Below are 115,343 nucleotides of genomic sequence, written 5' to 3'. Positions count from 1 at the left end.
GACTCAACAACTGATCCTGAGAGTATGATACTTCAGAGAAAGGTGGATCTTGCAACAGCTAATTCAGAGACAACTTATGCGACATCAACTCTTGTAACAAAAAGCGAGAATCAGTATTTTGTTAACACATCTGATTCTACTAAGACACTGCTTGCTGATATAGCTTCCAAAGGATATGATCCTGCCAATTTGACATATAAATATAACGCTACAAGCAAAAAACTTACGTTGTTTGGTGCTAAATTGGAAGATACAACATCAACAGATAAGGGATCGATACAGATAAATAAGACAGATACTACTGCATCTAATTATGTTTCAGATCTAGGTATTTCATATCTTAACAGTTTTATTACTGCTTATAATGCAGCTCAGACAGATGATACAAAAAAGATAGATACAACCAAATTGAAGGTTGCTGATCTTACATCTATGGATACTTATATTGATTCTTTTGTTGATACTGATCCGAGTATAACTGGAGAATCAGATTCTTCACAAGCTGCAATTAAATTGATGCAGATGGAGACTGGAGCAAAAAATGCAATAACTAAGATTAAATCTTTAGTTACAGATAGAATAACAGCTCTCAGTGATAATACTAGTGCGTATTATGATTCAAGTTATACTTCTGGAACTAATAAGGAGACATTTAACTTCTCTGCACTTACCGGTAGCGAAGGAATGATATTAACTTATCCTGTAAAAGCCCTTGGACCATCAACTGAAATTGGTCAGTACACAATTATGACAGCGGATAAGGGCACTCTTAATACAGATTATACAAAGCAGAGTCCTTCAAATGCTAAATACATCTATAAGGCATATGATGAGGGCATAGACACTAACGTTTACAAGAAAGCTTATTCTCTTGGAAGTGGACTTACAGGAACGTTTACGGATACAACACTTACGGACACTTATGAAAGTCTTCTACTTGATGTGTTTAGTTCAAACAAGGGTGTTCAGGACTTCATGGGCAACATGACAGCTGGACAGCAGTACATTATATCTTTTGATCAGTCTACTGGTGAGGTATCAATAGCTCATACTGAGGAAAGAATTATCAAGCAGCCTTCAGGAAGCGAATATACAATCGTTGATAATGGTAATGGTTCAATAAATATTACTTCAACTAGTGTATATAAAGACGTTCCAAGTGATGGAGATATTTCCTCACTTCTTAGAACTGCTACAGGAAACACACAGGATCTTCTTTATAAGATTTATGGAATTACTGATGAGATGGCAGATGCCTTTGGTACAGATGGTCAATATAAGATTACAAATGATGGTTCAATCAAGCTGACAATTGGTGATCATAGTATCCAGCTTTCATTTAAAGCTGCTAATGGTGCACTTGATAAGGCTGATGGAACATCAACAGGTCTTGTAACAATGAATTTCAACCAGAAGATTCCAGGACTTGAAGCATTTGGTTACCAGGAAGAAAGTGATCAGCATAACTTCGGAGATATCAATTTCGATTTCTCAACACTGACTAACTACAATACAAACGGATCATCAACAATCAAGGCAGTTAAGGGTGATAAGAAGAGCCTTAACACAGGACGTGCAGTCGGTGAGATGAACGGCGTATCAGTCAGCACAGACGGACAGATCTACGCAACATATTCAAATGGACAGACTAAGCTTCTCGGACAGATCGCATCTGCTGAGTTCGCTAATGCATCAGGTCTTTCCAAAGAGGGTGATAACCTCTATGCATCAACTCTTAACTCTGGTGAAGCTACAGTTCAGGATATCACAACAGATGGTGGTTACATGAACACTGGCGTACTTGAAATGTCTAACGTAGACCTTTCGTCACAGTTCACAGAGATGATCACAACACAGCGTGGATTCCAGGCTAACAGCCGTATCATCACAGTATCAGATACACTTCTTGAGGAACTTACAAACCTTAAGAGATAATAAGTAGTTCTTTTGATAATCATAGGCAAAGAGGCAGCCCTGTATCTTCGGTCGGATACAGGGCTGTATTTATGTCTGCAAATATATTATTTTGTAAAGAATACCTGAAGAGCATGATACAGATGAAGCTGCCATGCCTTCATATCGTGAACGCCGCCTGGAATGATAAAGAAGTCGTAGTTCTCATCCTGTTTAAGGAAAGGAGACTGCTTGACAGCTCTTTCCATGATATCTTTGTGCTCCTCAAATGCGATGTCTTTATCACCATTAGCACAGAACATATAGTCAAGCTCAAAGCCTTTCTCGTGGCCTTCTGAAAGAGTCTTGCAGATTCTCTCAACCTCGAGGTCGTGATTGCCGAATGGTCCGCAGCAACCTGAGAATGGTCCGTAGTAGGAGAACAGATCAAAGTTGTTATAGAAAGCAGCTCTATAGGTTGTCATAGAACCAAGAGATAAGCCGGCAAAGGCTCTGTGATTTCTTGTTTTAATAAGGTTTTCTTCTGAAACATCGCCACCAGCATATGTGCTATAGTGACTCTCTATAGCTGGAATAAGGTCTTTTCTAAGTTCGAATCTGAAGTTCTCACAGATTTCCTCATCGTGTGTGTTCTTGTTTTCCTCATCGTGATAGAAGGTAGGAGTAACGATAATACATGGCTTGCAAATGCCCTGAGCGATCATGTTATCCAGAATAGTTACTGTATCTGGGAACATATCAAGCCACCATTCCTGCATGAAGCCACCACCATGTAGAAGATAGAGGACATTATATTTCTGTGATTTGTCATATCCGTATGGGAGATAAACAAAAGCCTTCTTGCTTAGCTGTCTGTGTTCATCGTCGTAAGTCTCTGATGTATATTCAAAGAGCTCTACAGTGCCTTTATTAGCGCAATCAGCCAACATATTCTGTGGCATTTCAAATACATAATTCATGTTTGTGTGTCTCCTTTTGAAGTAGATGATATCTATATGAAAAATTATATATTTTAGATACTTGCTTTTCTTCAAAAATATTGCGATGAATTATTGACTCATTGCTTTTAATGCAAAGCATCAATTTTGCTTATATTCACATAATAGATGCAAATTTTTTAGGTCTTCATTTGCTATGTGCATCTATATATGGATTTTTTGGTTTTTAGATGCAAGTTATTGCTTGGAATGCATTTATATCGCATCAAAAATAAATATTCTTGCATTATTGATGCACTCACTGTTTATCTAGCCTAGAAATTTGCATCTATTATGACTATATGATTAGAAATAGATGAAAAAAGAAGATGTAAAAGAATATGTAAAAGAATATGTAAAAGAATATGTAAAAGAAGATAATAGGCACTAATTCCAGTTTTTATTATCGATAAAACGTCAAATTTCCAGAGCAGTGGCGGAATGCGCGAAATACAGATAATGAAACGCCTATAAAATCAATATGTAGATGCCATATTATCGAAATAAAATAGATATAATCGATATCTCCAACAAAATGATTTTGAAAAAAGTAGTGTACACTGCATTTAAAAGTGGTAAAATGAAAATAAATACCACAATATGTAGTAGTATATGTAATAAAAATCACTATTTTGATGAAAAATATAAGAATTGTGTAATATAGTTTCAATCCAAGTTATCACAATTGAAATTATGCTCCAAATATGACTAAAATGTGAACAAATACTAGAGATTTAGTGTACGAAAAGTGGTAAAATTAATACATACAGAAATAAAATTTCACTAAATATTGAAACTTTTTAGGGGAGTGAAATTTCAATATGCAAAAGAGTGTTCTCATGCTTACCAAATTGGATACGAGGAAGATTTTGGTTAATGTTCAGAATATCCAACTTGTAGAAGCCAACCCAGATACGGTGATCATTCTAGGCGGGGGGAAGAAACTCCTGGTAAAGGAGAGCCTGGAAGAGATCTACGATATGCTCCAGGAAGGATGACCTTGCTGGAGAGTTGGCATATATAGAGTGTTTAGCGGTTTTCTTATGATCGTAGTTTTACTATAAAAGTACGAAAGGGGTATATGTTGTGGATATTGCGTCATTGCTTGGTGTCGGATTATGTTTCGTATTCATGATCCTCAGTATCGTATTCTCAGCTGGTATTACCGGTGTTCAGTACTTCCTGGATGCTCCTTCTGCGATGATCACATTCGGTGGAGCGCTTATGGCGGTTTTGGCTTCCAGAAGTATGCCGAGCTTTATAAACGGTCTTAAGTCTTATACTTTAATTTATAAGATGCCTGCTGATGATACAAAAGGTACTATCAAACAGATCATCGATCTTTCCAACACAGCTCGTAAGGAAGGTCTTCTTGCGCTGGAAGAAGCAGCTGGTAACCTTGAAGATACTTTCATGAAAAAGGGCGTTGGCCTTATCGTAGACGGTACTGAGCCAGAACTTGTTAAGAGCATTCTGGAAGCAGAGATCGATGCGATGTCAGAGCGACATAAATCTAATTATTCTTTCTTTGGCGACCTTGCAGGTATGGGTCCTTCCTGGGGAATGATCGGTACCCTTCTTGGACTGGTTCTGATGCTTCAGAACATGTCAGATCCTTCATCTATCGGACCGTCCATGGCGGTTGCCCTCATTACTACATTCTATGGATCAGTTCTTGCTAACTGGTTCTGTTATCCCGCAGAAAATAAACTTAAAGCCAGAGACAATGCAGAGTACATGGCTAAGAGTATTGTTATAGAGGGTCTCCTTTCTATACAGGCTGGTGAAAACCCTCGAGTAACAGAAGAGAAACTTAAATCCTTCCTGTCACCTGCTGATAGAGCAGCATATGAAGCCGAGAATGGTTCTGGCGATGGAGGCGGAGAATAATGGCAAAGAAACCAGAAGAAATAAAACCTGGCTTGCCGGCGTGGCAGGGTACATTCGGAGATCTGATGAATCTGCTCCTTTGTTTCTTCGTTTTGCTGTTCTCTATGGCTAGTATGGATGCGGCCAAGTTCGAGGAAGTAGCTGCTTCCTTCAGTTCCGCATTTAGTATCTTCTCAGGTGGTGAGATGGCGATTGGTAAGGGAGCCCTTATAGGTGATGGTGTTTCCCAGTTAACTGAGCTGTCTTCCTACATTACATCAATGGGACTTGCCCAGAGCGGCGAGGATTCAGATGCTGAGACAGATGCAGTTGGTGAAATGGAGCAAAAAGAGCTTATGGAAGCTGCAGAGGAAGAACAGCTTGAAGCGTCAAAGGAGCTTGCGGAAAAGATACAGGCTGAGCTGGATGAGGGTGATATCAATAAAGAAGTTACTCTTAATTACACAAGCCAGTTTGTACAGCTTACGATTCAGGGTTCAATTCTTTTTGACTCAGGTAAGGTTGAGATAAAGGAAGATGCAATACCGGTTATTGATAAGGTTGGTCAGATTCTTGAAACCTATGCCGGAGGTACAGTAGACATAGAAGGACATACAGACAACGTTCCTATGTCATCTGGTGGCAAGTACAGTAATAATGATGAACTTAGCTCAGGAAGAGCTCTTGCAGTTTTCAATTATCTTGTTGAGAACACAACTCTTGATCCTGCTAACCTGATCCACACAGGTAGAGGTGAATATGATCCGATAGCGGACAACTCTACTGACGAGGGCAGAGCCAGAAACAGACGTGTAGAGATCAAGATTTACAATCCACTTAGTGCATCTTATTAAAATGTGAAGGGGACAAAAACAAATGAAAAAGAATTTGCTATCAATCATCATTCTTGCGCTTTTGGTTGTTAATATCGGCATGACGAGCTTTATGATGCTGAGTGTTATGACAACTAATTCTCAGACAGCCAAGCTGATATCTGATATCGCTGCAGCTCTTGAGCTGGAGGCAAACGGAGGCAATACTGGTGGATTTTCCGGTTCTGCATCAGGAAATGTAGGTGTTACTAATATAGCAACCTTTGGATTTACAGGAGATGATCAGCTTACTATCAACCTTAAGCCAGGTCCTGATGGAAAAGCGCATTACATGTTGGTTGAAGTAGTATTTTCCATGAATACAGCAAGTGCTGATTATGCAACACTTGGTACATCCGAATCTCTTGCAGGTATGAAGGAACTCATAAAGGGTAAGATTACCAATACTCTTTCTTCATATACACTTGATGAACTTCAGGCAAATGATGAGCCTGCTAGAGAAAAAATCCTAGAAGAAGTTCAGGAGCTTTATAACTCTAACTTTATTTATGACGTAACATTCTCAAGTGTTCTGTATCAGTAAAAAAATCTCTTTACGCTTTTAGTATTGGGAGAGAGGAGAAAAAAGATTGAGTGAAGTCCTGTCACAAAATGAAATAGATAGTCTGCTGGCAGCACTCAGTACAGGTGAGCTGGATGTAGATCAAATGCAGGCAGCGGACGAGAAAAAAGTCAAAGACTATGACTTTAAACGTCCTGCCAAGTTCTCAAAAGAGCACCTTCGTACTCTTGAGATGATCTACGAACATTATGGAAGACTTTTATCCACGACGCTTCCCCTGTACCTGCGTAAGAACGTCCAGGTATCGGTGGCTAACTCTGAGACAGTTACATATTCAGAGTTTAGTAATGCGTTGTCTAATCCTGTAATTCTTGGTGTTATCAATTTCCTGCCTCTGCAGGGAACAATCATCCTGGAACTACAGGCCAATATCGGTTTTTCCTTTATTGACAGAATGCTGGGAGGTGAAGGAGGAACGCTTGATAAGCCAAGACCTTTCACCGACATTGAGATGCCACTTATAGAAAAGCTTGTAACCATCTGCATGCAGCTGATGGTTGAGCCTTGGCAGAACGTTGTAGCTATCAATCCTGTAATGGAGAGAATTGAGACCAATCCGCAGTTTGCTCAGGTCATTTCTCCGACAGATATGATCGCGATCGTAACGCTGAACATCAAGATTGGTGAGACGGAAGGTCTTATGAATGTCTGCCTCCCGTATTTCACTCTTGAGTCTGTCATGGACAAGCTGAATACCAAGTTCTGGTTCTCGACAATGCAGAAGAACGCAGATGAGGACTATGAGGATACTCTTGAGAGCATGGTTAAAAGAGTTGATGTACCGGTTAAAGCGATACTTGGTAAATGTAATGTATCGGTTAGCGATTTCGTACATTTACAAGCCGGAGACATAATAAGACTTGATAACAGAGTTAACACGGATATGCAGATTTACGTTGGGAATATTTACAAATTCACTGCACTTCCCGGTACAGCCAAAGATAAGTATGCCGTAAGAATAACATCGGTAATTAGAGAGGAGGATGAGTAGCAGCATGGATGGAATGTTATCACAAGATGAAATTAATGCTTTGCTAGCTGGTATGGATTCTGGTGGTGGTGATGCTGGCGGCGATGCGCCTGCAGATGCACCTGCAGCTGATGACGGTGCTGCACCAGTTGGCGGAGGCGTAATAGATGAATCACTTTTGACAGATTCTGAGAAGGACGCCATTGGTGAGGTTGCCAATATCAGTATGGGATCATCAGCGACTACGCTGTACTCTCTTGTTAATCAGAAGGTTAATATTACAACACCTCAGGTAGAACTTGCTACTTGGGAAACTGTAATCAATAACTATGAGAGACCATGCGTATTTATTCAGATCAAATACACTGTTGGTCTTGATGGTACCAATATCCTTATCCTTAAGGAACATGATGTTATGGTCATCACCGACCTTATGATGGGCGGTGACGGAACTAATACTGAGGGAGAGATTGGAGAACTGCAGTTATCTGCGATCTCCGAGGCCATGAACCAGATGATGGGTGCTGCTGCCACATCTCTTTCTACTATGATCAATCAGAAGGTTGATATCAGCCCGCCACAGGCAACTCTGCTTGATATGATCAATGACGATCCTTCTGACATTGCTGATTTCCTGACTGGTACCTTTGTACGTATTTCCTTTAAGATGCAGGTCGGTGAACTGGTAGATTCAACTCTTATGCAGTTGTATCCTATCGATTTTGCCAAGACTCTTAAGGATACGGTTATTACCGGTGACAGTGGTGGTGGTGATGCAGCTGCAGCTCCAGAGCCTGCTCCAGCTCCTGCACCAGAACCTGCTGCAGCTCCAATGCCGGATGCAGGCGCAGGTGCTATGCCTCAGATGGATCCGAACATGATGGCTGGCGGTATGGGAATGCCACAGATGGGTATGGGAATGCCTCAGATGGGCATGCCTATGATGATGCCTCAGATGATGAACATGAATATCCAGCCTGCACAGTTCCAGAATTTTGCAGGTGGTACAACCATCATGGCAGGCGGCGAGAACATCGGTATTATCAAGGATGTTCCTCTTGAAGTTACAGTTGAACTTGGACGTACAGCCAAGCCTATCGCTGATATTCTTGACTTTGCTCCAGGAACTATCATAGAGCTTGATAAGGTTGCAGGTGAACCTGTTGACGTACTTGTTAACGGTAAGTTTGTAGCTAAGGGAGAAGTAGTAGTTATTGAAGAAAGTTTCGGCGTCAGAGTAACAGAAATAGTTCAGTAACGCCGGTTGGGGATGCTATGGGACTTGATTCTTACTTGCAGTTTATTTCGGTACTAATAATCTTTGTATTGGTTCTTGCAGCTACTTTATATGTGACAAAGTGGATGGCCAATTACCAGAAGGGCTCTAATTCCAGCAAGAATATTGAGATTATTGATACCTGTAAGATATCTACCAACAAATATATTCAGATCATTCGAATCGGTGAGAGATATGTGTCTATTGCTGTTTCGAATGATCAGGTTACAAACCTGGGGGAGGTTGATCCTGACCAGCTTATTCATGAAGATGCGTCGGGAGAAAACCTTGGCTTTAAAGAGATTTTCGACAAAATTAAGGGTGAGAAAAAGGGTAATGGTAAATAAGGGGTCTAGAATAGCCAGGATATTTGCTCTACTTGCTTTATCTTTTGGCCTTGTATGCATAATTTTAATAGCTTCTCCTGTTACTTCCTATGCTACACAAAATGTCATTTCTGATACCACGCCCACAGATCCTACTACTGATGAAGAAAGTCATTTGACTGGTACTCAAGGAGAGAGGACCAATATCAACGAGCCTGGTTCTAGCGAGGATCCGGAGGACCTTAAGGAACTCAACATTGCAAATACTGTTACGATAACCTACGACAATGGCAATGGGTCTTTAAATGGTGCGCTCAGGATTCTTATCACGCTTACGCTTATTTCCCTAGCACCAACACTTCTTGTAATGATGACCTCTTTTACGAGGATCATTGTTGCACTTCATTTTACGAGAACTGCCATTGGTACCCAAACATCTCCACCGAACCTGGTGATGATTGGGATAGCTTTGTTTATGACTCTTTTCATAATGCAGCCAACTCTTACGACTGTTTATAACGATGCAGTTATTCCATTTGAAAATGGAGAGATGGATCAGCAGGAGTTCTTTGAAGAAGCTATGGATCCTTTCAGACAGTTTATGTACGGTCAGACCCAGAAAAAAGATGTAATTCTTTTCATGAACATAGATGGAATTGAATGGGATGGAGAACTGGACAGCATTCCAAATGTAGTTCTCATTCCAAGCTTTATAGTAAGTGAGCTTAGAACCGCTTTTATCATAGGTTTTATGATCTATATTCCATTTATTGTTATAGACATGGTTGTGGCATCAGTCCTTATGAGTATGGGTATGATGATGCTGCCGCCAACCACAATTTCACTGCCGTTTAAGATTTTGCTTTTTGTTCTGGCAGATGGTTGGAGCCTTATTATTGGTAACCTTGTTAAGTCATTTTACTAAATTAAGTATGAGAGGAGGATCAGCGCATGATAACGATTGGCGAGATAAATCAGATTATCAGTTCGGCTCTTTTTATGGTTATTAAGATGTCGCTTCCAGTGCTCCTGACCTCCATGATCATAGGACTTACAATTTCGATTTTCCAGACGGTTACTTCTATTCAGGAGCAGACGCTCACCTTCGTTCCAAAAGTACTTGGAGTTTTCATTATGATCATGCTCCTTGGAAACTGGATGGCTACGGAACTTTCTGGATTTATTACAACGCTGTGGTCTGATTTTTCTCAATATGTCAGATAGCTGATAAGGGGGCCACATGCTTGATTACAGTTTTAGTTATGGGGATCTGGAGGTTTTTCTTCTGATATTTGTCAGGGCTACGAGTTTTATATATGTGGCTCCATTCTTTGGAGGAAGACAGACTCCGAACCTTGTGAAGATTGGCTTTGGACTATTACTTTCTATTCTGTTATATGGGGCTGTTCCGTTTGAGGCTCCGGCATATAACACCATAATCGGATATACAGTCATTGTGTTAAAAGAGGTTTTGGCTGGCTTTCTTATAGGCTTTGCAGTTCAGCTGTGTGAGCTGATATCAGCCTTCGCCGGAACTATAGTAGATATGCAGATTGGTCTGTCTATGGTCAGTATTTTTGATTCAAATACTAACCAGCAGGTTACTATAACTGGTAGCCTTTATTCACAGGTTTTGACCATGATGCTGATACTGACTGGAATGTATCAGTATATCCTGAAGGCTTTGGCAGATACTTTTTATCTGATACCTATAAATGGGGCGGTTATAACTCCAGACAGACTCCTTGCTTCTTTGATGGGGTTCCTTAGAGATTACATCGTTATTGGTTTTAGAATCTGCCTTCCGATTTTTATCATTACGTTTATCACCAATGTAATCCTGGGTGTACTTGCCAAGGTATCGCCTCAGATGAACATGTTCGCTGTAGGTATTCAGATCAAGATAATTGTTGGACTTCTGATCATGTTTGTTACAGTAACGATGCTTAATGATGCATCAAATTTTGTTTTTATAAATATGAAGGAGCTGATGGAAGACTTTGTATACAGTTTGCAGAGCAGCTGATGCTGATATAAAGCTATTAATTCCATATAACCTTCAGTTCTTTGCTGAGGATGCCAATGGTGCCGAGAAATCCGAGGAACCTACTGGTAAAAAGCTCAGTGATGCCAGAAAAGAAGGACAGGTAGCCAAGAGCCAGGAAATAGCTACGGCCTTTTCACTACTAGCTTTTTTCCTGATTCTTAGATTCGGTTATGGCTTTATAGCTGAGAATTTCGAAGCTATATTCGGAAGGGTGTATAACAATATACCCAATGTTGCGAGGATGTATGACGGCTTTTTGCCGTATCATTACATAAATAGCATGGTAACTAATGCCATGCTGACAATACTTTTAATTTGTGCACCATTTTTTGTCATAGGTTTTTTGGTTGCATTTATATGCGATCTGGTGCAGGTTGGATTTAAGCCAACAGGTAAGCCGCTTCAGCCCAAGCTTTCTAAGCTCAACCCTATAAGTGGTATGAAAAAGATTTTTTCAACCAGAAAGCTTTTTGAACTTCTTAAGTCAATCCTGAAGCTTGTAATAATGGCTGGTGTAATCATTTCATATTTTAATGGCAGGCAGGAATCCATATTTCTTCTGTATGATATTCCGCTTAAGCAGGCCATTGGACTTATGGGAAGCTTCATCATTGATCTGGGCATCAGAATAGCTGCTGCCTACATGGTAATTGCATTTGCAGACCTTATCTACCAGAGGCGCAAGTTCCATAAAGATATGATGATGACCAAACAGGAAGTTAAGGATGAGTTCAAGAATACTGAAGGAAATCCTGAGGTTAAGTCAGCACAGAAACGTCGTATGATGCAGGCATCTAGAAGACGTATGATGCAGGAGCTTCCTAAGGCCGATGTAGTTATCACCAACCCTACTCATTACGCAGTAGCCATCAGATATGATGCTGATGAAGCAGATGCACCTATAGTTGTTGCCAAGGGTGCTGATTATGTGGCTCAGAAGATCAAGGAAGTAGCTAAAGAGCACAATGTAGAAATTGTAGAGAATAAGCCACTTGCCAGAATGCTTTACGCTAACGTAGAAATTGGAGAGATGGTTCCTCCCGAGCTCTATAAGGCAGTTGCAGAAGTACTTGCATATGTATACCACCTTAAGGGCAAGGCTTAAGTTTTGTTTTTGACATGATATTAAGGCTTCAAGGAAAGGAGGATCAGTATATATGGATAGAAAAAAGATCGTAAACAGAATATACGACTATGGTCTTGCACTTTATATAGTTGCAGCTATTGTAATGCTGATCATTCCTCTTTCGGAGTGGATACTGGATATACTTCTTGCTTTTGATATGTCCCTGTCCTTTGTGATCATGTTCACGGCTATGTTTGCTACGGATGTTTTGGAAATGTCATTCTTCCCGACAATCCTGCTTTTTACAACAATCTTTAGAATTGCGCTTAACGTATCATCCACAAGACTTATCCTGACTGAAGGAAGTGCCGGACAGGTTATTACTGTATTTGGTTCCTTCGTTGGTGGTGGCGATCTTATTGTAGGTGCGATCGTATACGTCATTCTTATCATAGTTCAGCTGATGGTCATCAACAAAGGTTCTGAACGAGTTGCAGAAGTAAGTGCCAGATTCACGCTTGATGCTATGCCTGGTAAACAGATGGCTATAGACGCTGACCTTAATACCGGCGCTATCACAGATGCTGAGGCCAAGGCAAGACGAGATAAGATTCAGGAAGAAGCAAGCTTTTTCGGAGCTATGGATGGTGCTACCAAGTACGTTAAGGGAGATGCCACAGCGGGCCTTATCATTACAGCTACAAACCTTATCGGCGGAATTGCCATGGGAGTTCTGAGAAAAGGCATGGATGTAAATACAGCCATCAATACCTATTCAATCCTTACAATGGGTGATGGACTTGTAAGTTCAATTCCTTCGCTGATGATATCAATGTCAACAGGTATCCTGGTAACTAAAGGCTCCAAGGAAGCAGATTTTGGACATCTTCTTATCAATCAGCTCTTTGGAATGCCCAAGACACTTTATCTTGTTGGCGGCGTAGTAGCAGGACTAGGTATTTTTTCACCTCTTCCGACGCTTTTGTATTGTACCTTTGGTGCAGCGTTCATTCTCATGGGAAGGATCACATCCCAGACTATTGAAGAGGTTGCGGTTGAATCAGAGGTTGCTACTCCTGAAGAACAGCAGGCTGAAGAAATCAGACAGCCTGAAAATGTCACCAGCCTTTTGCAGGTTGACCCTATCGAGCTTGAGTTTGGTTATGGAATCATTCCTCTTGCGGATGTCAATCAGGGCGGAGATCTCCTTGACCGAGTTGTTATGATCAGGCGTCAGGTGGCGTTGGAGCTTGGTACTGTGGTTCCTATCATTCGACTGAGGGATAATATTCAGTTGAATCCTAATCAATATATCATTAAAATTAAAGGTATACAGGTAAGTGATGGCGAGATTCTGTTTGACCACTATATGGCCATGAATCCCGGACATGTTGAGGATGAGATCACTGGTATTCCTACATTTGAGCCGTCTTTCCATCTGCCGGCTATCTGGATTACCGAGAGCCAGCGTGAAAGAGCAGAAAGTCTTGGATATACGGTTGTTGATCCTCCGTCAATCATTGCTACTCACCTTACCGAGATTATCAGAGAGCATATTTCTGAGCTTATGACCAGACAGGATGTACAGAATCTTGTCGACAATCTCAAAGAAAATCATCCGGCTCTTGTGGACGAGCTTGTGCCTAAGCTTATGAGTCTTGGTGAAATTGAGAAGGTTCTTCAGAATTTGCTAAAAGAGGGTGTGTCGATCAGAGACCTCGTTACTATATTTGAAACACTTGCGGATTTTGCACCGTCAACACATGATCCGGATATCCTTACGGAATATGTCAGACAGAGTCTTAAGAGGGCAATATCCAGTAAGTACTTTATGCCAGGGGAGACTACCAGCGTTGTTACACTGGATCCTAAGATAGAGCAGGAAATCATGAGTAGTGTTAAACAGACTGAGACAGGAGCTTATCTTACTCTTGATCCGGCCAGAACAAAGGCTATTCTGAATGCTGTCGGGGAACAGGTACACAAACTTGAAGATGCTGGCAGGCTTGCAATCATCATGGCGTCTCCTATTGTACGAATGTACTTTAAGAAGATGACTGAGGATTACTATAAAGATTTGATTGTGATTTCTTACAACGAAGTGGAACCTAATATTGAATTACAATCTGTGGGGATGGTAACGGCTTAATATGATTATCAAAAAGTATGTTGGAAAAACTGAGAGTGAGGCAACTGAAGAGGCTAAAAAGGAGCTGGGGCAGAACATTGTTGTAATGAATGTGAGGCCTTTGAAAAAGAACGGTTTCTTTTCCCTCTTTCAGGCACAAAAAATCGAAGTGACAGTGGCACTTGAGGAAGAGACTGAAAGACCTGTGACAAGAACTCTTACTCCTGAAAAGAATGCCAAGCCTGTCGGAAGAAATCCTCTTGTTGAGGGCAGTCAGATTGACATTGTAAGGCCTGTTATCAAGGTTAATAAGTCACCTGACATTATCGACGAGGGAAGTGCCATCGAAGAGAAACTTGATAATCTCAGCAGCCTTCTGGAGAAAAATATCAAGTTCAGTGAAAAAGATGACATTAAGGATAAATCATCAGATACGGAAAAAGATGCTCCTTCAAAAGGAAATTCATCTGGAACAGATATTTCTGATGAGACAATGTCATTTATTAAATTGTTGTATAATACTCTTATAGAGAATGAAGTTGATGAGATTTATGTCAATCAGCTCACTGACGAAGTTGAAAAGATCAGTAAACCTGGCATGCCTTTTGACTTTGCCCTTGCCAATGTATACCAGAAAATGGTACTTAAGTTTGGCAAATCAGAGCCAATTGAGCCTATAGAACAGGGTCAGGGACCAAGAGCGGAGATATTTATTGGACCAACTGGTGTTGGTAAGACAACAACTATCGCCAAGCTGGCTTCTGAGCTTTCCGTTACTCAGAAGAAAAAGGTTGCTCTTGTTACAGTAGATACATATAGAATCGCTGCAGCCGAGCAGCTTCGCACGTATGCTTCTATTCTGGAGATTCCTTTCAGAGTTATTTATTCTGTTGAAGAAATGAAGCAGGTTGCTGAAGACTTTAAAGACTATGATTACATCATGGTTGATACAGCAGGACATTCTCAGCATAATGATGAACTCAAGAATGATATTGAGGCTTATATCAGGACTCTTGAGGATCTTATGGACTGTGAGAATTATCTTGTTTTATCAGCTACTACCAAATACAGAGATCTTATAGAGATAGCTGATTCCTACTCAGAACTTGTTGCATACAAGCTTATCTTTACCAAGATGGATGAAACAGGGGCTAAGGGTAACGTTTACAATATGAGGATGCATACAGGAGCGCCTGTAGCCTATATCACAAATGGACAGAATGTCCCAGATGATATCGCTATTTTCGATGCACAGCGTATTGTCAAGAATCTATTGGGTGGAAAAAGTTAACGGGGGACTTTATGGATCAGGCTCAACAGCTTCGAAATATTATTAAAAATACTAATAAGCCCCAAAGGCCTCTTGCCAGAATTATCACTGTTACCAGTGGTAAGGGTGGAGTTGGCAAGTCAAATGTGGCTATAAATCTTGCAATACAGTTCCGTAAAATGGGGAAAAGAGTTATAATTCTCGATGCGGACTTTGGTCTTGCAAATATAGAGATTATGTTTGGAACTGTTCCCAAGCACAATTTGTGTGATCTGATTTATCAGGGTAAGAATATAAAAGATATTATTACATGGGGACCAGAAGGAGTTGGATTTATTTCAGGTGGCTCTGGTATCTCTGGAATGTATAACCTCAGCAGGGATTATCTTGTTTATATCATTGTTAATCTTGCTGAGCTTGATGCGATTGCAGATGTAATTATCATAGATACAGGTGCTGGAATCTCTGATGCAGTTATGGAATTTCTTGTAGCAAGTGGAGAAGTTATATTAGTAACAACTCCCGAGCCTACATCCATAACGGATTCGTATTCTCTTTTAAAAGCGCTTAATCAGACTCCCAGATTTTCAAGGGAGGATACAAAGGTTAAGGTGGTATCAAACAGGGTATCTTCTGATGAGGAAGGACAGCAGCTCTTTAACAAGCTTAATGCGGTTGTCGCCAGATATCTCAAGCTCCCACTTACTTATATGGGTGCTATTCCTCAGGATCAGATGCTTGCACGAAGTGTAATGCAACAGTCACCTGTTTCGCTTCAATATCCTAATGCCAAGTCGGTAAGGGCTTTTGAGGCAATAGCAGGTAAACTTATGAACCCTCAGGATGCTGCGGAGGTCGTTAAGCCAAGAGGTATGGCTGCTTTCTTTTCACATATTATTACAGGAAGGAAGCTTAGCAGTACACCAGCTCAGAACTATAGCAGTTCACCTAATTTACCAGCGTGATCTTTTTCCAAACATATAAAGGAAATGGAGACAAACAAATAAATGCTTGCTGATTACATTGCACCCGGAAATCGTGTCGAGCTCAAAGCTACAGGCAAGATATGGATGGACGAGGATGCCAGAACTAGACAAATATATATGAGCAAGGTAATGGATATTACTTCTGACGACAGGATAGAAGTTCTGATGCCATATGAAAAGGGGCGTCTTGTACTTTTGCCTGTTGATGGGGAGTATAGCCTTTGCTTCTATAGTCCTAAGGGTTTATATCAATGCTTTTCGAGGATTGTAGACAGATATAGAAGCGACAATATGTATATTCTTGTGCTTGATCTTACAAGTGAGCTGACAAAGCTTCAGAGAAGAGAATATTACAGATTCAGCTGCGCTCTTGAGCTAAAATCAAGAATATGCTCACATGAAGAACAGGAAGCTTTTGAGACCAACAGGCAGTATCTATTCGAGCCTGGGGATCAGCTTCAGAAAAGTGTTGTCGTTGATATAAGCGGCGGTGGTTTACGATTTGTCGCTAATTTCAAATATGAAGAAGGCAGTACTATTTATTGTTCATACAAGCTTCCTGGTAATGCCAATGACAAAGAATATGAAATGATATGTAATGTTCTTAAGGTAAGTGAACTTGAGAGCAGGCCAGGACTGTTTGAACATCGTATCCAATATATATACATAGACGAGACATCAAGAGAAGATATTATTCATTTTATTTTTGAAGAAGAACGAAAAATAAGAAAGAAGCAAACGTAAATGAGAAAAATTTTATTAATTGATGACTCTGCACTTATGAGAACTGTTCTGAGTGATATTATTAACTCAGACTCAAGATTCCAGGTGGTTGACAAGGCTAAGGACGGAGTTGAAGGTCTGGAACTCCTTAAAAAGAATACGTATGATGCTGTTGTTCTTGACATTAACATGCCAAGAATGGACGGAATTACGATGCTGAAGGAGCTTCAGAAGCAAAAGATAAAAGCAAAAGTTATGATGGCCAGTACAGACACCAAAGAAGGTGCTAAGGTCACAATGGATTGCTTGGATCTGGGTGCACTGGATTTCGTTCATAAACCAGACAGAGCTTCAGAGTGTAGGGGCTTGGATTTCACCAAACACTTTATTGACACTCTGGCAGCGGTTGCTGAATCAAAAGCTCCTGTCAATGTAAAAGCCTTTTCGATTGAGGATGTTAAGGAAACAAGAAAGGTTGTTGAGCTGGTAACCAAATCTGCCAGCAAGATAACTGGAAACAGAATTGTAGCTATCGCAAGTTCTACCGGTGGACCGAGAGCGCTTCAATCTGTTATTCCCAAGCTTCCTAAGAATCTGAAAACACCCGTTGTTCTGGTACAGCATATGCCAGAAGGTTTCACCGCTTCACTTGCTGAGAGACTTGATTCACTTAGTGAAGTCAAAGTCAAAGAGGCAGCTGAAGGAGATGTATTAGCCGCTGGAACGGTTTATATCTCAAGAGGTGGCAAGCATATGCACATAGTGAAGAGTGGGGGGAAGAGCACGATTCACTATATGGATGGTCCAACCAGAGAAGGCGTAAGACCATGTGCTAACTTCATGTATGAATCTTTAATGGATTCCGATTACGACGAGGTCTGTTGTGTCGTACTTACAGGAATGGGAGCAGATGGTACAGAGGGAATCAAGAATCTAAAGTCTAAGAAAAAAGTTTTTGTTATCGGTCAGGAAGAAAGCACCTGCACTGTATACGGGATGCCTAAGGCAGTAGCAACAGCTGGGCTAGTTGATCAGGTTGTCAAACTTGATAATGTTGCTCAGGAAATAATAATGCATGTCGGTGTGAATTGAGGAATAACAAAACTTTTTTATCTTTTCTTTATATTCTCTAACTAAATTCCTCCATTCAAAAAGCCGATAATATGTTCAAAAGTATGCGATATTAAGTATACATTTTGAAGTCTATCACTTTTCTTATGGAGGTAAATAGGTTATGGATGTTTCCCAGTATCTAAGTGTCTTTCTTGATGAAGCAAAAGAGCACCTTCAGTCTCTTAATGACAACATCATGACTCTTGAGCAGGATCCTGAGAATGAGGATTGTATCAATGAAATCTTTAGATCAGCCCATTCTATGAAGGGTATGGCTGGAACTATGGGCTATACCAGAATGCAGAATCTTACTCATGACATGGAGGATGTATTCTCTGACGTTCGTGCAGGTAAGATTAAGATCAAATCTGCTGATATCGATGTACTGCTTCAGTGTCTTGATGCTATTCAGGGCTATGTTGACAGCATTACAGAGAATCAGGACGAGGGTACTGAAGAGCACCAGAACATAATTAAATCCCTTGCGGATATTAGAAATGGCGGCGCTAGTGGCGGCGACGCAGCTTCTGCTGCACCAGCAGGAGAGGCAGCTGCAGCTCCAGCAGAAGAAGGCGCTTCTTCTGACGGACCAGCTCCAGGCGCTGATGGAACTACGGATTATAGGGCAATTCGCCTTGATTCATCTGTTAAATCTACATTAGAGGAAGCAAAAGCACAGGGCAAGAAGATCTTTGGTGTGACTGTTCACATCGAGGAGTCTTGTATCCTTAAGGCTGCAAGAGGCTTCCTTGTATTCAAAGGGCTCGAAGAAATCGGTGAGATTGCTGTTTCTGAGCCAAATACCCAGGATATTGAAGATGAAAAATTTGAATATTCCTTTAGTCTTATTCTGATCACAGAAGAAGGCAAGGAAAAGATTGAAGAAATTGTAAAGGCAGTTTCTGAGGTTGAGAGCTGTGATGTTGGAGAATTTGATCCTAGTGGCGCTAAGCCAGCTGAGGATAAGGATGCAGCACCAGCAGCTGAGACAGCTCCAGCACCTGCAGCAGCTCCAGCAGCTGCACCTGCAGCAAATACTCCAGCTCCTGCAGCAGCAGGCGGCGGTGGTGCAGGCGGTGGCAAGAAGCCTGTTGGTAAGCCAGTTGTTAATAGAACAGTCCGTGTTGATATTGATAAGCTGGATGTACTCATGAACCTTGTATCTGAGCTTATCATTGCCAAGAACTCACTTATTTCAGCAGCTAATACTTCTGGTGTAAGTAACGGCAATGTAAATGAGCAGATCGAGTATCTTGAGAGTGTAACCACAAACCTTCATGAATCAGTCATGAAAGTTCGAATGGTTCCTATCGAGAGCGTACTTCAGAAATTCCCACGTATGATCCGTGATCTTAATAAGACTCTTAATAAGAAAATGGAACTTACGATGACTGGTGAAGATACTGAAATGGATCGTACCGTTGTTGATGAGATTGGTGATCCTCTGATGCACCTTATCAGAAACAGTGCTGACCATGGTATTGAGAATGCTGAACTTCGTGCACAGCGTGGTAAGCCAGAAGTTGGACAGATTTTCCTTCACGCTTTCCAGGACGGTAACAGCGTTGTTATCGAGGTTGGTGATGATGGTAATGGTATCGATGCAGAAGCAGTTAAGAATAAAGCTATTGAAAAGGGCGTTGTTTCACCTGAGCAGGCAGCTCTTTTAACAGAAAAGCAGTGTGTAGAGCTTTTGTTCCATCCTGGATTCTCAACAGCCAAGGTTGTTTCAGAAATTTCAGGTAGAGGAGTTGGACTTGACGTTGTTAAGTCTAAGGTAGAATCACTTTCCGGTGAAGTTACAGTTAAGACTAAGCTCGGCGAAGGATCTACATGGGTTATCAGACTTCCTCTTACACTTGCTATTATTCAGGCTCTGATGGTTATCATCGGTCAGGAAAAATATGCTATTCCTCTTGATTCTATTCAGAGTATCGAGGATGTATCACCTAAGGATATTAAGTTCGTTGAGAATAAGGAAGTTATCAACCTTCGTGGTAGCGTACTTCCTCTTGTAAGACTTAATGAAGTGCTTGATACAGATTCAACCAAGTCTCCTGATGAAGATATGGTTGTTGTTATCGCCAGAAAAGGTGATTCACTTGCAGGTCTTGTAATCGATGAACTTATGGGACAGCAGGAAATCGTTATTAAGCCACTTGGCAAGTATACAAATAAGTGCAAGCTGATCAGCGGCGCTACAATTCTTGGAGATGGCGAGATCGCACTTATCCTTGATACTAACTCAATTTTCTGATAGTTACTATAGTCCGTTAACTTTTAGAAAGGAAGAAGAGCAAAATGAATGAACTTAGAGATAATGCTGATGTAGGAGAACTTATTCAGTATATTGTTATCAAAATCGATGATGAAGAGTATGGCATAAATATCAAATTCATTGATAATATTGTTAGAATGCAGCAGATCACACGAGTACCTAAGGTTGATCCATACCTTAAGGGCGTTATCAACATCCGTGGTGAGATTGTTCCTGTTATGAGTGTTCGAATGAAGATGGGACTTGCTGAGGATGAGATTACAAATAAGTCCAGAATCATTATTCTGAAAACAGAAGGCGGAGATCTTGTTGGAATTATCGTAGATCAGGTTAATCAGGTTCTGACACTTGGCTCTAACAGCATTGAGAAGATGCGTTATGACGACAAGAAGCAGAAAACCAATGCTTCATTTGTAAGTGGCGTTGGACACTATGATGGTGGTCTTGTTTCCATACTTGATATTGAAGCAGTTGTTTCTGAAAAGAAAGAGGAAGAGAAAGCTTCAAACGCTAGTTAATCTGGAGGAATAAGAATGGGTGATATGAGTTTGGACCATATGTCCAGCCAGTACTTTGATGTACTTAAGGAACTGGGCAACATTGGTGCTGGGAATGCGACAACAGCTCTTGCTCAGATGATCGGAACCAAGGTAGATATGGCAGTACCTCAGGTACGACTCCTTGATTTCAAGGATGTTGGCGACATGATGGGTGGAGCTGAGCAGATAATGGCAGGAATTTATCTTGCTGTAGAGGGCGACATTGATGGAGCTATCATGTTCCTTCTGAACAAAACTGCTGCAAGACATCTTGTAGATAAGCTTATGGGAACCGGGCCTAAGCCTGACGAAGCAGACTTTGATGAGGTTGAGCTTTCAGCCCTCAAGGAAGTTGGTAATATCATTACCGGATCATATCTGAATTCACTTTCAATGATGACCAACTTGAAGCTTGTTCCTTCAATACCATTCGTTGCAATTGATATGGCGGGCGCTATTCTTAGTGTTCCAGCTATTCAGTTTGGAATGATGGGTGACAATATTCTTCTTATCGAGACTCAGTTTTTTGATGAACTTAAACTTAGCGGATACTTTATCCTGCTGCCTGATGTGGATGGTTATGCTAAGATTCTTTCTTCACTTGGAATTGGTGATGTTAGTGGATAAGCGAAGGGGCGACATATGAGTCAAATAATAAAGGTTGGTATGGCTGATCTGAATATTTGTGTTAGCCCCGACGGTATTACCACGCTAGGACTTGGATCCTGTGTAGGTATAGCTGTTCGTGATCCTGTCACCAAGATAGGCGGCTTGGCACACGTTATGTTGCCAGACTCTACTGAGATAAAAAATAATTCGAATATTCCCAAATTCGCAGACACGGGTATTGAAGAACTCGTTAAGCAGATAGTTGCTAAGGGAGCAAGCAGGCAGAGGCTTGTAGCCAAAATAGCAGGCGGAGCGCAGATGTTTGCTTTCCAATCTACCAACAATACGATGCGAGTTGGAGACAGAAATGTTCAGGCTTCCTTAAAGAAGCTAAAAGAAATGAACATTCCGGTTCTTGCGCAGGATACAGGTGATTCCTATGGAAGAACGGTTATCTTTTATCCTGAGAATGGTAATTTTGTAATCAGAGCGGTTGGAAAACCAGAGAAGGTTATATGAATACCGATACTGAAGAGTTAAAAAAATGTAATACTAAACTGATCACACCACTGATAGTGCTTAGTAGTACGTCGATCATCGCGATCTTTACGTACTTCAAGCATTATCCAGTGGGAGATTGGTTTGTTATTGTTTGTTCCTCTGTAGTTCTTTTCCTGATATTGGGTCTGATCGTTGAAAAGATGATCACCAGATTCGTTGATATCAATTATGAAAAGGCATTGGCTGAAATTGAAGAGGCAAGACGCCTTGAGGAAGAAGCCAGAGCAGCTATGGAAGCAGAGGGTGCTGAGGTTGGGGATGGCCTTAATGTTGTTCCTGAAGAGGAAGAAAATCCCCCTTTATTCTAAAATACTAAATGTTTGGGGACTAGATCATGGATGAAGCTGCAAAAAATAAATTATGGGAAGAATATCATAATACAAAATCAGCTGATGTCCGCGAGAAGCTGATCCTGGAGTATGCTCCACTGGTCAAGCTTGTAGCTGGCAGACTTAGCATGTATCTTGGCTTTAACGTTGAGTACGATGATCTTGTAGGTTATGGAATATTCGGCCTGATTGATGCTATCGACAAATTCGATCTTATGAAGGATGTTAAGTTTGAAACTTACGCAAGCCTTCGTATTCGTGGTGCAATTCTTGACCAGATCAGAAAGATGGACTGGATACCAAGAACAATAAGACAGAGACAGAAAAAGATCGAAGCTGCAATCAGAGAGATTGAAAGAGATGGCGGACATGTAGCTACAGATGCTGAAATTGCTGCCAAAATGCAGATTTCAGAAGATGAATATGCCAACTGGCAGAATCAGATGAAGGTAACTGGCGTTGTTTCTCTAAATGAGTTCATGGACCAGGGTGCCGACATTCCTGAGGATGCCAATAACAGAAGCTCAGGATTTATCAAACCTGAGGAAGCAATAGAAAAGGAAGAGCTTAAGAAGATGCTTGCAGAATCTCTTGAGTCTCTTACAGATAAAGAAAAGAAAGTTATTTTACTATATTACTATGAAGAACTGACGCTTAAAGAGATAAGTGAAGTGTTGGAGGTTTCTGAATCAAGAGTATCTCAGCTGCATACCAAGGCGCTTCAGAAGATGCGTGAAAAGCTTGGTGACTATCTGGGAATACTCACAAATTCAAGATAATGTGAATTCGAGGTCATCATAATGAATGGATATTTTCAGCTGGTAATTACTGATCACGGAACTGGAATAAAGGTTTTTAAACCCACTGATGATGGTGCGCCCCTGGAGGTAAACTGCGTCAGGGATTATCTTGATGACAAAAAAATCGAATATGACGTTGTTAAAATAAGCGAAGCTGTGGCCAATCAGAATGAAGAGGTCGTCATTTTTACAGAAGCGCAGATTATGCCTGAACGCGAATACTGTAGATTTGAGTCCTCCAAAGACCGTATGACTGTCACAGCTGTTTTTTATCCTCCGACAGAGGGCGCAGAGCTCATGACGGAAAAAGAGGTATTGGATTCGCTGGCATACAGGAAGATTGTTTACGGAATTCAAAATGATGCAATACACGCTTTCTTTGAAAAAAGACAGTATTGTACAGAGATTGAAGTTGCTAAGGGTAAGCCTGTTAAGCAGGGCCAGAATGCCAGAGTTGAATATCATTTCAATGTAAATCTTCGTCCAAAGCCAGCCCTTAGAGAAGATGGTAGCGTAGATTATCACAATCTTAATCTTATTAATAATGTCAATGAGGGTGATCTTCTTGCAACTCTTCATCTTGAGGTTCCGGGAGAACCGGGCATCAACACTTTAGGTGAGAATATCAAGGCTGCTGCTGTTAAGTCAGCTTTTATCAAATATGGCAAAAATACAATTCTTTCTGAAGATAAGATGACCTTAACGGCTGAGAAATCAGGACATGTAACCCTTAAAGAAGGAAAAGTTACAGTATCTGACGTTCTTACAGTTGAAAATGTAGATCTTTCTACCGGAAATATTGATTACGAGGGAAGCGTTGTTGTAAAAGGTGTTATAGCAACAGGCTTTAGCGTTAAGGCAGGAAGTAACATCGTTGTTAAGGGCATTGTAGAAGGAGCTACCCTTGATGCAGGCGCTGACGTAATCCTTGAATGTGGTGCCAAGGCCGGTGGAAACATAAAAGCTGGTGGAAATATCATTTCCAAATTCATTGAAAACGCAACGCTTAGTGCAGGTGGCGGAATAACAAGTGAATGTATCCTTCATTCAAATGTAACTTCCGGAACAGAAGTAAATGTTACTGGTAAAAGAGGCTTTATTGCAGGTGGTAAGGTTATAGCTGCTGACAAGATTCAGGCCAAGATTCTTGGATCTGAAATGGGAGCCAATACGATCATTGAAGTTGGTTCTGACCCTCAGGTTAAGCTAAGACTTAAAGAACTTCAGAAAAATATAGCTGCTGCCCAGAAGAATATTGAGAATTTAAAGCCTACGATCGATGGCTTTTCCAAGATGCTAAAGGCTGGCGCCAAGTTTACACCAGATCAGGTGGCAAATGTACAAAAGCTCATAGCCATGAATAAAACATTAACCCAGCAGGTTCAGGATGATACACAGGAATATTCAGACCTGATGGAAAAACTTGCGGAACAAAAGGAGGCGGAAGTAATCGTTGAGGGTACAGCTTACCCTGGAACAACAGTAAACATCGGCGAACTATCAATGATAGTTAAAAAACCTGTCCAATATAGTAAATTTGTTGTAAAAGAAGGAGATGTAAGGTTGGCTCCAATATAATTTTAGCCGATATATAGAATATAATAGAGGAAATATCCGACTCTTCGTGATATAATTAAGCTCGGAAGGAGGGGTCTACCATGTCAATAAACAGGATTGATTTTGGCGTGATGGCTGCTAGTAGCGAAGTAGGTACAATAAAGGCCGCAGAAGATGCCAGGCCTTTAATGGATCAGCGCAATTTCCAAGCTCAGTTTAATCAGGAAGTAGACAATCAGAGGAGCCAGGTTACTCAGAAAGAGGATGTTGGACTAGGGGAGTCCAATGCCGATGCACAGAATAAGGGGAGCAATGAGTACATGGGCGACGGTGGCCGCAACAGGCGTGGGAACCAGGGCGGCAATGAGAAGAGCGCTATTCTTGAAAAACAGTTATCGACAGAAAAGATGGAGAAGATCGCTGGACACGTACTTGACCGAAATGGCAAGCCTGTGGATTTTGGTATTTCGTCAGGTTTTGATTTGAAGATATGATTATATTGTTATATAATTATACGTAGTTATTAGGGGATATTGGGCGGAGATATGATAAGCATTACTGAGGTTATTCTAATAGTTGCAGGATTTGCAGCTATCATATTGGGGTACCTTCTGCCAGCCGGTAAGGAAATGGACGAGGAGGACAAGGTGCTCATGGAGAGGGAGATTCGTGAGCTTGTTCGTCGTGAGGTAGAAGAGCAGAAGGAAACCATCGAGAACATGGTGGATGACACTGTGGACAATTCGCTTGATCGTACAGAACGTGCGATGGAGCGTATTTCTAATGAAAAACTCTCTGCAATAAATGAATATTCTGATACTGTCATCAATGATATTCACAAGAACCATGATGAAGTTATGTTCATGTATGACATGCTCAATGACAAGCACAAGAATCTCACCAGCGTTGTTTCTGAAGTTACCAAGAAGACTGATGAAGCCAAGCAGGCAGTGAGAGATGCAGAAGCTACTGTAAGAGATGCTGAGGCAACAGCCAGAGAAGCTCAGGTTGCTACATCTAATCTCAACAGTATTACTTCCAAAAAAGAAAATGTCAGAGCTATTCTTCTTGATGAAGATGAGGACAGACTCAGTGGTATCAGGATTCCTTATACCAATATCAAGGTTCCTGAGACAGAAAAAGAGGAGCCCAAAGAGTCCCTTCTTGAAAAGAAGATCAACAGTGTTGCTGTTCATGTTAAACCAGAAGAGCCAGCACCTGCTCCTAAGGAAAGTGGTTATGTTTCCGAAAAAGATCTTATGGAACTTAAGGATATAGCTGCAGAAGTTATTACCAAAGATCAGGCTAGCGGACTTCATGTCATTGGTAACAAGACGGAATCTGCATCAGCCAAGGTTGTGCCTATTTCTGAGGCCAGAGCTGCCAATCCTGACAGGAACATGCAGGAGCTAACAGCTAATGACCCAATCTCTCAGAACAGACGCATTATTGAGATGCACAAGGCTGGTAAATCTAATATGGTAATCGCCAGAGAACTTGGTCTTGGTATTGGAGAGGTTAAGCTTGTAATAGATCTTTCTAATAAACATAGAAAAGTTAAATAAACTAGTTAAGGATATAAGGTATGAAACTTAAGTATTATCTTCGTGGTATGGGTATTGGAATAATACTCACTGCGATAGTGATGGGATTTGCTCTTGGGGGCAGAAAGACAACTATCAGCGACGCGGAAGTCATAGAAAGAGCCAGAGCTCTTGGAATGATAGATGGAAAAGGGGTTCTTGATCCGGGTACTGATAGTAGCGAGGTTAGTTTAGATGATTCACTTACATCCGGTTCGGCATTATCTCAAGAAGGAGCGGAAATATCTCAAGAAATCGACCAGGAATTCTCTTCGTCAGGTGAATCAGTTTCGGACATGGCTAACGAAGAGAAAAAAACAGAAGATAAGAATTCAGAAAGCGCAAATGCTTCTGAACAAATTTCCCAAGCTGGGGCAGGGACAGCAAAAAGTACAGATTCCAAGCCAGACGAAAGTATCAAAGAGGAAGATACAGCTGTAGCTGAAGAAATTGCAGCTGATAAAAAAGCAGATAATAAGACAGATAGTAAAACAGAAAATAAGACTGAAAATAAGACAGAAAGCAAAGTAGATAATAAAACAGAGAACAAGACAGTAGATAACAGTACAGCAGGTAACTCATCTAACAGTACTGATAATACTGCTTCTGAGCAGCCTAAAACTCCTCAGACTATAGGAAGTAAGACAACAGTTACCAAGACAGTAACAATTCCAAATGGACTTGGCTCAGAAGGGGTTTCAAGAGTCCTGTATAATTCAGGAGTTATTGATGATGCTGTTACTTTTAACAATTATCTTGTAGAACGCAAGATGGACAGAGGCATCAGAGCAGGTGTTAAAACCTTTCCTGCAGGCTCTTCTTATGAAGATATAGCAAGGATTATATGTCAGGGATAAGAGACAAAACGTGAATATATGTCATGTTTGTCTCTTTTTTTGCCATTTTTTATATAAAAAGTGTTGAAATATGAATAATGCTGTGCTAATATTAGAGAGCTGTTGATTTATGGGATATTTATGCCCTGAATTGCAGACTGCCATTGGCAGGAACACAAATATGCACGTATATCTAATTCTCATTCCGGTGTCAGCATGAGCTGATCAGTATGAGAGCCTGGCAAAGAAGATGACGCTTTTCTTTGCAATATCAGGCCAGGGATATGCGGAAGAATTAACCAAATGGAGGTAATAACATGAGCGTTGTATCAATGAAACAGTTACTTGAGGCAGGTGTACATTTCGGACACCAGACAAGAAGATGGAACCCTAAAATGGCTCCTTACATCTTCACAGAGAGAAACGGAATCCACATTATCGATCTTCAGAAGTCAGTTGTAAAGGTTGACGAGGCTTATAAGGCAGTATTCGAGATCGCACAGCAGGGTGGAACAATCCTTTTCGTAGGTACTAAGAAGCAGGCTCAGGACGCAGTTAAGACTGAGGCAGAGCGTTGCGGTATGTACTATGTTAACGAGAGATGGCTCGGTGGTATGCTCACAAACTTCAAGACAATCCAGAGCAGAATCGCTAGAATGAAGGCTATCGAGAAGATGCAGGAAGATGGAACATTTGATGTTCTTCCTAAGAAGGAAGTTGCACAGCTCAAGAAGGAGCTTGCTAAGCTTCAGGCTAACCTTGGCGGAATCAGAGATATGAAGAGAATCCCTGACGCTATTTTCGTAGTAGATCCTAAGAAGGAGAGAATCTGCATTCAGGAAGCTGAGTCTCTTGGAATCACACTTATCGGTATCGGCGATACAAACTGTGATCCAGAAGAGCTTGATTTCATCATTCCTGGTAACGACGATGCTATCAGAGCAGTTAAGCTTATCGTTGGTAAGATGGCAGATGCTGTTATCGAGGCTAATCAGGGTGCTGAGTCAGACGCTGCAGCTAACTATGTTGCAGAGGATGCAGAGGCAGCTGAGGCTGAGGAAGTTAACGAGTAATCTTTTTTAATGAGACAAGCGAAACAATAATAAATACAATTTTATGTTTACATATACAATTGTATTTATTATTGATTTCATTTGGCGAATAGCCAAAACGAGGAATTGTTTACAATTCCGAGTCTTGTCTCATAATTTTATATAATTATATAAATACGGAGGATAAATAAATGGCTATTACAGCAGCAATGGTTAAAGAGTTGCGTGAGTCAACTGGCGCAGGTATGATGGAGTGCAAAAAGGCTCTTACAGAGACTAACGGAGATATGGATGCAGCCGTAGAGTACCTTAGAAAAAATGGTATTATGAAGGCTGAGAAGAAGGCTAGCAGAATCGCAGCTGAAGGTCTTACAAGAATCGCAGTTAAGGATGATCAGACTGCAGCTGTTGTTGAGGTTAACTCAGAGACAGACTTCGTTGCTCAGAACGAGAAGTTCCAGGCATTCGTTGAGGCTGTTGCTACTCAGGCTGTTAATTCAGATGCAGCTGATCTTGATGCATTCATGGCTGAGAAGTGGAACCTTGATGAGAGCAAGTCAGTTAGCGATGCTCTTGTAGAGATTACAGCAGTTATTTCTGAGAAGCTTAGCATCAGAAGATTCGAGAAGGTTGTTGCAGAGAACGGTATCGTAGTTCCTTACGTACACGGTGGCGGAAGAATTTCTGTTATCGTTGAGGCTACAACAGATGTTGTTAACGACGAGATCAAGGACGCTGTTAAGAACGTAGCTATGCAGGTTGCAGCTCTTAATCCTAAGTTTGTTTCTTCTGAGGAAATTTCAGAAGAGTACAGAAACCACGAGAAGGAGATCCTTCTTGCTCAGGCTATGAAGGAGAACGAGGAGCTTCCAGAGGGTAAGAGAAAGCCTCAGGAGATTATCGAGAAGATGCTTGTTGGACGTCTTAACAAGGAGTTCAAGGAAATCTGCCTTAACGATCAGGTTTATGTAAAGGCTGAAGATGGTAAGCAGTCAGTTGGACAGTACCTTGCACAGGTTGGTAAGGCTAACGGTGCTAACCTTTCAATCAAGAGATTCGTTCGTTTTGAGACAGGTGAAGGTATCGAGAAGAAGAATGAGAACTTCGCTGAGGAAGTTGCTAAGCAGGCAGCTGGTCTTAACTAATTATTATAGTTATTATGGGCTTCGGATGAATTTCCGAAGCCCTTTTTTCGTCATTTTCACATCTTTTCATATTTGGAATTTGATGTATACTAATAAGGTATGATTTTTATTAGCTATGTTGGGAGTGAGTAAATTTGAATCAGTCAGTAACTATTAAAGGTACAAAATCAGGAATTATCCTTGTACTTGATCCTGGTATGGCATTTGATCAGCTGAGAGAAGAGATTAAGAAACACTTTATCGAGGCTGCTTCATTCCTTGGCAAGAATAACATGGGGCTTATCATTCGGGGGAGAAAGCTTACAGAAGCTGAGGAAGAGGAAGTGCTGGGCATTATAGCAGATAACACCCAGCTGAATATCACTTGTGTAGTAGACGAGGAATCAGAGACAGAGAGACTTTTCAATATGTCTAGAACAGTTGAAGAGAAGGTTGTTCCTGTAAAGTCTGAGAATATCGATATGACTATTCCTGCAGATGTGTGCGATAACAACGCACAGATTCTTGTTGGAAATCTTCGTTCTGGTCAAGATGTTTCCTGCGAACAAAATGTAGTAATACTTGGTGATGTTAAACCAGGTGCCAGCGTTACATCCTACGGCAGTATTTTTATACTGGGGGAGCTGAGAGGTAATGCATTTGCTGGTGCTGGTGGCGATAACAGCGCTATTGTTATGGCTCTTAAGCTTAATCCGCTTCAGGTGCGTATAGCTGATGCTATAGCTATTTCTCCTGATGCAGAAAAGGGACCTAAGCTTAAACTCAAGAAAAAGAAGATAATGAGTAACGAGAATGAGCCAGAGGTTGCATACATGGAAAACGGCCATATTATCAAGGCCTTGTATGGACCATCATTTTTAAGACAATTTGGTAAATAATTAATTGGAGGATAGTATGGGAGAAGTTATAGTAGTAACATCCGGTAAGGGTGGTGTTGGTAAGACAACCACAACTGCCAACCTTGGTACAGGACTTGCCAAGCTCAACAAAAAAGTAGTTCTTATTGATACAGATATAGGTCTTCGTAACCTTGACGTTGTTATGGGCCTTGAGAACAGAATTGTATATAACCTCGTTGATGTTATAGAGGGTAATTGCAAACTTAAGCAGGCACTTATCCGTGACAAGAAATATGAGTCACTTTTTCTTTTACCAGCTGCTCAGACCAAGGATAAGACTAGCGTAACTCCTGAGCAGATGAAGAAGCTCACAGAGGAGCTTAAGGCAGAGTATGATTATATTATTCTTGATTGTCCTGCTGGTATTGAACAGGGCTTCAAAAATGCTATTGCTGGTGCAGACAGAGCTCTCGTAGTAACAACTCCTGAGGTTTCTGCTGTACGTGATGCAGATAGAATCATCGGCCTTCTTGAGGCCAATGAGATTGGTAAGACACAGCTTATCGTTAACAGACTTCGCCCAGACATGGTTAAGCGCGGCGATATGATGTCTGCTGATGACGTTATTGATATTCTTGCTGTAGAACTTGTTGGTCAGGTTCCTGATGATGAGAACATCGTTATTGCTACTAATAATGGTGAGCCACTTGTTGGTGACAACTCACTTGCTGGACAGGCTTACATGAATATCTGCAGAAGAGTAACTGGCGAACAGGTTCCATTTTTAGATCTTGACGCCAAGAAAGGTATTTTTTCTTGGTTTAAGAAAAAGTAATTAGGGGGAGGGACTATGAAACTATCAGATTTTTTCAAGAAGAAATCTTCAAGTGATGTTGCAAAAGACAGACTTAAGCTTGTACTTGTTTCAGACCGTGCCACATGTTCTCCTGAGATAATGCAGAGAATCAGAAGTGATATTATAGAAGTCCTTTCTAAGTATGCTGAAATTGATATGGACGGAATTGATATCAACTTTACACAGATGGATACAGAAGAAAACGATGGCAAGACAGTTCCTGCTCTTTATGCCAATATACCTATAAAGAACATGAATCATTCAGCAAAATAATGATCAGGAAACTCGGATCTCGTCAGATGTCCGAGTTTTTTGCATAAATAAGAGGGTATGCAATGTACGAAGAATACAACGTGGGGTTGACAACAGCCGAGGCCAAAGAGCTATATCAAAAAGGCTATGGTAACGTACAAATAGATAATACAGCTAAGACAACAGCAGACATTATTAAGGAAAATGTATTTACATATTTTAACCTTATTTTCCTAATTATGGATGTTCTGATTTAAGTGGCTGGAGCCTTTAATTCATTAACCTTTTTGCCAGTTATTATTTGTAATTCTCTTATAGGAATTGCACAGGAGCTTAAGGCCAAGAAGGTATTGGATAAGCTTAGCGTGATCAACCAGTCTACTGTGACAGTCATAAGAGATGGCTCTGAAGATACCGTTTCTATAGATAAGCTTGTGTTGGGGGATGTAGTTCTTTTAACTGCCGGAAGCCAGATCTGTGCTGATGCAGTTGTTATTGATGGCGAGGTTAATGTAAATGAGGCGCTTCTTACTGGCGAAGCAGACGAAATAGTCAAGACTAAGGATAGCGAGCTTAAATCAGGAAGCTTTGTGGTATCTGGCAGATGTCTTGCTGTTTTGACCAAGGTTGGAGCTGATTCTTATATCTCTCAGCTGATGCTCAAGGCCAAAAAGATGCCTTCTTCCGAACAGTCAGAAATGGTTCGTTCTATCAACAGAATAGTTATTGCTGCTGGTATATTGATCATTCCTATTGGAATAGCTCTTTTTGTGCAGAGCTTTGTTATACAGGGCAATTCTTTTGCAGAAACTGTGCCATCTGTTGTTGCAGCTCTTATTGGAATGATTCCGGAAGGTTTATACCTTCTTCTTAGTATAACCCTAGGTCTTAGTACTATTCGCCTTGCCAGGAATAGGGTTATGCTCCATGATATGAGGAGTATTGAGACTTTGGCAAGAGTTGATACTATCTGCGTTGATAAGACTGGTACTATCACTGATAACAGTATGCTGGTAGCCGGAGCCGAGCTTGCAGATTCAGGATATGAGGATGATGAGGACAGGCTTAAAGCTATAAGTGTTCTTGTGTCAGATTATATTGGCTGTGTTCCTGATGATAACATTACTATGCATGCTCTTGAGGATTACTTTAAGTATTCAACTAACAGAACATGTATCAGTTTTCATGCATTTTCTTCTAAATATAAATATAGTAGTGTACAGTTCGATGATGCTACGTATGTTATGGGAGCTCCTGAGTTTATCCTTAGGCAGAATTATGATGCCTACAGAGAAAAAATAGAGAGCTATGCAAGTAAGGGGCTCAGAGTTCTGTGCTTTGCAAGATATTATGGTGGCGCTGATGGAAGCGAAGTTTTTGATCCTTCTATGGGTGCAGTTTCTCTTCCTGTTCCAGAGGGAAGCCTTGATAATTCTTACAGCGTACCACTTGCATTTATTCTTTTGCAGAATCCTATAAGAGAGAATGCCAGAGAGACTTTTGAATACTTCAGAAAACAGAAGGTTGATATCAAGGTTATTTCTGGTGATAGTCCTCTTACTGTTTCAGAAGTAGCAAGAAATGCAGGAATAAAAGGAGCCGATAAATATGTTGATGCCAGCACCATGGAAGATGCTGACATTCCAGAGCTTGTAGAAAGATATACTGTATTTGGACGAGTTTCTCCCGAACAGAAGCAGAAGATAATCAGAGCTCTTAAGAAAAAAGGCCATACAGTTGCTATGACTGGTGACGGTGTTAATGATATTCTTGCAATGAAGGATGCTGACTGTTCTGTTGCTATGGCTGCAGGCTCAGATGCTGCTATTCAGGCTTCTCAGGTTGTTCTTATTGACAGTGACTTTTCCAGAATGCCCAAGATTGTGGCAGAGGGCAGGAGAAATATCAATAACATTCAGAGAACAGCAACTCTTTTCCTTGTTAAGAACATTTTCTCTTTGCTACTTGCACTTTTTTCTATAATAAGTGTTCTGACATATCCATTGCAGCCTTCTCAGATTACAATGGTGAGTTTGGTGAATATCGGTATACCAGGATTTTTCCTTGCTATGGAACCCAACAACAGGAGAATAGAAGGAAGATTCCTTGTTAAAGTACTTCTAAAGGCTATGCCTGCGGCTCTTACAGACTTTTTTGCTATAGCAGCGCTTGTTGTGTTCGGAAATACATTTGGCGTTAATCCGGAAGATATATCTGTTGCATCAACATTCCTTCTTGCGATAGTAGGGTTTATTATCCTTGCTAATATATCTTCGCCGCTTAATGCTTATAGAGTTAAAGTGCTTGTTGGATGTATTATTGGCATGATCATAGGGGCATTTTTGTTCCATGATCTGTTTTCAATCAGCTATGTATCAATAGAATGTGTAATGTTGTTTGTCCTTTTTGCTATAGCAACAGAGCCATTTATGAGGTATTTAACTAAATTATTTACTTATATTGAGAAAAAAATACAAAATAAAGCCTAAAATCCTAATAAAATTTAATAATTAAATGACAATTATATTAAAGTTTGTGATATAATAAAATTGTATTCAATTATATTAGGAGAATTACTATGGAAAATAACGAAGAAAAGTATGCAGCATTAAAATTGGAGAATCAGATTTGCTTTCCTCTTTATGCATGTTCAAAAGAAATCATCAGAAAGTATAAGCCTTATCTCGACGAGATAGATCTTACTTATACTCAGTACATTACCATGATGGTGCTCTGGGAAAAGAAGTGCGTAAATGTTAAAACTCTTGGTGAGAGTCTGTATCTTGATTCAGGCACTCTTACTCCTGTGCTCAAAAAACTTGAGTCTAAGGGCTATATCAGCAGAGTTAGATCTAATGAGGATGAGAGAAATCTTGTAGTCACAATTACAGAAGAGGGCGAGAAGCTCAAGGAGCATGCTGTGTGCATCCCTAGCAAGATTGGCTCTTGTGTAAATCTTACTGCAAAAGATGCAGAAGTATTGTATACACTTTTATATAAGATTATTGGAAATGTAAGATAAAATTTATTGATTTTACCCCCTCGGGGGGATATAATAATTCTCGGCTTTAGTGTGCGTTTTTATCGTTTTTAAATTTTTTTGTCTTTCTAAGTGAAAAAATTAACGAAAACGCACATTATTTTTGGAGGTTTTTATGAGTTCTCATACCCATAATCATCACCATCACCATGATCCAGCTCATACCAAAGTAATTATTAACAGGCTATCCAAGGCTATCGGACACCTTGAATCTGTTAAGAAGATGGTGGAGGACGACAGGGATTGTGCAGAGGTTCTGATTCAGCTGTCAGCTGTAAAATCTGCTATCAATAACTGTGGTAAGGAGATTCTTAAAGAGCACATTGCTCACTGCATTGTCCATGCAGTAGAAGACGGTGATGAGGAAGCTATCATTGAATTAAATGAGGCTATCGACAAATTTATGAAAAATTCATGAGATATCATGAAATTATTGTGTGAAAGGGGCGTAATACCTTGGCTATTCCAAACTTAGTTAATTTTCTTATTTTATTTCCTTTCTTAATGGCAATAGTAATATTCTGTCTCAAGAAGGCTAGTCCTTTGAGAAGCGCCGTAATCATGATTGGTGGTTTTACTATCATGGCTGTGGCTATTTACGTTGCTGTAAATGTATTAATGTCCGGTGATACATCACAGTTTATGTATCTTGAGGAGGCACATGCAGCTGACACTGTAATTATTTGCGGTGAAGTATTCCTTATGTGTCTCGTTTGTTTCCTTAGTATCAAATATAAAAAATACTATGCAATTCTTATTTCAATGGCTGGAACACTTCCAGTTCTTTGGATGGATCTTACTGGTAAGGCAGTAGAGGGTAATACTCATTTCCGCATCGATACATTCGCTGCAGTTATGTACCTCATTGTAGGTATCGTAGGTATCCTTATCTGTATCTATGCTTCTGGTTATATGAAGGATTATCATCATCATCATACAGATGTTGTTGATCGTTCTAACTATTTCCTTGCACTTATGTTTGTATTCCTTGGAGCTATGTTCGGACTTATTTCTTCCGACAGTCTTTCATGGATCTATTTCTTCTGGGAGATCACAAGCGTATGTTCATTCCTTATGATTGGATATACCAGAACTCAGGAAGCTATAGACAATTCATTCAGAGCTCTTTGGATGAACCTTCTTGGTGGTTGCGGATTTGCAGCTGGTCTTATGTACAGCAATATGGCTCTTGGCATTTCTAATCTCAGCCAGGTTACAAGTGCAGAGGCTTCCAAAGTTATCATGATTCCTGTTACATTATTTGCTTTTGCAGCTCTTACAAAGAGTGCACAGTTCCCATTCTCAAGATGGCTTCTTGGTGCCATGGTTGCACCTACACCTTCAAGTGCACTTCTTCACTCAGCTACAATGGTTAAGATTGGTGTGTATATGCTGATCAGACTTTCACCTGTTATGGAAGGAACTCTTACAGGTGTTATGATCACAGTTATCGGCGGATTCACATTCTTTGCTGCATCACTTCTTGCAATTACAGTTAGTGATGGTAAGAAGGTACTTGCTTATTCTACAATTTCAAACCTTGGTCTTATTACAGCCTGCGCCGGAACTGGTACAACAGAGGGTGTATGGGCTGCAGTAATGCTTGTTCTTTTCCATGCTGTTTCTAAGTCACTTCTGTTCCAGACAGTTGGTGATATTGAGAACTGTATGCACAGCCGTGATATCGAGGATATGCACGGACTTATCATCAAGCTTCCAAGACTTGCATTCATCATGATCATTGGTATCTGCGGTATGTTCATGGCTCCATTTGGTATGCTCGTTTCTAAGTGGGCTGCTCTTAAGTCATTCGTAGATTCAGGATCTGTATGGCTTGTTCTGTTCCTTGTATTTGGTTCAGGTTCAACGCTTTTCTACTGGGCAAAATGGCTCGGTAAGATCTGTACAGTTATTCATCAGTCATTCGAGCTTGAAGATATTACACCTAAGAGTGAGATGGTTTCCATTTTCCCTCTTACAGCTATGATCGTAGTTATGTGCTTCGCATTCCCTTGGATGTCAGGACACATGGTTCAGCCTATTCTTAACGAGGCTTTCCACACAAATATTCCTGACGTTATCGGTGGTAGCGATGTTGTTATCATGATGATCATGGTAACTATGATATTCATGATTCCAATTGGAGCTAGATTCCTCTCAATTGGTAAGAATTCCAAGATGACAATGTCTTATGTAGCCGGTGTTAACGCTGGTGATGACAGACATTACATCGATTCATTCGGCAAGGAAAGAGCTCTTTATATGTCTAACTGGTATATGGAGGACTTCTTTGGTGAGAAGAAGCTTCTGTGGCCATGTATTTGGATTGCGACAGTTCTTGTTCTTGTAATGCTTATAGTCGTAGTTGGAGGTGCTTTACATGTATAAGTGGATGATTATAAAGGCTTTATTATATATTCTTTTGGCACCTGTTATCGGCGGCCTTATGTCTGGACTAGATAGAGTTTTCTCAGCTCGTATGCAGGGAAGACAGGGCCCACCAGTAGTTCAGCCATTTTTTGATGTTAATAAGCTACTTCACAAGCAGACAACCGTTGTTAACAGTATTCAGGTTCTGTTTGTAACTGTTTATCTTATTTTCACCATCTTTACAGGAGCACTTTTCTTTGCTGGTGGAGATATGCTTTTAGTATTCTTCGCGCTGTCTATGTCAGAGGTTATGCTTGTTCTTGCAGCATTCTCTACAAACGGACCTTACAGTATCATGGGTGCACAGCGTGAGCTTCTCCAGATGATGTGCTACGAGCCAATGACTCTTCTTGTTGCTATTGGTTTCTACTATGCAAATGGAAGTTTCATGGTAGATGAGCTTATTACAAAGCCTGTTCCAGCTATTGTTCAGATCCCTGGATTCTTCATCGGATTTGTATTTATCCTTATCATCAAGCTTAGAAAGTCACCATTTGACCTTAGTACATCACACCATATGCACCAGGAAATGGTTAAGGGACTTACAACAGATCTTTCCGGTAGTAACCTTGCTCTTGTAGAAATAGCAGAGTGGTACGACACAGTACTTATGCTTGGTATTGTTGGATTGTTCTTCATCAACAACAATCCTATCAGCCGTCTTTGGGCAATTATTGCTATTGCTGTAGTATTTTTCCTGGAAACACTTATTGATAACCTGTTCCCAAGAGTAAAATACAAAACAATGCTTATTGTTACATGGAGTGTGATTCTTGTATTTGCAGGAACCAATCTGTTAATTCTGAACGTATTGAAATAATATGTGTAAAATGAAGGGAATGGAAGATCAATGAATATTTCTAAATCACCATGGGTGTTACATTATGACGGTTCCAGCTGTAATGGCTGTGATATAGAAGTTCTTGCCACAATGACTCCACTTTATGACGTAGAGCGTTTTGGCATTATCAATACTGGTAATCCCAAGCATGCAGATGTACTGCTCCTTACAGGCGGTGTAAACGCTCAGACAGCTCCTGTAATCAGACAGCTCTATAACATGATGCCTGATCCTAAGGTTGTTGTTGCATGTGGTATCTGCGCTTGTGATGGCGGTATTTTTAAGGAGTGCTACAACATTCTGGGCGGCGCTGACAAGGTTGTTCCTGTAGACGTATATGTTCCAGGCTGTGCTGTAAGACCTGAGGCTCTTATCGAGGGCGTTGTTAAGGCTGTAGGCATTCTTGAAGAGAAGAGAAAGAAGTTAAAAGAGTCTATGAAGGCTGGCTACTGTACTGTTGATTACAGCAAGATGGCTGTTCATATGACTGCTGATGATTATGATCCAAGTACTCAGTATGATGCTGTTCTTACAGAGGAAGCTCTCAGACAGCAGGCTGAAGAGAAGATTAAGGCTAGTGCTAAGCCAGTAGTACCTGCAGCTAAGCCTGCAGCTCCAGCTCCTAAGGCTCCAGCACCTGCAGCTGCAAATAATGATGTGAAAGGAGAAAACGGCTGATGAATACAGAATTTATAACTGTTAATCCTGAGAGCATTATTGATGAGTCCCAGAAGCTCAAATTCCAGGGCTATCATCTTATGCAGCAGTGCGCTACACGTATTCCTGATGCTTACGAACTTATATATTCATTTGGTAAGGACCTTGAGGTTAAACAGCTCAAGATAACTCTTCCAGAGGATCAGGAGATTTCCAGTATTACAAGCATCTATCCTTGTGCTTTTATCTATGAGAATGAGATGCATGATCTGTTCGGAGTACAGATCAAGATGATCAATATTGACTTTGAAGGTAAGCTCTATCGTACAGCGATCGAGACACCATTTAAATAATTGGAGGAACCAAAAATGTCTACAAGAAGTGTAATTCCATTTGGACCCCAGCATCCGGTTCTTCCGGAACCAATTCACCTTGACCTTGTTATGGAAGATGAGAAGGTAGTAGAAGCTATTCCTTCTATCGGATTCATCCACAGAGGTCTTGAGAAGCTGGTTGATAAAAAAGATTTTAATGAAATGGTATATGTTGCTGAGCGTATCTGCGGTATCTGCTCACTTGGTCACGGCCTTGGTTATTCAGAGGCTGTTGAGCATATCATGGATATCGAAGTACCTGCTAGAGCAAGATTCCTTAGAACAATCTGGTCGGAGCTTTCCAGAGTACATTCACATCTTCTTTGGCTCGGACTTTTAGCAGATGCTTTCGGATTTGAGTCTCTTTATATGGATTGCTGGAGACTTAGAGAGGATGCTCTTGATATGTTCGAGGCATCAACTGGTGGACGTGTTATCTTCTCTGTTATGAAGGTAGGCGGTATCAGAAGAGATGTATCTGATGAAATGCTCAAGGATTTCTACCAGAGAATTAATAGAATGGAAGAAGAGCTTAAGGCTATATCTAAGCCATTCCTTACAGATATGGCTGTTCAGACAAGACTTCGTGGCGTAGGAGTTCTCACAGCTGAGCAGGCTGATGCTCTTGGATGTGCTGGACCATTCCTTAGAGCCAGCGGAATCGCAAGAGATATCCGTAGCACTGGATACTGTGCTTATGGCGATATTGATTTCGAGCCAATCATTTCAACTGAAGGTGATTCATATGCTCGTACAGAGTGCCGTATTAAGGAAATCTTCCAGGCATTCGATATCATCCGTCAGTGTATCGACAAGATGCCTAAGGATGGCGAGATTGAAGTTCCTGTTAAGGGAATGCCAAACGGCGAATATATGATGCGTATTGAACAGCCTCGTGGAGAAGCTCTTTACTATGTAAAGGCTAACGGAACTAAGTTCATAGACAGAATGAGAGTCCGCACCCCCACATTCGCTAACCTTTCTGGTCTTGTTGAGACTCTTAAGGGATGTGACCTTGCTGATGTACCTATTCTTGTTCTTACAATTGATCCATGTATCAGTTGTACTGAAAGGTAATTACTTTGTAATCGATTAAGGATTGGAGATTAAAAATGGCACTTGCAAGTTTCAAAAATACAATTATTCGTAATCTTGTGTCAAAGCCTAAGACAAGAAAGGTTGAGAAGGAATACCCTGTTGGTACAAGAGGACATGTAGAAAATGATATGGATGTATGCGTGCTCTGTGGACTTTGTTCTATCAAGTGTCCTACACACGCTATCACTGTAGATAAGGTTGCTAAGACATGGTCTATCAGACCTATGAGCTGTATTCAGTGCAGATGCTGCGTTGATAACTGCCCTAAGAAATGTCTTTCAATGGGACTTCGTTTCCAGGAACCTGGATCAGAGAAAGTTACCAAGACCTTCAAGCAGTCCGAGAAGGCTATTGCAGCTCAGGAAGCTCTTATGAAGGCAGCTAAGGAAAGAGCAGCTGCAGCAGCTGCTGCTAAGGCAGCACAGGCAGCTCAGGCAGGAAATGCTCCTGCGCCTGCAGCTCCAGCACCTCAGAAGGCACCAGAGAAAACAGAAGAGTAAAAATGATTTGTAAAATCACAGTTAAAGGGGCGGTACAAGGAGTTGGTTATCGCCCCTTTATATTAACCAAGGCAACTGAATATGGTTTAAAGGGATTTGTACGAAATATTGGAGCAGCTGTTGATATACTTGTTTCCGGTGAGAAATCTGTTATAGAAGATTTCACTGAGATGTTAAAGAGCGAGTATCCTTCAGGTGCTTTTATTTTGAATGTAGAAAAAAGAGAACTATCAGGAAATGAACTTGATTCATATACCGGTTCTTTAAACATAGATATGGATTTAAATGATTTTGTCATTATTCGAAGTGAAGAAATTGATCTGACAAGTGATCTGCCTGTCTTTTTACCTGATATAGGTATTTGCGATGAATGTATGACAGAAATGCTGGATGAGAAGAATAGAAGATATAGATATCCGCTTATAAGCTGTGCTTCCTGCGGCCCCAGAATCAGCATTTTAGATAAGCTTCCATATGACCGTGACACAACTACGATGATAGATTTTGGTATGTGTCTAGAGTGCGCTGGGGAATACAGGCTTGGAAGGCGCAGACATGCGCAGACAATATCTTGCTATAGCTGTGGGCCTCAGTATGAATTAAGATATATATCTGATTATGTGCAAATAAATAAAATTAATCGCATAGAAACGAAGGATGACTATCTGACAAATGCTATCAAACTATTAGAAAATGATGAAATCATTGGCCTTAAGGGATCTTCAGGCTATCAGCTTGTGTGCAGGCCTGATAATACTGCAGCTTCTAAGCTCAGGTCAGCCAAAGGAAGAGAACAAAAGCCTTTTGCAGTAATGTTTTCTGATATAAACGCTATAGAAGAATACTGCCATATAAATAGTAAGGAAAAAGAATTACTGGAAAGCTCGGCAAGACCAATAGTACTTCTAAATACTAAAAAGCTTTTTGACTATGAGGTATGTAAGGACAGCAGATATATTGGAGCTTTTTTGCCATCCGTTGGAGTACACAGGCTTTTGTGCGATGCTGTTGGTCCGCTTATTGTCACAAGTGCCAACAAATCTGATGAGCCAATAATAATAGATGATGATGCTTTTATAGAGGAATTTGCTGGTAGCGAAGTCGCTGCCATTTTATATCATAAACGTAGGATCAATATGCCACAGGATGATTCTGTAATGTTCGTGTCATCTCTTAAAAATGGTAAGAGCCTTGGTCTCTTTAACAGAAGAGCAAGAGGATTTGTACCTCTTCCTGTTTTTATTCCAGATGTAAAAGGTAAGTCCAGAGTACTTTCTTTTGGCGGAGATCTTAAGAGCACTTTTTCTTTTGCCTATAAGGATAAGATCATTACATCCCAGTATTTAGGTGATCTTAAAGACTACGGTGTTAATACTAACCTTCAGAAGCTAATCAGACAGTATCAGGATATTTTTAAGTTTAAGCCTGAGAAAATCGTATGCGATCTTCATCCACTTTATGAGTCGGGAAGGCTTGCTAAAGAGTATTCAATTGAGAATAATTTGCCTGTTTTCGAGGTTCAACATCACCATGCACATATTTTGTCAGTAATGGCAGAAAATGGTTTAAAAAGCTGTATAGGCATTTCTTTTGATGGAACAGGTTTTGGAACTGATGGCAATATATGGGGCGGAGAATTTTTGTACTGCCACGGATCAGAATACAATAGAATCGGCCATATGAGCTATGTTAAGCTTTGCGGCGGTGATAATGCTTCAAAAAATGCAAATCTTGTAAAAGAGTGTTATTATAATGCAGCAGGACAAACTGACAATGTATCTCAGCTTATCGGAGCAGCACTTTCAAACAATATAAATGTCTTTAATACATCAAGTGTAGGAAGGCTTTTTGACAGTGTCTGTGCACTTCTTGATATTAAGAATGAGAATTCTTTTGAGGGAGAATGTGCGATGGCTCTTGAAAAGCAGGCTTGGGACTTCTATGAGAATAACCAGGATAAGGTACAAAATGGCCAGTATTACAAGCTTTCTTTTGATATCAAGGATGAAGAGGAAGGTCTTTTACCTGACCAGATAGGTCTTTTCGCTGAGATTGATAAGGCCTATCATGAAGATAATATTTCATGGGCAGAGCTTGCATATGCTTTCCACATGGCGCTTGTAGATGTTATTGCAAGGATATGTCAGATGGTAAAAGAAAAAACTGGTGAGAGCAAAGTATGTCTTTCTGGTGGAGTTTTCGGAAACAGGCTACTTATAACTAATACAATTGACAGATTGTCCGATATGGGCTTTGATGTTTATGTAAACGAACAGGTTCCGGCAGGTGATGCGGGAATTTCAGTAGGTCAGGCGTATTACCTGATGCTTAAGGAGGAATAAATATGTGCGTTGCACTTCCAGGTAAGGTTGTAGAGCTTAATGGCAACCTTGCAACTGTAGATTTTAATGGGAATAAGGTTGTTGCTGATTCAGGCCTTGTTAATGTAGCAATCGGTGACAATGTTCTGGTTCACGCCGGATGCATCATTCAGAAGATGGATGATAAGCTGGCTGATGAGATGAACGAACTTTTTAATGAGATAGAGGGCCTTAGTATTTAATATGAAGAATATGGATTTAAAAGACATTGTTAGAGCTTTAAAAGAATATGATGGGCCAGAAGTTCGTATTATGGAGGTCTGCGGAACACACACTGCAGCCATCTCAGAAAACGGAATTCCTTCAATGCTGTCTGATAAGATTAAACTAATTTCAGGTCCTGGATGCCCGGTATGTGTTACGGTTACAGCTGTAATAGATAAGCTTGTAGAGCTATCAATGAGAGAAGATACCATTGTACTCACTTTTGGAGATCTCATAAGAGTTAAGGGATCAAAGAAGTCTCTTGCTGATGCCAAGGCAGATGGTGCCCATGTTAAGATGGTATATTCTCCAATGGAGACTGTTAAGCTTGCGGAGGAAGATCCTTCTCACACCTATGTTTTTGCAGCAATTGGATTTGAGACCACTACGCCTGTATATGCTATGGTCCTTGAAAAGGCTATAGAAAAAGATATTAAGAATCTTAAGCTTCTGACATCACTTAAGACAATGCCTCAGGTTATCAGATGGGTTGTTAAAAATGGTGGTGACCTGGATGGATTTATTGCTCCTGGTCACGTAGCTACTATTACAGGAAGTGATGAATACAAAGAGCTTTCCGAAGAACTTGGTATTCCTTTTGTGGTGTCTGGCTTTGAAGGACCACAGCTTCTTATGACAATTTATGCGCTTGTTTCTATGAAGGGCCAGACTGGAATCAGGAATATGTATAAGGGCGCTGTTTCAGAAAAAGGAAATACTAAGGCTAAAGAAATAGTAGATAAATACTTTACAGAATCAGATGCCTCCTGGAGAGGAATGGGTAAGATTCCTGGATCAGGAATGGTTCTCAGGGAAGAATACAGACAGTATGATGCTGGAAGCCTTGACCTTGATGAGGATCATATGCCACCTGGATGCTGTTGTGCAAGCGTTCTTGTTGGTAAGATCAAACCTAGCGACTGTCCATTATTTGGAAAGAGCTGTACACCAGATAATGCTCATGGAGCATGCATGGTTTCTACAGAAGGAAGCTGCTATAACTTCTTTGTTTCAGGTAGAAAATAATAGATTATTAGTTTGGAGTTATATAAATGAAGATTACAATGGCTCATGGAAGCGGCGGCGAATCAACATCACAGCTTATCAGAGATGTGTTTGCCAAGCATTTTCATAATGAAATATTAGATAAATTAGAGGATTCAGCAGTTGTTCCTGGTTCAGGGAGACTTGCAGTTACTACAGACAGCTTTGTGGTAACACCAATTCTTTTCCCAGGCGGAGATATTGGAAGGCTCTGCGTTTGCGGAACAGTTAATGATCTTCTCATGAGCGGCGCTAAGCCTATGTATCTTACCTGTGGATGCATATTAGAGGAAGGCCTTGATATTGATGTTCTTGATAAGGTTATAGCTTCCATGGCAGAAACAGCTAATGAAGCTGGTATTAAGATCATTACAGGTGATACCAAGGTTATAGAGAATAAAGGCGGCAAAAGTGGCCTTATTATCAATACTTCAGGTGTTGGTTTTATTGAGGACAGTTTAGATGTACCTGGTCCATTTAAGCTTCAGGATGAAGACAGGATCATTATTTCCGGTAATCTTGGTGATCATCATGCAGCCATTCTTGGTACCAGAATGGGCATATATACCAATATTGTTTCTGACGCTGCTCCTCTTTGTGAGATGGTTGGTAAGCTCCTTGATAATGGTATCAGGGTTCATGCCATGAGAGACGTTACAAGAGGCGGACTTGGAACAGTTCTTAATGAGTTCAGTTCTTCTTCTAAGTGCACAATAGAGCTCGAGGAGGAAGCACTTCCTGTTTCACCTGCTGTTAAGGATTTCTGTGGAATTCTTGGCCTTGATCCTATGTATATGGGTAACGAAGGTAAGATGGTTCTTTCTGTTCACAAGGACGATGCTGAAAGAGCAGTTTCTCTTATAAAAGAATCAAAATATGGTGAAAATTGCTGTATTATTGGAAAGGTTGTTAAATCCGAGGAATCTGCCGAAAATAATAGTGTGGTGCTTAATACTAAAATTGGTGGCAGACGTATAATTGGTTTGATGTACGGGGAAGGTCTTCCAAGAATTTGTTAAATGTTGTAAAATAGGTTTTGACTTTTAAACAGATTTTTCCCGTTCTATTGAAAGGAATTATATATTTAATGGAGTTCAAGAGAATCAATAAAGATACAGTTACCTGTATTATTACAGAAGACGATATGGACGAGCAGGGCATCAAGCTCGAGGATCTCTTTGAGAAAAAGAAGGAGGCTATGGATTTCCTTCACGAGGTCATGAGAAAGGCTGAGGAAGAGGTTGATTATAAGCCTACAGGTTCCTTTATGCCGATGCAGATCACTGTTTTACCTGACCATTCTATTTCACTTACACTTTCTGAGAATGCTTCTGCATCCTTTGGTGAGATTCTCCGTAATCTCACTGACAAGGCAGGCATTAAGATTCCTAAGAATGTTCTTGAGGATCTGGGTGATTCTGTTGATGAAGAACGCATCAACAGACTTAATGAGTACTTGAAGAGCCTCAAACAGCTCACTAATTCAGTCAAGAATATCATGGAAGAAAACGGACTTGCTAAGGAGCAGGATGAGCCTCAGAAGATAGAGATCAACCAGAATGCTACTATTGAGGATGGCAAGAAGAAGGCTGCTCTTATTTCTAATGGAGCTTCTGTTTCCAAGGAAGCACTTACTCCTGAGGAGAAAGAAAGAAGAGACCTTAACAGACTCAAGTTCCATGAGTATGTATTTACATTTGATGACATCCGCACAGTTATTTCTTTCTGTGCCAAGGCTCCTTCAAATTTAGGTATTAAGAGTGCTCTTTACAAGAATTCAGAAGATGGCAAGTATTATCTTGATCTTCTTAGGGGCGAGGAAGATGCCAAGTCATTTGCAGCTCTTTTCACAATGGCTTATGAATTTGGACATTTTCAGGCAACTAACCAGCATGTGATTGCACACTACAAAGAGAGCTTTGAGTGTCTTATCAGTGAGAATGCAGTTGCTGAGCTGGCTAAGGTTTGCTAAGCTTACATTAGTACATAATATGGAGCGGTTTGGATTTATGCTGAGCCGCTTCTTTTTTATATAAGGATTAGAAATGCGATTAAATCAATATATTGCTGCATGTGGACTCTGCTCCAGACGAGAGGCAGATAAGCTTGTAACTGCAGGAAGAGTTAAAGTTAACGGTACTGTCGCCCAGCCTGGCGTTCAGGTTGAGGAAACAGACGAGGTCTGTGTAGATGGCAAGAAGGTAAGTCTTGTCAAGGATGAGGTTGTTCTTGCATATTACAAGCCTGTTGGAGTAGTTTGCACTGAGAAAGACTCTCATGCAGAGAGGACAGTTTCATCTGAGATCAAGTATCCTATAAGGGTTACCTACGCTGGAAGACTTGATAAGGATTCAGAGGGACTACTTATTCTTTCTAATGATGGTAACCTCATAAATGCCATGATGAAGGCTGCCAACAAGCATGAGAAGGAATATGAAGTAGAAGTTGATAAGGAAATAAATGGGGATTTCCTTAATAAAATGGCCAATGGAGTGTATCTTGAGGAGCTTGATAAGACTACAAGAGGCTGCAAGGTCACAAGAACAGGTAAAAAGAGTTTCAGGATCATTCTTACTCAGGGGCTTAACAGACAGATCAGACGAATGTGCCAGGCGCTTGGCTTTAATGTTGTTAAGCTTAAAAGAGTCAGAGTTATGACTGTTAAGCTATCTGATTATGAGCTTAAACCAGGTAAATTCGTTGAGCTTGATAAAAATGCTAAGGATGCGCTCTATAGAGCTGCTGGACTTAAGAAATAATATATGAAAAAAGGTTGGGGAAAATGTCACAGATTACAGATGAAATAAGACTTAGTTATGATGCTTTGGTTTCTGAGATCAAGCATCATATGGATTTATATTATAATCAGGACGAGCCTGAGATATCTGACTATGAATACGATCAGCTTATGCAAAAACTTAAGAAAATGGAGTCAGATTATCCTGAGCTTGTATCCAAGGATTCTCCTAGCCAGATCATTGGTGGTGTTGCTAAAAGAGAAGCTGGCGTCAAGATCACACACAATGTTCCAATGCTTTCAATTGAAGATGTGTTTACTACAGAGGCAGTATGCGAATGGGTTAATAAGGTACATGCCCTTCATCCAGATGCGTCTTTTTCTGCTGAGATCAAAATCGATGGTCTTAGTATGACACTTAGATATTCCAGAAATGCTCAGGATAATAAGCTTCACCTTGACCTTGCTGAGACCAGAGGCGACGGCCTTATCGGGGAAGATGTAACAGCCAATGCACTCATGATACCAGATGTTAAGCAGGTGATTGACCTTCCTTATGAGTATCTTGAGCTCAGAGGCGAAGTATATATGTCTCATGAGAATTTTGAAAAATTCAATGAGGAGCAGGAAAAGCTGGGTAAAAAGATTGCAGCTAATCCCAGAAACCTCGCAGCCGGAACACTTCGTCAGCTTGATCCAACGATCACAAGAGACAGAGGCCTTAGAATGTTTATCTTTAACATTCAGGATGGCCCAGCTGAACTTATGGAGTCACATTGTGGCGGCCTGGAGATCCTTGCAGGTGCTGGAGTCCCTGTTGTATATCACAAGAAGTGCCAGAATACAGAGGATGTAATAGCTGCCATAAATGAATTTGGAGACATGAGAAATGACCTTGAATATGACCTTGACGGAGCAGTAATCAAGGTTGATCATACAGCCTGGAGAGATGATTTCCCGGCAGGCAGCAAGTACTCAAGTGGACATATTGCTTACAAGTATCCGCCTGAGGAGCGCGTTATTGTAATGGATGAGATCATTGTTGATGTAGGAAGAACAGGTAAACTTACATTTACAGGAAGCTTCCATGACAGAGAAACTGGTAAGCCAGCCAGACTCTGCGGAACAAGCGTATCCCGAGCTACACTTCACAATCAGGATTATATCAATGAGATGCAGATTGGTATTGGCGGCGAATACAAGCTCTTTAAGAGTGGCGAGATCATTCCTAAGCTTAATGGCTGTGTTACACCACCACAGATAGTTTATAAAGCGCCAGATCATTGTCCTGTATGCGGATCTATTCTTGTCAGAGAGGAAGATACAGCTGATATCAGATGTATCAATCCTACTTGTCCAGCTCAGGTCACTAGAACTATCGCATATTTTACAAGCCGTGATGCCATGAACATCATGGGACTTGGTGATACTCTTGTAGATGCCCTTGTATCAGAAGGATATCTTAAGACATATGCTGATATTTATACTCTTTCTGAGCACAGAGATGAGCTAATAGAAAAAGGTATTATTGGTAAAGAAAAAAATACAGATAAGCTTCTTGGTGAGATTGAGAAGTCCAAAGAAAATGATCCAGTAAGGCTTTTAACTGGTCTTGCCATCAGAAATGTTGGTAAATCAACAGCAAGAGAGATCATGAAGCATTTTGACAATCTCATGGACCTTACAAAGGTTACAAGAGATGGATTCTTACAGATTCCAGATATTGGAGAGACTACTGCTGAGGATTTATATGAGTTTTTCCATGATGAGCATAATCTTGAGATTCTTGAAAAGATGCATTCTCTAGGCCTTAATATGCAGATAGCTGTCGATGAGGATGCTTCTGATAAGCTCTCCGGAATGACAATTGTTGTTACAGGAACTCTTCCTACACTTGGAAGAAAAGAAGCAGAAGAACTTATCGTTAAAAATGGTGGTAAGGCTTCAGGAAGCGTATCCAAGAAAACAAGCCTTGTTCTTGCTGGTGAAGCTGCAGGAAGTAAGCTTACAAAGGCGAATGAGCTTGGAATCAGAGTAATAAATGAAGCAGAATTCCTTGAAATGCTGAAATAATAGGCTTTATAATGACATTATTAATATAAGAGGTGGAATAAGAACATGCCAATTAAGATTCAGAACGACCTTCCAGCTAGAGAAATACTTGAACAGGAGAATATCTTTGCGGTAGACGAAAACAGAGCGCTGCATCAGGATATCAGATCTCTCCAGATCTGTATTCTTAATCTGATGCCACTCAAGGAAGATACTGAGCTTCAGCTCCTTAGATCTATGTCAAATACACCTCTTCAGATCGATGTATCTTTCATGCAGATGAGCTCACATCATTCCAGCAATACATCGCCTAACCATCTGAACAGATTCTATAACACCTTTGACGAGCTCAAGGAAAACACCTACGACGGACTTATCATTACAGGTGCTCCTGTCGAGCAGATGAAGTTTGAGGAAGTAGATTATTGGGAAGAGCTCTGCAAAGTCTTTGAATGGTCCAAGACTAATGTAACTTCTACCTTCCATATCTGTTGGGGAGCACAAGCTGGACTCTATTATCACTATGGAATCGACAAAAAGCCACTTGATGAGAAGCTCTTTGGTGTATTCAAGCATAGAGTCATGAACAGAAAGGTGCCTCTTGTAAGAGGTTTTGATGATGCATTCTACATGCCTCACTCAAGACATACAGAGACTCCTGCAGCAGAAATTGAGAAATGTGATGATCTCGTTGTTCTTGCCAAGTCACCAAGAGCTGGTATTTTCCTTTGTATGAACAGATCAGGAAGCCAGATATTTGTTATGGGCCATGCTGAGTACGACAGACTTACTCTTGATTCTGAATACAGAAGAGATCTTTCAAAAGGTCTTGATATACATGTGCCCGATAACTATTATCCAGATGATAATCCTGAGAATAAGCCAGATCTATTATGGCGTTCTCATGCTAATAACCTTTATACAAATTGGCTCAACTACTACGTATATCAGAACACTCCATATAAATGGGGACAGATTCTGGACGAGGAAAAGATAAAGATGGCGTCCAAGACACTTACCAAGAAAGTAGAGGAATAATCGCATGGATAAAAAGCTTAGAAATATTTATACAGCCTTCCCAGGAGGCAAACATAAGGTTCTGACCTTCAGCTATGATGATGGAAAGATTCCTGACAGAAGACTTGTAGCTCTTTTTAATGAATATGGTCTTAAGGGAACCTTTAATCTGAATGCGGGACTTGAAGGTAATTCTTTTACCGAGCCATGGCAGGAAAGAATCCCTATGTCAGAATATCCTGAAGTGTATAAGGGACATGAAGTGGCATGTCATACCTTTACGCATCCTACTATTGCAAGATGTCCCAAGGAGCAGATAGCGCAGCAGGTTCTTGAGGATAGAAGAGTACTAGAGAAGATTATGGGGAAGACCATCAGAGGAATGGCTTACCCTAACGGTTCTTTTGATGATCAGGTTGTTGACGTATTCAAGAGCTGCGGAATTGTTCATGCCAGAACAGTTAACCAGACTCTGAGCTTTGACCTTCCTTCTGATTTCCTCAGATGGAATCCAACTTGTCGTCATGCTGATCCTAATCTTGACAGACTTGGTGATGAATTTATCAATCTCCATAAGACTCAGTATATGTATATGTTCTATGTTTGGGGACATAGCTATGAGTTTGACAGGGATAATAACTGGGAAATTATCGAGAAATTTGCTCCTAAAATGGCCGGTCATGATGACATCTGGTATGCGACCAACATTGATATTGTAGATTATACCGAGGCTTCCAAGCGAATCCAGGTTTCTGTTGATGGTACCTTTGCTTATAATCCTAGCGCCATGAGTGTATGGATCGAAGTCGACAAAAAGCCAGTTGAGTTATTACCTGGCAAATATACAGAAATTTAATAAATATTTAAGTATATAAAGCCTATTTATGCGGCTTTTAGGGCCTATAGTTAACTTGTTTTTTAAGAAAAAATACGATAAAATATTATTGATAAGCCGATAATTTCTTTATGTTTTTTGACAAGGAGACTATAACTTATGGGCCTTAGTATGGATAACGAAGAAGAACTCGAAGTAAAAAATACTGATAATAAGAAAAAGCCAACTAAAAAGACTAAGGAAATGCTCGAAGAAAACGCTAATAAGATTGAGGAGCTCAAAAAGGAACAGGAAGATCTTACAGCTGCCTTAAGCGATCTTGATAAAGAAGAAACAGCTCTTGGTGATAGATCTGCGCTTAAAATGAAGGTTACACACAAGAAATTTGGCGATGGCCAGGTTGTAACTCAGGATGGCAAATATATTGAAGTAAAATTCAAGGATGTTGTTAAGAAATTTGTTCTGCCAGGATGTATTGCTGATAAATTCCTGGAAGTTGATGATGAAGCTGTTTACGATTATTACGTTAAGAGTAACGAGATTCACAAGAAACGAATGAACACAGAGCTCAAGATTAAATCAGCTACATTTGCAATCCAGAGACATGAGGATGCAATCGAGAAACTAAATGCTAAGCTTAGATAACTAAATAATTCCAAAGATTAAGCGTAGGAGCAAAAAGCTTGTTCCTACGCCTTATTTTTATATATGTACTATTCGTTAAACATGTGTTTTGCGAATAGTTAAATATCTATTTGCATTTTTTTCATTTAGTGCTATTATCTTTTGTCGGGGAAAAAGTAAAAAGTTTTTTAAAGGAAATAAACGTTATATGGTATTTGTAATTGTAAATGTAATGGTCGCTGTAGTTTTATACTTTTTAGCATGCGCATTCATTGCAAGATCACTTGGTCTTGTTAAATGTATCGATCCCAAAAAGGCATATCAGAAAGAAAATCGCAGACATTTTCTTGATGGTTATAAGAATTGGAAAAGTGAAGAATACATAATAAAATCATTTGATGGTTATGAACTTCATACTACTTATATCCCATCAGCCGCTCCTTCCAAAAAATTTGTTATCTTAGTTCATTCATCGACTTATTGCAGAATTGGTGGAATTAAATATTTTAACATATTCAGAAAAATGGGCTATAACGGTATCCTCTTCGATCTTCGTGGACATGGTGATAATAAAAAGGCTCCATCAACATGGGGAATCAAGGAAAGTAAGGATCTCCTCTGTGTAATTGATGATACTATTAAGCGTTTTGGTGATGATATCAAAATTGGTGTTCATGGTGAATGTCTTGGCGGTGTAACTGCTCTTACTGCTCTCAAGTATCATCCTCATATATCCTTTGTTATCGCTGATAGCTGCTATAATTCACTTTATTCACTTATTTGCAAGCTTGTTGAGCAGATAGGACATGTATCACTGGCTCATTTTGATCCAGCAGCAATCTTTTTTAAGCATATGTTTGGATTTTCTTATAAAAAGATTTTTACAAAGGACAGCCTTAGCGGAAATAAAGTTCCGATTTGCTTTATTCAAGGCGACAGCGACTGTGTTGTTCCTGTAGATGATACTATGGAACTTAAGAGTGCGACTAATGGCTATACTGAGATGCATATATTTAAGGGTGCAGATCATACCCGTAACATCCTGGCGGATGCAGATCGTTATGAAGAAATAGTCAAAAACTTTTTGTACAGAGTCAGATTACTGGAGCTTGCAGCTTAAATTATGTATTTAAGGTAATACTCCACCATTCCAAAAAATTCTCTTACAGTATAGTGAATACCCACAGGCATCAAGGTTTTAGCAGGAACTGATGATACATTTTCATATCCTACTTCTTTTGCTATAGACATGGCACGTAGTTCATGGAATCCATTTGTAACAATTCCTACACGTGCCGATGGTTCGCCGATTATTTCAAGGCTGAATTTTAGGTTCTCTTCTGTATCGGAGGATTTATCCTCTAGAAGTATTCTGTCATTGGATATACCATATACTTCTGTGAGCTTTCTGCGAGCACATTCTGATTCACTGATGGATTCGTATTTGCCCTGACCTCCTGAAGCTACTACTATAGTTCTCTCATTCTCTTTTAAATATTCTGCTGCTTTTTGAATCCTTACTTTATATGGATTGGATGGCTCTGTTCCATTGAGACCTGCACCAAGGACAATGATATAGTCCAGATCTTTTTCTGGTATAGCTGTCATTGCTCCGATTATGCGAGCCTCTGTAATGATAAAAAAACTTAATATAGCTATAAATATCACTCTATATATCCAAACCAGAACTGATGGCAATATGAATAGCTCTCTGCCGTCGATTTTTCTTTTTAGCATGAATACCCTGAAAAAAGAAAAAGCTGCTATAAGTATCCATAGCCATGACCAGGAAAGTTTTGGGCCTCCGCCATAAGAAATGCATGTAAAGTAATAAAGTACTGAGAAAATGCCTAGAGAAAAGAAAATGTACATGATTATTTTGGATGGTGTTGGTTTTCCATAGCCGGCATATCTACAGGTATTTTCTTTATATTTCCTATACTCTTCACCATGCTCTTTTAATAAGTACTCTTCTTCCTGAAGAATCTGTAGATGAAGTATAACAATAGCTAATACAGTAACTATCAGTAGGATTGGATTAAAGAACATAAGGAGAATTCCAATATAAACCATGTCAAAGCCAAGAAATGCAGGATTTCTGGAATATTTGTAGATTCCTTCGCTAACGAGATCTCTCTTTTCCTCTTTTGCTACTCCTGCTCTCCAGCTATCTCGCATGGTAATGACAGCTAGCAAGAACACAAGATTGCCGAGGAATGCAAAATACATACCAAAAACGCGCCATATAAGTGGCAGCTGTGCTGTTCCCACTGCTATTGAGAGTATTTCGGCAATAACTATGGCAATTGTTGAAACGCCTAGAACACGCTCTATATAGTACGTTGTATCATGATCACGGCCTTTTGCTATCTGATTAGTTACTATGCCTTTCTTTTTCTGAATGAGTAATTTGGAATAATAGATAATATAGAAAACAGCCAAAAAGAATAATGCTATAAGTCGATATGTCATATCCCTGATGTCCTCCGAAATAAGCTTTTTTCATATACAGATATTATAACAACATTCAATAAAAAGGTACTTTAAATTAAGAAAAATGAAAATATATTAAATGTTGCTAAATAATTGCGCGAAATATTGATTTGCTGATATCAAGTGCTATTCTGTTCTTACAATCGATAACAAGGAGGCTTTTATGTGTAAGAAAATACTTGCATTGATAATGATTTCAGTATTATTTGTTTTTGCTATAACAGGTTGTGGGCATGATAATAATACTTCTCCCGCTGAACCTGTACAGGAAGACTCTGCCGATGTACTTCCATCTGGAAATGTAAACCTGATGGTATGGGGCGCTGATGAGGACGCAGATCTGATTTCGCAGATTATCAGTAGCTTTACTGCAGAATATGCTGGGCAAGCCAACTTTAATATTACATTTGAACCACACAGTGAAGCAAATTGTAAAGATGATATTTTAGGCGATGTACTGAATGCTCCAGATGTATTCACTTTTGCAGATGATCAGTTAATGGCTCTTGTGGCTTCAGGTGTACTTAAGAAAGTTCCAAACGATTCAGAAATATCCTCAAGAAATCTTGCGGCTTCAAGCGAAGCAGCTTCTGTAAATGGCGTTTTGTACGCATATCCACTGACAGCAGATAATGGGTATTTCCTTTTCTATAACCATAAATATATATCTGATGAGGATGTTCAAACCATGGATGGACTTCTTGCTGCAGCAAACAAATGTGGCAAGCAGGTATTTATGGAAATGACATCTGGCTGGTATATGTACTCTTTCTTTGGTAATACAGATATGGAAATTGGCCTTAATGATGATGGAATCTCTACTTATTGTAATTGGAATGCCAACTATACAGATATAAAAGGCGTAGATGTTGCAGAGGCGATGATGCGTATAGGTACAAATCCAGCTTTTGCAGCAACAAGTAATGCCGGTTTTCCTGCAGGTGCTGCTGATGGTACGTTTGTAGCAGGTGTAAGTGGTGTTTGGGACGAAAATGCAATTAAAGAGGCTTGGGGTGATGATTATGCTGCTTCCAAGCTTCCTACATATAATGTAGCCGGACAAGAGCTTCAAATGTCAAGTTATGCAGGCTATAAGCTTGTAGGCGTTAACTCTTACTCACCTAATGCTGCTTGGGCAGCAAAATTTGCAGATTGGATGACAAATGAGCAGAATCAGACGCTTAGATTTACATTGAGAGGTCAGGGACCTTCTAATTCTAATGCTTCATCATCTGGCGAAGTAGGTAACTCTAAAGCCATTAAGGCGCTTCAGGAACAGGCTCCTTTCTCTAGTCTACAGCGTGTAGGCGGAACATATTGGGATGCAGCAACTACTTTTGGCACAGCTATGTATGAAGGAAATCCATCTGGAAAAAATCTTCAAGCTCTTCTTAATGAAATGGTAACTGCAATTACTGGAGAAGAATCTACCGGAGATGCGGAAGGCGCAGAAGTAACTGAAGCAGTATCTGAAGCTGCAACAGAAGCATCATCAACTGAAGAGGCAGCTTCTGACGCCTCTACTGAAGCATCCTCACAAGAAAGTACTGAAGCATCATCCGATGCATCATCGGAAGAAATATCAAGTGAAGAATCTGCAACAGAAGCAAGTTCTGGCTCTAGTGAGAATAAATGAGTAGGAGGTCGAAGCAATGAAAAAGACAAGTATAAGAGCAAAAATTTTGTTTCCGGTTCTTCTTCTTTTTGTAATTTGTATATTTTCAAATATAATGGCGCTATCTAATCTGGGAAAAGTTAATTCGACAGCATCAACTATTGCAGACGAATATCTGAATGCCATTACAGAGCTTGATGCGATCGGACAGACTACCAAAAATGTCCATACTCTCGCACTCTCTCATATCGTAGCAACCGATTTTGAGACAATGACGAAAGTAATTACAGACATTGATGAGCAGGAAAAACTTCTCGATGATTATATTGCTGATTATCAGAAATATGTTACTTCTGATTCAGCTTCAAGCTATGAAAAGATGGTTAGTGATTATCAGGGTTTTAAAGACTCTATTATGGTTCTTTTAGCTCAAAGTGCTAACCAAAAAACTAAAGATGCCTATGCAACAGCCAATGGCCTTGTGGCTGACAGTTCTAAACAGCTAAATAATGATATTAATGATATTATTGCAGTTTTTGAAAATAACGCTGCAAATGAAAGACAGCTCCTCAATGCAGGTTTTACTATGTCTGTAGTATCAGGATTTATCGTTATCTTTATAAGTATAGTAGCTCTTATTATCGCAATATTCATGGTAGCAAGACATGTTATAAGACCTGTTATCAATGCAGAAGCAGAACTTAGAGATATTATAGATGGAATAAATAGACGTGAGGGTGATCTGACCAAAAGAGTTACTGTTAGTTCACATGATGAAATTGGTACTCTTACTCAGGGAATCAACGCTTTCATCGAGCTTTTGCAGAATATCTTCACTACTATCACAAGTAATTCAGCTGCAATGGATAAGGTTGTAAGTGATGTTCTTGGCAGTGTTCAAACTTCTAACAGTAGTGCCTCAGATCTCTCTGCTCTTACAGAAGAATTGTCTGCTACAATGCAAGAAGTAGCTAATAACGCATCTGCTATTAACAGTAATACAGAAACTGTTCGAGCTGAAGTAGATGAAATGGCTGAAAAGAGTCGTAAGATAAATGATTATTCTAAGTCTATGAAAGAGCATGCTGACACCATGGAGCAGAATGCCAGAACGAATATGGATGAGACAAATGCCAAGGTTGATGAGATCCTGACTGCTCTTAATCAGGCGATTACTGATAGCCAAAGTGTTGACCAGGTAAACTCTCTTACAGACGAGATCATGAGTATTGCCAGTCAGACTAATCTCCTGTCTCTCAATGCTTCTATCGAGGCTGCCAGAGCTGGTGAAGCTGGAAAAGGTTTTGCTGTTGTTGCTGGAGAAATCGGAAGTCTTGCAGAGAACAGCCGCCAGACTGCCGGAAATATCCAGAAGATAAATTCAGTTGTTGTAAGTGCAGTTCACAATCTTTCTGATAGTGCTAACGATCTGGTATCTTATATGAAGGATTCTATCTTGCCAGAATTCTCTAAATTTGTAGAAGATGGTGTTAAATATAGAGAAAACGCCGATTATATCGAATCTGTCATGGCTGATTTTACCGATAAGACAGAAGGCTTTAAGAGCACATTCGATGAAATTGCTGAATCTATCAGTAGTATTACAACCGCTATAGATGAAGGCGTTAAGGGAGTATCTTCTGCAGCTGAAAGTACTCAGACTCTTGTTGGCGACATGGATAACATCACTAAGAGAATGGACGAAAATCAGCGCATTGCAAGTGAACTTGATGATGAAACAGCTATTTTTGCTAAAATCTGATACTCACACCCTTGCACACAGCGTGCGTTCATTCTTCATATCATGATAAATGTATATATTATCCTTTGAGATGTCATAAGCTTGTACAATACTATTTACCCCCTCTAGCCCATGTGCAGCGGGGGTAAATTTATTGTCAAAAGAGTTTAAGACATCTACGTTGAAACAGATGGTCTTATCGTTTTCAAATATAGCATTATAAAGAATTCCAGATTCAACAAGATCCTGGAAAAAATGACTACCATATGAAAGTTCAGGATTATAACCAACCTTGGAATTGGCAATTTCGCATACGGCATCAAATTCGCTTATATCTGAGAATGCTGTTGGTACACCAAGTTCAGGTGATGAGGTTCCAATTCTTCCAGGTACCATGAGAAGGATATGCTTGCCCTTTCCTCTCATCTCCCAGTTAATTTTGCCTATGGCAATTGCGACTTGATTCTTGTCCTGATATGGCATGCTATAGTATTTAACCGGATCTACATAAATGATAAGATCAAGCTTTTCAGCTCTTGAAAGTCCCATGGCAGATTTCTTACATTCAAAAAGAACGTTGGCAGGATCAATGTTGTCAGGAATCTTGAGCTCTTCATCATCCTGAAATACCTGAAGAGGTCTGCACTGCAAAAGATTTATTACATAATCTCCATTTTCAGAGAAATTCAGCGTAACTTCTATGTCTACAGGGTGCTGATATTCAGCCTGCAAAGTACTGAGAATATCTTTCATTTGCGTCATTAGAGCATCCTTTTTGACAATTCCGAGGCATGAAATGAACTCAATATCCCTATCTTCTCCTCTATCCCTGAACATTCTCTCTGTGTCAGTATCATGCTCTAAAAGAAGTCTCTTTAAATAAAATGGCATACACTTTTTCACATCATCAAGCGAGACTCTTTCAAGCTTCCTTGTTGCTCTATTCATAAGTTCAAGTTTACGCTGTGAATACTGGTGCTTCTCAATAGAATTGCGGGCTGTGGTTGCTGAGGGTTTATCAAGACTCACTAGTCTCGGATATGATCCTTCAGTTCGATCAACAGCTGATGTACCAAGTCCCATTACAAGACGCAGCATTCCTGCAGACTGATCAATAGATTCCATAAATTTGTAAGGACTATAGGAATAACCAACTCCAGCTGCACATGGCATATAGAACTCATCGTAGTAAGAACCTGATACTCTTTGTACCAAAAGAGCCATCTGCTCATCCCTTGCCTGAAGGCCGCGCCTGCTACGATAATCTAGCGCAGACTTACTCATGGTGCTGGCATAAACAATCCTTATAGCATTTTCAAGCTCCTCTACCCTCTGCTCTATACTGCCTATATTTGAGCAGAATACTGATTCATATTTACCAGCGAAGGCATTTCCAAAACCGTCTTCAAGGATTGAACTGGACCTTACAATAATAGGATCCTGACCATAATATTCCAGAAGCTTAACAAACTGCTCCTCCATATCTCTTGAAAACTTGCCATATAATAGATGCTGCGCAAACTCATCAGCGACAGTAAAGAATTCCTCTGGTGTTCTCTGCCTTATTCTGAGATCCCAGAAATGATTTTCTACTTATAAATGTATAGAAAACGTCAGATCCAATGTAAAAAGAGTCATGGGGCTCCATATTCTGATAAATATCAGGCCTTCTATGTTCGATAATCTTTCTGGCAAGAAGCATTCCACAGGCTTTTCCGCCTATCATTCCGGTGCCTATCATTCTTTCTTTTACTTCCAGATAATCTTCCGGTGAAAAGAGCTCTTTTATCATCTTTCTAAGATGCTCATCTCTAGTCATCATGATGTTGCACATACGGCTGCAGTTCTCTGTGACATCGAGACCAGCTTCATGCTGCAATTTGGTAAGGTTAAAAAATCTGTCCCAACTATCCATGTTGTCGGTATCAGCCATTGAGCTACTCTTACCCAATACCTGATAGAAATGACTTGCCATAACTCCATCGAGGATAGGCTTAAAATCACCGTTTTCAGGATTATATAGCTGCGGGAGGAACATTGTCTCTGAGTATCTGTTCCATATCTTGTCAGGCCTTACATACACAATTTTATTATCTGAATAGACATCCAAAAAGAGCTGTGTAGTATCTCTTATCTTGGCAATAGCCTGGAAGGAATGCTTCCCTCTTATAAGGGGGAAAAAAGCTACTGTATCTAGAATAAAAAGATATGGACAGGTAACTTGGAAGAAATTACCCATCATAAGATCTGTTGCCCAGGCTGTCTGTAGTTCAGAAAGGCAATCAAAAACATAGAAGGCATCACGCCCTTCTTTTCTGATTATATCGTGAATCTCAACTGTGAAGTTTTCAAATCTATGGTTTAGTTCAACACTCACAATCTTAAGACCAGGCCGCTCCTCAAGTAGAGGTTCATGAGCTGCAAATCTTATATATATTAGATTTCTATTATCTGCAATAGCCTGCTGTACATAAGGCTTAACGAAAAGCTTGAACTCGTCAAGATTATCTACGCGCCAGACAACATTATCTCCAAGACGGATATTATCAAAAACCTGATCCATCTGAGGTATTCCGGAACATACTCTGTCAAATGCAGCCATAAACTGCTCCTTTCAAGAAAAGTATCAAATATAAGGCATCAAAAAAGGCAAGGATGCTTTAAATAAAAGCTCCCTTGCCTCTATATGTTCATAATATCACATTGGAACGTTATATTAAATCATTTTGTTTTGAGCATTTTTCAGCAGATCCAGGATGCCCTTTTCTTTTATGATTGCGATTCCCTGGAATTCATCTCCAAGTACAATCAAATTATCACCTGGATTAATATCAAATATCTTTCTGGCTTTTGCTGGAATCACTATCTGTCCTTTATCACCTACCTTGACCATCCCAAAGATATATTTTCCTTTTGGCGGAACTGCAAGTCCTAAAGATTCTTCTGTATCTGGATTATAGTTGATCAGATCATCCATACTTACAGAAAAAGTATTTGCTATAAGCATGCATTTTTCTATGTCAGGAAGAGTTTCCCCAGTTTCATATTTAGACAGAGTCTGCCTTGAAATACCTATCTTATCAGCCAGTTCTTCCTGAGACATATTATGGAGTTTACGAAGTTCTACAAGATTATCTTTAAACATATTAAGCCTTTCTCTTTTGTGTTATACCTAGGACTGCCCATCTAAAAAATGGGATTCTTGAAATGATCTCATATAATACATAACCAAATACAAAGCCTGCAATCAGACTAAGTATATAAGCTGCTACAGGTGTTATAATACAAGGCTTTGCAAGGAAAACTGCTATAGATGAGATTCCAAGATAATGGAATACGTAGAGTCCAAAGCTATGAGCACTCATCCATTTTGTGAAGGTTGTTTCATAGTCATAGAATCTGGCAAAGCCTCCAAGTATAGACAGACATGCAAAATGCGCAAATAACAGATAAAGAGGCGTTAAGATAACAGGTTTATCTGCATAGTTTAAACCAAAATATTTAATACAAAAAGCAATACATAAAACTATCGAAAGAGGCGCAAATATAAAAAACCATTTCTTTAGGATTTCAATAACTTCATCATGTGAGAATACAAAATATCCAGCCATAAAAGCATAGAAATATAATCCAAATCTGTAGCAGACAAGGATTGGAGGATTTAGTATCTGACCAAAGAAATATGTCAGTCCAACCATCAGAATGAGAACGACTACATTTGTCTTTTGACAGATATTATAAAAGCGCCCTTTCTCAAGTTTAATGATAAGTACTAGAATCATTGAATATAGCCATAGAAGCTGAATGTACCACAACACTCCTATACCAGAAAGTACAGCTATTAAGTACTTTACAATAAATGGGACCTCCAAATCTCCAGCTGAACTAAGTGATGCGTTTATATAACCTTGAATAAACTGGAAAACAAAGAGGCCTATCGTACTGGGAACAAGCAGTTTACTGGTTCTGCTCTTAATAAATTCTCTAGTAGTATGATTATCCAAATACAACTTAGAGCTTATACCCGACACTATAAAAAGAAGCATCATAAACCATGGGTACACGATGTACTGATATACGTCGTAGTACTGTACTTCAAGGTTAGTAATCTTTCCAAGAGTTCCAGCTACTCCCTGACCATTGTACATATAAAATACATGGTATATTACAACTATTACCACAGTAACCCATCTGATATTGTCTAAGTATGACTTTCTCATATTATTCATATATCTCCCACCTTTGCTATTTATTTTAACATTATTGTATTTTCGTAAACAACAAAAAACCACCAACTTCTGTTAACAAAAGTTGATGGTTTATGTTAAATATAGTTGCTTTTTCTTTTACATTGTCAAAAATGATCCGGCTACTGAGCCGATAACCATTGCTAAGATTAAAATAAGCGCTATTGTCGCGATTGCTTTGTTATATTTTTTGATACGCATAACTATTTTCTTCTTTCTATATATTTAACTTGTGTAGGCGTCGTAGATTGCTACGTGATCATAGATGCATCTCCATGAGCTCCAGGCATCTGCTGTAACACAGATGTAATGAGTACCATCGTTGGAAATCTGGTAGCTGGCTCCACAACATCCTGATTGTACTACAAAACCTGTTTTAGCGCCACATACTTCTCCATGAGTATCCTTATCCTCTATTCTACGGATGAACCAGTTAGAAATAGTGATTCCCTCTGGATGCTCAACCGTATTAGAGGTTGTGTAAACACGTGCCTGTAATACTTCATGACATAGTTTGTTCTCTTCTGCAGCCTTGAGGATCATGGCCATATCCATCAGAGTACAATAATGATCTTCATCATATATACCAATGCAATTGGTGAAATGCGCCGTATTAGATAATCCAAGCTCTGAAAGCTTATCATTCATCATATCCACGAATGCTTCCTGAGATCCTGCCACATATTCAGCAAGACACATAGCAGCATCTCCGCCAGAAGGCAAAATTGTTCCATACAAAAGATCCTGAACAGTTACCTTTTCACCTACTTCAAACCCTACAGCACTGCAATCATGTTTGTATACGAAATCTCCTATAGCCTGAGTCATCTCAAAGGTGTCATCAATATCTGTTATATGCTCAGCAGCCACAAGAAGTGTCAGTATCTTGGTCATGGAGGCTGGATTAATACGAACCGTGCCATCCTTGGAAGCTACTGCTGTTCCATCATCCAGATTAACTAAAAGCGCATAAGTACTAAGAACGTCTTCACTTGCTATATAGTCGGTATTCTCCGATACTTCAACAGTATACCCATCAAAAAATGATGAGGCGTCATCAGATTTTTCTTTATAAGGGCTGTACTCATCAGGCTCTTCAACTATAGTGTCAATGATCTCTATAACGGAGGCTTCAGAAGAAGCTTCATTGGATTCCATTATATCTATATTATCTGAGGGCTCATCCTCTGCCTTTGATTTTACTTTGGAATGTATTGTAGCAGATACTATCAGAACGATCACAAAAATTAAAGATAGACAAAAAAGTGTGATCCTACTGATGATTTCGAATTTTCTACGCTTTTTATACTCAGAAATGGTCAGTCTTTGCCCATCTCTTTTTCTATAATTAATTCTTTTCATAAAGAAATTCACCACCCCAACAAAAATGAAGAACTTTGTAAATTTTATCATTTTTTACAAAGCTACTTCAATCTATATATTTTACAGAATTAACAGGTGTAATTTGTGCAGATTAAATATGACTATATATAGTCTTTATGCTTATTTCAGACGCTATAACTTGTATTATCTTTTTACGAATATGCTATACTGTATATATGCAAAACTATTCGAAAAATGATGATAAATACTATAACGAACAGGATAAGATAAATATCCTCAGGATGCGAGAAGTACTGGATTCACTCCCAAGATTCTGCAAACAGTATTTTAGAGGAATTGAGCCTACTACTTCTGCAAGAACACGTCTTGGGTACGCATATGATCTGCGTACCTTCTTTGAGTACCTTCACAATGTTAATCCAGTTCTTAGCCAAAAAGACATAAAGGATTACAGCGTTGATGTACTTAATCAGATTGAGCGTGAGGATATCGAGGAATACCTGGAATACTTATCCTTATACGAAAAAGAGGACAAAGAAATAACCAATAATGAGCAGGGCAAAAAAAGAAAGATGTCTGCTCTTCGCTCTATGTACAGTTATTTTTATAAGGCAGAACTTGTGACCAGGAATACAGCTGAACTTGTTAATATGCCCAAGCTTCATGAGCATGAAATTGTTCGTCTTGAGCCCAACGAAGTAGCTACTCTTCTTGATCAGGTTGAAGCTGGAGAAAAGCTTACTAAGGCGCAGCTTCGCTACCATGAGAAGACTAAGCTAAGAGATGTAGCTCTTTTAACTCTTCTACTTGGTACAGGTATTCGAGTGTCTGAATGCGTAGGAATTGATTTCGATGATATAGATTTTGAAACTAATGGACTTCGCATTCATCGTAAGGGTGGCTATAACACTGTTGTTTATTTCCCTGATGAAGTCAGAAACGCTCTTATTGACTACATAGAACAGCGTAAGGGAATTATACCTGAGGAAGGCAGTGAAAATGCGCTATTTCTCTCTCTTCAGAATAAGAGAATCACTGTTCGAGCAGTAGAAAAGCTTGTTAAAAAATACGCTCAGAACGTTACAACGCTTAAAAAGATTACACCACATAAGCTTCGTAGTACCTTTGGTACCAATCTGTATCAGGAATCTGGCGATATTTACCTTGTTGCTGATGTTCTCGGACATAAGGATGTTAACACAACCCGTAAGCACTACGCTGCCCAGGATGATGCCAACAGAAGACGCGCTGCCAAGATGGTGCACCTAAGAGAAAATAAATAATATCAAGAGAAAAGTGTCTTATTTACATTTATAGTTTAGTATGGTAGAGTGGTAAATGGCTAATTTGTTAAACTATCAAATGTAAAGGAGACATTTTTATTATGAAAAAGAAAATCTTAGCTGCCCTTATGACTGTTGTTATTGGCATGAGTATAGTTGCATGCGGAAGCTCAACTTCTACAAGCGATGTAGACTATATCAAAAATAAGGGAACTCTTGTAGTAGGTATCACTGATTTCGCACCTATGGATTACAAGGATGACGCTGGTAACTGGATCGGCTTTGATGCTGATATGGCAACCAAGGTTGCTAAGGCACTTGGCGTAGAGGTTCAGTTCGTTGAAATTGACTGGGATAATAAGATTCTCGAGCTTGAGAACAAATCTATTGATGTTGTATGGAATGGAATGACACTTACAAGCGAAGTTACAAATGCTATGGAATGCACAAATCCATATCTTAACAACGCTCAGGTCGTAGTTGTTCCTTCATCTGTTGCAGCTGATTATAATGATGCTGCATCTCTTTCAACTCTTAGCTTTGCAGTAGAATCTGGTTCTGCTGGTGAAGAGGCTGCTCAGGAAAATGGTTACAGCTACACTTCTCTCACATCTCAGGCAGATGCTGTTATGGAAGTAGATGCTGGAACTTCACAGGCATGTATCATCGACCTTCTGATGGCTGGTGCAATGATTGGTGACGGTACAAGCTATGCTGATCTTACACACACTGTTGAGCTTACCAAGGAAGAATATGGTATCGGCTGTCGTAAGGGTTCTGACCTTGCTAAGTTCATCAACGAACAGCTTACAGCATCCTATAATGATGGTTCAATGCTTGAGATTGCCAAGACCTATGGCGTTCAGGATGCGCTTATCAAACAATAATTCACAGGAGTTTTCTATCTGACATGTTTTTGACTGTAACACTATCCCTTCTGGAGGGATTTCTAGGAACTATTAAATTATTTGTATTAACGCTTTTATTCTCTCTTCCACTTGGACTTATCATATCCTTTGGATCGATGAGTAAAATAAAGCTTATCAAATGCCCTATAAGATTTATTATCTGGATCGTACGAGGAACTCCTCTTATGCTACAGCTCCTCATTATTTATTATGGCCCGGGAATATTTCTTCATATGAACATATGGGGCACAGATAATACAGGCAGATTTATAGCAGCTTTAGTTGCTTTTGTATTTAACTATGCCTGCTATTTCTCAGAAATCTACCGCGGAGGGATTCAGTCAATTCCTGTTGGTCAATATGAAGCAGGTCAGGTTTTAGGCCTTTCAAGATCACAGATCTTTTTTAAGATAATTCTTTTACAGGTCATTAAACGCATCGTACCTCCAATATCCAATGAGGTAATCACACTGGTAAAAGACACTTCGCTGGCAAGAGTTATTGCTGTTTACGAGATTATCTGGAATGGACAGTCCTTTATTAAAAGTAGTGGTATTATCTGGCCACTCTTCTATACAGGCGCCTTCTATCTCATATTCAGCGGTCTTTTAACGCTGTTATTTGGCTACATTGAAAAGAAATTAAGCTACTTTAGATAAAGATATTGGGGACAAAATGCAAATATTAGAAGTAAACGATATACGTAAAAAATTTGATAATACAGAAATACTAAAGGGAATAAGCTTTAATCTGGACGAAGGACAGACACTTTCTATAATTGGATCCTCAGGAAGTGGTAAAACAACACTTTTAAGATGCCTTAATTTCCTTGAAACTCCAGATGCTGGAACAATAAGTGTACGTGGTAATATGCTGTTTGATGCAGCTATTCCGGTAACTGATCCAGAAGAGCTTCGTAAAAAGAGACTTCATTTCGGACTAGTATTCCAGCAGTTTAATCTGTTTCCGCAGTATACAGCTCTTGAAAATGTTACACTGGCTCCGCTTCTTTCTTTTGACGGCAGATCCAAAGATGAAATTATAGCAAATGCCAAAGAAATACTAGATAATATGGGACTTTCCAATAGAATGGATAACTACCCTCATCAATTATCTGGTGGTCAGCAGCAACGTGTTGCTATCGCTAGAGCTCTTGCTCTTAAGCCTGACATTCTTTGCTTTGATGAACCTACTTCTGCTCTTGATCCAGAGCTTACTGGAGAGGTTCTTCGCGTTATTAAAGAGCTTGCAAATCTTCATACTACAATGATCATTGTTACTCACGAAATGGCTTTTGCCAGAGATGTGGCAGACACAGCGATATTCATGGACAATGGCATTATCTTAGAACAAGGCCCGGCCAAGGAGCTTATTGATAATCCAAGAGAAGAAAGAACTAAACAATTCCTCTCCCGCCTTAGTCAAAACTGAAAAAATAAATCTCAAGAAATACGCTTATATAGTGTATCTCTTGAGATTTATTTATTTGCATTAAACAGATTTATAGATCTTCTTAAATATGCTCTTTTCTATAATGAAAATATCATGTATGTCGTCCTGACTGACAGCAAGATAATCACCCTTCTGCCCAATCATGTAAGTATCATTGTCCCAGAATGAAAAAAGTTTGGTAGTCTTAGTAAGCTTCTTGGCATAAATCTTGATATCACCAGTAGATTCACAGCTCTTAGCCAGTGGAAGAAGTGAAAAAGACTTACCAGTATCTGCATTCTTAATAGTAGGAATATAGTCGCTGTTAAACTTAAATTTCCTTCTTGTCTTCTTGAAGCTTGAATTAAACTTTTCAACTGAAATAGCCTTAACATTACCCTTAGAATCCAGAATAAGTATAGTGTTATCCCTGATCTCAATATTAGCATCACCTGCAAGAGTTCTGATGATAGCCATATTGCCAGTTGGAACATACTCATGTGGCTCTACATAAGCTAGAGTTATTGGTGAACGCTCATATTTGGACATATGTGATAAAACAAGAGTTGTATCATTGGCATATATGATCTCTGCATTCTCAAAGTAGTCAGCCATACGCTCTCTTATAATATTAGAAATTGAGTGTTTGGCTGAATCATCATCAATTTCAATGTAATCCGGATACTGCTTGATGATCAGTTCATTTTTAAGAATTCCGCCAGCTTTTTCTGTGTGTCCTCCTCCTGAACCTATCTTCTGAGCAAGGAAAGTTGCAAGTTCATCTGCTCTTGTCTCATTGGAACAGCTTCTGATAGAGAATTTGACACCAAAAGACAGAATACTATATACAAGACAAACATCTATATCATCGACAGCAACAATAAAATCTCCAATGAGACCTAAAATATTAGGATCACATGGATCAGTTCTGAGAATAGCATACTTGTTATCGGGATGGTATTCCACACCAAGCATAGCGACTCCTGCAATCTTGGCCTCTCTAAGAGTAAGATTCATATTCTTGAGCTTAAGGATAAGATTCTTATTATAGTTAAGAGCCTCGATCATATCACGATCAAGAGGGTGTGACATCTCGGAAAAGGCATTAGTATCAGAATATAAGCCATAATAAAGTGCTGTTGCTATATTCTCATCTATATTGAAATCTTCATCTTCTATCTTGAGCAGATTCCAAATTACAGAACAACAGCTTCCCAAGTTACTGCGTACCTCGTTTAATTTGGGAAGTGTGCCATATACCTGGTGATGATCAATTACAGCTATATCTTTAGCTGGAAATTTCTTAACGTTACCTTCGCCGTATTGACAGTCTGTTAATAAGAGTAGCTCTGGCTTAGTCTTGAGATTACTTACGAATTCAATGGGAATCTTAAGTTCTTTAATAAGATAAACAAGATTACTCTTTGTTATCTTAAAGTTGCCTGAATAGATAAAGCGTACTTTTTTACCGAGCTTAGAAAAGTATCTATATAAAACATATCCTGAACAGATAGCATCTGCATCAGGATTATCATGGCATTGAATAACTATGGAATTATATTTAAGAAGTGCAGATAGTTTCATTAAAAATCTCCTTGCTGATACTATTATATATCAACAAGGAGTATTTTTTTAGGTGAATTATTGAACTTTCTGTTAAATTATGAAGTGTTTTCAGATAAATACAGTAAATTTAATGATATAAGATCATTTATATTCCTTGGAATAATATGGAATGATAAGGCTCTCTCCTGCATTTAATGTGCTATCAGTATCCATTCTGTTGAGTTTGCAAATCTCTGTGATGTAGCAATTCAAATTGTTATAGTGATCCTCGGAATAATGCTCTGAAGCTATGCTCCATAATGAATCACCAGCATGTACAGTTACAGTTGTATAATATTTGAATTCAGGCTCATAAGTATCAGACTGTGCGTCAGTATAAATAGAAGCTCCCATGAAAATAAATGTGAATAATACTAATGTTACAAGAACTATTATCAAACTGATCTGGCGCTTGAAAATGCGCTGTCTCCTGGCCTTATTGGCTCTAATTCTAATCTCACTCTTGCTGAAAAATCTAGGATCATTGTACAAACTTGCTGCAGCATACATTGCATTAGTCATCTTCATACCCTCTTATCAATACCTTAAATCAAACATCAACAGATTCATTCAACTATTAGGCGAACATTTGTTGCGAACAATTGTTCTGAAATAATAATACAAAACAAATGTTTGACTGTCAACAAAAATCGAACATATTTTCCGAACAAATATTTGCTTATTTTGAAATGCGATGTTATACTAAGATAGTAAAAATGTGTTAAATGATACATTTTTTGTATATTAAATATAGGAGGGCCGTATGGAAAAAGGTAATATTTCTAAGAAACAACAGGAGATTCTCGATTATATCAAGGAACAGACTCTTCAGAGAGGATTTCCACCTGCAGTAAGAGATATTTGCAAGGCTGTTAATCTTAAGTCCACATCCTCTGTTCATTCTCACTTAGAGACTTTAGAAAAAAATGGTTATATCAGACGAGACCCTACCAAGCCACGTGCTATAGAGATCTGTGATGATGGCTTTAATATGGTTAGAACTGAGATCGTTTCTATTCCTGTAATTGGTCAGGTTGCAGCTGGTATGCCAATTCTTGCTGAAGAGAATATTGATTCATATATTCCTATTCCAGCTAGTATGTGTCCTAAGGGAGCTGATGCATTCATTCTCAAGGTTAAGGGAGATTCCATGATCAATGCTGGTATTTACAATGGGGATCAGATTTTTGTTCAGCAGTGTAACACTGCCAAGAATGGTGATCAGGTTGTAGCTCTTATTGATGATTCTGCTACTGTTAAGACTTTTTACAAGGAAGATGGGCATATTCGTCTTCAGCCCGAGAACGATAATATGGATCCAATTATAGTTGATGACTGTCAGATACTTGGCAAGGTTTTCGGCGTTATGAGATTTTATTAATACATCATTTAATTTATTTTATTAGTGATGATTTATATTACATGTTTATAAATTATCATAGTGATAAAAATTTAAGCCGATATATCAGTTTTTGGTATATCGGCTTTTCTAACATTTATTAATTTATAATTTAATTCTCTGGCTAAGATAAATCTATATCCATATTGGACTTATCAAGCTAACTCTTCTTTTGTTATAGTCTTACCATCTCTCCAGATTCTCTCAAGATCATAGAAAAGTCTGTTCTCATTATCAAATACATGAACGATAATATCGCCAAAATCAAGAAGAATCCAGTTACCAGCTTCATAGCCTTCTCCGTTTTTGGTCATGTGACCAGCTCTGCCAAGAACTTCCTGTACGTTGTCTGCCATAGCCTGTACCTGATTGATATTAGTACCGCCAGCTATAATGAAATAATCTGCAAGAGTTGAAATCTCACTGATATCAATAACTCTTACGTCTTCTCCTTTTCTATCCTCAAGAGCATCAACAGCCATGAGTGCCATTTTCTTAGATACGTTTAAATCTGCCATTCTAACCTCGCTTATTTATAAAACTTTTTATAATACTCGTATGCTTCCATTGTTGCATCATCACATTCTTTACCGATTGTGTCAAGGTACTGAACAGAATCATGCAGAATATGTGCCAGACACTTATCAATGTCTGAAAATGCTTCTTTTCTGATCTCATCCATGCCTTCTAAAGGCTTTCTGTTAGGTTCTATGAAATCAGCTATATAAATGATCTTTTCAAGAAGTGACATGTCTTCTTTACCAGTTGTGTGCCATCTGATAGCGTTTAAAATCTCAGTATCATAGACGTCATACTTAGTTCTGGCCAGATACATGCCAACCTTGGCATGTAAAAGAGAATGATTTCTTCTCTCTACATCAGTTATATCAATCTTATTCTTCTCACAGATCTTGATCTGCTCCTCATGCGTCAGACATTTAGCGCAGTCATGGAGCATTCCGGCTATAAGTGCTTTTTCTACATCTGCCCCATGGACAAAAGCCATATTTGCAGCTGTATAAGCGACACCTAATGTATGGTCGAAACGATCTGGTTTAAGTTCCTTCTGAAGCTCTTTACGGAGCTTTTGTGAGATCTCGATAGTCCTCATTTATATAACCCCTTAATGCAAATATACTCGATACATTCATCAGGTAGCATATATCTTGCAGATCTACCTTTTCTGATACGTTCTCTGATATCAGTAGAAGAAATATCTATCCTGTTAAAGGTCAGAAGTCTTATGTCAGCACCAAAGTCGTTTTGAAGCTCTCTTCTCTTCTTATCAAGAGCTGCTATGTCATCTTCCTGCCTGGTTGCAGCAATAATAATACAAGATGTAAGAAGATCCTTGGCTCTATACCATGAATCAATACCAATAACAGAATCTGCTCCAAGTATCAGATATAATTCATCTCCTGGATACATCATCTTAAGATCCTCTATGGTATCGATAGTATAGCTGCCTTCCGGCTTATCAATCTCTAGTCTTGAACATGTAAAATAAGGATTATCATTAATTGCCATCTTGACCATCTGGTATCTTTCTTCTGTTCCAGATACCTCTGTTCGATGTGGCATATGCGCAAGATTATTTGGGATAAAGATTACTCTATCAAGTCCAAACTGTTCTCTTGCAGACTCACCAAGTAATAGATGAGCATTGTGAATAGGGTCAAATGTTCCTCCAAGTATACCAATCTTTCTGCATTCCATATTGAGCCTCCTAATGGTATAAACATGTTAACAGTTCATTTAAGCCTTATATTCAAGCCTTCTTACTAGCCTTAGGTAAAACAATCTTAGGATCGTCCTTGAAAGGTTTGTATAATACAAATTTTCTTCCTATAACCTGTACCAGCTCTGAACGTGTACGTTCAGAAACAGTAACAGCTACGTCCTTAACATCTTCTAAACAATTCTTGAGTACTGTAACCTTTACAAGCTCATGTGTATTAAAGGTTTCTGCAATAGCATTTGTTATTTCTGGGCTTACACTTGATTTACCAATCTGAAAAACTGGCTCAAGATCAGCTGCCAGACTCTTTAAATATGCTCTTTGCTTACTAGTTAATGTCATTCTTCTTCATCCTCTTCATAATTTCCAGGTACTGTATCAGCGTTTCTATAATATTCAAAGCTAAAGCCGTACATGCGAACTGTATCGCCTTCCTGGATGTGCAACTTCTCAAGTTCATCAAGAATTCCGTTGTCAGCCATAAACTTCTGGAAGAATGCGAATCCTTTTTCAGATTCGAGGTTTGTATAACCAAGCATCTTCTCAATCTTAGGACCTTCTACAACGTACTCTTTTTCTTCTGGATCATATTCTACAGTAAATGCTTCATCAGCAGCTCTCGCCATAGTCTCTGGGAAGAATTCCTGTTCAAAGACAACAGGCTTTTCATTGATCTCAGAAAGAACCTTACTAATATAGTATAACAGTTCCTGAATACCTTGACCAGTTAAGGTAGATGTAGCAAACACCTTAACTCCAAGAGGCTCATATTTATCTCTGATCTTCTGGATAATTTCAGCCTGCTCGCCTTCAGGAAGCATATCTATCTTGTTAGCTGCAATAACCTGAGGCTTCTTGGTAATATCTGCATTGTAATTCTTAAGCTCATTGTTGATAGCTTCGATATCTTCAAAAGGATCTCTGCCCTCAGTTGAAGCAGCATCTACAACGTGAATCATAACACGTGTTCTCTCTATATGACGAAGAAATTCATGGCCAAGTCCTGCTCCATCAGAAGCTCCTTCTATTAGACCAGGAATATCGGCAACAACAAATCCTCTTGCATCATTAAGATCGACTACACCAAGCATTGGTGAAAGTGTTGTGAAATGATAATTGGCAATCTTGGGCTTGGCATTGGAAACCTTAGAAAGGAATGTTGATTTACCAACATTAGGGAAACCTACAAGTCCTACATCAGCAATAACCTTAAGCTCAAGAAGTACCTCTAACTCTATAGCTGGCTGTCCTGGCTGCGCATACTTAGGAGCTTGCATTGTTGATGTTGCATAATGCATGTTTCCGTTACCGCCACGACCGCCTTTTAATATAACAGCTTCCTTGTTATCACCACTCATATCAGCAATAACCTTTCCGCTGGCTACTTCCTTAATTACTGTTCCTTCTGGAACCTTTATGATAAGGTCAGATCCATTTTTACCGTGGCAACGTCTCTTGTTACCATCCTGACCGTTTTCTGCTTTATACTTACCACCATAATGGAAATCGGCAAGTGTATTGATACCCTCGTCGACTCTAAAAATTACGTCTCCGCCCTTTCCGCCGTCTCCGCCGTCTGGACCACCGTTATTTACAAACTTCTCTCTTCTAAAGGAAATATGGCCATCGCCACCTTTTCCACTCTGTATAAAGATTTTCGCTTTATCTACGAATACAGGCATATTACTCCTTTTTTAGCATCTGCTAAAGTTTGAAAAAGGGCTTCAAACGCAATTGTTTGAAGCCCGATTTGACATAAAAAATTACTTATTCTCTACAGGATGAACGCTAGCCTGCTTTTTATCTCTGCCCTTGCGCTCAAATCTAAGAACACCATCAACAAGTGCATACAATGTATCATCGCTACCGATGCCTACATTTACACCAGGATGAATGTGTGTTCCACGCTGTCTGTATAAAATATTACCGGCCTTTACGAATTGTCCGTCAGCTCTTTTTGCTCCGAGTCTCTTGGATTCAGAATCTCTACCATTCTTTGTTGATCCAACACCCTTCTTATGAGCAAAAAATTGAAGGTTCATATTCATCATGACTTATTCCCTCCTAAATTTAATGTTCAAAAATTTCTTTCCATACTGTCTGAATATACTATCTACACCTAATTCAAATGATTTAACCAACAAATCAGCATCATGTGATGGATCATTATCAAATCTTAATCTGATCAGTCCAAGGTCTTCGTCCTGTTCTACATCAAACTTATCATCAGTGAACTTGTCCAGTGAATTGATAAGGTTAATACTCAGAACTGAAACAGCAGCACATACAATATCTTCACCATATTCAGCAAATCCTGCATGTCCACTGCATTCTATAATCTTGTACTTGTCATCAGATGTCTTTGTAATAGTTATAGTAGTCATTGTATTCCGACTTTTAATTACAGTGTGATCTTGTCAATCTTAACAAGTGTGAAAGGCTGTCTGTGGCCATTCTTTTTGTGATAGCCAGTCTTTCTCTTGTACTTGTAAACAACAACCTTCTTAGCACGGCCCTGCTCTACAACTGTAGCGCTAACCTTAGCTGAGCTAACATCGCCAGCTACCTTAAGTGCCTTTCCGTCGTTTACTGCGATAACATTATCGAATGTTACCTCTTTTCCAGACTCGACATCGAGCTTCTCTACTCTGATCTCGTCGCCCTCGGAAACTTTGTACTGCTTACCACCAGTTACAATAATTGCGTACATAAGTTACCTCCTTCTTCAAAAAACTCGCTAACTTTGGCGGAGAAATAATCTCACTTAAGCCTAGTTAAGCGGCATACCATAGTACTATAACATCGATTTTATCTATTGTCAACAACATTTTCAACTTCATGCAAAATTTCTTTTAATGATTTATCGTTTTTATTTCTTGTTAGTTCCATAATACCAAGCCCGGTAATATCTACATAGTTGGTATGAACCTGATCCTGTCTGCATAATTTTTTCATGTGTGAAATAAGTTTATCGTAATCCTCATCCTGTTTCATATTAATGAAATCTATCAGGATCATACCTGTAAGATTACGAAGTCTTACCTGTCTCATTATCTCGTCTGCAGCTTCAAGATTTACATCAAGAGAAATACTGTTTTTGCCTTTTATAGCCTTACCTGTATTTACATCTATGGCGTTAAAGCTCTCAAGCTGTTCAATAATGATGAAAGCACCACTTTTTAACCAGATTCTGTTCTGTCTAAGCTCATCAATCTTGGACTTTATACCATGAATACCATTGTCTTCTATAACAGGACAATCTGTAATTCCAGCATTTTTCATGAAGTTTCTGGCTTTGTCCAAGGTATTAACTACAGGTTTGTAAAGGCAGGTATAGATAGTTCTGCTACGACCTTCACTTAATATAGCTGCCAGTTTTTCTATGCAGCTTTTGATATCGGATGATATCGTATCTTTAAAAGAAGACACCTCTATTTCAGAAGCGTTAGTTCTGATTATGAGCCCTATATCGGAACCATAAAGACTACTTTGATAATCTTTTTTCAGGTCAACAAAAATGCTTTTTGTCTTGTCTATAAATTCTCTTCTGACATCATCTGAAAGTTTAACAGATGCTCCTACACCATTTCTTCCAAGAGTTATAACAGAATACTTGCCAGAAATGGATATCGTAGTAGACAGCTTTGTTTTTTTGGTCTTAATGGCTTCCGAATCTATCTGAACTATTACCTCATCACCATTTTTAAGACAGTCACTACTATCAAAGGATCTGTTAGTTACACAAGAACATGAAATCTTATCAAGTGGAAGATATCCTATATTCTCGCCGTCGTATTTAACAAACGCTGCATTGAGATTTTTGACTATATGATCTACCTTTCCAAGATAAATCTCATTTAAATGACTCTCTCTTTCAAAAGAAAGATATTCCATCTTATTATTGATAAAGCCTGTGATTACATTATTGCCTTTGTAGTTTGCAAGAATTATCTGACCTTCAGACATTTAAGTAAAACCTCGTTGAAATATCATCTGTTATAAAAGGTTCAATATAAGACTTATCGCCATCTTCGCATAATCTATAAATATCAATTCTGTGAATATCAAGAGCATTATTATCAAGTTCAAGGCCCTTGGAATTCATAAATCCACCAAACAAAAGAGATGGCTTTAATGTTGCCATGGAGCTCATGCTAAGAAGAAGTGTGACTGATTCATCTGCCTCATCGCATTCACAGCTAAAGATCATAGGCTTCATGTCTATTTCTTTTTCGCCGCTCTTAGTCTTCTTCATAGCGGGAAGCTTATCATTATCTAAGTACTTCTTAAATTCAGAAATCCAGTCAAAATCAGGCTTGAGAGACTGCCTGAATCTGATCTTGTATTTAGCTGCATAAGCAGCTGTCATGGCTTTTTCTGCAGAATCACCAAGTTCAACTACGGAAATAATTTCAATTCCTTCGTTCATAAATTCATTGAGACGATTCTTGATATCTTCAGTACTGATCATGGAATTAACTGTCATATCCATGTATTCACCATCACTTGTAGCGCCAACGCTAAGAGGCTGCGCAAAAGAGATAACCTGGTGAGGACTAAAGCCCTCTGAGTACTTAACGTCGATCTCAGCTCTTCTGATAGCTTTCTGGAAATATCTCATTACATCAAGATGACCAATAAACTTAATTGGTCCATTCTTGGAAAATTTCAAACGTAATTTATGCATTGTTCTTGCCCTCCGTACATACACCAACTCCATAGGAGGCTGCGCCACATCCAAGACAGCCAAGACGGCAATTGCTTGAAGGCTTACCTGCAAGAGCATTTTTCCATTCTCTTAAAAGGAATGACTTTGTAACGCCGCAGTTAAGGATATCCCAAGGGAATATTTCATCATCAGCTCTTTCTCTTGTTGTATAGAAGAATGGATCAATTCCACATTCGTCAAATATCTTCATCCATACATCAAAGTGGAAATACTCGCCCCAGGCATCGTAAATACATCCGCTTTCATAAGCCTTGAGAATAACTTTATTAAGTCTTCTATCGCCTCTGGCAAGAATGCCTTCCATCATACTTGCATCAGCTTCATGCCAGTTGTACTTAATGTGCTTCTGGTTGAGCTGAGACATGATTCCTTTTCTGGTCTTGTTTGCCTTATCAAGGAATTCCTCTTTAGTATTCATAGGAGCCCACTGAAAAGGAGTAAATGGCTTGGGCACAAAGAATGATGTGCTGGCAACAATATCAATTGTTCTTCCATTTCTCTTCTCTTTAGGCATGGTTTCGAAATATTCTACTGCAACTTTATTGGCAATATCTCCGATTCCAAGAATATCCTCATCAGTCTCTGTAGGAAGACCAAGCATGAAATAAAGCTTAACCTTATTCCATCCACCAAGGAAGGCTTCATGTGAACCTCTAAGGATATCTTCTTCTGTAAGACCTTTATTGATTACATCTCTCATTCTCTGAGTACCAGCCTCAGGAGCAAAGGTAAGAGAACTCTTTTTAACATCCTGAACCTTACTCATGACATCAAGAGAAAAGGCATCAATACGAAGTGAAGGAAGTGATATATTAACCTTCTTGTCATTGCACTCTTCAATCAGGAAATCCAAGAGCTCTGGAAGCTTGGAGTAATCGCTTGAACTCAAGGAACTAAGGGATATTTCTTCATAACCAGTGTTTTTTAATGACTCAATAGCATGCTGTTTGAGGTATTCAACATCCTTTTCTCTAAGTGGTTTATAGAGCTGACCTGCCTGGCAGAATCTACAGCCTCTTATACAACCACGCATAACTTCAAGAACTACTCTGTCCTGAGTAATCTTGATATATGGAACAACAGGCTTAGTTGGATAAAACTCTTTAGAAAGATCGGTACACATCTCTTTCTTAACAGTTTCTGGTACGTCGTCATAAATAGGCTTCATAGACTTTATTGTGAAGTCGTCGTTATACTCAACGTTATAAAGAGATGGTACATACATTCCAGGAATATGGCTTAGCTGTCTTAAGAACTCCTGTCTTGAAACGCCATCTTTTCTGGCCTTTTTATAAAGATCAAAAATCTCTCTATATCTTGTCTCACCTTCACCAATATAGAAAAAGTCAAAGAAATCAGTAATAGGCTCTGGATTATAGGTACAAGGGCCTCCACCGACTACAATAGGATCATCCCAGGTTCTATCCGCAGCAAGAAGAGGTATCTTGGAAAGATCAAGTACCTGCAAAATATTCGTATAACACATCTCATACTGGATTGTGAAACCAAGAAAATCAAAGTTCCTGATCGGTTCCTGGGATTCCAGAGCAAAAAGAGGGATATCTTTATCTCTTAGTACCTTGTCCATATCGGTCCAAGGTGAATACACACGCTCGCACCATACGTCTTCATAAGAGTTAAAGAGTCCGTAAAGAATCTGAATACCAAGATGAGACATTCCTATTTCGTAAACATCAGGGAAACACATAGCAAACCTGATATCAACGGCGTTTTTATCCTTGTAAACGCTGTTGACCTCATTGCCAATGTATCTCTCCGGTTTCTCAATACTAAGGAGTGTCTCATCTGAAAGAGCTAAATTATAATTCATGTTTTTTCCTTATCGTCTAGACAGTTCATCAGTTATCTCCTCCCAGCTGACATTCTTTTCAGCCATGAGGACCATCATATGATACAGGAAATCAGACATTTCGTAAACTATTTCGTTGGAGCCTTCATTTTTGGCGGCTATAACCATCTCTGTTGCTTCTTCTCCAACCTTTTTAAGAATCTTATCAAGGCCTTTATCAAAAAGATAGTTGGTATAAGAACCTTCTCTTGGATTAATCTTTCTGTCCTGAATTACATCAAAGACACTGTCCAGAACCTTCTGAGGATTCTTCTCGGTATATTCCTTGGAGGCAATCTCATTAAAGAAGCAGGAATAGCTTCCAGTATGACACGCAGCTCCGATCTGCTTAACCTTGGCAAGAATAGTATCAAGATCACAATCGGCTGTCAGTGACATTACATACTGGTAATGTGAACTGGTTAATCCCTTTACCCAGAGCTCGTTACGGCTTCGACTAAAGTATGTCATCTTACCTGTACTTAGAGTTTTATTATAAGCCTCTTCGTTCATATATGCCAACATCAAAACCTGATCGGTTCTATAATCCTGCACTATAACAGGAACCATGCCATCTGAGTTCTTTTTAAGATCAGCAAAAGAAAACTTTGGCTCAAGTCTAAGGATGTCTATCCCCTTTGAAAGACATGCTTCTTTGTAGGCTGATACCTTAGCTATATTAGAGTTGATAACATCTCCTGATATTCCTGATATAGAATCATATTTCTCAAAGAGTGAATATGGCTCTCCATCAAAAGAATCATCAATAACAACCGTTATAGGCAGATCAATAGACGGAAGGTTAACGCCATCCTTGTAATCTATGCATACTAATTCGCTTATATACTTAAGCACCTGATCTTTATTGCCATCAATTGATGATGCATCGCTATAGCATGCAAGTATCTTATCTTTTCCGAATTTCTCTGATACTTCTGCAAGTATTTCTATGTTGCCTGGTTTGCTGAAGTTAAGACATGCCTTCTTACATCCAGCATATAGAAGCTTCTTGATATCCTCCATACGCTTAACATTTCCAGCACCAATAACTGGTACATCGCTAGCCTTGCAGATATCCTTTATAATATCAAGTGATTTCTCATGAGCTTTGTCATCTCCTGATGCCACAAGGTCAAAGACAATAATTCCATCTACATTTTCATTTGAGTATTCCTGAGTCAAAGCTATCGGATCATCATTAATAACAGTGTAATCCTTAAGAGATTTAACTGCCTTTTCATCCTTCAGGTAAATTGATGCTAAGAATTTTTTCTTAAAATCTGACATTAAAGTGCTCCTTTTGTACTAAGTACATCACTTATTCTGGGATCTATTGTTGTAGCCTCATCAAGAGCCTTTGCAAAAGCCTTAAAGAGAGCTTCTATTTTGTGATGATCATTAAGACCTGTGATAATTCTAAGATGAAGATTCATTCCTGCAGAATAAGATATTGCATAAAAGAATTCTCTTACCATCTGAGTATCAAAATCACCAACCATAGGTGAAGTGAATTCGCCATCCATTATAAAATATGGACGTCCACTGAGGTCAATAGCACACATTACAAGCGTTTCATCCATAGGAAGTATCATGCTGCCATATCTCTTAATGCCCTTTTTGTCGCCAATAGCCTTGGCAATGGCCTGACCAAGAACGATTCCGGTATCTTCAACTGTGTGATGACAATCAACATTTAGATCGCCACTTGCCTTAACATTAAGGTCAAAAAGACCGTGTCTTGCAAAGCCATCAAGCATATGATCAAAAAATCCATTACCAGTTTCTATGTTACTGGTACCTGTGCCATCGATATTCAAAGTAATGGCAATATCCGCTTCCTTGGTTTTTCTTGCAACTGTAGCAGAGCGTAATTCCATAAGTTGTATCCCCTTAAATTAATCTCGCAAAATATTGTTAATTTAACTTATAAAAATTAAATAACTTGCAGTTTATAATCACTTTAGAAAGTTAACTTGCAATTTTGACGCTAAATCATATGAATACACATGTTATTGTACGTTATTTACCATATCGGTCAGTATTATAAATTTTGACCAGATTACTCAAATCTTACAGCAATTGAATTAGCATGTGCTGTTAAGCTCTCTTCTTTGGCAAAGAGTTCAATATCCTTGTGTACCTTGCTGAGAGCATCTCTTGAGTATGCAATGATACTGCTTTTCTTCATAAAGTCATCCACATTAAGTGGTGAGAAAAATCTTGCAGTTCTATTTGTTGGAAGAATATGGTTAGGTCCCGCAATATAGTCTCCAAGAGGCTCTGATGAATACTCCCCAAGGAAAATAGCACCTGCATTTTTAATCTTGGTCATAACCTCAAATGGGTTTGCTGTAATAATCTCCAAGTGCTCAGAAGCTACTGCATTGGCAGCATCTATAGCATCTTCTAATGTATCAGCTACAAAAATATACCCGTAGTTTTCCAAAGACTTACTAATTATATCTGCTCTTGATAAAATCTTAAGGAATTCATCTATTTCCTTTGATACTTCTTCTGCAAGTCTCTTAGATGTAGTAACAAGAATTGCACTTGCAAGTTCATCATGCTCTGCTTGTGACAGAAGGTCTGCTGCTACATATCTGGCCTTAGCTGTATCATCTGCAAGAACAAGAATCTCACTAGGACCAGCAATTGAATCTATAGAAACATGTCCAAAGCATGCTTTCTTGGCAAGAGCTACAAAAATATTACCAGGGCCTGTGATCTTATCTACCTTAGGAATGCTCTCTGTTCCAAATGCCATAGCAGCTATTGCCTGAGCACCACCAACTCTGTATACTTCATCAACACCAGCAATGTCAGCTGCAACAAGCGTTCCAGGATTAACAGATCCGTCAGCCTGAGGTGGTGTGCACATAATGATTCTCTCAACACCTGCAACCTTGGCTGGAACAACATTCATGAGAACGCTTGAAGGGTAAGCTGCTTTTCCGCCTGGAACATAAACGCCGGAGATCTCTATTGGAAGTATTCTCTGACCAAGAATGCTGCCATCTTCTCTGGTTTCAATCCATGAGTTTCTCTTTTGCTTCTCGTGGAATACTCTGATATTCTCTGCACTCTTCTTCATAACCTCTATGAATTCAGGTGAGAGCTTCTCATAGGCCTTCTTAATCTCTTCCTTTGTAACAACAACGGATTTAGAATCAAGACTACATTTATCAAATTTAAGAGTGTAATCAAAAAGTGCCTTATCACCATTGTTCCTGACATTATCTATAATTTCATTAACAGTATTCTCATACTGTGTGTAGCTACCTGGATTTCTGTTAAGAAGATTTCCAAGGAGCTCCTGTTTGGTCTCGTTATTAAGCTGTAAAGTTCTCATTTATGATAAATTCTCCTTCATGTCATTGATTAGTTTTCTAATTCTGTCTGTTTCCATCTGCATACTAACCTGATTAACTATCATTCTTGCAGATAATGGACAGATTTCCTCTAGTACTTCTAGACCGTTTTCTCTAAGAGTAGAACCTGTCTCAACGATATCAACAATAACATCTGATAGGTTTACAATTGGCCCCAGCTCTACTGATCCGTTAAGCTTAATGATGTCTACTGTCTGATGCTTTTTGTTAAAGAAATAGTCCTTGGCGATATTAGGATATTTACTTGCAACTCTGATCATCTCACGATGGGCAAGAAGCTCTTTGGCCTCATGAGGTCCGCATACACACATTCTGCATTTACCAAAGCCAAGATCAAGCACCTCATATACTCTTCTATTTTCTTCCAAAATAGTATCTGCACCAACAATACCAATATCAGCTGCGCCATATTCTACGTATGTTGGTACATCGGGTCCCTTTGCAAGAAAGAACTTAAGTTTAAGCTCTTCATTTGTAAAAATAAGCTTTCTGGTTTTCTTATCAAGAATCTCTTCGCAGGAAATACCACATTTATTCAGAAGTTCCATTGTGGAATCTACAAGTCTTCCTTTGCCAAGAGCAAATGTCAAATATCTCATAAAACCTCCATTACTCTGCCTTCAGTACAACGTTCTTGCCACTTTCCCTAAGCTCTCGCGCTTTCTTAAGTGCTGCTTCAAAAGTCTCTTTGGTATAAGTAACAGTCTCAACTTCCTCACCGTTTTCTACCTTGATTCCCTGTCTGTATAGAGCAGACATAAGATCATCAATCACAATAGAAAAACCTATAGCAGGAGCATCCTTACCATATTTGCCAAGAAGGTTGTCATATCGGCCACCTTTAGCTATTGCATCACCTACACCATAGGTATATGCGCTAAAAATAACACCTGTATAGTAATTAAACCTGCTAAGTATGCTAAGATCAAAGGACACATACTTCTCAACTCCATATAAAGTCAAAACCTTATACAGCTCTTTAAGTCTGTTTACTGCAGCAATGGATCTGTCATTTTTTACCTGACTAATAGCCTTATCAAGCGCATCATCAGAACCGATAAATTCAGATACCTTTATAATCAAGTCACTGTATTTTTCAGGGATATTCTTTTCCCTCATGATTGACTCTGCAGCAAAATAGTTCTTACCAATAATTTGTTCTCTGATCTCTTCCTCAGTTTCAGGAGTGATACCAGCTTCTTCGCACAGCCCCTTATAATAGTCAGCATCCCCAACGCTTACCTGGAAATCCTGAAGGCCACTACTCTTAAGCGCCTCTATTAAAAGAGCTATAGCTTCCGCATCTGCATATACAGATGAATCGTTCATAAGCTCTACACCAATATTACAGTTCTCTTTAAGCTTACCCTGTAAATTGGAAACATTTAAAAATGTGTTGCCTTCATAGCAGACTCTGATCGGATTGCCGTTCTCCAGCATTACCTTGGATGCACATCTAGCTATAGAAGGTGTAAAGTCTGGGCGAAGTACCAGAGTGTTTCCTTCTTTATCAAAAAACTTATAAAGCTCTTTGGTATCTGATGCATTGATTTCCTCTGCAAAAACATCAAAGAATTCAAAAGTAGGAGTCTCAATCTCTGCATAGCCAAAGCTCTTCATCTTGTTATGAATATTGTTAATAACTGCGTTTCTATCAATACATTCTTTGCCATAGATATCTCTTACTCCATCAGGAGTATGTAAAAGAACCTTACTCATAAACACCTCTCTAAAAGAATAAAAGCACTTTATTACTTCACAGTGCTATCATGCTAATTTGGTATCATAGTAAAAAGTGTAACCTATAACAATATTCGTGTCAACAATTATCTTTCGTCCAAATCCTTTTGGATAAGATCAAGGTAAGGAATCAGAATTCCAGATTCTCCAGGAGATTTAATGATGAACTCATCATCAAGCTCATCTCTTCTAAAGCTTTTTCTGCCTCCGTTTTCTGCTCTGTCCCAGAATTCCTGCAATTTCCTGTAAGGCAAATAATAAAATTCATTAAGTGAAGTAAAATAAATAAGAAAAAATGCGATTCCATCCTGTTTTTCAAAATCCGCCATGAAGCGAACCTGGTGTGGATGGATGTTTTCGAGAGTAAAAGTACTAGAAGCACATTCCTTGGCATCAAAGCAAACAGGAATCCCCTGTACAGCACCGATATAGTCTACGGTACTCTTCTGATCAAAATATGCCAATGTTATGTGCCTTGTTTCCTTTTCTATATTGATGGGTGTAATAGGAGTCGGGATCTTCTGAATAAGAGCAAGCCCCAGCTCCTGGTATCTTTCGTTAGAACGATTGATCAGTTCCTCTAATGTAGAACCTCGTAAACCTCTTGATTTCCAAGTAGGCATTATTACCCCTTTCCGATAATTCTTCCAAATGTATCAGGAAGCTCAGCAATAAATTCTTTTCCTGCTATGTCTGATAATTCGTCCTTCATATCAGCTGGCATCACAAGTCTGTAGCTATGAAGAAGCTGGTATTTAAGCCCCTTAAACGGTCTACCACCATATTTGGTATCACCAATAATGGGATGGCCTATACTCTGTAAGTGTGCTCTGATCTGATGAGGCTTACCAGTAATAAGCTTGACTTCCAAAAGAGTCATATCAAGCTCTTCATAATATTTAACAGGCTTATATTCTGTCTCTATATAGGAATATCTGTCATCTCCAGGATCAGTATCCTTAATATAAACCTTATTTTTGTTCTCATCTTTATAAAGAAATCCCTTAAGCTTGGAGGGTTCAGCAAGGTGTCCTGTAACAATAGTTCTGTAATACTTATCTAAAGTCCTATCCTTAAGCATCTTGTTCATAGTCCTTGCGCCAAGTAAAGACTTAGCACAGATAACAAGACCACTTGTATTTCGATCAAGTCTGTTACATATAGAAGGCTTATAGGTTTCAAGCTCTTCCGGAGTAATATCTCCCTTTTCAAGCATATATCCAATCAGCCAGTCATTTAAGCTATTATCTGTATCTTTTGATTTCTGCGACAAAAGACCTGCAGGCTTATCTACAAAAAGAACATGTTTGTTCTCAAAGATCACCTTAAGATCTCCAATTTTCTTATAAGAAACTCTTGCAGATTTAGCTATATTACTATTTTTAGAAGAGCCTGCCTTCCCTGATTCCTCAGCATTTCCAGCTACACCCCTGAATTTCTCCAAAGTCTCATCTGCAAAGAAAATACATATTTTATCATCGACAGAAAGCTTCTCAGTACCAGATGCCTTCTTACCATTTAGCGTGATGTTCTTTTTCCGGAGCATCTTGTATATAAAGCCCATAGATGCATTTGGAAGATATGCCTTGAGAAAGCCATCAAGTCGCTTATCTGTCTGATTATTACCTATTACAATTTCTTTCATAAAATCACCATTACAAAGATATGGACAAAAGAACCGCCGCAGGAGTCTGTACAGTTCCTGGAACCCATTCATCTTCTATCTTAAATGGGTCAATTTCTTTATTGGCGCGAAGCTGTTCAAGCTGATCAAGCCTGTCACAGAACTTATCAATATCATCAAAAACCTTAATGCTGTAGCTGGAATAACCGCTCTGAGCAACCATCTTCTTAATATGTTTCTCGCAGTCAAGAACATCAAGATTATTGTCGGCACTATAGCAGCAAATGTTCTTATCAAGTACTGTAGAAGCATTTACATAGAAATTCTTGTCATAGGAAGTGATAATGTGATCATAATGGATCAAAAGACCTCCAGCATGCTCGAGAATCTTAGAATGGTCACTCTCACAACATTCCTTAGCCTTCAGCAGCATTATCATATTTACTGCGCTCCAGCCAGTTGGAAGACATCCAAGAGCTGCGATAATACTAAATACACTTTTCTGAGAATGATTTATCAAAAGACCTGTCAAAAAGATTCCAACAGTAACTGCAAGGCATACTACTGTCCTTATAATGGCAACCTTTCTGCCATACTTGATATATCCAAATTCCCCTTTATAAACTCGTTTCATAAATTCTTGTATTAAACTCCTAACTGCTTTAATTCTTCTGCTGATAATGGTCTGTATTCACCAGGTACAAGGCTTTCATCAAGCTTAAGCGGCCCCATGGACAGTCTCTTAAGGAAAAGAACCTCATTACCAACAGCCTCCATCATTCTCTTAACCTGATGAAATCTTCCTTCATGAATTATGAGATGTACAACTGGTCTACCTTCCTCATCAGCATCCCAAAGCTCTACTCTGGCAGGTAAGGTATAATCTATCTCGCCTGTATCCTTGGTATCTCCAATATTGACTCCCTTTTCAAGAGCAGCAATATCTTTATCAGAAAGCTCATGATCCAAATGCACTTCGTAAACCTTATCTACGTGTTTTTTGGGAGATAATAGCCTATGAATAAGCCCGCCATCATCAGTTAAAAGAAGAAGTCCCTCTGTATCAATATCAAGTCTTCCAGCAGGACTAAGACCTTTTGCATTCTCATCCTGCAAAAGATCAAGAACTGTTGTGTTCCTTCCATCAGTTGTAGCAGAAACAACTCCCTGAGGCTTGTACAGCATATAATAATGGTACTTGCTGTATTCAAGAACATTTCCATCAAAAGAAATCTCGTCTGTATTCTCATCTACGTGAATATCAGGCTTGGTGACAACAGTGCCATTAACACTGCATCTTCCGTTCTTCAAATATTCTTTTATCTGCTTACGGGTTCCAATATCAAATTGTCCCAAAAATTTATCTAGTCTCAATAGCTACCTCATTACTCTGTTTAAATAATTCATAATTATTATAAGCTCTGCATACAATGTTTGATGATGTAAAAGAGCTTGGAATATTAACGTTAAAAGATTGTGTCTTCTGGGTTCTGTCCCACATCTGAAGTGGACTGAAGGTTTTACCACCATCATAGCTGTATGCAAAATAGATGATGGGACTTTGTGAATCCTTGGTTGTCATCTCCACAAGAGCATTTCTGCTGGCAGAATCATATGCAAGCACCTTGATGCTGCAGGTATCAGGATCAGTTGTATCCTGCCATACCTTACCAGAAGGCTTCTTGACAGTCTTATATGTTATGTTACTAAAGTCATTACCATTAACTGATGATTTTAATTTAAAGTACTTGGCAACAGCTGTAGCATCAGCTATGCCAAGAGTCTGTATGAAATCCTGCCCCTTAAGATACTGAACATCATAAGCATGATCAAGATAACAATGCTCGATAATGTCACATGGGATGCCTCTTGCAACGCAGTGTCTGATTATTCCGTAATAGTCATTACCAGAGCTTCCAATCTTGGTCTTAACACCTTTCTGATAAAGTCCAAGACTTGCAAGCTGATCACTTTCTATAAGTCCGAAGGTCTGGCCCTTCTGATAATAATTCCCAAAGGCTGATGTCCAGATTTCTGAACCATAATAGATATGCTCTGAAGAAGCATTAAAGTGAATACTAAATACAAAGTCAGCATTAACACTTTTAGCAAAATCAGCTCTGCTCTCAAGCGATTTGATCTCATCCGCAGTTCTTGTGAGGTATACAGTTACACCCTCATACTTCTCAAGCTCAGCTTTCATTGCAACTGCAACCTGCAGAGTAAGCTCTTTTTCCATATAACCATTATATATGGCCCCAAGATTCCTATCGCCTACTCCTCCATGTCCAGGATCGATGACAACTACATAATTCTTATTAGCTGCATAGCTGGTAATATCAGTTGTTCCAAGAAAAAAACATGTGCTCAGCACAAATGCGCATAACATTGATAAAAGCTTTTTCATACATCCCCCATTAAATAAGTAAAGCTGCCGCAAGTAGCGACAGCCCTAAATTTCTGTTAGTTAAGCATATCCAAATTCAAAGCAGCCTGCTCTGGTACTTCATAAGAAGCTTCAGTTTCTACGCCTGCAACAGGTACATCAGTCTTAACTACTTCTGGTGGCCTGAGATCTGATCTGTTTGATCTGATAACCTCGCTGTACTGTGTAAGAGCAGAAAGAATACTATCATTACTCTGGTTAACGGAATTAATGATATTCTCACTGTTCTGCTTAACAGAAGCAATAATCTCATCATTGCTCTTGCTGGTTGCATCGATTGACTGAGAAATAATATCCTCAACACCTGCAAGAAGCTGATCTGTATACTGAACAGCTGCAGCCTTCATATCGTTGGCTTCCAGCATTGCTCTGTCTAAGATTTCCTTGGCCTGTGCAGCTGCCTGAGATACTACCTCATTGGCCTGCGCATAAGCCTGCTGCATGATCTCATGCTCGTTAATAAGCTCATTAGTGTGGGCAGTAGCTTCATCAATAAGGTTCTGAGCCTTCTGCCTTGCATCATTTAAAATAGCCTCTTTATTGCTGATGATCTTCTGATATCTCTTGATCTCTTCAGGAGTTTTACTGCGAAGCTCTCTTAAAAGCTCGTCTATTTCCTCTTTGTTAACAATAATCTTGGTCTGAGAAAGTGGCTGAGGCTTGCAGTTATCAATATATGTTTCTATTTCATCAATAAGCTGCTCAATCCTACTTGTCATGGTATTTATCCCCCTACTTACGCTTTTTTGGTTCTGTCGTAACCAAATTTATTATATAAAGCTTCTGCTACAAAATCTGGAACGCAAGGAGTTATATCCCCATTGTAACTTGCGATTTCTTTTACAACAGAACTGCTAAGATATGAATACTTAAGGTTAGTTGTCAAAAAGACTGTATCTACTTCATTATGAGATAACTCTCTATTAGTCTGGGCTATCTGAAGCTCGTACTCGAAATCAGTTATAGCTCTGAGACCTCTGACAACAATATGAATATTCTTTTCTTTACAATAATTTATCAAAAGTCCATCGAAAGATTCGATAACAACATTGTCCAGATCTTTCACAGACTCTCTTATCATTTTAACACGTTCATCAAGCGTAAACAATGGAGTTTTCGCGGAATTGCACATTACAGCTACGATAACCGTATCAAACATACGGGATGCGCGCCTTATAATGTCTAGATGCCCGTAAGTTACTGGGTCGAAGCTACCTGGGTATAACGCAGTCTTCATAATTATGCCTTTCTGTAAACAAATACATGCTTGTTTGATTTGTACTCTTTTTCACGTCTTACTTCAAAACCAAGACCATCTACAAAAGAAAAATCCATATCAATAGGACTCTCTATAATGATCATGGTATTCTCAGTAACATAATTCATTGCTGAAAGCTGAGAAAGTGTGCGCTCATAAAGGTCTTCATGGTATGGAGGATCGATGAAAATAATATCAGCCTCCTCTTCATGAATATTACGAAGTCCTATAACTACGTCCTGCTTAAGAACTGTAGAAACATCCTCAAAATGAGTAGTCTTAAGATTTGTAGTTATACATTTATAGCTGCTCATGGCATTATCGATAAAGTAAGCCTTTTTAGCTCCTCTTGAAAGAGCCTCTATGCCTATTCCGCCACTTCCAGCATATAAATCAATAAATACTGCGCCAGGAACCTGCATCTGAATCATATTAAAAAGTGTCTCTTTGATTCTGTCCTGAGTTGGTCTTGTATCGTTGCCCTCAGGAGTAACTAACTTAAGTCTTCTGGCACTTCCTGCTATCACTCTCATAATCTCACCTTTGTACCCTTTGTATCACGACTAGTAACCTTGAGATGGCCAAGCTCTAATGTCTTATCATTGTGCTCAATAGCCTTTTCTTCCATGTCATTAAGGTAAAAGACATCTCTAATATAGTCATTTTTGCCAAGTCTCATACCTCTTACGCCCACAGCAGCCTTCTTTTTCTCAGGAATAGTATCAACATAGAACCTGAGGAAGAAGCCTTCATTGGATCTAAGTATTACAGTTCTCTGAGTATGAAGAATCTCAACATTTACAACTTCATCGCCGTCCATAAGCTTGGTAGCTGCAACAGTTCTCTTTGAAACATCAAATTCGCCGCCGTCAACGATCTTCATCATTGACATCTTAGTTGTAAATAAGAGTCTGTAAAGATTGAGATCTGACTGGCTTGCAGCCATAACAATAGTCTCTTTGGCTGTGTCGAAGTTGCTGACATTATCAATAGGAATACCCTTATCTCTCATCTTGCCCTGTGGTAGATCCATAGCCTTAACTGTGTGGAGATTACCGGTATTTGTAAAGAAGCAAACCTTACCTGTATTCTTCATGATAAAGGAGAACTTGAATTCAGCCTCAATAGTCTCTTTGTTCTTTTCGTAGGTTGAAGCATCAATAGTCTTGGCATAGCCAAATCTATCCATGATAAATGCTACATCCATCTCTTCTACAGGCTTTTCTTCATAAACAGCAGTCTCTCGGTTATCGATAACTGTCTTTCTGGCAGCCTGGAATTCTTTTTTGATCTTGTTAAGGTCATTTTGAATAACCATGGCCATAGAGTCATGATTCTCAAGAATATCCTCGTACTTATAAATATTAGCAACAGTCTGCTCGTGCTCTTTAACAAGAGCTTCAAGCTCAAGACCAATAAGTTTATAAAGTCTCATCTCCAAGATAGCATCAGCCTGTGCTTCAGTGAAAAGAAGCTGTGCAGCCATTGCCTTGGATTCTCTGGACTTAAAGTTGATGCCTTCTGTCTCGCCATTAACAAGACAGTTCTTGGCCATTGCTCTATCCTTGGAGCCACGAAGGATCTCAATTACAAGATCGATTACATTGCAGGCCTTGATAAGACCTTCCTGAATCTCTTTCTTGTCCTGTTCCTTTTTAAGGAGTGTAGTATATTTTCTTGTTGCTGTCTCAAACTGGAAGTCAGCACAGGCTCTCATGATCTCTCTAAGAGACATGGTCTCTGGTCTTCCGTTATCAATAGCAAGCATGTTAACACCGAATGTATCTTCAAGCTTGGTCTTCTTGTAAAGAAGATTTGTAAAGTTCTCTACATTAGTATCCTTTTTAAGCTCAATTACAATACGGATACCTTCCTTGGAGGACTGGTTGGAAATATCAACGATATCATTAGTGATCTTCTTTTCAGCAAGTTCAGCAACATCAGACATGAACTTACCGATTCCCATACCAATCATAGTATAAGGAATCTCAGTAATAACAAGGTTGATATGGCCATTTTTGCCCTTCTCAGTCTCAACCTTACCACGAATTCTGATCTTACCAACACCTGTCTCATAAATCTCAAGAAGCTCATCCTTGTTGATGACGATACCACCAGTAGGGAAATCAGGTCCCTTTATATACTTCATAATATCCTTGGTTGTAAGAGAATCATCCTGCATATAAGCAATCTCAGCATCAATAACCTCAGCAAGGTTGTGAGGTGGTGTGCTTGTTGCCATACCAACAGCAATACCCTCAGATCCGTTAATAAGGAAATTAGGTATCTTAACAGGGAGAACTGAAGGCTCTCTTTCTGTCTCATCAAAGTTAGGAACAAAATCTACAACATTCCTATCAAGGTCCTCAAGGAAGTTCTCCTGAGTGATCTTGGATAATCTAGCCTCTGTATATCGCATAGCGGCATGAGAATCACCTTCTATATTACCGAAGTTACCATGTCCGTCTACAAGAGGAAGAATCTTTTTGAAGTCCTGAGTCATAACTACAAGACAGTCATAGATTGAGCTATCACCGTGAGGATGATATTTACACATGGTATCGCCGACAATTCTGGCGCTCTTTCTGTATGGTCTGTCGTAGCGAAGTCCCAGTTCATACATGTCATATAAGGTTCTGCGCTGTACAGGCTTAAGTCCATCTCTGACATCAGGAAGTGCACGAGCTACAATTACGCTCATGGCATAGTCAATGAATGACTTCTGCATAATATCAGAGTATTCGGTTTTAATAATTCTATCTTCCATTTATTTTCCCCAAACAATTACTGGTATTCAAAATAGGCCTGGTACAAGCCTTAAATATCAAGCTCAGCATCTGTTGCATGCTGATGGATAAATTCTCTTCTAGGAGGTACATCTACTCCCATCAAAAGCTCAGTGATCTGTGAGGCCATCTTGGCATCCTCAATCTCAACTGCCTTGAGAAGTCTTCTCTCAGGATCAAGAGTTGTCTCCCAGAGCTGCTGTGCATCCATCTCACCAAGACCCTTATATCTCTGAAGAGTAAAGCTTCCCTTGTGAGTTGCTCTATACTTGGCAAGCGCAGAATCATCATACAGATACTCTTCCTTGCCTCTTGCTGGCATAGCCTTATAAAGAGGAGGCATAGCCACATATACATGTCCCTGATAAATAAGCTCAGGCATAAATCTATAGAATAATGTCAAAAGAAGTGTTGAAATATGCTCACCATCGACGTCGGCATCGGCCATGATAATAATCTTGTCATAGCGAAGCTTGTTAATATCAAAGTCGTTACCGTAGCCTTCAGAAAATCCGCAACCAAAAGCATTGATCATGGTCTTGATCTCAGCATTAGCAAGAACCTTATCGATACTTGCCTTTTCAACGTTGAGGATCTTACCTCTGATAGGAAGGATTGCCTGGAAGTTTCTATCTCTCGCCATTTTGGCACTACCGCCCGCAGAATCTCCCTCTACGATGAATATCTCACACTTTGATGCATCCTTACTGATACAGTTAGCAAGCTTACCATTTGAATCAAAGGAATACTTCTGCTTGGTAAGCATGTTTGTCTTGGCTTTTTCTTCTGTCTTTCTGATCTTGGCAGCTTTTTCAGCACAGCCAATGATAGATTTAAGAGTCTCCAGATTTCTATCAAAGAATCTGGTCATCTCGTCATTAGTAATTTTGGAAACAACCTTGGCTGCATCCTGATTATCAAGCTTGGTCTTGGTCTGACCTTCAAATCTAGGATCTGGGTGCTTGATAGAAATAACTGCTGTCATACCATTTCTGACATCAGTTCCTGTAAAGTTGTTATCCTTATCCTTGAGGATATTAAGCTCTCTTGCATACTGGTTGATTATGTTAGTAAACATAGTCTTGAAACCAGTGAGGTGTGTACCACCCTCAGCATTATAAATGTTATTACAGAATCCAAGAACTTCTTCATGGAACTCGTTTACATACTGAAATGCTACCTCAACCTCTACGCCTTCACTTTCGCCGCTAAAAGAAACAACGTCATGAACAGCTTCCTTGGATTTATTCATATCCTTGATAAAGCCTGTGATTCCGTCTGGCTCATGGAATTCAATGTATTCCTCAACGCCTGGTCTCTTATCCTGGAAAATGATTGTAAGAGAAGGGTTAAGATATGCTGTCTCATGAAGTCTTGACTTAATGTCATCTTCCTTAAATCTTGTTTTCTCGAAAATAGTATCATCAGGAAGGAAATTGATAGTTGTACCAGTTTCCTTTGTGCTGCCAAGTGGAGTGAGAAGTCCGTTAACAAGCTTGGTTGTAGGGATTCCTCTCTCATAGGAATCCTCATAAATAAAACCATCTTTTTTGATTAGGACGCTCATCCTTGTTGAGAGCGCATTAACAACTGATGAACCTACACCATGAAGTCCACCACTTGTCTTATAAGCATTATTATCAAATTTACCACCGGCATGAAGCATAGTCAGAACTACACGCTCAGCGGTAATACCCTTAGCGTGCATTCCAACTGGAATACCTCTTCCGTTATCTTCTACAGTTGCTGAACCATCAGCTTCAAGAGTCACATGGATTTTGGTGCAGAAACCTGCCAGATGCTCATCCACAGCGTTGTCAACGATCTCATAAACCAGATGGTTGAGACCACGTGTGGTAACACTTCCAATATACATACCAGGACGTTTTCTTACTGCCTCAAGTCCTTCTAATACGGTAATACTGGAAGCATCATACTGTTCAACTGAAGCCATTCTATAAACCCCTTTTTAAAACTTTTTACATATTATCTGTCATTCATTAAAAATGAACTTTCTTGGTTGCTGTAACTGCCAGTGCCCCAGGTCCAATATGGCATGCAACAGAAAGAGAAAGTGGATCCATATGAATCTCTACACCAGGAAAAGCTTCCTCAAGCTCTTTTTTCCATGCACTAGCAGATTCAAGATCCTTGGTATATGCGCAGGCAAGCCAGAAATCCTTATTATCCCAACCGCCAAATCTATTCTCAATATCAGCCTTAATGGCATTAATCATGATACTCTTGCCCTGTGAGCTTGTTCTAGCCTTAGCAAAAGCATCAAGCTTTTCACCCTGAATCTGAAGTACAGGCTTGAGTCTTAAAAGTGTACCAAGCGCTGCAGCTGCAGGAGTGATTCTACCACCCTTTTTGAGATAATAAAGCGTATCCAGCATGATATAGATACTGGACTCAAACTTATTATCCATTAGCTTTTTAACAATATCTTCTGCAGAAAGACCCGCCTTAGCCATTTCAAGAGCATCTAAAGCAGACTGTCTCTGTGTTACAGAAATACGCTGATTATCTACTACAAAAACTTTCCCTTCATATTCCTCATTAGCGATCATCATAGCACTCTGGCATGATCCGGATAATCCGCTACTCATAGGAATATAGATGAGCTGATCATATTCTTCCAGCACCTTATCCCACATTGTCATAAGTGAGTCAGGAGAAGGCTGGCTTGTTGATACACCTGCATCCTCTGCCAGCTTCTCATAAAACTGGTCCTGAGTAAGATTTATATCTTCAAAGAAATCTTCGTTGTTAATTGTAAAAGGCATCGGAACTACGAATATACCAAGTTCCTTACCCTGAGACTGCGTGATACCACTATTACTATCAGTTACTACTGCTATATTAGACATGTTATCCCCTGTCCCGGCAATTAGCCGATAATACTCCTATTTTCATAATCAACTAAAGATATCTTACTTTTATAAAGTAGCAAAGTCAACCGAATTTGCAGATTTTGTGGTTATTTTGTCTTTAAGTACACTATATTGTGGAAGTGTCAATTCCGGATCCTGAGATAAAATCCTGTCAGCATCCATAGCTGATTCCTTGACCAGGTCTGCATCGTGGTAGATATCTCCAAGCCTGAAATTAAGGTCGCCACTCTGTCTGACACCAAACAGATCTCCAGGACCTCTTTGACGAAGATCCTCTTCTGCTATTTTAAAGCCATCATTAGTCTTATTCATAATATCAAGGCGCTGCTTGGCTTCATCGCTCTCTGATGTATTAAGGAAAATGCAATAGGACTGGTACCCACCTCGTCCAACTCGTCCTCGCAGCTGATGGAGCTGAGACAAACCAAATCTTTCGGCATTTTCTATCATCATAACCGTAGCGTTAGGCACATTGATGCCAACCTCTATTACAGTTGTTGATACCAGAACATCTATATCTTTTCTGGCAAAGGCTTCCATTATCTCATCTTTCTGAGCTGGCTTCATTTTGCCATGTAACATCGCAACATTTATGCTTGGAGGAAGGTTTTCCCTGAGTACTTCCGTATAATCAACAACGTTTGTTACACCGTCCATTTCTCCCTCTTCGATCATAGGACAAATGACATAGGCCTGTCTTCCGGCTTCAACCTGATCTTTTATGAACTTATAGGCGGTAGGTCTGTACTCAGTTCCCACTACACAGTTCTTGATTGGAAGTCTTCCACCAGGAAGCTCATTAATAATAGAAATATGAAGGTCTCCATACAGAATGATTGCAAGAGTTCTTGGTATAGGCGTTGCACTCATAGCCAAGACATGAGTATTTAAGCCCTTTCCCGCAAGCGCTTCTCTCTGTCTTACCCCAAATCTGTGCTGCTCATCCGTTACAACAAGAGCAAGATTTTTGTAATTAACCTTTTCCTGAATAAGGGCATTTGTTCCGATAATACAGTTTACTTCACCTTCACTTATGAGTCTCTGCGCTTCTTTTTTAACCTTGGCAGAAAGTGCTCCTGTCAAAAGAACTGGCTTAAGATGCTGGATATTGTATTTCTCGATAAGTTCCTTAAAGCTTTCAAAATGCTGAGCTGCAAGAACTTCTGTTGGCGCCATAAGTGCACCCTGATAGCCGTTTGCAGCAGCAGTCAAAAGAGCAAGTAAAGCTATGACTGTTTTACCAGATCCTACGTCGCCCTGAATGAGCCTATTCATTACAGCTGGGCCCGATAGATCATTTTGAATATCTTCCCATGCCAGCTGCTGGGCATTTGTCAGCTTATATGGCAAAACTTCAAGTAGTCTCCTTGTTTCAGATACTTCCACCATAGGAAAAGAATTGGCTATCTCTTCCTGATTCATCTTAAGGAGTCTTAGCTTAATGACAAACAAAAGAAATTCGTCATAAGCAAGCCTTCTACGGGCATCCTCAAGCCTTTTTTCATTATCCGGAAAATGTATGCTTCTGACAGCATCTGAATAACCTATAAGCTTTAATCTATTAAGAATGTCCTCTGGAACATATTCCTGGAGCTGCCCTACGTTAATGAAAGCCTGCTCCATAGCTTTGACGATAGCGTTATTAGTAAGACCTTTTACAAGTGGATACCTTGGCATAAGTCGGCCCACCAGAGAAGCATACTCTTCCTGTGAGTACATCTTGGGCTGGTCCATTGTATAAAAAGAGCCTTTCTTTTGAACCATTCCTCTGAAAATATGGGTAGTTCCACTCTTAAGGGAAGACGCAAGATATGGTGCATTAAAATATGTCATTTTAATTTTGCCAGTCTGATCAGCAGCTTCGAACGCAATAATAGAAAGATTGCGAACTCGTCTCTTAGTAATGCTGCCAATAATAGTGAGCTTAACAGAATTGATCTGCCCAGAGCGTACGTCGCAGGCCCTGACAGGAGTTTCAAATCCGTCATAGCATCTTGGATAATATGTTAGAAGATCCCCAACAGTTCTGATACCACATTTTTCAAAGAGCTTAGCTGTTTTCTCGCCTACGCCCTTAAGATTTATAACATTTTCATCAAGTTCTCTTTTCCCCAAAGTTATGTCCCCTATTGTCAAATATAAATAAAAAGAGTCGGGCCTATAATTAGACCCGACTGTATTATCTCATATTTTATTCTGCAGAAACAATATAATAGTAAATTGGCTGACCGCCAAACTGAAGCTCTACATCACACTGAGGGAACTTATCACTTACTCTGCTCCTGAGTGCATCAGCTTCATTCTCGTCTACATCGCTACCATAGTAGATACTGATAAGCTCACGATCCTCGCTCATCATCTTATCAAGCATATCAAATGTAACGTCAGCAATTTCTCCGCCTACTGCAAGGATTCCTGCATCGCCGATTCCCATGTAATCGCCCTGCTTGATCTCAACGTCATCAATCTTGGTATCTCTGACAGCGTATGTAACCTCACCTGTATTAACTGTAGTGAGCGACTCTGTCATAGCAGCCACAACATCATCAACAGGTGTCTCAGGTACATAGTTGATAATAGCTGTGATTCCCTGAGGAACAGTCTTAGAAGGAACTACTACGATCTTCTTGCCATCTGCATTGTCCTCAGACATGATTGCTGCCTGATTAGCTGCAAGAATGATGTTCTTATTGTTAGGAAGTACGATAACTGTATCAGCATTAACCTTATCAACAGCATCAAGAATATCAGCTGTGCTAGGGTTCATTGTCTGACCACCCTCGATTACATAATCAACTCCAAGGCCTCTGAATATCTCAGCAAGTCCAGAACCTGCACATACAGTAACAAATCCGATATCCTTACGTGGCTCTTCTGGAGCAGCTGGAGTCTTGTCACCAAACTCAACCTTCTTGCCAAGAGGAATATCATCGTCTCTTGAATATGTAGGTGTGAGCTCTGCAGCTCCGTTGATCTCTGTCTTGATCTCAGCCCATGATCCATCGTTATTCTCGTGGAAGAGTTTCTCTCTATGCTCCATTCTCATGTTGTCGATCTTCATATTAGAAAGCTGTCCGTACATAAGAGCTCTCTGAATAGCAAGACCTGGATCATTAGAATGTACATGGACCTTACAGATCTCATCGTCTGCAACTAATACGATACTATCACCAATTGACTCAAGGAAGCCTTTGAAATCAATTTCCTGTTTAACATTAAGAGGTTTATTAAGAAGAACGATAAATTCTGTGCAATAGCCAAACTTAATATCTTCTTCCTTGGCCTCAGCCTTATTTCTGGCACCTGGTGTAACCTGCTCTTCAGATATAGAAAGATCTATTTCCTTACCAAGGAAACCATCAAGTGCTCCCTTGAGAACCTGCATAAGTCCCTGTCCGCCTGAATCTACAACTCCAGCCTGCTTAAGTACAGGAAGCATATCAGGAGTCTTGGCAAGAACTTCATCAGCATACTTGATAACTTCTGCGCCGAATTTCTCTAAATCCTGAACACCTTCAGCTGAAAGCTCACGAGCCTTCTCTGCTGCGCCCTTAGCTACTGTAAGAATTGTGCCTTCCTTAGGCTTCATAACAGCCTTGTAAGCAGTCTCTACAGCTTTATCAAAGGCATCTGCAAGAATCTTAACATCTACTTCATCGTGAGCCTTAACTACCTTAGTAAAACCACGAAGAAGCTGAGATAAAATAACTCCAGAGTTACCTCTTGCTCCACGAAGTGAACCGGAAGAAATTGCCTTACAGATAGCTTCCATATTAGCGCTATCACCCAGGTTGCTAACTTCCTTGGCTGCTGACATAATAGTCATTGTCATATTTGTGCCGGTATCACCATCAGGTACTGGGAATACATTAAGTTCGTTGATCCATTCCTTTTTAGCCTCAAGGTTCTTGGCACCAGTCAAAAACATTTTTGACAGCATCTTAGCGTCAATAGCATTGTTACTCAAAATAAAATTCCTCCTAGAACTTGCAATCGAATTAGTCTATTACACGGACGCCTTCGATGTAGATATTGATCTTCTCGATTTCAAGCCCCGTAAATTCCTCTACTTTATATTTAACTGTACTAATAAGATTTTCTGACACAGCAGAAATGCTTACACCATACGCTACTATAACATGGAAGTCAAGCTTAAGTTTATTGTCATCATCCAGAGTTACATTAATTCCTCTTGTCATTGAATCACGTTTAAGCAGACTTACAAGTCCATCCTTGACATTAACATTTGCCATTCCGACAATGCCGAAGCATTCCATGGCAACAGCGCCTGCGTACTGGGCAATAACTTCATTATCAATAGAAATATTTCCCATATGCGTATTCACTATAGAAGCCTTCATATAATTCCTCCTTAATAATGCCATTTTTTCGCATACATATAGTATTATAATAGCAGTTTTATAAAAAAACCACCATATTTTTTGAAATATTTGCTTGCAATTAGAATTACTTTCTGCTAATATATCAATGTTGCGGATAACGCACGTAGTTGATTAGATTTAAACATTACATGGCTTATAAGGAGGTGTCAAAATGGCTAAATGTGATATTTGTGGCAAGGGCGTTCATTTCGGAAACAACGTAAGCCATTCTCATAGAAGATCTAACAGAGTTTGGAAGTCAAACGTTCAGCACGTTGCTTGTAAGGTTAATGGCTCTACTAAGAGAATGCACGTTTGCGCAAGCTGCCTTAGATCAAACAAAGTAGAAAGAGCTTAATCGAAAGAATTAGTTCAAAAAATTACCACCTGATCACTCAGGTGGTTTTTTTATGCCATAAATCCAAATAACGCAAGCTTAGAAAGAATAAGCTCTCTTATGATCATTCCCTGTCTCACCTTCTCATCTGGTGAAATCTTAGAAAGCTGTTCTACAGTATATATCTTCTCTTTAAATCCCTTACTCTGATTATCAGGATTCTTGTACTGGGAAACTCGAACTCTCGCTTTAAGTTGTTTGTAGATCCTATAATCGTATTTGGTATGATCCAGATAAAATAAATGGCTCTCTAATGTAGTATCGTAATCAACATCATCCTTAATATATTTAGTAATAATAGTCTTGAATTTGAAAGGAACCATTTCATTATTTAAGAGCTCGTTATAATTATAGCGAGCTCCAAAATAATATCTTTCTATATCCTGCATGTAATATTTAAAATCGTCTTCGTTAACTATATTATTCATCCTGTTTCTTCTTGCTGTCTCCGCTCTCAAGATCTTCTATATTATCACCACTGAACTTAATGGCACTTCTGATCTTATCTTCATCCCAGCCTGTTTCATCCATAAGCTCTTTGACGGTAACTTTTCTCCTGAGGTCCTGGGCAAGTTCAGTAGCTTTATCAGCAACCTCCTGAACAAGCTTGAGTACTTTCTGTTCTCCTGCATCTTCCGCAAGATTGTTCTCGATAGTTGCTTCCATAGCATCAAGCATCATCTTGTATAAAAAGCTTTCTACTTCCTCAGGTTCACCAACTGCATCAAGCATTGTAACGCCCTTAGTAAGAGCAAAATTTCCTTCTCCAATAAGATCTTCAAGAAATACTCCCTGTTCTGTATACATTCTTGCTACATCTACAACCAGCGGTAAAAAACATTCAATAAGCTTATTCTGAGCATCTTTATCACCAGCTATAGCAGACATTGAAATTGCTTTCTTCTCTCCGTCAGTATATGTAGGAAGCTCCTTGAGGCTCTCAAGATATGAATTAAGATAATTGGTCTCTTCGTCAGTCAGCTCTTCATCAGAAAAAACTGCTTCCTCATCAACTCCAATCTTACGAGCTTTGAGGTATTCAAAAACCATTTCAAACTGTTTATCATCAAGATCAAGTGATGAAAAAGCTTCTCTAACCTCATCACTTGTAATAAGGTTCTTATTTTCTCTTGCTGTTCTGGTCACGAGTTTAAGTGTTTCTGCAAACTCTTTTTCTTTATTGTCGATGTTTCCCATGTTACTCCTTTACTGAACATGCTGATGTGTAAAAAGATGATCCTGGCAATATTCATAATTACCATTACACTTTGAACAGAATCTGAATTCCAGATCTGGATTAGTCTCTTCTGTTCTTCCACAAACAGCGCATTTATGTCTTGTAACTCCCTTAGGAGTCATTCTGGCATTTCTCTGAAACTCAGTTCTTCTCTTAACCTCTTTTGGTTTGAATCTTGAGAGCTTACCAAGCTGAAGATAGAACAATAAAAGATTAAGGAGCTGTGAACCAATTGAGAAAAATACGCAGAAGTTAGCAATTCTAAGTCCGGAAATACCTTCCCAAATAAGAAGAACTCCATAAGCAATACCCATGTATTTAACCTTGATAGGGATAATAAACATGAGAAGTACCTGTACATCAGGATAAAGAATTGCAAAGGCCAAAAATACAACCTGCTGAATGTAATAAACATTAAAATATGAAGATGCACTCTGCATAATTGCAGGTGTAAGCTCTGGCGCAAGTAAATAGTATATACCATAGGCAATGAATGCGCCAATTATCATCAGGATAATTCCACTGAAAATAAACAGGTTATATCTGAATGTGCCAATTGTGCGCTCCATATTAGAGCCAACAAAATAATAGAAAATAAGTGTGATGATAACAAGTAAACTCACAGAAGTTGGTGGAATTATAAGCCATGAAACCAGTCTCCATACCTGTCCGTGAAGGATTCTCTCTGGATTAAGAGAAAGATACACCGGCAAATTAAGGCTTGCAGGCGCAAAACCAACAAGTACATAACCAATGACATACAATGCCACAATATACATTGAGAGATTCGGAATTGCATACTTTCCAAATTTTCTCTCAAGCTGATTAACAAGTTTATTCATTTAGTCATACCTCTTTTAAATTTCTGAAGGCATCAGCAGAAAAAGCCGCAATTGGAATACTAGCTTTATCCCTGTCATTAATACGACGTATCTGTCTTGAAGCCTCATAGCCTTCGACGTTTGGAGCCTGAATGTCGATGAGGATAAAATCAAAATATCCAGCAGGAGCTGCATTAATTATGTTCAAAGCTTCTGTTCCATCAGTTGCTATCTGAACTTCAAAGCCAACCTTTTTCATGATCTGAGCTGCAGTTATCTGGATATCCTTGAGCCTGTCAACTATCAGAACTCTTCTACCCTTGAAATTATAACTGCTAATTGTGTCGTTTATGTTTTGACTTGATGAATTTTTCAGATCATTTATAAACTGTCTGAAATTAATATTCTCATCATCATCAGAATTCTGTCCGCTCTCAACGCTACTTAAATCGTGAATATCATCTATAAGCCATAGCAAATGCTCACATGAGTTATTTACTCTTCCAAGAAAAGCAACCGCATGAGGTTCATCAACATGTTCATAAGCAGTGTTAACATTGTTAACTATAAAAGTAACAAATTCGCGCATATCTTCAGAAAGCTTTGTAAGGAAAAGAGTCTTGGATCTGTTAGCCTCTTCCATTTCATTCCTCGCAAGCTCTTTTTCTCTGATTGCAGAAACTGCTCTGCCTCTGTCTCTAAGATAGATAATTACGATCAGGATAACAATAATACTAACAAGAGTTGTAATAATCCAAAGATTATCTATAATGCCATCCAGAACTGTATGCTTATAGAGCTTCTGAGAATACTGATAAGCCAGATTCACAGCATAATCCTGTCCAAGAATTCCAATGCCACGATTAAATATCTTAAGCAGACCTTCGTTACCGATTCTTACACCAAAGCATCTGTTATCACTATAGCTCAGCTGCCTGAAGGAAAGCTTTCTATAGGCTCTGTTTTTGAGAAGGTCGTTGGTTCTAAGGCCATTTAAGGTAGTGCACTTGGCATCACCTTTTACAACAGCTTCAAGACATTTCTCCGTAGATGGATAAAAAGAAATGGTTGATTCCGGATAATGGGTCTTAATGTAGTAATACTGCATGTTGTTATTCTCATTAACAGCAAAATCAGATGAAGAAGCACTGATATATTCATTGCTGTAAATAAGGTTAGTTATAGAAGAAAGCACAGGATTAGAAAGATACAGACCATCTTCCTCTGAGTAGTATAAGCCGCCACCTACTGGGAAAGCAACATCTATGTCACCGGCAGAAAGAGCTGTTGTCAATGAATCATAATCATCGTATCCAACGTACGATATCTTAACAGTATTAATTCCAAGAGTACTCAGTATCTCTGGCACAACGTCAGTAACTATACCAATAGCTTTACCATTTTTGTCAGTGTCACTATATGGAAGATAATTATTAAGATAGCCAACACAAAGCTTATCATTACTGTTAAGCCATTCTTTCTCGGATCTTGTAAAAGCTCTGCTGGTCAAGCTGACAGAGAAATACTTATCCCTTAAAAGACTCGCATAGTTAGGTTCCTCTGCAAAAAGCTGTTCCTGAGCGCTGTTAAGATCAATAAGAAGATCTTTTCTTGCTTTATTAACACATAAGTAATAATCTGAAGCCCCAAAGCTCATCAGAACCTCTGCATGATTTCTACCATAGGTTCCATCTGTTTCAGCAGCCATAAGATCAACTTCCTCTTTATCAAAAGCTGCAAAAAGAGTTTCATAGTCACTAAATGCAACTATGTTAGCAGAAATGTTGTGATCTGAGAGAAAATATCTGAGTGCATCTAAAACAGCACTGTCTAGTACACCTATTTTTTTACCGTTTAATGATGGATATAAAGTAGTGATTGTATCGTCAGACTCATGTTTGACAAGGCTGTAGGTTTCTGCACCCATAGGCCTTTCTGGATATAGAATAAGGTCTTTACGATCATCTGTATAAGCAAGACCAGCAACTAAATCGACCTCGCCCTTTAAGAGTTTGTCGTAGACCTGTACAAAATCTCCGTATACGTACTCATACTCCCAACCGGTATATTCAGACATTTTACGATAGTATTCATAGGCATAGCCGTTCTTGATGGCGTCATCAGAGGCGCCTTCCTCAAAAACCTCATTCTCGTAATATCCTACACGTACCTTCTTTGGCACATCATCTTTAGCGTAACTTATATTTGTTACGAAAAGAGAATTAACCAGAATTGAAAGTATTGTGAGCAAAAATAAAAAATTCGCTCTTTTTTTCATAGATTAAACTCCACCCCATAAAATATCATATAGATTTATGATATCACAAAAAATCTAATATATGACGCATTATTTCATTTCTTTTAAAAATTTTGCACAATTTATTTTTAATTGATTTTTGACACCCCCTGCATTATAATCATAGAGATTGTCTATTTCTACATTTAATTAGAAGAAAAGCATTCAAAAAGTATTAATGAGGTGAATTTCTATAATGATTTCCAAGGATTATACACTCGGTATTGATATCGGTTCTACTACGGTTAAGATTGCACTTTTAGATGCACAGCATAATATTATCTTTTCCGATTATAAGAGACATTTCGCTAATATCCAGGAAACTCTTGCAGAGCTTTTGCAGGAAGCAGTTAAGGTTAGCGGTAATGTAACTCTTCATCCTGTTATTACCGGTTCAGGCGGACTTACTCTTGCTAAGCACTTAGAAGTTCCTTTCGTTCAGGAAGTTATAGCTGTATCCACTTCTCTTAAAGAGCTTGCTCCCAAAACTGACGTAGCTATCGAGCTCGGCGGCGAAGATGCCAAGATCATTTATTTCGAAGATGGTAATGTTGAACAGCGTATGAATGGTATCTGTGCCGGTGGTACAGGTTCTTTTATCGACCAGATGGCAGCTCTTTTACAGACAGATGCTTCTGGTCTTAATGAATATGCCAAGAATTATAATTCCTTATATACAATCGCTGCTCGTTGCGGCGTATTTGCCAAGTCTGATATTCAGCCACTTATCAATGAAGGTGCAACCAAAGAGGATCTTGCCGCTTCTATTTTCCAGGCTGTAGTTAATCAGACTATTTCCGGACTTGCCTGTGGTAAGCCTATCAGAGGACATGTTGCATTTCTCGGTGGTCCTCTTCACTTCCTTGACCAGCTCAAGGCTTCATTTATCAGAACTCTTAAGCTCGATGAGGAGCATACAATCGATACTGATAACTCTCATCTTTTCGCAGCAATTGGTTCAGCTATGAATGCCAAGGAAGAGACTTTCTATACCATGGATGAAATGGTTGGTAAGCTCTCCCACAAGATTGTAATGGATGCAGAAGTATCAAGACTTGATCCTCTGTTTAAAGATGAAGGTGAATACAAGGCCTTCAGAACAAGACAGGATCAGTACAAGGTTAAAACAAGAAAACTTGATTCCTATAGAGGAAAGGCTTTCCTTGGAATAGATGCTGGTTCTACTACAACAAAGTGTGCACTTATCAGTGAAGACGGAGATCTTCTCTACTCCTTCTATTCCAGCAATAACGGAAGCCCTCTCAAGACTGCTATTTCATCTATCCAGGAGATTTATAAGCTCATGCCAGAAGGCGTAGAAATCGCCAGAGCATGTTCTACAGGTTATGGTGAAGCTCTTCTTAAGTCAGCTCTTTTACTTGATGACGGTGAAGTTGAGACTATCGCTCACTATAACGCTGCTGCTTTCTTTGATCCAGAAGTAGACTGTATCCTTGATATCGGCGGACAGGATATGAAGTGTATTCATATCAAGAATAATTCCGTAGATTCAGTTCAGCTCAACGAAGCATGTTCTTCAGGCTGCGGATCTTTCATTGAGACTTTTGCAAAGTCCCTTGATTATAGTGTTCAGGACTTTGCTAAGGTTGCATTATATGCTAAATCTCCAGTAGATCTTGGTACAAGATGTACTGTATTTATGAACTCAAGAGTTAAGCAGGCTCAGAAGGAAGGTGCTGATGTAGCAGATATTTCATCAGGTCTTGCTTATTCAGTAATCAAGAACGCGCTCTTCAAGGTTATCAAAGTATCCGATGCCAAGGATCTTGGTAATCACATCGTTGTTCAGGGCGGAACTTTCTATAACGATGCTGTTCTTAGAGCTTTTGAGATCATTTCAGGAGCACAGGCTATTCGTCCTGATATTGCAGGTATCATGGGCGCGTTTGGTGCTGCTCTTATTGCAAGAGATCGTTTTTCTGAGACTGAAGGCTATAAGACAACAATGCTTTCTATCGATCAGATCAATAATCTCGAATATACAACCAGCATGACTACATGTCAGGGCTGTACTAACCACTGCAGACTTACTATCAACAAGTTCACAGGCGGTCGTCAGCATATTTCAGGTAACAGATGCGAAAGAGGTATTGGTAAAGTCAAGAATGCAGATGGTATTCCTAACCTCTTCGATTACAAATATAAGAGAATTTTCGGATATGAGCCTCTTACAGCTGATAAGGCAACAAGAGGTACTGTAGGTATACCTAGAGTTCTTAACTTCTATGAGAACTATCCATTCTGGTTTACCTTCTTTACCAAGCTTGGCTACAGAGTTGTCCTCTCACCTCGTTCAACTCATCAGATTTATGAACTTGGTATTGAGTCAATTCCTAGCGAATCAGAATGTTATCCAGCCAAGATAAGCCACGGTCATATTGAATGGCTTATCAAGCAGAATGTTGATTTCATCTTCTATCCTGGTCTTTTCTATGAGCGTGAGGAAGTAGAAGGTGCGACCAACCACTACAACTGCCCTATTGTTACTTCATATTCTGAGAATATCAAGAATAACGTTGAGTCAATCACAAATGGTAACGTTAAGCTTCGTAATCCATTTATGGCATTTACATCCCTTGAAACAGTAACCACTTCTCTTGTAAAAGAGTTCAGCGAGATTCCTGCCGAAGAGCTTATCGCAGCTGCAAAAGATGGTTGGGATGAGATGGCAAGAGCAAGAAAAGACGTTCAGAAAAAGGGTGAGGAAACCCTTAAATGGATTGAAGATAATGGTAAACATGGTATTGTCCTTGCTGGAAGACCATATCATATTGACCCCGAGATCAACCATGGTATTCCTGATATGATCTGTTCCTATGGTGTTGCTGTTCTTACTGAGGATAGTGTGTCTCACTTAGGGCACCCAGACAGACCACTTATTGTATCCGATCAGTGGATGTATCATTCAAGACTTTATGCTGCAGCTAGCTTTGTTCGCACAAGAGATGATATTGATCTTATTCAGCTCAACTCCTTTGGATGTGGTCTTGACGCTGTAACAACAGATCAGGTTAATGATATTCTTTCTGGTTCAGACAAGATATATACCTGCCTCAAGATTGATGAGGTTAATAACTTAGGAAGTGCTCGTATCAGAGTTCGTTCACTTCTTGCTGCTATTCGTGTTCGTAAGCAGAAAAACAAAAAGAGAACTATTAACGAAACTGCCAACCACAGAGTTCTTTTCACAGAGGATATGCGTAAAAACTACACACTTCTCTGCCCACAGATGTCTCCTATCCATTTCGACATCTTAGAGCCAGCCTTTGCTGCTTGCGGCTATAACTTTGTAGTTATGCAGAACGATAATAGACATGCTATTGATATGGGTCTTAAGTATGTTAATAACGATGCTTGCTACCCATCACTCTGGGTTGTTGGTCAGATCATGGATGAACTTCATTCAGGCAAATATGACCTGAACAGAACTGCTGTCATCATGTCACAGACAGGTGGCGGATGCAGAGCTACTAACTATGTAGGCTTCATTAGAAGAGCTCTCAAAAAGGCTGGCATGGAACAGATTCCTGTCGTATCACTGAATCTTTCCAAGCTTGAATCTAATCCAGGCTTCCATATCAACTTTGAGATGCTTGAAAGAGCTGCTTACGGAGCAATTTTCGGTGATGTATTCATGAGATGCGTATATAGAATGCGTCCTTATGAGAAGGTTCCTGGATCAGTTAACGCTTGTCACGAGAAATGGCTTCCTGTTGTTAAAGACTTTGTAACCAGCAAGCACATGAGCTTTTTCAAGTTCCAGAGACTTTGCAGACTGATCATAGAAGACTTCGATAGAATTGAGATCACAGATGAAGTTAAGCCAAGAGTTGGTGTTGTAGGTGAGATTCTTGTTAAGTTTGCTCCTGCTGCTAATAATCATCTTGTTGAGCTTCTTGAATCAGAAGGCGCTGAAGCAGTTGTTCCTGATCTTATCGACTTCATGCTCTACTGCTTCTACAACCAGATTTATAAAGCTGAAGAGCTTGGTACTTCCAAGAAGACAGCTAACCTTATGAAAGTTGCTATTTGGGCTATTGAGAAGCTCAGAAGTGGCGCTACTAGAGCATTTGAGAGAAGTAAGCACTTTGACCCACCAACAAGTATTTACAAGCTTGTTGAATATGCTGAACCTATCGTTTCTATCGGTAACCAGACAGGTGAAGGCTGGTTCCTTACAGGAGAAATGGTTGAGCTTATCAAGGAAGGTGCTACTAACATTGTATGTACACAGCCATTTGGATGTCTTCCTAACCACGTTGTTGGTAAGGGCGTAATCAAACAGATGCGTCACTTGTATCCTGGATGTAACATTGTTGCTATCGACTACGATCCAGGCGCTTCTGAGGTTAATCAGCTTAACCGAATCAAGCTGATGCTTTCTACAGCGCAGCGCAAAGTAGACGAAGAGAAAAAAGCAATATAAATAAAAATAACCCCAGATAAATCTCCGATGATTACAAGAATCAAATCGATTTATCTGGGGATTTTTTATCTTATACTAGTCCACGCTCTCACCTAGAGTGTCTGCGTCTCTTACTGCGATATCTCCATAGATTGATATAGCATATCAATGCAAGCACCAGAGCTACGAGAATAACAATGATCAGCTGCAATACTAATCTATTTACGTTTATTGCCTCATAAGCAATAGAGTACTCAGAGAACTTGTCTGTTCTAAAGGTTACTGTATTAGGATCGTTGTCCAAGTCTCTTAAGATATCTACTGTTCCGTTGTGATTTCTAAGTATGCAGTAGCTTCTGCCTGACTTCTTATACTCTTCAGGAATTGGAAGAACTACGAGAAGCTCTGCTCCAGTCCTATTTAGTACTTCACTCTTACCATTTCCAGACTTCATGATAAAGAAATCAAAATAGCAAAGTGGCTTATATCCAATCTTGGTCTGCATTACTTTTTTAGTATTATTATCAACAGTAGCTGTATTATCTGTAATGCTTACATTAAAAAGAATTGGATTACCACTTAGAACTGATACTTTCTCATCTTCTGAAAGTGTAGCAGATACTACTTTTTCAAAATTAATAAGTGATGGATTATCAAAGTAAAGTCCCTGAGAGGTTTCCTGTGTGTACTGAGCAAATGAGTTATTGACTGTTACCTGTAATGTTCCTATCTCATAAGCCTCTTTTAACAGCGCCATCTCAGCATTATCATTTATAAGTCTTCTTACTGTAGCATCATCAAATCCATACTTGGCAATAATACTGTTACTTGGTGTAGTATCATCCAAGCTTACTACTGGAGATTCATCAAGTGGGACAAAAGTATCTTCGATGTATGTTTCTTCATCCAGTTCCTCGATTTCTTCAGTTTTAGATTCCTCTTTTACTACGTTCTGCTCAGGAATAGCACCTTCATTAGCTGTCTTTTCGGTATATTCAGTCTTTTTGGTCTCCTGCTTTTTGGTAGTGACAGCTTTTTGATTGGTTGTAGTACTCTGCTTGGTTTCTGCAGCAGGCTGAACTTTTTCAAAAGTAGCTGTTATGGTATGGCCCATACCAATTTTATTAAATGTATAGCTTCCTGCAGGTCCAATATTCTTGCCATCTACAGTTACTGTCTTAACAGTGTAATTTGCATTAGGCACGATCTGATATGTAACGCTTCCACCTTCTGCTACAACATACTCGCCACTTGGGACTATTGCACCACCCTCATTAGTGATTCCTGATACCATCTTGTAGGTCTTAGTTTCTTTTTTCCTGAAGCTTGCAGTGATATTCAGGTCATTGCTGATATTATCAACTACATACTCTGCATTATAGGATACTATCTGGCCATTGATTATCCAGCCAGCAAACTCATAGCCATCATAAGCACTTTGCTTAATTACAACCTTCTTGCCCTTATCATAGGTTCCTGCACCCTCATATTTACCAGTATCCTGAGGAGTTACAGAAACATAAACATTATACTGATTTCGAACAAATACAGCTGTAATATTCCTATCAGAAGTTACATTATTAAGCTGAATAGAACTTGATGTACTAAGAGTCTTATTGTTTTCTACAAACTCTTTAAACGCATATCCTGATTTTGCTTTAGCTGTAATAGTTACGCTTCCACCGCTCTGAATAGTGCAGCTATCACTGATAGTACCACCATCAGAAGTATTTACTGATGTTTTGATATAGCAGGTGGTTCTGCTAAATCTGGCAACAACATTTCTGTCAGATGTAATGTTTGTAAGATCAAAAGCCGGAGCTGTTGAAATAAGGTTTGATCCCTCATACCAGCCAGCAAAGCTATAGTTATTATTGGGAGAAGCAGAAACTCTCATTGAGCCGCCATTTCTGACAGCGCCTCCACCAGCAACTGCTCCAGCGCCGACTGGATCAGCAGAAACCCTTACAATATGATCTACCGGTTCAATAGTTACAATCGCACTGTCATAGAATCTTGGATCCTGTTTGGATGTGGCTATTACAGCAAGAGTTGGTGATGTTTCGTTTGAAGCAAGTGATAAAGTTCCATCAGATTTAATGGAAGTACTTGTTGAACTATTACCTGTTATCGACCAGTTAACACTTTCATCATATTTATTTCCACCAGTAACTTTTGCAGTAAACTGATAGGACTTACCAACAGGTAATGAAGTACTTGCAGGAATAATCTCAACGCTTGTTATATAAGGCTCACTCTTTTTTATAGTCATTGTCGCAGTAACCTGGACTCTCTGGTGCTGCCTTATATCATTAGCTGAGTAAAATACATAATACGCACTATAATTGCCCTCTGGAAGGCTTGAGTCTGCAACAATATAAAAAGGAGTCTGTGAACCAGGAACTGTATCCAGATCAGCTCCTGGAGCTACATAAAGCTCAAAAGCTGTTGAAGGATCAAATTCATCCCATGTAAGTGGAAATGGATTTTCTCCTGTATTAACAATACTGAATCTCTGAATATCGACATAATCATTCTGATATACTGTGCCAAAATTCAGATTTGGGTCGTAGCATGTAAGATTGTAAAAGAATGGATCTGGTTCATCACGATTATCTACTGGTTCTGTATCACCAGTTTCTGAAAAAGTCTCATCATTCGAATTATTCTCAGGTTCTGCTACAGGTTCAGGCTCAATTTGATTCTGAACATCTGCATCATAATCCGGATAATCTACATGTTCAAATGTATCTCCTACAGTTGACATGTCTCCATATTCTTCAGCCAGAAGCATCCCATCAAATTGTTCTCTTGCATATACTCTGTACAATTTAATGCTTAAGACTGAAGAGACAACGAGACAAATGGCCAAAATTATGGCATTTACCCTCACAAAGAAATTATTTTTCATTTATCTTCCTCCTCATCGAAATAAAACTTCACTATTTTATGATAACATTTATATTTGCACGTAATTATAAAAAAATCCTGAAAGTTTTTAAGCTCTCAGGATTTTTATACGAATATGAAATTATTTTGGTAATTTATTCTGTTGCTGTTTTGGCAGATACTATATTTTTAACCAATGCATCCATTGATGTATCTGTGTAAGATTGTCCATTAATATCAGCAAAGAAATTAAACTTACCATTCTTGTCGAGACGGATTCCGAAATTGGAAACCTCATCATCTTCGCCTGTGTTCTCACTAATCTTTTCGCTTAGATCAGTTATTTTGCTCATGGCATCATCAATCTGACCCATAAGCTTGTCTTTTGCATCTTTGTCTTTTGGGTCATCGGAAGCAAGAAGTTTCATTTCATCCTCGGATAAAATAATACTATACTCCAGATCACCACCGATCTGTGACAGATCATCATTCGGACCAGCGACAAAAACATCGGCATTGTCATATTTCTGTTGTAAAAGATCTACAACCTTGCCATACATTTCTACTTCCGGTGAAAATTCAACCTTGGCGCTTTCTCCAAACTTATTAGCTACGCCAGAACTTTTCTTTTCACCATTGTCTTTAGAAGGTCCTCTGACTTTGTTGCCAGCTACGCTGTCTCGCGAACCATTTACGCCACGATACAGGCTGCTAATGTTTCCATTAACGTTGTTAGCCATAGTGTTCCTCCTTGAATAATACACGTAGAATCCTTTCTACGGTGGCAAAACAATAAACAGACATACTATTCCATTAGTACATCCTTCTATACTACCTTCACCCTATCATGCCCTTTTCGGAATAACAATTAAATATATATTAAATTTGTGTCTAAACGAAAAAAACTTCCAGATAATATAAATTATCTGGAAGTAAAATTTCATAATCTATGGAAAGCCTTATTTCTTCTGAAGTTCGAAGTCTTCTACATACTGAGTGATGAACTTAACAGTTCCTTCTATACCAAGGATACTTGAGTTAATAGTAAGATCGTAGCTATCAGCACGTCCCCACTTCTTGGAAGAATAATAATTGTAATAGCTCTGACGCTGTTTATCCTTCTTGTTCATCATATCTCTTGCCTGATCATCAGTCTTGATATCATCAAAACGCTCTTTGATCCTCTTGATCTTGCACTCCTCATCAGCATGGATAAAGATATTAAGAACATTATCAAAATCGCTCAGAGCATAATCAGCGCATCGTCCAACTATTACGCAAGGTCCTTCCTCAGCGATCTTCTTGATAGTATCAAACTGTGCAAGGAATACCTTATGACTTATAGGCATATCAACAAAGCTTGATGCATTATAGCCAAATGAATATGTATCCATTACAAGATTGTACAAAAATGAATTTGTAGGTCTCTCGTCATGGTTCTGGATCATCTCTTCGCAGAAACCACTCTCCTTGGCTGCTCTGCTGAGAAGCTCCTTGTCATAACATTTAATCCCATAATTCTTGGCAAGCATTTCACCAATTTCTCTTCCGCCTGAACCAAACTGTCTTCCAATCGTAATAATTGTATTCATACACTCACCCCTTTAAGCAAAATTATAATGCCGTCTTATGTTACTATTATTTTATCTTATTTAAGCACATTGAGCAAATGATTAAAGTACTCAGGTAACGGAGCATCCGTCTCTATGTACTGCCCATTTACCGGATGAATAAACCCAAGTGTCTTGGCGTGAAGACACTGCCCATTTGTCTTAAACTTAGAATGACGCCCAGGCGCATACACTTCATCCCCCAAAAGCGGATGTCCAATATGAGACATATGAACTCTTATCTGATGAGTCCTTCCTGTCTGAAGCTTACATTCTATATAAGTAAAGCCATCTTCCTCGAAGCGCTTAAGTACTCTGTAATGAGTAGATGCATATTTTCCACCCGGAACAACAGCCATCTTCTTTCTATCTGTTGTGCTCCTTCCTATTGGAGCTGTTACATCACCCTCATCTTCCTTGATAATACCATAGCAAATAGCATGATAAACTCTATTGATAGAGTGCTCTTTAAGCTGCTCAGCAATTGACTGATGGGCATTATCGTTCTTACAGATGATAACGGAGCCTGTAGTGTCCTTATCAATTCTGTGTACAATTCCCGGCCTCATTACACCATTTATACCAGACAGATTATCTTTACAATGATACATTATGGCATTTACAAGTGTATCCTTGTAATGACCAGCAGCCGGATGAACAACCATATCCTTGGGCTTATTGACGACAACCACATCATCATCTTCATAAATGATATCAAGTGGAATATCCTGAGGAAGGATCTGTGGTATCTCTACAGGCGGAATCTCCATGACGATCTCATCATTTTCAGATACATGGAAACTAGCCTTGACCACTTTGCCATTACAGCTGACCTTCTTGTCATCGATCAGCTTTTTGATATAAGTTCTGGAAAGAGAATCAATTAGCTCACTGATAAGCTTATCAATTCGCATTCCATCATATTCATCTGTTACAAGAAATTCAAATACTTCGCTGTTTTGATCCATTATTTAAATTCCCTAAATTTGTTGTGCTGCTTGAAACTCAAAAAGTTAAAATCACTCTCTTTGTAATAGAACAGGAATAAAAAGACAAATACAAATGTAGCTACAGTCACGTAAATATCTGCCACATTGAAAATAGGGAAATTGATGATAACAAAATAAATGAAGTCTACTACGTAGTCATTTTTAATTCTGTCTATCATGTTTCCGGCTGCTCCGCTTGCGATAAAAACAAGCAGGATGTGCAGAATATTATATTTCTTGTCATCAGGAAGTCTGAATAATACATAGCCAATGATCAAAAGAATCAGTATAGCAACAAGTACAAAGAAAACCTTCTGATTCTGAAGCATTCCAAAGGCTGCACCTGAGTTTTTCAAAAAGTTAAGCTCAAGAACACCACTTATAATCTTAACTGCTGGCTTGTCCTGAAGGTGAACTACTGCAAGGTGCTTGGTGAACTGATCAAGGAACACCAATAATATAATTAAAAGAACATCAACTGCCAAAAATATCTTTTTCTTCTTAGAAATACTATTCATTTAAAAAATATCCTTCACTCAATCATTATTCTCAATATAGATAATCTCTTCAAGGGCCTTTTTCATCTCATCATCAGATACTTCTGTGCTGATGAACGCTTTACCAATCCCCTTAAGAAGTACAAATTTAACCTTGTTGCTATCTGCCTTTTTATCTGATTTAGTGAGTCTGATCACTTCATCAGCATCAACATCCTCAATAGAAATAGGAAGATTAAATGGAACGAACATATCTCTGATCTCATAATACTCTTCCATAGAGATAAGCTCTTTTTTCCAGGAAATAAAAGCAGCTGCCACGCAGCCAAGAGCTACGCACTCACCATGAAACAGTTCAAAATTCTTGGCCTTTTCAATAGCATGTCCGAGTGTATGTCCAAAGTTAAGGAGTGCTCTATCGCCCTTTTCTGTAGGGTCTTTCTCTACTACTGCCTTCTTGATCTCGCAGCTATGCTTAACCATCTCCATGAGAACTTCAGGCTCTTTATCACTGATCTCATACATATTCTCAATAAGCCATGTATAGAAGTTCTGATCCTTGATAAGGCCATGCTTCATAACCTCAGCGAAACCAGAAGCAAACTGCCTGTCACTTAAGGTATTAAGAGTTGATATGTTGGTATAAACAAGTGAGGGCATATAAAAAGCACCAATCATGTTCTTGTAGCCTTCGTAATCTACACCAGTTTTACCACCAATACTGCTATCTGTCTGAGAAAGAAGTGTTGTAGGAATCTGCACATATGCAATACCTCTTAGGTAAGTTGCAGCTGTAAAGCCTGTCATATCACCTACAACTCCGCCGCCAAGAGCAATGAGCAGATCATGTCTGTCAAAATGATTCTCAATCAGAAATCTGTAAATCTCATTTATCTGTGATAAGTTCTTATTCTCTTCACCCGCAGGAATTTCATACACAAAAATTTTATCGGATATCTCTTTAAGAGCATCCTTAATGTTATCGCTGTATAATGGCTTAACATTACTATCTGTAACAATAGCAATCTTTCTGCCCTCAAAGCCAAGCTCCTTTATATTTGATGAAAGCTCGTCAAAACTTGTATCAAAAACAATGTTGTAACAAGGCTTTTTGTCATAGTTAATTGTAAGTACTTCACTCATTAAAACTTATCTCCGTCTTATGTTATATATTACAAAAAGGCTGTTGACTACTAATCCCATTGTCAACAGCCTAATATTCAAATTATATCAGTTTATCTGCTGAGGTCCTTCTGTGATTCCGCCACCAAATGCTCCATTGAGCATTGACTGAAAATCACCTGAAATATCTACAGAAGCTGGTGTAATAATAAATATATATCTGGAAATCTTCTGAAGATTACCTGAAATAGCATATGTTGAACCAGATGTAAAATCGATAATTCTCTGAGCGATATCTACATCTAAGCCTTCAAGATTAAGTACTACTGTACGATTAGCAAGCAAAGTATCTGTAATCTCTCTGCCATCCTCTACAGATGTAGGTTTAATCACGCAAACTTCCATTCCTGCTGAACTCATAGATTTCTTTCTGGCAGGAACTACCTTAGGTGCAAGCTTCTTGGTCTTTTCTTCTGGTATTTCTATGCTTGGATCATCTTTACCGATTGGAGCAGAACTGTTAATAGATTCAATCTTGGATGTGGCATTATCAAAGCTATCATCGTAGTCATCATAATAACCACTATCGTCATCCCCATTAAGCTGAATTGCTTTTAAAAACTTATCCATTACGCTCATATTTATTTACTCCTCGTAATTTTTTCCCAACAAAATCACATATTATTTTAACGTAGTATTACATAAAATGTCAAATTTATTCACTTGTTGCTTCGCTTGAATTATCGACAGCATCTACATCAAGGACGATATAATCATAAACGCTAAGTCCATACATAGTATTTGATTTAACTATAGAATATTCATCGTTCTGATATAGAATACGTATCTGCCTGAAATCAGGGTAACCTTTATTGATGTTATAAACACCTACCAGTGTATCCTGCTTGCCAACAGCGAATCTTTCATTGGAATCCGGCATAATAAGAGTATCTCCGGATCTGAGAGCG

The 115,343-nt window shown here is 39.2% G+C and carries 113 protein-coding genes (2 of these 113 only partly in view); 62 read left to right on the top strand and 51 right to left on the bottom strand.

Translation table 11 applies throughout. The features are described 5' to 3' along the window. A protein-coding gene (locus IJI01_RS04720; RefSeq protein WP_292186558.1) for a flagellar hook-basal body complex protein crosses the window boundary here: on the top strand, positions 1-1,935 show its 3' portion. It extends 1,338 nt beyond the left edge of the window; 1,935 of the gene's 3,273 nt are visible here — the last part of the coding sequence; its start codon lies beyond the left edge, outside the window; it ends in the stop codon at positions 1,933-1,935. Positions 1,936-2,021: 86 nt separating this feature from the next. Here IJI01_RS04720 and IJI01_RS04715 read toward each other — a convergent pair whose 3' ends face one another. Then, positions 2,022-2,873, bottom strand: a complete 852-nt coding sequence (locus IJI01_RS04715; protein WP_292186557.1) for an alpha/beta hydrolase — start codon at positions 2,871-2,873, stop codon at positions 2,022-2,024. 839 nt (positions 2,874-3,712) lie between these two features. On the opposite strand from IJI01_RS04715, the gene IJI01_RS04710 reads away from it, so the two are divergent. From IJI01_RS04710 to IJI01_RS04455, 52 genes are all read left to right on the top strand, one after another. Further along, positions 3,713-3,889, top strand: coding sequence for a flagellar FlbD family protein (locus IJI01_RS04710; RefSeq protein ID WP_292186556.1), 177 nt, complete (start codon positions 3,713-3,715; stop codon positions 3,887-3,889). Positions 3,890-3,977: 88 nt separating this feature from the next. Then, positions 3,978-4,781 (top strand): motility protein A, encoded by an 804-nt coding sequence (locus IJI01_RS04705; RefSeq protein ID WP_292186555.1) that lies wholly within the window; start codon positions 3,978-3,980, stop codon positions 4,779-4,781. Next, positions 4,781-5,614, top strand: a complete 834-nt coding sequence (locus IJI01_RS04700; RefSeq protein WP_292186554.1) for an OmpA/MotB family protein — start codon at positions 4,781-4,783, stop codon at positions 5,612-5,614. Before IJI01_RS04705 ends, IJI01_RS04700 begins: the two co-directional genes overlap by 1 nt. A 22-nt stretch (positions 5,615-5,636) precedes the next feature. Further along, positions 5,637-6,176: a flagellar basal body-associated FliL family protein gene (locus IJI01_RS04695; protein WP_292186553.1), complete on the top strand. Its 540-nt coding sequence runs from the start codon at positions 5,637-5,639 to the stop codon at positions 6,174-6,176. Positions 6,177-6,222: 46 nt separating this feature from the next. Then, positions 6,223-7,206, top strand: a complete 984-nt coding sequence (fliM, locus tag IJI01_RS04690; RefSeq protein WP_292186551.1) for a flagellar motor switch protein FliM — start codon at positions 6,223-6,225, stop codon at positions 7,204-7,206. Positions 7,207-7,210: 4 nt separating this feature from the next. After that, on the top strand, positions 7,211-8,443 hold the full coding sequence (gene fliY / locus IJI01_RS04685; protein ID WP_292186547.1) for a flagellar motor switch phosphatase FliY: 1,233 nt from the start codon (positions 7,211-7,213) through the stop codon (positions 8,441-8,443). Between the two features lie 17 nt (positions 8,444-8,460). Beyond that, positions 8,461-8,808 carry a flagellar biosynthetic protein FliO gene (locus IJI01_RS04680; RefSeq protein WP_292186544.1) on the top strand — a complete coding sequence of 116 codons (348 nt, stop codon included), beginning with the start codon at positions 8,461-8,463 and terminating at the stop codon, positions 8,806-8,808. After that, a complete protein-coding gene (fliP, locus tag IJI01_RS04675; RefSeq protein ID WP_292186541.1) occupies positions 8,798-9,712 on the top strand; it encodes a flagellar type III secretion system pore protein FliP in 915 nt (304 codons plus the stop codon). Before IJI01_RS04680 ends, fliP begins: the two co-directional genes overlap by 11 nt. A 26-nt stretch (positions 9,713-9,738) precedes the next feature. After that, the gene (gene fliQ, locus IJI01_RS04670) at positions 9,739-10,011 is read left to right on the top strand and encodes a flagellar biosynthesis protein FliQ (RefSeq protein ID WP_292186538.1); all 273 of its coding nucleotides are present in this window, start codon (positions 9,739-9,741) and stop codon (positions 10,009-10,011) included. Positions 10,012-10,027: 16 nt separating this feature from the next. Further along, on the top strand, positions 10,028-10,813 hold the full coding sequence (locus IJI01_RS04665; RefSeq protein WP_292186536.1) for a flagellar biosynthetic protein FliR: 786 nt from the start codon (positions 10,028-10,030) through the stop codon (positions 10,811-10,813). Next, positions 10,788-11,939 (top strand): flagellar biosynthesis protein FlhB, encoded by a 1,152-nt coding sequence (flhB, locus tag IJI01_RS04660; protein ID WP_292186531.1) that lies wholly within the window; start codon positions 10,788-10,790, stop codon positions 11,937-11,939. Before IJI01_RS04665 ends, flhB begins: the two co-directional genes overlap by 26 nt. A gap of 52 nt (positions 11,940-11,991) precedes the next feature. After that, positions 11,992-14,049 (top strand): flagellar biosynthesis protein FlhA, encoded by a 2,058-nt coding sequence (gene flhA, locus IJI01_RS04655; RefSeq protein WP_292186526.1) that lies wholly within the window; start codon positions 11,992-11,994, stop codon positions 14,047-14,049. A 1-nt stretch (position 14,050) separates the two neighbouring features. Beyond that, positions 14,051-15,319, top strand: coding sequence for a flagellar biosynthesis protein FlhF (gene flhF, locus IJI01_RS04650; protein ID WP_292186523.1), 1,269 nt, complete (start codon positions 14,051-14,053; stop codon positions 15,317-15,319). An 11-nt stretch (positions 15,320-15,330) separates the two neighbouring features. Continuing rightward, complete coding sequence (locus tag IJI01_RS04645) at positions 15,331-16,263, top strand: MinD/ParA family protein (protein ID WP_292186520.1); 933 nt, start codon at positions 15,331-15,333, stop codon at positions 16,261-16,263. Between the two features lie 42 nt (positions 16,264-16,305). After that, positions 16,306-17,028 carry a flagellar brake protein gene (locus IJI01_RS04640; protein WP_292186517.1) on the top strand — a complete coding sequence of 241 codons (723 nt, stop codon included), beginning with the start codon at positions 16,306-16,308 and terminating at the stop codon, positions 17,026-17,028. Next, a complete protein-coding gene (gene cheB, locus IJI01_RS04635) occupies positions 17,029-18,099 on the top strand; it encodes a chemotaxis-specific protein-glutamate methyltransferase CheB (protein ID WP_292186514.1) in 1,071 nt (356 codons plus the stop codon). A 142-nt stretch (positions 18,100-18,241) separates the two neighbouring features. Further along, a complete protein-coding gene (locus IJI01_RS04630) occupies positions 18,242-20,377 on the top strand; it encodes a chemotaxis protein CheA (protein ID WP_292186511.1) in 2,136 nt (711 codons plus the stop codon). Between the two features lie 44 nt (positions 20,378-20,421). Continuing rightward, positions 20,422-20,916, top strand: a complete 495-nt coding sequence (locus IJI01_RS04625; RefSeq protein ID WP_292186507.1) for a chemotaxis protein CheW — start codon at positions 20,422-20,424, stop codon at positions 20,914-20,916. 15 nt (positions 20,917-20,931) lie between these two features. Beyond that, positions 20,932-21,564, top strand: coding sequence for a chemotaxis protein CheC (locus IJI01_RS04620; RefSeq protein ID WP_292186504.1), 633 nt, complete (start codon positions 20,932-20,934; stop codon positions 21,562-21,564). Between the two features lie 15 nt (positions 21,565-21,579). After that, positions 21,580-22,065, top strand: a complete 486-nt coding sequence (locus IJI01_RS04615; RefSeq protein WP_292186501.1) for a chemotaxis protein CheD — start codon at positions 21,580-21,582, stop codon at positions 22,063-22,065. Further along, complete coding sequence (locus IJI01_RS04610; RefSeq protein WP_292186499.1) at positions 22,062-22,415, top strand: hypothetical protein; 354 nt, start codon at positions 22,062-22,064, stop codon at positions 22,413-22,415. The genes IJI01_RS04615 and IJI01_RS04610 overlap by 4 nt, the downstream gene beginning before the upstream one ends. A gap of 26 nt (positions 22,416-22,441) precedes the next feature. Next, the gene (locus IJI01_RS04605) at positions 22,442-23,215 is read left to right on the top strand and encodes a FliA/WhiG family RNA polymerase sigma factor (RefSeq protein ID WP_292186497.1); all 774 of its coding nucleotides are present in this window, start codon (positions 22,442-22,444) and stop codon (positions 23,213-23,215) included. A gap of 21 nt (positions 23,216-23,236) precedes the next feature. Next, positions 23,237-24,814: a DUF342 domain-containing protein gene (locus IJI01_RS04600; protein WP_292186494.1), complete on the top strand. Its 1,578-nt coding sequence runs from the start codon at positions 23,237-23,239 to the stop codon at positions 24,812-24,814. 80 nt (positions 24,815-24,894) lie between these two features. Beyond that, positions 24,895-25,287 carry a hypothetical protein gene (locus IJI01_RS04595; RefSeq protein WP_292186491.1) on the top strand — a complete coding sequence of 131 codons (393 nt, stop codon included), beginning with the start codon at positions 24,895-24,897 and terminating at the stop codon, positions 25,285-25,287. A 51-nt stretch (positions 25,288-25,338) separates the two neighbouring features. Next, positions 25,339-26,358 carry a DUF6115 domain-containing protein gene (locus IJI01_RS04590; protein ID WP_292186488.1) on the top strand — a complete coding sequence of 340 codons (1,020 nt, stop codon included), beginning with the start codon at positions 25,339-25,341 and terminating at the stop codon, positions 26,356-26,358. A gap of 20 nt (positions 26,359-26,378) precedes the next feature. After that, positions 26,379-27,233 carry a hypothetical protein gene (locus IJI01_RS04585; RefSeq protein ID WP_292186485.1) on the top strand — a complete coding sequence of 285 codons (855 nt, stop codon included), beginning with the start codon at positions 26,379-26,381 and terminating at the stop codon, positions 27,231-27,233. Positions 27,234-27,529: 296 nt separating this feature from the next. Beyond that, a complete protein-coding gene (gene rpsB / locus IJI01_RS04580) occupies positions 27,530-28,285 on the top strand; it encodes a 30S ribosomal protein S2 (protein WP_292186482.1) in 756 nt (251 codons plus the stop codon). 170 nt (positions 28,286-28,455) lie between these two features. Further along, positions 28,456-29,409, top strand: coding sequence for a translation elongation factor Ts (tsf, locus tag IJI01_RS04575; protein WP_292186479.1), 954 nt, complete (start codon positions 28,456-28,458; stop codon positions 29,407-29,409). Positions 29,410-29,543: 134 nt separating this feature from the next. After that, positions 29,544-30,287, top strand: a complete 744-nt coding sequence (locus tag IJI01_RS04570) for a septum site-determining protein MinC (RefSeq protein WP_292186476.1) — start codon at positions 29,544-29,546, stop codon at positions 30,285-30,287. Between the two features lie 16 nt (positions 30,288-30,303). Then, a complete protein-coding gene (gene minD / locus IJI01_RS04565; protein WP_292186473.1) occupies positions 30,304-31,083 on the top strand; it encodes a septum site-determining protein MinD in 780 nt (259 codons plus the stop codon). 15 nt (positions 31,084-31,098) lie between these two features. Continuing rightward, complete coding sequence (gene minE, locus IJI01_RS04560; RefSeq protein WP_292186471.1) at positions 31,099-31,377, top strand: cell division topological specificity factor MinE; 279 nt, start codon at positions 31,099-31,101, stop codon at positions 31,375-31,377. 62 nt (positions 31,378-31,439) lie between these two features. Next, complete coding sequence (locus IJI01_RS04555) at positions 31,440-31,613, top strand: hypothetical protein (protein WP_292186468.1); 174 nt, start codon at positions 31,440-31,442, stop codon at positions 31,611-31,613. Continuing rightward, complete coding sequence (locus IJI01_RS04550) at positions 31,614-33,845, top strand: HAD-IC family P-type ATPase (protein WP_292186465.1); 2,232 nt, start codon at positions 31,614-31,616, stop codon at positions 33,843-33,845. A gap of 89 nt (positions 33,846-33,934) precedes the next feature. Next, entirely contained in the window at positions 33,935-34,378 is a 444-nt protein-coding gene (locus tag IJI01_RS04545) for a MarR family winged helix-turn-helix transcriptional regulator (RefSeq protein ID WP_292186462.1), read from the top strand. A gap of 133 nt (positions 34,379-34,511) precedes the next feature. Next, the gene (locus IJI01_RS04540; protein ID WP_292186459.1) at positions 34,512-34,814 is read left to right on the top strand and encodes a metal-sensing transcriptional repressor; all 303 of its coding nucleotides are present in this window, start codon (positions 34,512-34,514) and stop codon (positions 34,812-34,814) included. Between the two features lie 125 nt (positions 34,815-34,939). Then, positions 34,940-36,784 carry an NADH-quinone oxidoreductase subunit 5 family protein gene (locus tag IJI01_RS04535; protein ID WP_292186456.1) on the top strand — a complete coding sequence of 615 codons (1,845 nt, stop codon included), beginning with the start codon at positions 34,940-34,942 and terminating at the stop codon, positions 36,782-36,784. Then, positions 36,777-37,646, top strand: coding sequence for a respiratory chain complex I subunit 1 family protein (locus tag IJI01_RS04530; protein ID WP_292186453.1), 870 nt, complete (start codon positions 36,777-36,779; stop codon positions 37,644-37,646). Before IJI01_RS04535 ends, IJI01_RS04530 begins: the two co-directional genes overlap by 8 nt. Positions 37,647-37,676: 30 nt before the next feature. Next, positions 37,677-38,345 (top strand): NADH-quinone oxidoreductase subunit B family protein, encoded by a 669-nt coding sequence (locus IJI01_RS14820; RefSeq protein ID WP_330623060.1) that lies wholly within the window; start codon positions 37,677-37,679, stop codon positions 38,343-38,345. Next, entirely contained in the window at positions 38,345-38,677 is a 333-nt protein-coding gene (locus IJI01_RS04520) for an NADH-quinone oxidoreductase subunit C (protein ID WP_292186450.1), read from the top strand. The genes IJI01_RS14820 and IJI01_RS04520 overlap by 1 nt, the downstream gene beginning before the upstream one ends. Positions 38,678-38,692: 15 nt before the next feature. Beyond that, entirely contained in the window at positions 38,693-39,775 is a 1,083-nt protein-coding gene (locus IJI01_RS04515; protein ID WP_292186448.1) for a hydrogenase large subunit, read from the top strand. A 35-nt stretch (positions 39,776-39,810) separates the two neighbouring features. Continuing rightward, positions 39,811-40,296, top strand: a complete 486-nt coding sequence (locus IJI01_RS04510; protein ID WP_292186446.1) for a 4Fe-4S dicluster domain-containing protein — start codon at positions 39,811-39,813, stop codon at positions 40,294-40,296. A 2-nt stretch (positions 40,297-40,298) separates the two neighbouring features. Continuing rightward, positions 40,299-42,638 (top strand): carbamoyltransferase HypF, encoded by a 2,340-nt coding sequence (gene hypF / locus IJI01_RS04505; protein ID WP_292186444.1) that lies wholly within the window; start codon positions 40,299-40,301, stop codon positions 42,636-42,638. 2 nt (positions 42,639-42,640) lie between these two features. After that, positions 42,641-42,859 carry a HypC/HybG/HupF family hydrogenase formation chaperone gene (locus tag IJI01_RS04500; protein ID WP_292186441.1) on the top strand — a complete coding sequence of 73 codons (219 nt, stop codon included), beginning with the start codon at positions 42,641-42,643 and terminating at the stop codon, positions 42,857-42,859. Between the two features lies 1 nt (position 42,860). Next, a complete protein-coding gene (gene hypD / locus IJI01_RS04495) occupies positions 42,861-43,907 on the top strand; it encodes a hydrogenase formation protein HypD (protein WP_292186439.1) in 1,047 nt (348 codons plus the stop codon). Positions 43,908-43,933: 26 nt separating this feature from the next. Continuing rightward, the gene (hypE, locus tag IJI01_RS04490) at positions 43,934-44,944 is read left to right on the top strand and encodes a hydrogenase expression/formation protein HypE (protein WP_292186436.1); all 1,011 of its coding nucleotides are present in this window, start codon (positions 43,934-43,936) and stop codon (positions 44,942-44,944) included. A 68-nt stretch (positions 44,945-45,012) separates the two neighbouring features. Continuing rightward, entirely contained in the window at positions 45,013-45,897 is an 885-nt protein-coding gene (locus tag IJI01_RS04485) for an adaptor protein MecA (protein ID WP_292186426.1), read from the top strand. A 73-nt stretch (positions 45,898-45,970) separates the two neighbouring features. Beyond that, positions 45,971-46,684 (top strand): pseudouridine synthase, encoded by a 714-nt coding sequence (locus IJI01_RS04480; RefSeq protein ID WP_292186424.1) that lies wholly within the window; start codon positions 45,971-45,973, stop codon positions 46,682-46,684. A gap of 23 nt (positions 46,685-46,707) precedes the next feature. Next, entirely contained in the window at positions 46,708-48,735 is a 2,028-nt protein-coding gene (gene ligA, locus IJI01_RS04475) for an NAD-dependent DNA ligase LigA (RefSeq protein WP_292186423.1), read from the top strand. A 45-nt stretch (positions 48,736-48,780) separates the two neighbouring features. Continuing rightward, a complete protein-coding gene (gene metA, locus IJI01_RS04470; RefSeq protein ID WP_292186417.1) occupies positions 48,781-49,752 on the top strand; it encodes a homoserine O-acetyltransferase MetA in 972 nt (323 codons plus the stop codon). A gap of 4 nt (positions 49,753-49,756) precedes the next feature. Further along, on the top strand, positions 49,757-50,587 hold the full coding sequence (locus tag IJI01_RS04465) for a polysaccharide deacetylase family protein (RefSeq protein ID WP_292186415.1): 831 nt from the start codon (positions 49,757-49,759) through the stop codon (positions 50,585-50,587). 138 nt (positions 50,588-50,725) lie between these two features. Next, the gene (locus IJI01_RS04460) at positions 50,726-51,211 is read left to right on the top strand and encodes a hypothetical protein (protein ID WP_292186414.1); all 486 of its coding nucleotides are present in this window, start codon (positions 50,726-50,728) and stop codon (positions 51,209-51,211) included. Positions 51,212-51,398: 187 nt separating this feature from the next. Next, positions 51,399-52,310, top strand: a complete 912-nt coding sequence (locus tag IJI01_RS04455; protein WP_292186413.1) for an alpha/beta hydrolase — start codon at positions 51,399-51,401, stop codon at positions 52,308-52,310. Here the strand turns inward: IJI01_RS04455 and IJI01_RS04450 are convergent. Next, a complete protein-coding gene (locus tag IJI01_RS04450) occupies positions 52,307-53,662 on the bottom strand; it encodes an ElyC/SanA/YdcF family protein (protein ID WP_292186412.1) in 1,356 nt (451 codons plus the stop codon). The two genes, IJI01_RS04455 and IJI01_RS04450, sit on opposite strands and share 4 nt — an antisense overlap. Before the next feature lie 184 nt (positions 53,663-53,846). On the opposite strand from IJI01_RS04450, the gene IJI01_RS04445 reads away from it, so the two are divergent. Both IJI01_RS04445 and IJI01_RS04440 read left to right on the top strand, forming a co-directional pair. Beyond that, complete coding sequence (locus IJI01_RS04445) at positions 53,847-55,319, top strand: extracellular solute-binding protein (protein ID WP_292186410.1); 1,473 nt, start codon at positions 53,847-53,849, stop codon at positions 55,317-55,319. Positions 55,320-55,335: 16 nt separating this feature from the next. After that, positions 55,336-57,060 (top strand): methyl-accepting chemotaxis protein, encoded by a 1,725-nt coding sequence (locus IJI01_RS04440; protein WP_292186408.1) that lies wholly within the window; start codon positions 55,336-55,338, stop codon positions 57,058-57,060. 3 nt (positions 57,061-57,063) lie between these two features. Here IJI01_RS04440 and IJI01_RS04435 read toward each other — a convergent pair whose 3' ends face one another. From IJI01_RS04435 to IJI01_RS04415, 5 genes are all read right to left on the bottom strand, one after another. Continuing rightward, a complete protein-coding gene (locus IJI01_RS04435) occupies positions 57,064-58,605 on the bottom strand; it encodes a PEP/pyruvate-binding domain-containing protein (RefSeq protein WP_292186929.1) in 1,542 nt (513 codons plus the stop codon). After that, entirely contained in the window at positions 58,565-59,641 is a 1,077-nt protein-coding gene (locus tag IJI01_RS04430; protein WP_292186407.1) for a hypothetical protein, read from the bottom strand. The genes IJI01_RS04435 and IJI01_RS04430 overlap by 41 nt, the downstream gene beginning before the upstream one ends. 114 nt (positions 59,642-59,755) lie before the next feature. Next, positions 59,756-60,184 (bottom strand): helix-turn-helix domain-containing protein, encoded by a 429-nt coding sequence (locus IJI01_RS04425; protein WP_292186406.1) that lies wholly within the window; start codon positions 60,182-60,184, stop codon positions 59,756-59,758. Between the two features lies 1 nt (position 60,185). Continuing rightward, positions 60,186-61,268 (bottom strand): acyltransferase family protein, encoded by a 1,083-nt coding sequence (locus IJI01_RS04420; RefSeq protein ID WP_292186403.1) that lies wholly within the window; start codon positions 61,266-61,268, stop codon positions 60,186-60,188. 243 nt (positions 61,269-61,511) lie between these two features. Beyond that, the gene (locus IJI01_RS04415; protein ID WP_292186400.1) at positions 61,512-62,648 is read right to left on the bottom strand and encodes a D-alanyl-D-alanine carboxypeptidase family protein; all 1,137 of its coding nucleotides are present in this window, start codon (positions 62,646-62,648) and stop codon (positions 61,512-61,514) included. 197 nt (positions 62,649-62,845) lie between these two features. On the opposite strand from IJI01_RS04415, the gene IJI01_RS04410 reads away from it, so the two are divergent. The 4 genes from IJI01_RS04410 (at position 62,846) to IJI01_RS04395 (ending at position 66,252) form a co-directional block, all read left to right on the top strand. Beyond that, positions 62,846-63,913, top strand: coding sequence for a tyrosine-type recombinase/integrase (locus IJI01_RS04410; protein ID WP_292186397.1), 1,068 nt, complete (start codon positions 62,846-62,848; stop codon positions 63,911-63,913). 101 nt (positions 63,914-64,014) lie between these two features. Further along, positions 64,015-64,800, top strand: coding sequence for a transporter substrate-binding domain-containing protein (locus IJI01_RS04405; protein WP_292186394.1), 786 nt, complete (start codon positions 64,015-64,017; stop codon positions 64,798-64,800). A gap of 23 nt (positions 64,801-64,823) precedes the next feature. Further along, the gene (locus IJI01_RS04400; protein ID WP_292186391.1) at positions 64,824-65,480 is read left to right on the top strand and encodes an amino acid ABC transporter permease; all 657 of its coding nucleotides are present in this window, start codon (positions 64,824-64,826) and stop codon (positions 65,478-65,480) included. 16 nt (positions 65,481-65,496) lie between these two features. Beyond that, positions 65,497-66,252 carry an amino acid ABC transporter ATP-binding protein gene (locus IJI01_RS04395; RefSeq protein WP_292186386.1) on the top strand — a complete coding sequence of 252 codons (756 nt, stop codon included), beginning with the start codon at positions 65,497-65,499 and terminating at the stop codon, positions 66,250-66,252. A 60-nt stretch (positions 66,253-66,312) separates the two neighbouring features. Here the strand turns inward: IJI01_RS04395 and IJI01_RS04390 are convergent, their stop codons facing one another. Together IJI01_RS04390 and IJI01_RS04385 are read right to left on the bottom strand one after the other, a co-directional pair. Then, on the bottom strand, positions 66,313-67,836 hold the full coding sequence (locus IJI01_RS04390; RefSeq protein ID WP_292186384.1) for a DHH family phosphoesterase: 1,524 nt from the start codon (positions 67,834-67,836) through the stop codon (positions 66,313-66,315). 123 nt (positions 67,837-67,959) lie between these two features. Further along, positions 67,960-68,379, bottom strand: coding sequence for a LysM peptidoglycan-binding domain-containing protein (locus IJI01_RS04385; RefSeq protein ID WP_292186382.1), 420 nt, complete (start codon positions 68,377-68,379; stop codon positions 67,960-67,962). Between the two features lie 241 nt (positions 68,380-68,620). Between IJI01_RS04385 and lexA the strand changes: the two genes are divergently transcribed. Beyond that, positions 68,621-69,238: a transcriptional repressor LexA gene (gene lexA, locus IJI01_RS04380; protein ID WP_292186380.1), complete on the top strand. Its 618-nt coding sequence runs from the start codon at positions 68,621-68,623 to the stop codon at positions 69,236-69,238. Positions 69,239-69,411: 173 nt separating this feature from the next. On the opposite strand, the gene rsfS is transcribed toward lexA, so the two are convergent. The 30 genes from rsfS to IJI01_RS04230 all read right to left on the bottom strand — a co-directional run bounded on the left by rsfS (position 69,412) and on the right by IJI01_RS04230 (position 98,070). Next, positions 69,412-69,774 carry a ribosome silencing factor gene (gene rsfS, locus IJI01_RS04375; RefSeq protein WP_292186377.1) on the bottom strand — a complete coding sequence of 121 codons (363 nt, stop codon included), beginning with the start codon at positions 69,772-69,774 and terminating at the stop codon, positions 69,412-69,414. An 11-nt stretch (positions 69,775-69,785) separates the two neighbouring features. Beyond that, the gene (yqeK, locus tag IJI01_RS04370) at positions 69,786-70,367 is read right to left on the bottom strand and encodes a bis(5'-nucleosyl)-tetraphosphatase (symmetrical) YqeK (RefSeq protein WP_292186374.1); all 582 of its coding nucleotides are present in this window, start codon (positions 70,365-70,367) and stop codon (positions 69,786-69,788) included. Next, positions 70,364-70,972 (bottom strand): nicotinate-nucleotide adenylyltransferase, encoded by a 609-nt coding sequence (gene nadD, locus IJI01_RS04365; protein WP_292186371.1) that lies wholly within the window; start codon positions 70,970-70,972, stop codon positions 70,364-70,366. Before nadD ends, yqeK begins: the two co-directional genes overlap by 4 nt. A gap of 52 nt (positions 70,973-71,024) precedes the next feature. Next, positions 71,025-71,336 carry a ribosome assembly RNA-binding protein YhbY gene (yhbY, locus tag IJI01_RS04360; RefSeq protein ID WP_292186369.1) on the bottom strand — a complete coding sequence of 104 codons (312 nt, stop codon included), beginning with the start codon at positions 71,334-71,336 and terminating at the stop codon, positions 71,025-71,027. Continuing rightward, on the bottom strand, positions 71,333-72,676 hold the full coding sequence (gene obgE, locus IJI01_RS04355) for a GTPase ObgE (RefSeq protein ID WP_292186366.1): 1,344 nt from the start codon (positions 72,674-72,676) through the stop codon (positions 71,333-71,335). The genes yhbY and obgE overlap by 4 nt, the downstream gene beginning before the upstream one ends. Before the next feature lie 81 nt (positions 72,677-72,757). Further along, positions 72,758-73,045, bottom strand: a complete 288-nt coding sequence (rpmA, locus tag IJI01_RS04350; RefSeq protein ID WP_022774002.1) for a 50S ribosomal protein L27 — start codon at positions 73,043-73,045, stop codon at positions 72,758-72,760. Positions 73,046-73,048: 3 nt separating this feature from the next. Continuing rightward, positions 73,049-73,378 (bottom strand): ribosomal-processing cysteine protease Prp, encoded by a 330-nt coding sequence (locus tag IJI01_RS04345; protein ID WP_292186363.1) that lies wholly within the window; start codon positions 73,376-73,378, stop codon positions 73,049-73,051. A 17-nt stretch (positions 73,379-73,395) separates the two neighbouring features. Continuing rightward, the gene (gene rplU / locus IJI01_RS04340) at positions 73,396-73,704 is read right to left on the bottom strand and encodes a 50S ribosomal protein L21 (protein ID WP_026487786.1); all 309 of its coding nucleotides are present in this window, start codon (positions 73,702-73,704) and stop codon (positions 73,396-73,398) included. A gap of 98 nt (positions 73,705-73,802) precedes the next feature. Beyond that, the gene (locus IJI01_RS04335; protein WP_292186360.1) at positions 73,803-74,960 is read right to left on the bottom strand and encodes a ribonuclease E/G; all 1,158 of its coding nucleotides are present in this window, start codon (positions 74,958-74,960) and stop codon (positions 73,803-73,805) included. Then, on the bottom strand, positions 74,953-75,681 hold the full coding sequence (locus IJI01_RS04330) for a TIGR03936 family radical SAM-associated protein (RefSeq protein ID WP_292186358.1): 729 nt from the start codon (positions 75,679-75,681) through the stop codon (positions 74,953-74,955). The genes IJI01_RS04335 and IJI01_RS04330 overlap by 8 nt, the downstream gene beginning before the upstream one ends. Beyond that, positions 75,674-77,554, bottom strand: a complete 1,881-nt coding sequence (locus IJI01_RS04325) for a TIGR03960 family B12-binding radical SAM protein (RefSeq protein WP_292186356.1) — start codon at positions 77,552-77,554, stop codon at positions 75,674-75,676. Before IJI01_RS04325 ends, IJI01_RS04330 begins: the two co-directional genes overlap by 8 nt. Positions 77,555-77,563: 9 nt before the next feature. Continuing rightward, positions 77,564-78,859: a bifunctional phosphoribosyl-AMP cyclohydrolase/phosphoribosyl-ATP diphosphatase HisIE gene (hisIE, locus tag IJI01_RS04320; RefSeq protein ID WP_292186355.1), complete on the bottom strand. Its 1,296-nt coding sequence runs from the start codon at positions 78,857-78,859 to the stop codon at positions 77,564-77,566. Beyond that, on the bottom strand, positions 78,859-79,449 hold the full coding sequence (gene hisB / locus IJI01_RS04315) for an imidazoleglycerol-phosphate dehydratase HisB (RefSeq protein ID WP_292186353.1): 591 nt from the start codon (positions 79,447-79,449) through the stop codon (positions 78,859-78,861). Before hisB ends, hisIE begins: the two co-directional genes overlap by 1 nt. Positions 79,450-79,631: 182 nt before the next feature. Continuing rightward, the gene (gene hisD / locus IJI01_RS04310) at positions 79,632-80,921 is read right to left on the bottom strand and encodes a histidinol dehydrogenase (protein ID WP_292186351.1); all 1,290 of its coding nucleotides are present in this window, start codon (positions 80,919-80,921) and stop codon (positions 79,632-79,634) included. Further along, positions 80,922-81,560: an ATP phosphoribosyltransferase gene (gene hisG / locus IJI01_RS04305; protein WP_292186349.1), complete on the bottom strand. Its 639-nt coding sequence runs from the start codon at positions 81,558-81,560 to the stop codon at positions 80,922-80,924. Between the two features lie 10 nt (positions 81,561-81,570). After that, complete coding sequence (gene hisZ, locus IJI01_RS04300; RefSeq protein ID WP_292186348.1) at positions 81,571-82,680, bottom strand: ATP phosphoribosyltransferase regulatory subunit; 1,110 nt, start codon at positions 82,678-82,680, stop codon at positions 81,571-81,573. Positions 82,681-82,787: 107 nt separating this feature from the next. Next, positions 82,788-83,324 (bottom strand): Holliday junction resolvase RecU, encoded by a 537-nt coding sequence (locus IJI01_RS04295; protein ID WP_292186347.1) that lies wholly within the window; start codon positions 83,322-83,324, stop codon positions 82,788-82,790. 2 nt (positions 83,325-83,326) lie between these two features. After that, complete coding sequence (locus IJI01_RS04290; protein WP_292186346.1) at positions 83,327-84,346, bottom strand: RluA family pseudouridine synthase; 1,020 nt, start codon at positions 84,344-84,346, stop codon at positions 83,327-83,329. Between the two features lie 10 nt (positions 84,347-84,356). Continuing rightward, positions 84,357-84,959, bottom strand: a complete 603-nt coding sequence (locus IJI01_RS04285) for a hypothetical protein (protein WP_292186345.1) — start codon at positions 84,957-84,959, stop codon at positions 84,357-84,359. 11 nt (positions 84,960-84,970) lie between these two features. Beyond that, the gene (locus IJI01_RS04280) at positions 84,971-85,699 is read right to left on the bottom strand and encodes a pseudouridine synthase (RefSeq protein WP_292186344.1); all 729 of its coding nucleotides are present in this window, start codon (positions 85,697-85,699) and stop codon (positions 84,971-84,973) included. Further along, positions 85,686-86,732, bottom strand: coding sequence for an N-acetylmuramoyl-L-alanine amidase family protein (locus tag IJI01_RS04275; protein WP_292186343.1), 1,047 nt, complete (start codon positions 86,730-86,732; stop codon positions 85,686-85,688). Before IJI01_RS04275 ends, IJI01_RS04280 begins: the two co-directional genes overlap by 14 nt. Before the next feature lie 56 nt (positions 86,733-86,788). Further along, positions 86,789-87,490, bottom strand: a complete 702-nt coding sequence (locus IJI01_RS04270) for an ATPase (RefSeq protein WP_292186342.1) — start codon at positions 87,488-87,490, stop codon at positions 86,789-86,791. A 17-nt stretch (positions 87,491-87,507) separates the two neighbouring features. Next, a complete protein-coding gene (coaD, locus tag IJI01_RS04265) occupies positions 87,508-88,008 on the bottom strand; it encodes a pantetheine-phosphate adenylyltransferase (protein WP_292186341.1) in 501 nt (166 codons plus the stop codon). A gap of 2 nt (positions 88,009-88,010) precedes the next feature. Next, positions 88,011-88,562: a 16S rRNA (guanine(966)-N(2))-methyltransferase RsmD gene (gene rsmD, locus IJI01_RS04260; protein WP_292186340.1), complete on the bottom strand. Its 552-nt coding sequence runs from the start codon at positions 88,560-88,562 to the stop codon at positions 88,011-88,013. Next, positions 88,559-90,796, bottom strand: coding sequence for a DNA gyrase/topoisomerase IV subunit A (locus IJI01_RS04255; RefSeq protein ID WP_292186339.1), 2,238 nt, complete (start codon positions 90,794-90,796; stop codon positions 88,559-88,561). Before IJI01_RS04255 ends, rsmD begins: the two co-directional genes overlap by 4 nt. 50 nt (positions 90,797-90,846) lie before the next feature. Next, on the bottom strand, positions 90,847-92,769 hold the full coding sequence (locus IJI01_RS04250; protein ID WP_292186336.1) for a DNA gyrase/topoisomerase IV subunit B: 1,923 nt from the start codon (positions 92,767-92,769) through the stop codon (positions 90,847-90,849). 46 nt (positions 92,770-92,815) lie between these two features. Next, entirely contained in the window at positions 92,816-93,685 is an 870-nt protein-coding gene (locus IJI01_RS04245; RefSeq protein ID WP_292186334.1) for a DegV family protein, read from the bottom strand. A 69-nt stretch (positions 93,686-93,754) separates the two neighbouring features. Further along, positions 93,755-95,824, bottom strand: coding sequence for an ATP-dependent DNA helicase RecG (recG, locus tag IJI01_RS04240; RefSeq protein WP_292186331.1), 2,070 nt, complete (start codon positions 95,822-95,824; stop codon positions 93,755-93,757). A gap of 76 nt (positions 95,825-95,900) precedes the next feature. After that, positions 95,901-97,676 carry a DAK2 domain-containing protein gene (locus IJI01_RS04235; protein ID WP_292186328.1) on the bottom strand — a complete coding sequence of 592 codons (1,776 nt, stop codon included), beginning with the start codon at positions 97,674-97,676 and terminating at the stop codon, positions 95,901-95,903. A gap of 31 nt (positions 97,677-97,707) precedes the next feature. Continuing rightward, positions 97,708-98,070 (bottom strand): Asp23/Gls24 family envelope stress response protein, encoded by a 363-nt coding sequence (locus IJI01_RS04230; RefSeq protein WP_292186325.1) that lies wholly within the window; start codon positions 98,068-98,070, stop codon positions 97,708-97,710. 193 nt (positions 98,071-98,263) lie between these two features. On the opposite strand from IJI01_RS04230, the gene rpmB reads away from it, so the two are divergent. Further along, complete coding sequence (gene rpmB, locus IJI01_RS04225) at positions 98,264-98,449, top strand: 50S ribosomal protein L28 (protein WP_026487808.1); 186 nt, start codon at positions 98,264-98,266, stop codon at positions 98,447-98,449. Between the two features lie 50 nt (positions 98,450-98,499). Here rpmB and IJI01_RS04220 read toward each other — a convergent pair whose 3' ends face one another. The 4 genes from IJI01_RS04220 to IJI01_RS04205 are packed head-to-tail and all read right to left on the bottom strand — an operon-like array spanning position 98,500 to position 102,824. Continuing rightward, positions 98,500-98,916, bottom strand: coding sequence for a hypothetical protein (locus IJI01_RS04220; RefSeq protein ID WP_292186318.1), 417 nt, complete (start codon positions 98,914-98,916; stop codon positions 98,500-98,502). Next, on the bottom strand, positions 98,909-99,685 hold the full coding sequence (locus IJI01_RS04215) for an RNA polymerase sigma factor region1.1 domain-containing protein (RefSeq protein WP_292186316.1): 777 nt from the start codon (positions 99,683-99,685) through the stop codon (positions 98,909-98,911). Before IJI01_RS04215 ends, IJI01_RS04220 begins: the two co-directional genes overlap by 8 nt. 9 nt (positions 99,686-99,694) lie before the next feature. Continuing rightward, positions 99,695-100,567 (bottom strand): hypothetical protein, encoded by an 873-nt coding sequence (locus IJI01_RS04210; protein ID WP_292186312.1) that lies wholly within the window; start codon positions 100,565-100,567, stop codon positions 99,695-99,697. Between the two features lie 4 nt (positions 100,568-100,571). Continuing rightward, positions 100,572-102,824: a transporter substrate-binding domain-containing protein gene (locus IJI01_RS04205; protein WP_292186309.1), complete on the bottom strand. Its 2,253-nt coding sequence runs from the start codon at positions 102,822-102,824 to the stop codon at positions 100,572-100,574. A 214-nt stretch (positions 102,825-103,038) separates the two neighbouring features. Between IJI01_RS04205 and IJI01_RS04200 the strand changes: the two genes are divergently transcribed. Then, positions 103,039-107,289, top strand: a complete 4,251-nt coding sequence (locus IJI01_RS04200; protein ID WP_292186306.1) for a 2-hydroxyacyl-CoA dehydratase — start codon at positions 103,039-103,041, stop codon at positions 107,287-107,289. Between the two features lie 88 nt (positions 107,290-107,377). Here IJI01_RS04200 and IJI01_RS04195 read toward each other — a convergent pair whose 3' ends face one another. From IJI01_RS04195 to IJI01_RS04160, 8 genes are all read right to left on the bottom strand, one after another. Further along, positions 107,378-110,179, bottom strand: a complete 2,802-nt coding sequence (locus IJI01_RS04195; RefSeq protein WP_292186302.1) for an InlB B-repeat-containing protein — start codon at positions 110,177-110,179, stop codon at positions 107,378-107,380. 133 nt (positions 110,180-110,312) lie between these two features. Continuing rightward, entirely contained in the window at positions 110,313-110,897 is a 585-nt protein-coding gene (locus IJI01_RS04190) for a DUF6033 family protein (RefSeq protein WP_292186299.1), read from the bottom strand. A 219-nt stretch (positions 110,898-111,116) separates the two neighbouring features. Beyond that, positions 111,117-111,749: an AAA family ATPase gene (locus IJI01_RS04185; protein ID WP_292186296.1), complete on the bottom strand. Its 633-nt coding sequence runs from the start codon at positions 111,747-111,749 to the stop codon at positions 111,117-111,119. Between the two features lie 56 nt (positions 111,750-111,805). Next, positions 111,806-112,735: an RluA family pseudouridine synthase gene (locus IJI01_RS04180; RefSeq protein ID WP_292186294.1), complete on the bottom strand. Its 930-nt coding sequence runs from the start codon at positions 112,733-112,735 to the stop codon at positions 111,806-111,808. After that, on the bottom strand, positions 112,735-113,274 hold the full coding sequence (gene lspA, locus IJI01_RS04175) for a signal peptidase II (RefSeq protein WP_292186291.1): 540 nt from the start codon (positions 113,272-113,274) through the stop codon (positions 112,735-112,737). Before lspA ends, IJI01_RS04180 begins: the two co-directional genes overlap by 1 nt. An 18-nt stretch (positions 113,275-113,292) precedes the next feature. Next, on the bottom strand, positions 113,293-114,396 hold the full coding sequence (aroB, locus tag IJI01_RS04170) for a 3-dehydroquinate synthase (protein WP_292186288.1): 1,104 nt from the start codon (positions 114,394-114,396) through the stop codon (positions 113,293-113,295). Between the two features lie 87 nt (positions 114,397-114,483). Continuing rightward, positions 114,484-115,014 carry a cell division protein SepF gene (locus IJI01_RS04165; protein ID WP_292186286.1) on the bottom strand — a complete coding sequence of 177 codons (531 nt, stop codon included), beginning with the start codon at positions 115,012-115,014 and terminating at the stop codon, positions 114,484-114,486. 76 nt (positions 115,015-115,090) lie between these two features. Continuing rightward, positions 115,091-115,343, bottom strand: the 3' portion of a protein-coding gene (locus IJI01_RS04160; protein ID WP_292186283.1) for an HlyD family efflux transporter periplasmic adaptor subunit. 1,154 nt of this gene lie beyond the right edge of the window; only the last 253 of its 1,407 coding nucleotides appear in the window; its start codon lies off the right edge, out of view — the gene reads right to left on this strand; it ends in the stop codon at positions 115,091-115,093.

Source organism: Butyrivibrio sp., from assembly GCF_017433805.1.
GTDB lineage: Bacteria > Bacillota > Clostridia > Lachnospirales > Lachnospiraceae > Butyrivibrio.
The sequence above is the reverse complement of the archived record's forward strand: the minus strand, read 5'-3'. Positions and strand labels throughout refer to the sequence as shown.

Coding starts and splice junctions, on each gene's coding strand:
- IJI01_RS04195 (WP_292186302.1), bottom strand. CDS start 110,179: ATGAAAAATAATTTCTTTGTGAGGGTAAATGCCATAATTTTGGCCATT.
- hypF (WP_292186444.1), top strand. CDS start 40,299: ATGATTTGTAAAATCACAGTTAAAGGGGCGGTACAAGGAGTTGGTTAT.
- hypD (WP_292186439.1), top strand. CDS start 42,861: ATGAAGAATATGGATTTAAAAGACATTGTTAGAGCTTTAAAAGAATAT.
- IJI01_RS04275 (WP_292186343.1), bottom strand. CDS start 86,732: ATGAAAAAGCTTTTATCAATGTTATGCGCATTTGTGCTGAGCACATGT.
- IJI01_RS04200 (WP_292186306.1), top strand. CDS start 103,039: ATGATTTCCAAGGATTATACACTCGGTATTGATATCGGTTCTACTACG.
- IJI01_RS04400 (WP_292186391.1), top strand. CDS start 64,824: ATGTTTTTGACTGTAACACTATCCCTTCTGGAGGGATTTCTAGGAACT.
- IJI01_RS04430 (WP_292186407.1), bottom strand. CDS start 59,641: ATGGCTGCATTTGACAGAGTATGTTCCGGAATACCTCAGATGGATCAG.
- IJI01_RS04210 (WP_292186312.1), bottom strand. CDS start 100,567: ATGAATAAACTTGTTAATCAGCTTGAGAGAAAATTTGGAAAGTATGCA.
- IJI01_RS04630 (WP_292186511.1), top strand. CDS start 18,242: ATGGATGTTTCCCAGTATCTAAGTGTCTTTCTTGATGAAGCAAAAGAG.
- IJI01_RS04600 (WP_292186494.1), top strand. CDS start 23,237: ATGAATGGATATTTTCAGCTGGTAATTACTGATCACGGAACTGGAATA.
- IJI01_RS04680 (WP_292186544.1), top strand. CDS start 8,461: ATGGGACTTGATTCTTACTTGCAGTTTATTTCGGTACTAATAATCTTT.
- IJI01_RS04665 (WP_292186536.1), top strand. CDS start 10,028: ATGCTTGATTACAGTTTTAGTTATGGGGATCTGGAGGTTTTTCTTCTG.
- IJI01_RS04285 (WP_292186345.1), bottom strand. CDS start 84,959: ATGAAACGAGTTTATAAAGGGGAATTTGGATATATCAAGTATGGCAGA.
- minE (WP_292186471.1), top strand. CDS start 31,099: ATGAAACTATCAGATTTTTTCAAGAAGAAATCTTCAAGTGATGTTGCA.
- IJI01_RS04255 (WP_292186339.1), bottom strand. CDS start 90,796: ATGGAAGATAGAATTATTAAAACCGAATACTCTGATATTATGCAGAAG.
- IJI01_RS04405 (WP_292186394.1), top strand. CDS start 64,015: ATGAAAAAGAAAATCTTAGCTGCCCTTATGACTGTTGTTATTGGCATG.
- IJI01_RS04220 (WP_292186318.1), bottom strand. CDS start 98,916: ATGAATAATATAGTTAACGAAGACGATTTTAAATATTACATGCAGGAT.
- IJI01_RS04520 (WP_292186450.1), top strand. CDS start 38,345: ATGAATACAGAATTTATAACTGTTAATCCTGAGAGCATTATTGATGAG.
- aroB (WP_292186288.1), bottom strand. CDS start 114,396: ATGAGTGAAGTACTTACAATTAACTATGACAAAAAGCCTTGTTACAAC.
- IJI01_RS04610 (WP_292186499.1), top strand. CDS start 22,062: ATGAATACCGATACTGAAGAGTTAAAAAAATGTAATACTAAACTGATC.
- IJI01_RS04625 (WP_292186507.1), top strand. CDS start 20,422: ATGAATGAACTTAGAGATAATGCTGATGTAGGAGAACTTATTCAGTAT.
- IJI01_RS04605 (WP_292186497.1), top strand. CDS start 22,442: ATGGATGAAGCTGCAAAAAATAAATTATGGGAAGAATATCATAATACA.
- IJI01_RS04455 (WP_292186413.1), top strand. CDS start 51,399: ATGGTATTTGTAATTGTAAATGTAATGGTCGCTGTAGTTTTATACTTT.
- IJI01_RS04385 (WP_292186382.1), bottom strand. CDS start 68,379: ATGACTAATGCAATGTATGCTGCAGCAAGTTTGTACAATGATCCTAGA.
- IJI01_RS04190 (WP_292186299.1), bottom strand. CDS start 110,897: ATGGCTAACAACGTTAATGGAAACATTAGCAGCCTGTATCGTGGCGTA.
- IJI01_RS04335 (WP_292186360.1), bottom strand. CDS start 74,960: ATGTCTGAAGGTCAGATAATTCTTGCAAACTACAAAGGCAATAATGTA.
- IJI01_RS04180 (WP_292186294.1), bottom strand. CDS start 112,735: ATGGATCAAAACAGCGAAGTATTTGAATTTCTTGTAACAGATGAATAT.
- IJI01_RS04710 (WP_292186556.1), top strand. CDS start 3,713: ATGCAAAAGAGTGTTCTCATGCTTACCAAATTGGATACGAGGAAGATT.
- IJI01_RS04640 (WP_292186517.1), top strand. CDS start 16,306: ATGCTTGCTGATTACATTGCACCCGGAAATCGTGTCGAGCTCAAAGCT.
- IJI01_RS04205 (WP_292186309.1), bottom strand. CDS start 102,824: ATGAAAAAAAGAGCGAATTTTTTATTTTTGCTCACAATACTTTCAATT.
- flhA (WP_292186526.1), top strand. CDS start 11,992: ATGGATAGAAAAAAGATCGTAAACAGAATATACGACTATGGTCTTGCA.
- IJI01_RS04185 (WP_292186296.1), bottom strand. CDS start 111,749: ATGAATACAATTATTACGATTGGAAGACAGTTTGGTTCAGGCGGAAGA.
- IJI01_RS04555 (WP_292186468.1), top strand. CDS start 31,440: ATGTACGAAGAATACAACGTGGGGTTGACAACAGCCGAGGCCAAAGAG.
- hisZ (WP_292186348.1), bottom strand. CDS start 82,680: ATGAGTAAGGTTCTTTTACATACTCCTGATGGAGTAAGAGATATCTAT.
- IJI01_RS04165 (WP_292186286.1), bottom strand. CDS start 115,014: ATGAGCGTAATGGATAAGTTTTTAAAAGCAATTCAGCTTAATGGGGAT.
- IJI01_RS04620 (WP_292186504.1), top strand. CDS start 20,932: ATGGGTGATATGAGTTTGGACCATATGTCCAGCCAGTACTTTGATGTA.
- fliP (WP_292186541.1), top strand. CDS start 8,798: ATGGTAAATAAGGGGTCTAGAATAGCCAGGATATTTGCTCTACTTGCT.
- hisIE (WP_292186355.1), bottom strand. CDS start 78,859: ATGTCAGATTTTAAGAAAAAATTCTTAGCATCAATTTACCTGAAGGAT.
- nadD (WP_292186371.1), bottom strand. CDS start 70,972: ATGGAATGCAGAAAGATTGGTATACTTGGAGGAACATTTGACCCTATT.
- IJI01_RS04695 (WP_292186553.1), top strand. CDS start 5,637: ATGAAAAAGAATTTGCTATCAATCATCATTCTTGCGCTTTTGGTTGTT.
- yqeK (WP_292186374.1), bottom strand. CDS start 70,367: ATGAGGACTATCGAGATCTCACAAAAGCTCCGTAAAGAGCTTCAGAAG.
- IJI01_RS04615 (WP_292186501.1), top strand. CDS start 21,580: ATGAGTCAAATAATAAAGGTTGGTATGGCTGATCTGAATATTTGTGTT.
- IJI01_RS04645 (WP_292186520.1), top strand. CDS start 15,331: ATGGATCAGGCTCAACAGCTTCGAAATATTATTAAAAATACTAATAAG.
- IJI01_RS04420 (WP_292186403.1), bottom strand. CDS start 61,268: ATGAATAATATGAGAAAGTCATACTTAGACAATATCAGATGGGTTACT.
- IJI01_RS14820 (WP_330623060.1), top strand. CDS start 37,677: ATGAATATTTCTAAATCACCATGGGTGTTACATTATGACGGTTCCAGC.
- IJI01_RS04215 (WP_292186316.1), bottom strand. CDS start 99,685: ATGGGAAACATCGACAATAAAGAAAAAGAGTTTGCAGAAACACTTAAA.
- IJI01_RS04460 (WP_292186414.1), top strand. CDS start 50,726: ATGGGCCTTAGTATGGATAACGAAGAAGAACTCGAAGTAAAAAATACT.
- IJI01_RS04510 (WP_292186446.1), top strand. CDS start 39,811: ATGGCACTTGCAAGTTTCAAAAATACAATTATTCGTAATCTTGTGTCA.
- IJI01_RS04450 (WP_292186412.1), bottom strand. CDS start 53,662: ATGACATATCGACTTATAGCATTATTCTTTTTGGCTGTTTTCTATATT.
- cheB (WP_292186514.1), top strand. CDS start 17,029: ATGAGAAAAATTTTATTAATTGATGACTCTGCACTTATGAGAACTGTT.
- minD (WP_292186473.1), top strand. CDS start 30,304: ATGGGAGAAGTTATAGTAGTAACATCCGGTAAGGGTGGTGTTGGTAAG.
- hisD (WP_292186351.1), bottom strand. CDS start 80,921: ATGAGAACTTTACAGCTTAATAACGAGACCAAACAGGAGCTCCTTGGA.
- rsmD (WP_292186340.1), bottom strand. CDS start 88,562: ATGAGAGTGATAGCAGGAAGTGCCAGAAGACTTAAGTTAGTTACTCCT.
- IJI01_RS04295 (WP_292186347.1), bottom strand. CDS start 83,324: ATGCCTACTTGGAAATCAAGAGGTTTACGAGGTTCTACATTAGAGGAA.
- IJI01_RS04325 (WP_292186356.1), bottom strand. CDS start 77,554: ATGAATTATAATTTAGCTCTTTCAGATGAGACACTCCTTAGTATTGAG.
- IJI01_RS04230 (WP_292186325.1), bottom strand. CDS start 98,070: ATGAAGGCTTCTATAGTGAATACGCATATGGGAAATATTTCTATTGAT.
- IJI01_RS04465 (WP_292186415.1), top strand. CDS start 49,757: ATGGATAAAAAGCTTAGAAATATTTATACAGCCTTCCCAGGAGGCAAA.
- hisG (WP_292186349.1), bottom strand. CDS start 81,560: ATGAGATATTTGACATTTGCTCTTGGCAAAGGAAGACTTGTAGATTCC.
- IJI01_RS04540 (WP_292186459.1), top strand. CDS start 34,512: ATGAGTTCTCATACCCATAATCATCACCATCACCATGATCCAGCTCAT.
- lspA (WP_292186291.1), bottom strand. CDS start 113,274: ATGAATAGTATTTCTAAGAAGAAAAAGATATTTTTGGCAGTTGATGTT.
- IJI01_RS04445 (WP_292186410.1), top strand. CDS start 53,847: ATGTGTAAGAAAATACTTGCATTGATAATGATTTCAGTATTATTTGTT.
- yhbY (WP_292186369.1), bottom strand. CDS start 71,336: ATGACATTAACTAGTAAGCAAAGAGCATATTTAAAGAGTCTGGCAGCT.
- IJI01_RS04485 (WP_292186426.1), top strand. CDS start 45,013: ATGGAGTTCAAGAGAATCAATAAAGATACAGTTACCTGTATTATTACA.
- IJI01_RS04425 (WP_292186406.1), bottom strand. CDS start 60,184: ATGTTTAAAGATAATCTTGTAGAACTTCGTAAACTCCATAATATGTCT.
- hypE (WP_292186436.1), top strand. CDS start 43,934: ATGAAGATTACAATGGCTCATGGAAGCGGCGGCGAATCAACATCACAG.
- rplU (WP_026487786.1), bottom strand. CDS start 73,704: ATGTACGCAATTATTGTAACTGGTGGTAAGCAGTACAAAGTTTCCGAG.
- lexA (WP_292186380.1), top strand. CDS start 68,621: ATGGAAAAAGGTAATATTTCTAAGAAACAACAGGAGATTCTCGATTAT.
- IJI01_RS04595 (WP_292186491.1), top strand. CDS start 24,895: ATGTCAATAAACAGGATTGATTTTGGCGTGATGGCTGCTAGTAGCGAA.
- IJI01_RS04545 (WP_292186462.1), top strand. CDS start 33,935: ATGGAAAATAACGAAGAAAAGTATGCAGCATTAAAATTGGAGAATCAG.
- IJI01_RS04345 (WP_292186363.1), bottom strand. CDS start 73,378: ATGACTACTATAACTATTACAAAGACATCTGATGACAAGTACAAGATT.
- IJI01_RS04515 (WP_292186448.1), top strand. CDS start 38,693: ATGTCTACAAGAAGTGTAATTCCATTTGGACCCCAGCATCCGGTTCTT.
- rpmB (WP_026487808.1), top strand. CDS start 98,264: ATGGCTAAATGTGATATTTGTGGCAAGGGCGTTCATTTCGGAAACAAC.
- IJI01_RS04245 (WP_292186334.1), bottom strand. CDS start 93,685: ATGTCTAATATAGCAGTAGTAACTGATAGTAATAGTGGTATCACGCAG.
- IJI01_RS04500 (WP_292186441.1), top strand. CDS start 42,641: ATGTGCGTTGCACTTCCAGGTAAGGTTGTAGAGCTTAATGGCAACCTT.
- IJI01_RS04700 (WP_292186554.1), top strand. CDS start 4,781: ATGGCAAAGAAACCAGAAGAAATAAAACCTGGCTTGCCGGCGTGGCAG.
- IJI01_RS04530 (WP_292186453.1), top strand. CDS start 36,777: ATGTATAAGTGGATGATTATAAAGGCTTTATTATATATTCTTTTGGCA.
- hisB (WP_292186353.1), bottom strand. CDS start 79,449: ATGGAATTACGCTCTGCTACAGTTGCAAGAAAAACCAAGGAAGCGGAT.
- IJI01_RS04480 (WP_292186424.1), top strand. CDS start 45,971: ATGCGATTAAATCAATATATTGCTGCATGTGGACTCTGCTCCAGACGA.
- IJI01_RS04590 (WP_292186488.1), top strand. CDS start 25,339: ATGATAAGCATTACTGAGGTTATTCTAATAGTTGCAGGATTTGCAGCT.
- rsfS (WP_292186377.1), bottom strand. CDS start 69,774: ATGGCAGATTTAAACGTATCTAAGAAAATGGCACTCATGGCTGTTGAT.
- IJI01_RS04250 (WP_292186336.1), bottom strand. CDS start 92,769: ATGGCTTCAGTTGAACAGTATGATGCTTCCAGTATTACCGTATTAGAA.
- IJI01_RS04390 (WP_292186384.1), bottom strand. CDS start 67,836: ATGAAACTATCTGCACTTCTTAAATATAATTCCATAGTTATTCAATGC.
- IJI01_RS04585 (WP_292186485.1), top strand. CDS start 26,379: ATGAAACTTAAGTATTATCTTCGTGGTATGGGTATTGGAATAATACTC.
- obgE (WP_292186366.1), bottom strand. CDS start 72,676: ATGCCTGTATTCGTAGATAAAGCGAAAATCTTTATACAGAGTGGAAAA.
- metA (WP_292186417.1), top strand. CDS start 48,781: ATGCCAATTAAGATTCAGAACGACCTTCCAGCTAGAGAAATACTTGAA.
- rpmA (WP_022774002.1), bottom strand. CDS start 73,045: ATGATGAATATGAACCTTCAATTTTTTGCTCATAAGAAGGGTGTTGGA.
- flhF (WP_292186523.1), top strand. CDS start 14,051: ATGATTATCAAAAAGTATGTTGGAAAAACTGAGAGTGAGGCAACTGAA.
- coaD (WP_292186341.1), bottom strand. CDS start 88,008: ATGAAGACTGCGTTATACCCAGGTAGCTTCGACCCAGTAACTTACGGG.
- fliY (WP_292186547.1), top strand. CDS start 7,211: ATGGATGGAATGTTATCACAAGATGAAATTAATGCTTTGCTAGCTGGT.
- rpsB (WP_292186482.1), top strand. CDS start 27,530: ATGAGCGTTGTATCAATGAAACAGTTACTTGAGGCAGGTGTACATTTC.
- IJI01_RS04290 (WP_292186346.1), bottom strand. CDS start 84,346: ATGAAAGAAATTGTAATAGGTAATAATCAGACAGATAAGCGACTTGAT.
- IJI01_RS04410 (WP_292186397.1), top strand. CDS start 62,846: ATGCAAAACTATTCGAAAAATGATGATAAATACTATAACGAACAGGAT.
- IJI01_RS04395 (WP_292186386.1), top strand. CDS start 65,497: ATGCAAATATTAGAAGTAAACGATATACGTAAAAAATTTGATAATACA.
- IJI01_RS04440 (WP_292186408.1), top strand. CDS start 55,336: ATGAAAAAGACAAGTATAAGAGCAAAAATTTTGTTTCCGGTTCTTCTT.
- tsf (WP_292186479.1), top strand. CDS start 28,456: ATGGCTATTACAGCAGCAATGGTTAAAGAGTTGCGTGAGTCAACTGGC.
- IJI01_RS04715 (WP_292186557.1), bottom strand. CDS start 2,873: ATGAATTATGTATTTGAAATGCCACAGAATATGTTGGCTGATTGCGCT.
- IJI01_RS04270 (WP_292186342.1), bottom strand. CDS start 87,490: ATGACAAGTAGGATTGAGCAGCTTATTGATGAAATAGAAACATATATT.
- IJI01_RS04415 (WP_292186400.1), bottom strand. CDS start 62,648: ATGAAAAGAATTAATTATAGAAAAAGAGATGGGCAAAGACTGACCATT.
- IJI01_RS04330 (WP_292186358.1), bottom strand. CDS start 75,681: ATGCATAAATTACGTTTGAAATTTTCCAAGAATGGACCAATTAAGTTT.
- ligA (WP_292186423.1), top strand. CDS start 46,708: ATGTCACAGATTACAGATGAAATAAGACTTAGTTATGATGCTTTGGTT.
- fliQ (WP_292186538.1), top strand. CDS start 9,739: ATGATAACGATTGGCGAGATAAATCAGATTATCAGTTCGGCTCTTTTT.